The sequence below is a fragment of the Brucella sp. NBRC 12950 genome, assembly GCF_030268145.1.
Lineage (GTDB): Bacteria > Pseudomonadota > Alphaproteobacteria > Rhizobiales > Rhizobiaceae > Brucella.
On record NZ_BSQC01000019.1, the window covers coordinates 1 to 99,373 of the forward strand.

Consider the following 99,373-nt stretch of genomic DNA (forward strand, 5'->3'; position numbering starts at 1 on the left):
AGATGTCGGGCGAAGTGATCCTGATGACGCTGCTTGGCGGCATCGGTACACTGATCGGCCCTATCGTCGGCGCAGCCTTCGTAGTCGCTCTTCAGAACTATCTCGCAACCTCGGACTTCCCCGTGACGATCGTCACTGGTGTCATCTTCATGGCCTGCGTTCTGCTCTTCCGTAGAGGCATCGTAGGCGAGTTCTATGCATCGCGGCTTGGAAAGAAATTGTTCGGATAACCGGCACTCGCGGAGCCGCATGTTCATCAGATAGCGGCTCCACCTTTTTACTGGATATGAAATCATGACCGACACCTACGATTACATCGTGGTTGGCGCGGGCACGGCTGGCTGCGCCCTTGCGAACCGCCTTTCCGCAGATAAGAACCGTTCCGTGCTGCTGCTTGAAGCAGGCGGCAAAGACAATTACGCATGGATTCATATCCCGGTCGGCTATCTTTATTGCATCGGTAATCCGCGCACCGACTGGTGTTTCACCACCGAAGCGGAAGCAGGCCTGAATGGGCGCTCTCTGGGCTATCCACGCGGCAAAGTGCTTGGTGGCTGCTCCTCAATCAATGGCATGATCTATATGCGCGGACAGGCGCGCGATTATGATCTGTGGCGACAGGCCGGTTGCGACGGCTGGGGCTGGGACGACGTGTTGCCCTTCTTCAAAAAGTCAGAAGACAATTTCGCAGGCGCAGATGATCTGCATGGCGCAGGCGGCGAATGGCGCGTTGAAAATGCTCGCCTGCATTGGGATATTCTGGATGCTTTTCGTGATGCAGCAGTTGCTGCCGGAATTCCAGCAACCGACGATTTCAATCGCGGTGACAATGAAGGCGTGTCCTATTTCAAGGTCAACCAGAAGCGCGGAGTTCGCTGGAATACGGCCAAAGCCTTTCTGCGCCCGGCCCTTGATCGCCCCAACCTGCGCGTTGAAACCGGCGCCCATGTTCGCCGCATCGAGATCGAAGAACTGCGCGCAACCGGCGTCACTTTCGATCAGAATGGGACAACCCGAACCGTCAAAGCAAAACGCGAGATTATTCTGGCAGCAGGTGCCGTCGGCTCACCGCAGATATTGGAGCTTTCAGGCGTGGGACGTGGCGATGTGCTGCAACAGGCTGGCATTCCGGTAAAACTCGAACGCAGACAGTTGGGGGAAAACCTGCAGGATCATCTGCAACTGCGCTGCGCTTATAAAGTTACCGGCATTCCAACGCTCAATGAGAAAGCCAGCAAGCTCTTCGGCAAAGCCATGATCGGCCTTGAATATTTCCTGCGTCGTTCTGGTCCCATGTCGATGGCACCCAGCCAGCTCGGTGTTTTCACTCGCTCGGACCCATCCTATGAAACAGCGAATCTGCAATATCATGTGCAGCCACTGAGCCTTGAGAAATTCGGTGAAGCCGTCCACCCCTTCCCGGCCTTTACCGCATCCGTCTGTAATCTGCGCCCCGACAGCCGTGGTTCGATCCACATCAAGTCCCCCGATCACCGGACCCAACCGGCCATCCAGCCGAACTATCTTTCCGCAGAAAGCGACCGCCGTGTTGCAGCCGATTCCATCCGCCTCACCCGCCATATCGTGGCGCAGGCGCCTTTGCAGAAATATCGCCCGGAAGAATTCAAGCCCGGACCAAGCTATGAAACGCAGGGGCAGCTGGAAAAAGCAGCGGGCGATATCGGCACCACGATTTTCCATCCGGTCGGCACCTGCCGAATGGGTGTAGATGCTGAAGCGATTGTCGATCCGCGTCTGCGACTTAACGGCATTCAGGGACTGCGCGTGGCCGATGCCTCGGTCATGCCAGGAATCACCTCCGGCAACACAAACTCACCCACGTTGATGATTGCCGAGAAGGCCGCCCAGATGATTATTTCGGATAATTATTAGAACCAGATTCCGGTCAGCCCCGTGAGCGGAAATGGCAATCCGCTCACGGGGCTGCGAACGCAATTTCACAATCGCTGAATCTCGTGAAGCTGAAATAATTTTCCTTGTTTATTGCCGTGCAAACGGGAATTATCGGCATCAAGGTGGGCAGGGGGAGAAAGATCATCTAACATGATCACTTTCCGGGACCGGCTCTCCAAAAAACTTTAGACAAGGAAAATAAGAATGTCGTCAGTCCTTTCCCGCTATTCGCTGACCCGCCGCGCGGGTCTGAAAGCTGCCCTTTTCACCGCTGCAGCTCTCACAGTTGGTTTTGCGAGCGCGCCAAGCCACGCAGAAGACAAGACCATCAAGGTCGGCATCATGGGCGGCGAAGACGAAGACGTCTGGAAAGTCGTTGCCGAAGAAGGCAAGAAGCACGGCCTCAACATCGAGCGCGTGACCTTTAACGATTACAACCAGCCAAATGAAGCGCTGGAACGCAAGGAAATCGACGCGAACGCTTTCCAGCACAAGCCTTACCTTGACGAACAGATCAAGCAGCACGGCTACAAGATCAGCGTTGCAGGTTACACCGCTGTCTGGCCAATCGGCATCTATTCGCGCAAGATCAAGAGCCTTGATGAACTGAAAGAAGGCGCAGTTGTTGGCGTGCCGAACGACCCATCGAATGAAGGTCGTGCGCTGCGCGTTCTCGAAGCAAGCGGCCTCATCAAGCTGAAGCCGGAAGCAGGCATCCTCGCAACGCCAATCGATGTGATTGAAAATCCAAAGAAGATCGAAATCAAGGAACTCGACGCCGGTGTCGTCGGTCGCTCGATTGATGATCTTGATGTCGCAATCGTGAACAACGACTGGGCAGCTAAAGCTGGCCTGAAGAAGGAAGAAGCGATCGGTTGGGAATCCAAGGAAAACAACCCATACAACAACTTCATCGCGGTCCGCACCGAAGATGAAAATGCTGAATGGGTAAAGAATCTTGTTGCCTCCTTCCAGAACGACGCCGTCAAGGCCGAGCTGGACCGCGTTTACAAGGGCACAGGCATTCCGGCCTGGAACTAATTGCTATGAGTGACTGAAAGACCGCGCCGGAAAAAGCTTTTCCGGCGCGGCTTTTATTGACGTAAGCAAAAAAATTGCCCAAAAGCATCGGCGGTGAGCATTAGCTCCATGGCTTAGCCAGGCCTCATCTTTCCTTGAAGCCTTATCCGATTGCAGTTTGCCGCTGTTTTACAGCGGTGCATCTAACTATAGAAGAAACGACCGTGACCATTGAACAGCCACCTGCCGCATTAGCGCCCATCGTCGAAATGAAAGACGTGCGCCGAATGTTCGGCGAAACGGCTGCGATCAGCGGTGTCTCTCTTTCCGTCGCACGCGGCGAAATTCTCGGCATCATCGGTCGCAGCGGCGCGGGTAAATCCACGCTGATCCGTTGCGTCAATGGCCTTGAGAAGCCCGACAGCGGTTCAATCCTGATTGAAGGTCGTGAGATCACCGGCCTTGGTGAAGACGCGCTTCGCCCTGTGCGCCGCCGCATCGGCATGGTGTTTCAGCACTTCAATCTCATGTCGGCCAAAACCGTCGCACAGAACGTAGCTTTACCGCTCAAGATTGCGGGTATGCCAAAAGCTCAGCGCATCAAGCGCGTGGCAGAACTGCTGGATCTCGTCGGTCTCTCCGACAAGGCAAAGCAATATCCGGCACAGCTTTCCGGTGGCCAGAAGCAGCGCGTCGGCATTGCGCGCGCACTTGCTGCCGAACCCGCTGTTCTGCTTTCTGACGAAGCCACCTCGGCGCTCGATCCTGAGACAACCCAGTCGATTCTGGCGCTGCTCAAAGATATCAACACCAAGCTTGGCCTGACCATCCTGCTCATTACCCATGAGATGGACGTTATCCGCCGCATCGCCGACCGGGTGATCGTGCTGGATCACGGCGCAATCGCCGAAGAAGGTCCTGTCTGGAAAGTCTTCGCCAATCCGCAGTCGCCCATCACGCAAAGCATGTTGCAAGTGCTGGAGCCGGAACTGCCTGCCGTGTGGCGCGAGCGCCTCGACAAGACCGGCGATCTTGCCATTCTCAAGGTCAAGCTTTCAGGAACCGCCGCCAAGGGCGCATTCTTCAGCGAAGCAACACTTGCGACCGGCATTGCGCTTCAACTGATCCATGGCGGCATGGATACCATTCAGGGCGAGCCGGTTGGAACCATGTTCATTGGCCTGCCCACTCAGGACAAGGCAAAACTAGACGCCGCACTCGCCTATATCAACACCCATGCAGACGCCACGGAGGTTCTCGGCTATGTCTCAGGCAATGCTTGATCTTCTCTGGCGCTCCTTCTGGGAGACCATGATCATGACCGGCTTTTCGAGCCTGATTTCGCTCGTCGTCGGTCTGCCGCTGGCACTCATCATGATTCTGACCGAACGTGGTGGCCTTGCGCAAAATCTGACAATCAACGCCATTCTCGGTGCCATCATCAATGGCTTCCGTTCAGTGCCTTTCATCATTTTGCTTGTGGCACTCATCCCGGTAACGCGCTTTGTTGTCGGCACATCAATCGGCACATGGGCATCCATCGTGCCATTGTCGATTGCCGCGATTCCTTATTATGCACGTATCGCAGAAGTCTCGCTGCGCGAAGTGGATAACGGCCTCGTGGAAGCTGCCCGTTCGATGGGCGCAAACCGCTGGACGATCGTGCGTGAAGTGCTGGTGCCGGAAGCCCTTCCCGGCATTATTGCGGGCTTCACCGTGACCATCATCACACTCATTGGCGCGTCTGCAATGGCTGGTGCCATCGGTGCAGGCGGTCTTGGCGATCTGGCTATCCGCTATGGATATCAGCGCTTTGAAACGCAGATCATGATTGCTGTGGTGATTATTCTGATCATCATGGTGTGCGGAATTCAGCTCATCGGCGATTATCTCGTTAATCGTCTCGACAAGCGCAACCTGCGTTCACGCAGCTAAACTACAGACTGAGGGTGTTTATCGCACCCTCCGTCTGAAACCTGCTTCCAGCGTATTGCCATCTGGGTCGAAGACGAGAGCCGCATAATAGCCCATCTCTTCCGGCCCCTGATAGGCCGGTGAGCCGCTCTCCCTGCCGCCCCCCTGAACTGCTGCCCGGAAAAAAGCCTCCACATCCTCACGGCTGCTCGCATTGAACATCAGATGAAGATGGTTGCCCGGCTTGCCTTCAGGCACGCCTGCATCCGCTTTCTGCCCTTTGTGTATCCATAGAAAGGGTACAGGTGCCCTCTCGCCGCCACTCACAAAGAAACCGCTATCCGAATGAGGAATAACAGCGAGCCCAAGTTTAGGCATGCAGCTTTCATAGAAAGAAAGGCTGCGGCGAAGGTCTTTGCTTTGAAAGCCGATATGATCGAAGAGCGACATAGCAATGATTATATGTCGGCTTTTAATAAAGAAAAGCGGCGCCCCCTATTTTGGAGAGCGCCGCCGTAACTATTCTTGTAAAAGATGGATTAGTGTCTGTGGGGCTTTTTCGAATTTGACGTTTGAAACAGCATAAGGTTAGCCGGGATTCAAACGTCAAATCCTATCCACTAGCCGCGTGTGCGTGCCAGTCCGGCCTTGGCAGGCTGATAGTTTGCATCAAGCTGAATAGCGCGCGAATAAGAATTCGCAGCCTTGGCCTTGTCGCCGCGCTGTTCATATACCAGCGCCTGATTGGACCAGCTTTCAGCAACATTGCCATCAAGGGTGATCGCCGTGTTGAAATCGTCAAATGCGTTGTCGTAATCGCCCAGCGCCACATAAGAAATGCCGCGACCATTATAAGGTTCAGGCGCTGTTGAATTAAGCGAAATCGCTTTCGAGAAATCCTCAATCGCCTGCTTGTGCTGGCCCTTGGCCTGATAGATCAGACCACGGTTATGGTAGGCGCGGCCATCGGTCGTCTGCAACGAGATTGCCTGGTTAAAATCGCTAAGCGCCTGATCGAGACGTCCAGCCAGACGATAGACATTACCACGTCCGACATAAGCTGCATCATATTGCGGGTTGATCTGGATCGCGCGGCTGTAATCCTGTGCTGCCTTGCCGCTATCGCCCATATAACGATAAATCAGCGCGCGGTTTGCATAGGCCTGATAGAAATTCGGGTTGAGCGCAATTGCCTGATCGAAATCACGCAGCGCTTCCTTATAACGGCCGGCCTTGCCATAAGCCGATCCGCGCACGTTGTAAGCTTCGGGATCGCGCGGGTTGCTCTGAATAACGCTGGTAAGCGAGCTGATGTTTTCGCTCGAACCCTGTGCGCGATCAACCGTGCTCAATGCGCTATGTGTGCTAGAGCTTTGGCAACCAGCAACCGCAAGAGCCAGAACTGCTGTGACCGCCAATAGGCTGTTTCGTGCAAAATGAGAGCCTGTTGATTTTCCGGCCTTCTCAACAAAGTTCCCGGACGAATGCATCACCTTAAAGCGTGTTGGCAACGACAGCGTTCCTTTCTTCTTGATCGGAGCGAGGGATCTGAAACCCTGAACTTCCGTCAACTTTGTCCCCGGCTGATACAACAGCCACAATACTATATTTGCTTCTATAGCACAGCAAAAGGCCGCAGGAAAAACTGCGCCTTGAAATGCACCCGAAAAACGAAACCGGCTTTCGGATAAGATAGGCGTAAACTCAACTCTTGGAAGCCCGGATCTGATACTATCGGATCTTTGCTCCAGATGGATCAACGCCACAATAGAGGTCAGTATATGGCGGCCCGCTGACACTTCAAATCGGCATGTCTTATCTCGTGAAGCAAACCGAGATCATGCTCTGACCTTCAGACATGCAAAAACCGGCGCGAGCCATAAGCTGCACCGGTAAGCAAAAGGCGCCACAAAGGCGGCGCCAATCTCAGGTCACTTAGCGAGCTGCGGTACGACCGCCGCCGATAAGACCTTCACGCTGTGCGCGCTTACGAGCCAGCTTGCGAGCGCGACGAACGGCTTCTGCCTTTTCGCGGGCGCGCTTTTCAGATGGCTTTTCATAATGGCCACGCATCTTCATTTCGCGGAAGATACCTTCGCGCTGCATCTTTTTCTTCAGAGCGCGGAGAGCCTGATCAACATTGTTATCGCGGACGAGTACCTGCACGTGTAATCCCGTATCGGTTAGAATTTCGGTTGAGCCTGAGGCTTTAAGGGCGTCTCTTAACGATGTTCAGTCGACAGAGTCAACTGTCTAAACGCCGAAAGGCTCCCAAGCTTCGCAACATAAACGCTGCAAATTGGGGCTGGCATTACCAGATGGCCCGGCTTTTGTCCACCTCAAGATAAGACTTTGCCCAGCCCTGGGTACAAATAATGGCTTCACGTCGAATTATAATGACCAAATCAGCCTTTATAGGCTAGAGAGCACGCGCTTTTCGCACAATTCAGCCTCATTGCTCCGACATGAGCTACAGGCTGGTGAAATGTACCGCCCATCCCCATTCATTGATTCCTTCTGTCGAGATTTATGTCTTTCCACAAACGACTCGTTATTCAATTCACAGGCTATGAAGGCCTGCACCCGAAAGCCGTCCGCGTGCGTCATGCGCAAGCGTTGAAGGACTTCGACCGTTTGTGGCACGCAAAGACCAAATTGCCTCCGATGAAAGACGAGTCGGATGACTGCGGCAGTCTGACAGCGACGACCAATGGTAATGGCTGGCAAACAGAAACCGAATTCTGTCAGTTTGGCACCGCAGACATCTTTGACGACTACGCAGCCCGCTCTACACCCATGCGTATGCTGACGGGCTTCCGCGCCTTCATGAACATTTTCTTCACAGGCACCCTGCTCCGCTATCTGCTGACAAGCTGGCGCTTCGTGATGTTCTTCATGTGGCCCTTTCTGCTATCCATCGTCATTATCGCAATCGCGGCCATGATCGCTTCTGCGCCAATGCTTGCTGGTTTCCCATCCTGGAACCTTGTCTGGTCCCTGCCACTTGCCGCAGTTATCGCGACATTGCTCGTGCGCTGGCCGGGCGACCGATTCTTCATGTCCTATCTGCTCGATGACTGGTCGGCTGCCTATGATCGTATCTATAGCCGCAACGACAAGCTCAAAGCACGTCGTCGCGCCTTTGCGGAAGCACTCAAAAAGAAGATCGAGGAAAGCAACGCCGACGAAGTGATTATCGTCGCCCATAGCCTCGGCACGGTTCCAGCCGTGGAAGCGCTGGCAGATGTTCAGCGTGAGCGCCCCGACCTGCTCACAAAACAGCCTGTGTCTATGCTGGCCATTGGCTCATGCCTGCTGATGATCGCTCTTCACCCAAAGGCACGCGACTTGCGTAAAGACGTGCGCGTGGTGATGAATGAAAGCCCTGTGCTCTGGTCGGAGTTTCAGGTTCTCACCGACATCATCCACTTCTACGGCTCAGATCCGGCGAAGGCGCTGAAGATAAAAGCTGAGAACCCGCCGCTCATCCATCGTATCCGCTTCAAAAACGTACACAGTGAAAACCGCTATAAGCGTTCAAAGGGCAATTTCTTCCTGATGCACCTGCTTTATATGCGCGGCGCCGAGAAGAAGAACTTCTACGACTTTGGCATGTTTCTGCATGGCCCGTTCTTCTTCCGTGAGCTGATGACAACCCACAAAGACAAAGCCGCCCCACTTGATGAAGAGGGACGGCTTCAAAACTCATAAAGAGCAGCGCTTACGCCTCTGGTGGCTCCACCACGGCGATGGTAAGCCATGTCGCCGTGAGCGCTGGCTTGATGGTGTTCTCAACTTCCAGCGTCACTTCGTAATGATTGACCACCCGGCCCGATGGGCGAATATCGGCATCGGCAAGCTTGAAACGGGCGCGTACGCGTGCGCCTGTCTTGACCGGTGACATGAAGCGCACTTTATCGAAGCCGTAATTAATGCCCATGGTGGCACCCTGCAGCATCGGCAGCGCTTCAAAAGCCAGCGTTGAAAGCAGCGATAAAGTCAGAAACCCATGCGCAATCGTGCCGCCAAATGGCGTTTCCTTGGCTGCGCGCTCTGGATCAACATGAATGAACTGATGATCATCCGTTGCATCGGCAAACTGATTGATCATTTCCTGCGTGACTTCACGCCACTCGGAACATCCGATTTCCGTGCCGATCGCCTCGCGCAACTGGTCGAGCGTAATTGCGTCCTTCATTCCCTCAAACTTTCTGCTGAACTGATAACGCCTTCTTTAACCTATAAAAAAGGCCCGGCAAATCATAACCTCACGCGGCAACCAGTATTTCACGGGCGATATCATCCCAATGGCCGAAAACGTGGCTCGCACCCTTGGAAGACAAGCGTTCTGCATGACCTTCATAGGTATGACCACCACCCGTATAGCCAAAGGCCGTCATACCGGCTGCAATCGCGCCTTCAACGCCAAACGGCGAATCTTCGATCACCACGCAGCGCGCCGGATCAACGCCCATCTTGTCGGCTGCAAAAAGGAAAAGATCAGGTGCGGGCTTGCCGCGCTTGACCATGCTCGATGAATAGACCGCATCACCGAAGTAATGGTTGATACCCGTCTTCTCCAAGCTAAATGCAATGCGCTCCGGCTGCGAGGAGGATGCAACGCAACGCTTGTGCGGCAGGATTTTCAGAAAATCGGCAATGCCGACTGCTGGCTGCAAATGTTCGGCAAACAGAACCTTCGTTTCAGGCCAGAACTGGCTCAAAGCTTCTTCTGGGAGACGATGGCCCGTCAGTCCGGCAATCATTTCAAGAATATCTGCCTGCTTCATGCCGATGCCTTTGGCAACCGTACCCTCCGGCAGCATCATGCCGTGATTGGCATAAACCTGCTCAAACGCGCGGCAGGAAAGCGGCTCGCTATCGACGAGAACACCGTCGCAATCGAAGATAACGAGGTCGAAGGGGGATGCGTTGCTCATAAAGGCTCCGATGGAATGCATATGGGGAATGCGTATTTTGTCGCGCCGATTTGAGATGCGCGCTTTTCACTGTTGATATAGAGACTGTTCGTCCATTGCGCATCTATAACAATATAAGCGTGACAAAATTATCGCGAAATAGATGGTTAGAGCATAAGTCCTGTCGGCGTGAAACGAGGATCGATAAGATTATGCTTCAAATAAAAACGGTTAGAGCGCCAATCTGGTTTTTTCAGATCGAAACGCACTAAGTAATTTGCGGAGACTCTCATGACGACGAATGTGGCACTGGTTGGGCTGGCGCGAGACTTGCAATTGCGCGCTGAAACCGGAAAACCAATCCGCATCGGTCTTATCGGTGCTGGTGAAATGGGCACGGATATTGTCACACAGGTTGCCCGTATGCCCGGCATTGAAGTGAGCGCCCTTTCCGCCCGCCGTCTGCCGAACACCTTCAAGGCTGTCCGCACTGCCTATGGCGACGATGACAATGCGCGCGAAGCGAACAGCGAAAGCGCTATGACCAGCGCCATCGAAAGCGGAAAGATCGCAGTCACCGGCGATAATGATCTGATCCTCTCCAATCCGCTGATCGACGTCATCATCGATGCAACCGGCATTCCGGAAGTCGGTGCTGAAACCGGAATCAAGGCCATCGAGCATGGCAAGCATCTTGTAATGATGAATGTCGAAGCGGATGTCACCATCGGGCCTTACCTCAAGGCACAGGCCGACAAGCAAGGCGTCATTTATTCGCTGGGCGCAGGTGACGAACCTTCCTCCTGCATGGAGTTGATCGAATTCGTTTCAGCCCTTGGCTATGAAGTGGTCTCTGCAGGTAAGGGCAAGAACAACCCGCTCAATTTTGATGCCATCCCTGACGACTATCAGGAAGAAGCCGACCGCCGGAACATGAATGTCCGCCTGCTGGTCGAATTCATTGATGGCTCAAAAACCATGGTCGAGATGGCAGCCATTGCCAATGCAACTGGCCTTGTTCCTGATATTGCCGGGATGCATGGCCCTCGCGCCAGCATCGACCAGTTGAGCCAAACCCTTATCCCACAGGCGGATGGCGGCGTTCTCAGCAAAAGCGGCGTCGTCGACTATTCCATCGGCAAAGGCGTTTCGCCGGGCGTGTTCGTTGTGGCCAAGATGGACCACCCTCGCCTTAATGAGCGCCTTGAAGATCTGAAGATCGGCAAAGGCCCCTATTTCACCTTCCACCGCCCATACCACCTTACATCGCTGGAAGTACCGCTGACGGTTGCACGCGCCGTTCTGCATGGCAAATCCGATATGGTGCCGCTGCCAAAGCCGGTGGCGGAAGTCTGCGCGGTCGCAAAGAAAGACTTGCAGCCGGGCGATCATCTCGATGCCATCGGTCAATATTGCTATCGTTCATGGATCATGACGACACCGGAAGCACGCAGTGCCAAGGCCATTCCTTGCGGCCTGCTGCAAAACGGCACCGTCACTGCACCAATCAAGAAGGGTGAACTCATCACCTATGCCAACGCAGCACCACAGCCCGGCTCTAAGATCGCCGAGCTGCGCGCATTGCAGGACAAGATGATCTACGGCTGATCTAACTTATTCGGTTATAATAAAAGGGCGGCTCGAAGCCGCCCTTTTTTGTTTTAGTGATCCAAAGCCTTAACGATACTTTCAACCATTTTCTTCGCGTCAGCAAAGAGCATCATGGTGTTGTCGCGGAAGAACAGTTCGTTTTCCACGCCAGCATAGCCTGAGCCCATGCCGCGCTTGATGAAGAGCACTGTACCGGCCTTGTCCACATCGAGGATCGGCATACCGAAAATCGGCGATTGCGGGTCGGTCTTCGCTGCCGGATTGGTCACGTCATTCGCGCCAATCACGAAGGCAACATCAGCCGTCGCAAATTCCGAATTGATGTCTTCAAGTTCGAACACTTCATCATAAGGCACGTTTGCTTCGGCCAGCAGCACATTCATATGGCCAGGCATACGACCGGCAACAGGGTGGATTGCGTATTTTACTTCCACGCCTTCGGCCTTCAACTTGTCAGCCATTTCACGCAGCGCGTGCTGTGCCTGTGCCACCGCCATACCGTAACCCGGCACGATGATGACCTTGGATGCGTTCTTCATGATGAAGGCTGCATCGTCAGCCGAACCCTGCTTGACCGGACGCTGTTCGACTTCGCCGCTGCCCGCAGCTGCCACGTCACCGCCGAAGCCACCAAGAATAACCGAAATGAACGAGCGGTTCATGCCTTTACACATGATGTAGGACAGGATCGCACCGGATGAACCAACCAGCGCACCGGTAATAATCAGCGCCAGATTGCCGAGCGTGAAACCAATGCCTGCCGCAGCCCAGCCCGAATAGGAATTGAGCATGGAAACGACAACCGGCATATCTGCGCCGCCAATCGGAATGATGATCAGCACACCGAATACCAGCGCCAGAATGACGATCAGCCAGAACACGAAATGGCTTTCGGTATTGGTCAGAACGGCAATCAGAATCACGATTGCAGCAGCAAGGGCCGCATTGATGACATGACGCCCCGGCAGCATGATCGGCTTGCCCGACATACGGCCATCAAGCTTCAGGAACGCAATGATCGAACCGGTGAAGGTGATTGCACCAATCGCAACACCCAGCGACATTTCGATCAGCGCCTGACCGTGGATCTGACCCACTTCGCCAATGCCGAAGGAATGCGGTGAGTAAAGGGCTGCGGCGGCAACGAGAACGGCTGCAAGACCAATCAGCGAGTGGAAGGCTGCTACAAGCTGCGGCATGGCCGTCATCGCGATGCGGCGTGCAATCACTGCACCAATACCGCCACCAATGGCGATACCGAGAATAATTAGCACCAGACCGCCAAAGCTTGGACGTGCCAGCAACAGCGTGGTGACGATGGAGATACCCATACCGATCATACCATAGGTATTACCCTGACGGCTGGTGGTTGGGTGCGAAAGGCCGCGCAGTGCCAGAATGAACAGGACACCGGAGACCAGATAAAGGAAGGCTGCGAGATTAACGCTCATGATGGCTCAGCCCTCACTTTTCTTTTTTCTTGTACATGGCAAGCATACGCTGGGTAACCAGAAAGCCGCCAAAGATGTTTACGCTTGCAAGGATGAGCGCAATAAAGCCGAAGCCAGTTGCCCAGCCCGAAAGCGAAAGACCGACTGCAAGAAGTGCGCCGACCACGATCACCGATGAAATAGCGTTGGTAACAGCCATAAGCGGCGTATGCAGTGCAGGCGTCACCTGCCAGACGACGTAATAACCGACGAAAATCGACAGAACGAAAATCGCAAGGCGGAAGACAAACGGATCAACCACGCCACCGGATGCGGCATGAGCGGCAGCAGCTGCTGCATCACCTAAACCGCCTGCATTTTCCGCTGCCTGCCTGACGGCATCTGCCGCCTGATTGAGGCTCTCAAGTGCTTTTTCGAGTGCTGTATCGGACATTATGCCTCTCCTCCGTCAGCGGAAGTTTTTGCAGCTTTTGCCGGTGCTTTTCGGGTTTTTTTGGCTACGGGCTTTTCGGCCTCTGCCTTGACAGCAGGCGCTTTTGCCTTCGGTGCGGCTTTCGGCTTAGCGACCTTCTCAGCCACAACAGCTGGCGCTACTTCGACTTCAGCTTCTGCCTTGGCAAAAGCCGGATGCACGACTTTGCCCTCGTGGGTCAGAAGCGTTGCCTTTACCAGCTCTTCCTGTGGATCGAGCTTGAGAAGCTTTGCTTCCTTATCGACCAGCGTTTCGAGGAATGCGTAAAGATTGCGCGCGTAAAGCTGCGAGGCAGTCGCCGCAATCCGGCCCGGCACATTGAGATGCCCGACGATCTTCACGCCGTTCACATCTGCAACCTGACCGGCGACAGCACCTTCGACATTGCCGCCGCGCTCAACTGCGAGATCAACCAGCACAGAACCCGGACGCATGGCTGCGACCATTTCCTTTGAAACAAGACGCGGGGCCGCACGACCCGGAATAAGCGCCGTGGTAATAACAATATCCTGCTTGGCAATATGGTCGGCGACTAGTGCCGCCTGCTTCGCCTGATATTCCTTCGACATTTCCTTGGCATAACCGCCGGAGGTTTCCGCCGCCTTGAACTCCTCATCCTCGACAGCGATGAACTTCGCGCCAAGCGAGGCCACCTGCTCCTTTGCAGCCGGACGAACGTCGGTTGCAGTCACGACCGCACCCAGACGACGTGCGGTCGCAATCGCTTGAAGTCCGGCAACGCCGGCACCCATGACGAAGACGCGGGCTGCAGGCACCGTGCCAGCAGCCGTCATCATCATTGGCATAGCACGGTCATAGACGTCGGCTGCATCAATGACGGCCTGATAACCGGCGAGATTGGCCTGCGACGAGAGAACATCCATCACCTGGGCGCGCGTTATACGCGGCATGAATTCCATCGTGAAAGCGGAAATACCGGCCTTCGCAAGAGCTGCAACCGCTGCTTCCTGACCGTAGGGATCAAGCATCGCGAAAAGTGCTGCACCCGGTTTATACCCTTTGAGTTCCGCATCGTTCGGACGGCGCACTTTCAGGATAACATCTGCCGCTTTGGCGTCAGCCGTAGTGCCTATGCGCGCGCCAGCGCCTGAAAACTCGGTATCGATGATACGCGATTTTTCGCCTGCGCCTTTTTCCACCACGACATCAAAACCAAGCGCGATGAATTTCTTCACCGTCTCGGCAGATGCCGCAACGCGGGTCTCGTTGGGATCACTCTCTTTCGGAATGAATATAGTCTGGGCCAACTGGTTTCCCTTTCGTGGCTTAATCCGACCTCGCAGCCGGGCACAATCCGGGCTTCCGGGAAGAAGCCCCCTTAAAATGATGAAACAGACGACATGCATAAAGCCCCGGCAAGGTGCGAGCTGCACCCATACCAAGGCATTCGATCAAATCATGCGGATTATTGCTGGTTTAGATCCTTAGAGGAGGAACCAGGCAGCGGCGCAGATCAGAACAAACAGAACGGTCGCGGAGAAAAAACCACCCGCGAAAAAGCCGAACGCCATGGCAACCAGAAGGGCAACAACTGCCACTGTGCCCCATTTAAACACACCCATGAAACCAGCATAAGTTTTATCATGCTCTGGATAATCCATCGGCGCGCCGAGTTCAGCCGGAGCTGTAGTGTGATGTTCTGCCATTTTGTAGTTCCACCCATTCAGATATTTTGACTATTCTTAGTCAGACTATCTGTGATCTTTAACGCGCATGCAACCTCAACCGGACCTTGCCTCAGGCTTTGGTCCCCGGCTGTTTGTCGCAGCGCCCCTCCACTCAGTCTGTGACCGCATATGCGGCTACGGCAGCTAACTAACCAGAATTTTCAGAAATTTCTATACTAAAATATTTAGAGCAACTTTCAAAAAGATTTAAATTATCAAAAGTAAGGATCATGCGTATAAATCGCATAGACTCCACAAAAGATTTTATATGCCAAGGCCGGTATATTTCGCTGTTGGCAGGATCGTCAGCGGACCAACACCATTGCTCAGATTGCCAAACATCGCACGCCGCTCATGCGGCTGTGACTTGAAGAACGGGAAGCGGACAGCAACCGCGTCGCGAATATTGCGAATGGGTGCAGCGCCCAGTCCGACCTTGATGCCATAGCCCAGATGCTCACGCGCTTCGGCCATGACAGTGGTGCCGAAAATACGTTTGTAAAATGCCATATGCTCTGGCTTCACCGATGCAAGACATTGATCCGCTTCAAAAAATTCCGAAGCCATCGCAGCAATGCGCAAGGTGACATAGGGAATAGCAGGATATTCGCTCAGCAGATCCGGGTCCGCTGCAAAGCGTGTCGGGTCAACAAAAGCCATGCCGCTGTTGAGCAGAGGATCAAGAATATCGGGAAAGAGCGCATAACTCGTGCCACGACGATGGTCAGGCGTGATGTAATGAATACGCAATGTACTCACTAATTGCCCGTCAATATGAATGCCGAAGACAAACGCATGACTGTCACGATCAATGTCATCAACAATCGATGGCACTTCCGCTTCATGCATAACGTTCGCACTTCGGTAAGACCGGTAACGCAGGCGCCCAATCTCTTCGAGATCTTCCGCGTGTACGATGCGTCGATATTCCACCCGATCCAGAAACTGCAATAGCTGCCGCGCGAAATTGGATAGCGGTGGTTGCCCACCAGAGACAGCTTCATTCGTCATTCAAATAGCATCCGCACCCCGTCAAATCAGTGCGCAGAATAAGGTGCTTTATAAGCGTGTAAAGGTGTAACTTTGAGTTTTTGTCACTTGCCAGTGACAGAAACTCTCATTCACCCTGGATCGCCCGACACGCAGCCGCCAATGCACCTTAATGAGAATTGGAATGGCCGCTGAAACGGCCACTCCCTCTTTGTGCCGATCACTGAATAGAGTTAGCCAGAGACTGGAACATCTCGATTGTTTCAGCTTTCACCTGCTGACCATCAATATTGTAATTGGCGTAGGCCGATGTTTTGACGATTACCACGCGTTTGGCCGGATTGACGTAAATAAACTGGCCGTAAATACCGACAGCAGCGAAATCACCTTGGGGCTCAACCGGAATCCACCATTGATAACCATAGCCAAACGGTATCTTGCCTGACGCATCTTTGCGTCCGGGCATCAAATACGGCTCGTCTGGCGTTACAGAATCGTGAACCCATTGCGCCGGCACGAGCTGCTCGCCAAGATAGTTCCGGCCTTCATTCATATAGAGCAATCCAAAGCGGGCATAATCACGCAACACAGCATTAAGGCCACCCGCAGCGACAACTTCACCCTTCTGATCAGCAAGCCAATACGAATCAGCCTCTACGCCAAGTTTCGACCAGAGCTTGTCCTCAAAATAGTTTTGGATTGGCACACCAGTCGCACCTTCCAGCACCAAGGCGAGAACCTGCGTATCTGCTGAGACATAGCGATTGACTGTGCCTGGCTTGATTTCGTTCTTCAGATGCGCGGTGAAATCGATGACCGACCCTGTAACCATTTGCACAATGTAGCGCACGATATCCGAATTGAGATCGCCGTAATTTTCGTTGAAACCAATGCCCGACGACATCTGCAGAACGTTTTTAACAGTCACGCCCTTATAGCCACCCTCCGCGAGTACCGGCGCATAATGATCGACTGTCTCATCGAGTTTGATCTGACCATCACGCACCGCATTGCCGATCAGAAACGAAACGAACGATTTCGATACAGACATCGCGATGGACTGCGTTTTCTCGGTGTTACCGCGTGCATATTCTTCATGCACTATCTCACCATCCTTCAGAACAATGAAACCTGTTGTTTCCGTCCGTTTGAGAAAATCGGCAAGATTGTGTGTCTCGCCTTTATATGAATAGGTTTCAGGCAATGGCCGCTCGGCCTTCGGCAGCGGACTGACATCACCCGCGCGCGCAACCCGGATCGACGGATAGATTTTATAGAGGGTACGGAAATTTTCATCGATCACATCAGGCTTGAAAACCTGAGAATACTGATAAACCGCCCAATATTCGTGTAATTTCTTCCTAAAAATCGCAGCACTGACAGCCGCGATAATAATGATTAATATTATTAAATATAAGAAAAAACGGAAAAGCCGTTTCATTTCCCCTCCTTGTTATTTTACTTATAAAGTAACAACTGAATTACTTATGCCACTCAAAGACATGGCACTATCTTCACCTTTATTACAAGGAGGAAAATAGCTAAATTTTGCTATGATAAAATAGGGGAATTATCGGTACTGATATGGTTTCACAGAATTGAAACCGCCAGACTTATCCAAAACTCCATCAGTATGCCTCATGGAGTTTTGGATAAGCCCGAGTGGCGATTGAACTTTTTCAAGGCGTGGATAGCGTCAGCATCTTCGCGCCTTGGTATTACTGCGCAAATGTGCGTCCACCGTCGTGCGGCACGACAGCTTTGGCCGATGAAGTCCGGATTTCTGTTGCCGGAACAGGCTTACCCAACAGATAGCCCTGCACGAGGTCAGCGCCCGCCGCCACGCGAACTAACGCCAGCTGCTCTTCTGTCTCGACACCTTCAACAGTGACGGCAAGGCCTAACTCGTGCGACAGCTGGGTAACACCACGCAGCAGCATCAGAGAACGTCGGTCATTGGTGATATCCTGGACAAAGGAACGATCGACTTTGACCTTGGTCAGCGGCAAGCTGTTGAGATAGCTCAAGCTGGAATAGCCCGTACCAAAATCGTCCAGTGCAATGTTGATCCCGGCATTCTTCAGTCGCTGCAAGACCAACGAAGTCTGATTGCGATCAGCGATGATCGCACTTTCGGTCACTTCCACCTCAAGCTGCCTCGCCGGAAGGCCGGATTTCTGCAAGGCATTGGCGATATCGCGGGTAATATCGCTGTTTTTCAAATCAATCGCTGACAGATTGACCGAAACGCCAATCCGATCCCCCCATGTCATGCAATCGCGGCAGGCCTGCTCAAGCATGAAACGGGTGATTTGCGAGATAATGCCGATTTCTTCGGCCAGCGGGATAAATTCTGCTGGAGGAACATGCCCCAGTTCCGAATGTTCCCAACGCGCCAGCGCCTCATAGGCCACGATACGCAGCGACTGTGCGCTGACGATAGGCTGATAGACGACTTTGATTTCCTGATTTTCAATAGCCAGACGCAAGTCTGCCTTCAGCTTCTGGCGACCGCGATATTTGGTATCCATGGCGTTCACAAACAGCGCCCATTGTTTGCCTTCCTCGCTCTTGGCTTCATAGAGCGCCAGATCGGCATTCATGTGCATATTGCCGACATCGCATTTATCAATAGTCTCGGTCGCAACGCCCGCGCTGATCTCGATATGAACCTGATCGCCATTAAGATCGTAAACACCGCTTGCGACAGAGATAACGTGATCCATGATCGCCGCCACTTCTTCATCGCCATGAAGATTGAAGACGAAAACCACGAATTCATCGCCGCCAAAGCGCGATGCTACAAAGCGCTGCGGATCGAGCGAATTCAGCCTATCTGCAAAAAGCCGCAGAAACACGTCGCCCACATGATGGCCAAGCGTATCATTGACGTGCTTGAAGTGATTGATATCGATGACGATCAGTGCAGCAAGCGTATTTGGCTCCTGATGTATCCGGAGCGAGCGCACCATCGTTTCAAAGTAGTTACGGTTTGGCAGCCCGGTCAGACCATCAAAACGTGCCATATGCTGAATGCGCGCTTCTGATTCAACGCGTTGCGTGACGTCTTCAAACATCAAAACGACACCCGCATTGGATGTCTGATTACCGATACATTCGATATAGCGGTTATCTGCCAATTGCAGGATATCACGCGCTTTGCGGCCCGAGAGCAAATCCTGCATCCGTGTGCGGATGTTGTGCAGGTCATTATGCGGAAACAGGCCCTGTTTGGCACAATAGCGCAGCAAGACTTCCAGCCTGCGCCCACGCAGTTTGGTATGTTCAGCAATCTTGAGCAGCGATTTCGTCTTGTGATTGATGACCGCAATGCGCTGCTGGGCGTCGAACATCAACAGGCCTTGCGGCATGTTGTTGAGCGCGGCATCAAACCGGCTGGCAACAATAGACAGGCGGCGTTTACCCATAACGGCTGCGAAAAGAAATTCGCGAAGCCCGTTAGCCATCTGAATATTGGACAAGAAGTATGGGATCAGCAGGAGACCAATCACAACGTGAAAGGGAGTCCCCGCAAGGATAAGCCCCGCAAGCACCGGGATCAGAGTGCAGGCCGACATCAGAACCACGGCTTTTGCCGAGGCATAATTGCGACCAACGATCGATACGACCGAAGCCAGAAGGATGGTCAGGCTGGCCAACTCTGCAAAAGAGTCGCGCAGAACATAGCTTGAAAAGAAGCAGAGCATCCCAAGTGTTGCGCAAACCAGCGAAGCGCCAACGAGATAGCGTGCTTCCCACTTATCGAGATCCGCATGAGACAGGGTACCGAGCTTTGCCTCATCGAATTTATGCATGTCATAGAGGCGACCGAATGCGACAACCGTAAAAAAACCGGCAAATCCAAGAAAGCGCCAGTCTGCTGTTTTTACATAAATGACCACACACGCCACGACATGGGCGAGCAAACCAAACCATAATGTTGTGCGATTGCCATAAAGCGCACGCAAAAAAGAGAGCCGCACATCGGCAGGTATCTCAGGTTGAAGGCTACGCCACATCTCGTTGATTGTACCCCTTTCATAGGGGGTAATATGCCACTAATCACTTAAAAATACCTTTCGCAAAACTAAACCACAAGCTGTTATTGCAACTACCATAAGATGTAATCAGTTTATTATTAAGCAAACACCGAACAGCACAACCAGAAGTAAATAATGCAACCCTAAGATCTCAGATAGAGACATTTAATTTATTTATTGCTCACTGAAAAAGCGCGTCACACAGAGCAGTTTGCAGTTAAGAAAAGCCAGTAATTCCCCAAATTAGCGTCTGACAACTGCGCACAGCTCCATAAAAGCCGCCTTATCTAGTGAAAATCGCAGGATTTGCGCGTAAAACCGACGAAGTTGCGAAGTTGGACGAATAGAAACCAGAATAGTTGCAACTTGGCCTAGATGTGATGGCCACCGTCAATGGTAATCACCGATCCAGTCATGTAACGGCTTGCATCAGAAGCAAGCATTAGCACCACACCGTCCAGATCCTCCATTTCGCCAAGCCGTCGCATGGGGTTGCGACCTTTAAAATATCCGCCAGCAGGACCCGATAGCTGCCGTTCATTGATTCGCGTTGGAAACCACCCCGGCGCAATCGCATTGACGCGAATATCATGCGACGCCCATTCAAGTGCCAGCGCGCGGGTCATCTGCGTTACGCAGGCTTTGGACATCGCATAGGCAGCAGTCCCCTTCTGAGGACGCTCCGCAAGAATACTCGTTGTATTCACGATGGCACCGGCCTGCTTTCGGTCGATCATCCGTCGAGCCATTTCCTGTGCAGTGAAGAACGATCCGGCCACGTTCACATCGAAGATGTGCTCCAGCATATCCCGCGTCGTATCCAGCGCTCTCGCGACATGGGCGACACCTGCATTATTGAAAAGCACATTGATAGGGCCAAGACGCTGTTCCGCCTCATCGAACGCGGTCTTTACCTCGTCTGGGTTGGTGATATCCGCCATGATTTCCAGCACTTCACCACCAGAAGGGCAGAATTTCTCACCATCCCGACTGCGTGAAATTGAAACAACTTTTGCCCCATGGCGCGCAAGCACGCGCACCATGTGCAACCCCAACCCCGAAGAACCTCCGGTCACGGCAATCACCTTGCCTGCGACAGAGAAAACCTGTTCGTCAGCCATTCATCCCCCCGACTGCCAAATATCTTTCTATATCTAGTGCAACATCAATTTTATGTGAACCCGAAAACCCTCTAAAATCTCGCCAGATCAATAGAGTACACAGAAGCTGGCAATAGAGCATAATCCGACTGGACTGAAACGCGCTCTAAGGTGTGAAGCTGTGATCAGCTTCACGATTGCACGGCAAGACACAGCGCTTTACAAACGCTCCAACAACGCCCCTTCCGCTGGATCGAAATATTTCATGGCAAAAGTTTCTCGCCCTCTCATCGCCGTTCCCACAGACGTAAAGCCGTTTGAAAATTACGTCTGGCATTCTGTGCCCGAGCAATATCTAGCTGCAGCTATTGACGTTGCAGAAGTCACACCCCTGCTGGTTCCCAGCTTTGGCGCGAAGATGGATCTCGACAGCATTCTCGATAGCGTGGACGGCCTGCTGGTCACAGGATCAAAATCCAACGTCAATCCGGAGCTTTACGGCGTCGAACCGAGTGCGGCCTTTGAGCCTTACGACAACGCCCGAGATGCAACATCACTACCGCTCATCCGTGCAGCAATCGACAAGGGCGTCCCCGTGCTGGCTATTTGCCGCGGCATTCAGGAACTGAATGTGGCGCTGGGCGGTACGTTGGCCACCGAAATTCAGGAGCTGGAAGGTCGTATGGACCATCGCGCGCCGGAATCAGACAGCCAGGCCGAGCGCTTTGCCATTCAGCACCCGATCAAGATCGCGCCAAACTCCTGTCTTGCAGAGATACTGAAAACCGACGACGTGAAGGTCAATTCGGTCCATCGTCAGGCAATCGACAAGCTTGCACCGGTTCTGGCGGTTGAAGCCACAGCGGACGACGGCACGATTGAAGCCGTCTCGGTCAAGAATGCAAAGGGTTTTGTCGTCGGCGTTCAGTGGCACCCGGAATACTGGGTGCAATCCGATGCGCCTTCGCGCAAGATTTTTGAAGCCTTTGGCGAGGCAGTGCGCCAACACAAGGTGCAGCGCACAGCCTGAAATCGCAGCACATCGAGAAAAGCGTGAAACGATTTCCGCGATGTGCGGAAAAAGAATGTCGAGCGCCAGCCTCAGTAAGTGAGGCTCGCGCTTTTACCTTACTTTTTCTTGACGTGACTGGTTTCCGGCACCGGCGTAATCGCCTCGCCCTTGTCGAACCACGAGATCAGATTGTCGATCACAAGATTAGCCATATCGCGGCGGGTCTTTTCAGACGCCGAGCCGATATGCGGCAACAATACCGTATTCGGGGCATCAAGAAGCGTCTGCGGCACATTCGGCTCATTGGCAAACACATCAAGACCGGCAGCAGCAATCGTTCCGTCGGTCAGCGCCTGAGCAAGCGCATCTTCATCAACAACCGAACCACGGCCAATATTAATCAGCACACCTTCTGGTCCCAGCGCTTTCAGGACATCTGCATTGATGGCCTTTGCAGTTTCCGCACCGCCGGGGGCAACCAGAATGAGCGTATCCACCGCCTTCGCAAGCTCAAGCAGGCTCGGGTAATAAGTATAGCTCACATCATCTGCCTTACGGCGATTGTGATAGGACACAGGAAGGCCAAAAGCTTCGACACGATGCGCAATCGCCTTGCCAATGCGACCAAGGCCAAAAATACCGACAGAGCGGCCGCGCAGGGACAGTTTGGAAAGCGGATAGCGCCCTTCCTTTGGCCAGCGACCAGCGCGCAGAAACTCCTGCGATTTGGACAATTCGCGCACGGTATCAATCAGAAGGCCAAGCGCAGTATCTGCAACTTCTTCCGTCAGAACGTCCGGCGTATTGGTGACCATGACGTCATTGGCACCGGCATGTTTCGCATCAACAGCATCATAACCAACGCCAAAATTGCCGATAATTTCAAGATTAGGCAGCGCATCAATCAGCTTTGCATCGACCGTCGACATGCTGGCAAAGCCTTTGACATCACCAGCCCAGGCTGCCTCAACCAGCGCCGCATCACCTTTGGGAATCCGCTTGATATTGAACTCGCCTGAAAGCCGTTGCACGGCATAATCGTTGAAATTACCGAGCACCAGAATGGTCGCTTCACGTTGAGTCATGGCAGCTTCCTCATGTTCAAGCAGAATCATCGGGCCAGAGGACCTGGCCCGGCTAATAAGACAGATCAGGCCCATTTGGGCTTGGAAGTCGATTGCCGGATATGCAACTCCGGCTTAATCAGTTCCTGATCATGTGAAACTTCAATGCCATTCAGCTGGTCGAGCAGCGCGCGCGCCGCGCGGCGACCGACTTCGCGCTGGCCGTTCCACACAGTGGTCAGCGCCGGTGTCGCGATGGCCGCTTCTTCCAGATCGTCATATCCGGTGACGGAAATGTCTTCACCCGGAACAAGCCCTGCACGCGCAATACCGTTCATCAAACCGATAGCAGTCAGATCGTTCCAGCAAACGGCTGCGGTCGGCTTGTCTTTGAGCGCAAGAAACTGTGGCGCAACTTCAAAGCCGCCCTGCTTGGTACGCGGCCCTGAAATACGCCATTCCGGCTTCACTTCAAGTCCGGCCTTATGCATGGCCTGCAAATAGCCCTGATAACGGTCGCGGCCTGTCGAAGTCTGATCGGTACCACCGATCATGGCGATGCGGGTGTGCCCAAGCGAAATCAGATGATTTGTGGCAAGGCCGATACCATAGGCATCATCCCCCCGGAAAACCGGTGCATGAACACCTTCAACATCACGCGCGATCAGAACGACCGGCAGGCCGTTATCTTCCGCAAGCTGGATATCTTCCGGCGGCGTGCCGATAGCCGGCGACATGATGACTCCATCCGCGCCGAGCTGCAGCAACGTATCCATGAAGGTGCGCTGCTTTTCCAGCTGGTCATAATGGTTGGACAGAATGAAGGTCTGGCGCGAACGGTCCAGCTCCGTTTCAATCGACCGCAAAATTTCGGCGAAGAACGGGTTCATGATGTCATGTACGACAACACCCACGATCCCGGAACGGGACGTGCGCAGGCTGGCAGCGCGACGGTTATAGATGTAACCGATGGCGCGGGCATGTTCCTTGATCTTTTCGCGTGTCTGATCGGCGACAAGAGGACTGTCGCGCAATGCCAGCGAAACGGTGGCCGTCGAAACACCAAGCGCATCTGCGATGGTCGAAAGCTTGATTTTCTGAGCCAAGTCGCCTCCCCGAAAAGGTCATTGCCACAGTCGAAACAGGAAGGCGCCGGCAAGACAATAAAGAGGAGCGGCCATCCCATCTTGTAGATGGTTATGCCATTGCAATCATTGAATTGGAAGTTTTTTCAACGTTCCTTGATGGCCATCTACCTATTCAACATCGTCGTCATCAACAACTTCCTTGTCCAACTCGTCTGTCAGACGCGCCGCGCCACGCGCAGCAAGGTTGCTTTCCATGCGCCCCAGCATCTTCAGGAAGGTTTTACGCTCCTTCTTGTCGAGGCCTTTCAGCATATCTTTTTCGGTTTTCTTGATCGACTTTTCGATGATGCGGATCGCTTCGATGCCCTGCGGCGTGAGATAGACATGCGACTGGCGCTGATCTGTCTCAGATGCCCGTTTGACCACGAAGCCCTGGCTCTGCAGCCGAGTAATGGTCTTGGTGATTGTCGGTGGACGCACGCCGAGGCGCTGAGCCAGAACGCCCGGAGGCAACCCATCTTCAGCGGCAAGCTGCAGCATCACTGCATCCTGACCGGCATAAAGCCCAAGCTCCAGAAGACGCGTAGCCAGTACGGTTCGTGTAAGACGCGCTACCGACTGCATCCGGTAAAGCATCACTGCCTTGTTGTCCTTACTCATCGCCACCTCGCCCTTGGTCATCCGACTAATAAAGTTCAATCTACAGTAAAATATTGTCCGACTTATGAAGCTTCAAGAACAAGCAATGACTTAGGGTTAACTTTGTACCCAAAGCATGTTCTTAGGCACGAAAGAATGAATTTCGCGGCTAACATTGCATGAGTTTATGGGCGGCGAAACCCAAATGTCGGAATCAGACAACCGATTGCTGTTTTATTCGATCACCATTAGGTTCAAACTGTTCGTTTAAAAATATTCAGCACGGAGGAAAATATGAATAACCTGCGCGACCAGAACAGCGACATGATCGTCGTCCTGCCACTTGGCGCCCACGAGCAGCATGGTCCTCATCTGCCATTTGAAACAGATACGATTATCGCCGAAGGTATTGTCGCGCGCATCAATGACGCACTGCCTGCCGATCTCAACGTCAATTTCCTGCCTGCCCAGCCGGTTGGCTATTCCATCGAACATATGGACGTCGAAGGCACCCAAAGCCTCGCCTTCTCGGAAGCCGTCAATCAATGGATCGGCATGGGCGAGAACCTTCATGCAGGCGGCATTCGCAAGCTGGTCATGCTCAATGCCCATGGCGGCAACTCACCGCTGATGACCATCGTTGCAACCGAGCTTCGCACCCGCCTTGATATGCTGGCTGTGGCCACAAGCTGGACACGCTTCGGTATGCCGGAAGGGCTGATTACACCGGAAGACAAGTCGCTCGATATTCATGGCGGCTTTATCGAAACATCCGTGATGCTGGCGCTGCGCCCCGATCTCGTCGATATGACGAAGGCCGCAGACTTCTCGAATGCACAGTCCGACTTCGCAAAAAAATTCAAACATTTGCGCGCCTATGGCCCTCATGCCTTCGGCTGGAAGATGCAGGATCTGAATACGGAAGGTGTCGCAGGCAATGCTGCAGCTGCAACCGCCGAGGCAGGCGAAAAAATCCTCGCGCACGCTGTTGCAGGCTTTATTGAGCTGCTCCACGATGTGGATCAGTTTGATCTCGCTCGCTTTTCGCCCAAACAACTCGTGGTCTGATTCCGAGCACCTAAATAGTCATCTCGTGGATGCTTTGAATTTGACTTTTGAAACAACGCTCGTGCGCGCGCCATATATCAAACGTCACATTCAATCTGCGAGCGAAAACGTGATTGGCCGTAAGCGAGAACGTGATCGGGACAGATGTAATAATATAGCATTGCATATAGCATTCGCGGGCACCTTCCCTTATATGAAATACCCGATCTGAAGCCTCGGTCGCGTGGATTTGCGCGCGCACCAAAAGGCAGCAACTTCAAGAGGCATGAACAATGAGCCAGGCTGAAGCCCACACTGAGGACAAGTCAAACACAGATGCTGGCACAAACGCTGGCCGTATTCCCGTTACCGTTCTGACCGGATATCTGGGCTCGGGTAAAACGACGCTTCTCAACCGCATCCTTACCGAAAATCACGGCAAGCGTTATGCGGTCATCGTCAACGAATTCGGCGAGATCGGCATCGACAACGATCTGATCGTCGAGTCTGACGAAGAAATCTACGAAATGAACAATGGCTGCATCTGCTGCACCGTGCGCGGAGATTTGATTCGCGTGGTGGAAGGCCTGATGCGCCGTCCGGGCCGCTTCGACGCCATTATCGTTGAAACAACCGGTCTTGCTGATCCGGTTCCTGTCGCGCAGACCTTCTTCATGGATGACGATGTCCGCGCCAAGACCGGCCTTGATGCCGTTGTCGCTCTGGTTGACGCAAAGCACCTTCCGCTGCGCCTCAAGGACAGCCGCGAAGCAGAAGACCAGATTGCATTTGCCGATGTGGTTCTGATCAACAAAACCGATCTGGTGACACCGGAAGAACTGGCAGCGATTGAAGCAACAGTTCGCGCCATCAATCCACACGCCATTATTCACCGTACAGAACGCGCATCGATTCCGCTTGATCGCGTGCTTGATCGCGGTGCATTCGACCTGAAGCGTGCGCTCGAAAACGATCCGCATTTCCTCGATCATGACCATCCGGACCACGTTTGCGGCCCTGATTGCGATCACGATCATGGCCACGACCATCATCATCATGGGCACCACCATGATCATGAGCACACCTGCGGCCCAGACTGCAATCACGACCATGGGCATGACCATCACCACCATCATGATCACGATCATCATCATGCATCGCCGATCCATGATGTGACGGTGACTTCCGTGTCGCTGCGTGCGGGTGAAATCGATCCGGCTAAATTCTTCCCCTGGATTCAGAACATCACCCAGACACAGGGTCCAAACATTCTGCGTCTCAAGGGGATCATCGCGTTCAAAGACGATCCGGACCGCTACGTGGTTCAGGGCGTTCATATGATCATCGAAGGTGATCACCAGCGCGCATGGAAGCCTGAAGAAAAGCATGAAAGCCGTCTCGTCTTCATCGGACGTCAGCTCGATGCAGCTGAACTCAAAGCCGGTTTTGAAAACTGCCAATCCCAGTAAAATTGGCAAAGTAATCCTGCCAAAGTAAAATTGGACACTGATGCCTACAGTTGCCCCGCTCGACCTTGATGGTCATTGCCTCTACGCCCGTTTTATCAGCGGCGTTCCATTCTTTGCTCTCGCCGATGGTTCTATCCATCGGCTGGACAATGGCCACCAGACCAGCGCCGCTCATGACGGGCTTCTCAGCGCAACGCTGACCTTTGATGGAAAAGCGCTGGTAACGGGCGGTGAAGATGGCCGCGTTTGCCAGACTGCATCGGATGGTACAGTCACGGAACTCGCAAAAATACCGCGCAAGTGGATGACCGCGGTTGCAAGCGGCCCCAACGGAACGGTCGGCTTTGCCTCTGGCCGCTCGGCATGGGTCCGCACATCCAACGGCAAGGTGCAGGAATTTGCACAGGAACGCAGCGTCGAAGGCATTGCGTTTGCGCCAAAGGGCCAGCGTCTGGCAATCGCGCGCTATAATGGCGCAACATTGATCTGGACTGGCACGGAAGCAAAGCCTGTGGAGCTTGAATGGAAAGGCGCGCATATCGGTGCCACCTTCTCGCCAGATGGCCGCTTCCTGATTACATCCATGCAGGAAAATGCGCTGCATGGATGGCGCCTGGAAGACAGCAAGCACATGCGCATGACCGGCTATCCTGCCAAGGTCAAAGACTGGTCATGGAGCGTGAAAGCGAAGTGGCTTGCCACTTCAGGTGCACCAGCCGCTATTGTCTGGCCGTTTGCTGGCAAAGATGGCCCTATGGGTAAGGCACCGCTGGAGCTTGGTCTGCGCGGAGACAGCATGGTGACATCGGTTGCCTGCCACCCAATCGAAGACATCACCGCCATTGGCTATAATGACGGCATGATTCTTCTCGTGCGCTTCGAGGATCAGAAGGAAGTGCTGCTACGTCGTGGCGGCAAAGGCGCGATCACCAGCATGGGCTGGGATGGTCAGGGCACTCGTTTAGCCTTCGGATCTGAAACGGGCGACTGTGGCGTTATTGATATGACGAGCTAAGTAGTTAGGGCAGTAGGGCATTATGTTTCGCTAATTTGAAAACATACTGCCCTATTCACCTGCTGCCTTATTGCCTTACTTGGCTGCCTTACTTGGCCTTCATCGTAACCGTCGGACCACCATCCGGGCCAAGCGACGCAACCCACTGACTGATTGCGGAAGCGTCCTTTTCACCAAGCATATGATCAGCCTCGATCGTACGGGCATCGACCTTTGCACCGCCAGAGCGCAGCAGGGCTGAAAGAGCCGGTGCGAAAGGCGAATAAAGCTTGTCTTCCTGACCTGTAATCGTCAGCACGCGCGCCTTGCCCAGATTGGCAACCGGCACGTTGTCCAGAACAGGCATCGAGCGCATCAGCACCGCACGCTTCACCAGATCCGGATGCAACATCATCGTTGCAGCGAGCAGATTTGCGCCATTGGAATAGCCAACGAAGGTTGCATGTGGGAGATCGAGATCCTTCTCATCGGCAAGACGCGAGAGGAAGGTCACGAATGCATTGGCTTCAAGCTTCACGTCTTTCTGATCGAACTTGACCGGCGTGATGCGCTTGTACCAGCGCGTTCCGCCATCCTGCATGACGCGGCCACGAACACCAAGCAGCGTTGCACGCGGCCAGATCTTGGATGCCATCGGCACGAGGCTTGCTTCATTGCCGCCTGAACCATGCAACAGGACAATCAGTTCGTTGGAAGCGTTTTCAGGCTTATAGAAACGATAGATGAACTGCTTGCTGCGTGAAAAATTCTGTTCCGGCGTTGTCTCAGCATCCATTTTCTTTTCACGCATCGTTACGCCCTCTCCCAGCTTGGGAGCGACTGTTTCATCTTTCGTCGATGTAGCCATGCTGTTCAGGGCCATGCCCTGCGCCTTGCTCACAACCTTTATAGGCGTGGGCTGTCCTTCCGCCAGAGCGGAACCAGTCATTGCTGCAAACGCCATCATGATGGCGGCTGTAAACGTCTTCTTTACCATAAGCTCAACTTGCCACTGAGATGTTAATGAAGGTTTTAAAGCAGCTCCGCTCGGACCATCTTTTGTGTCCTCGCCGGCTCTGATTAGCATGTCCTTAACAACAGATATTTAGCGAGAATGTGACGAAAACACGGAAAATAACCGATTGTTACATTTGCGTGACACTTCACGAGGCCATCAACAACGCGTGAACCATAATCGAGTGGCAAAAAATTCATGTTTTTGACGCGTTTAGGGGGACAATGGGATATCATTACAAAAATTGTACGAGGGAACGGATTTTTGACATGAGCAGCTTCAAGCCAGGCCGTTTTTCGTCTGCCCGCCTTAATTCAAGCGACGTGACGCCGAAAAATCTTTATCTGCGTCGCCGCGAATTTCTGATCGGCGCGGGCGCACTGGCCGCGACCGGCATTGCATCAGCCGCATTTGCCGATCCGCTCACGGCCAAAGCCTCGGCCTATAAAGTCGATGAAAAGCTGACGACGAAAGAATCTGTCACGACCTATAACAACTTCTATGAGTTTGGCACGGACAAGAGCGACCCTTCTGCGAATTCCGGTGATTTCAAACCATTGCCATGGCGGCTGAAAGTCGACGGGTTGGTCAAGCAGCCCAAGGAATTCGACATTCAGGACCTGATGGCCAAGATGCCGCTTGAAGAACGCATCTACCGGATGCGCTGCGTTGAAGCCTGGTCAATGGTCATTCCATGGATCGGCTTTCCGCTGGCAAGCCTGCTGTCTCAGGTCGAACCGCTTGGATCGGCCAAATACATAGCCTTCACGGGCGTCGTGCGCCCTGAAGAAATGCCGGGTCAGAAAGGGCTGTTTCAGGTGCTCGACTGGCCTTATGTCGAGGGCTTGCGTCTGGACGAAGCCATGCATCCGCTGACCATCCTTTCCGTTGGCCTTTATGGTGAAACGCTTCCCAACGCCAATGGCGCGCCCGTCCGGCTCGTTGTGCCGTGGAAATATGGTTTCAAGGGCATCAAATCGATCACCAAAATCAGCTTCGTGGAAAAGCAGCCACCGACATCGTGGCAGCAGCAGGCCGCCAATGAATATGGCTTCTATGCCAATGTGAACCCGGACGTCGATCATCCCCGCTGGTCACAGGCAACCGAGCGGCGTATCGGAGAAGGCAGCTTCTTTGGCTCCAGCCGTCGCCCTACCCTGCCGTTCAATGGCTATGCCGAAGAAGTCGCATCGCTTTATGCAGGCATGGACCTGCGGGCAAATTACTGACATGGCCGTCGCAGCCACGATCCAAGCCAAAAAGCCCAACCGTCAGACCCGGTTCAAACCGGGCTGGTGGAAGGTATGGGCGCTTTATGCAGTCGGCTTCATTCCCGCCTTGTGGGCGTTTTATCTCGGCGCAACCGACCAGCTCGGCGCAGACCCTGTTAAAAGCTTTGAGCATATGCTCGGCCTCTGGGCACTGCGCCTTCTCATTCTGACCCTGCTGGTGACACCCATCCGAGACCTCACGGGCATCAGCCTGCTGCGCTATCGCCGCGCACTTGGCTTGCTCGCCTTCTATTATGTGCTGATGCATTTCGCGGTCTATATGGTGCTGGATCAGGCGCTCAATCTTTCTGCGGTGATAGCCGATATTGTCAAAAGACCGTTCATCACCATCGGGATGATCAGCCTCGCCCTTCTGGTGCCGCTCGCAATCACTTCGAACAACTGGTCAATCCGCAAGCTGGGGCGACGCTGGACCACGCTGCATAAGCTCGTCTATGTGGCCATTGCAGGTGGAGCGATCCACTTCCTGATGTCGGTCAAAAGCTGGCCAGCTGAACCCGTCATCTATGCGCTGATCGTAGCAGCGCTGCTGCTCTGGCGGGTAGTGCGTCCGCTCGTCAAAGGTCGCAGACAGATAAAACCCCAGCGGCAAGCTGCTGTAACGCTAAAGAAATAAGCTATAATATCCTTGTTTTTATAAAGTCTAATCTACGAGATAAAACGCCTTTCCGGCAGGATAGGCCATGACATTCCAATGCAAATCATGTCAGTATCGCCACAACTTCGGTAAATGAAGCGTCAGGCGAATACGGGATGTCCATGTCTTCTATCTTGAAATCAAAGCCCGTCCGTTTTCTCGGCAAATTCGTCTTCGTATTATTCGTAATCATCTTTGCAATCTGGTCCAGCTTTGCCATGTGGTTCCAGTTGCCTTTCGGCAATGCTGTGCGCGGCTCGATCATCGCCGTCTGGCTGGCAATCGCGCTGTGGGTCATCGCGGGCGAGCGAAACTTCTATTGCATGCGCAAGCGACTGTTCTTCTGCCTGCTGGCACTGTTGATGCTCGGTTGGTGGGCCACCATTCGCCCATCGCTCGACCGCATCTGGGCACCAGACGTCGCGCGAACCGTCACCGGCAAGATTGATGGCGATAATGTTACGCTTTTCAATGTTCGCGATTTCGACTGGCGAACACCAAATGATTTCACACCCAACTGGAAAGAAGCCACCTACGATCTGAGCAAGATAAACTCTGTCGATGTTTACCTCTCCTATTGGGCTGGCCCGGCCATTGCGCATACGCTGCTGTCGTTCGGGTTTGAAGACGGCAGACACGTCGTCTTTTCTGGCGAAATCCGCAGGGAGCATCACGAGGTCTTTTCATCCATAGGTGGATTTTTTCGCGAGTTTGAACTGGCGATGATCGCGGCGGAAGAAAGCGACATCATCTATCTGCGTACCAATGTGCGCAAAGAAAATGTCTTTCGCTATCGGGTGGACCTGCCCCCGGCAGGCGCAAGAGAGCTTTTCCTCTCTTATGTCGAGCTCGGCAATGAGCTGGCAGCCACACCCAAATTCTACAACACGCTGACTGCCAATTGTACGACGATCATTTTCACAATGGCGCGTGTGCTCGATCCGACATTCCCATTTGATTATCGGATCCTGCTTTCAGGCTATCTGCCGGGATATCTCTACGACCATGGCTGGCTCGAAAATAATGGGACTCTGGAGCAGATAGAGGAACGTGCATCCATCGACGCCAAGGCGCAGGCTGGCGGACGTGACGGCTATTCTGAACGCATACGCCAATAAAAGAAAACCCCGCTTGAGCGGGGTTTTCAATCAGCAACTGCAGTTAATTAGATTGCAGCGGTGATGATGATTTCGACCTTGTAGTCAGGCGTTGCAAGCGCTGCTTCACCGGTCGCGCGGGCAGGCGTGTTGGCCTTGTCGACCCAGCTGTCCCAGACTGCGTTCATTTCAGCGAAGTCCTTCATGTCTGCAAGCCAGATGATCGCCTGAAGGATCTTGGACTTGTCGGAACCAGCAGCTGCCAACAGACGATCGACTTCAGCCAGAACGGCCTTGGTCTGATCGGTCACGCTCGCGCCTGGCTCGCCAACCTGGCCGGCGAGATAAACTGTATTGCCGTGAACGACGGCCTGGCTCATGCGTGGTCCGACTTCGATACGACGGATGCTCATGGTGAACTCCTCTCATGACTACTGCGGAAACGGGCCCGCATTTAAAAATGTTGCGCATCCTTATTAAAGCCCCTGCCCGCTTTGGCAATGGCTGTTTGAAGCCTCATCCGGACAATTCAAATAAAAACGCACTCCAGGCCGCCCGCTATGCTACGACAGCGACAAGAGGAGAGAAACAATATGCCTGCAGAAACTGACGATGCAAAAACACCTTCGCAGCTGATCGATGGCAGGATCAGGGAACTTGCAGATTGGAGAGGCAAAACGCTTTCTCATGTCCGCGACATTATCCTGAAGGCCGACCCGGAGATTATCGAAGAATGGAAATGGCGCGGTGTGCCGGTGTGGTCCTGCTCGGGGATCATATGCACCGGCGAGACCTATAAGAGCGTTGTGAAACTCACTTTCGCTAAAGGTGCGTCGCTGGACGATCCTTCCAGCCTTTTCAATTCAAGCCTTGAAGGCAACGTGCGTCGCGCGATTGATGTCCGTGAAAACGAAGAAATAGATGCCAAAGCTCTGACGACGCTGATCCATGCTGCAATCGCGCTCAATAAGCTCAAACCACCGCGTCGCTGATCGTGTAGAATATTTGCGGGGCAATTGACTCCTGACGGCCCTTTCCCTATAAGCCGCAGCACGTTCGCCCATAGGGTTAATGGATGGCTTGTGCTATCCTGCTTTTTGGGAAAAGAACCAGCTCCTGTTCAATAGAGCATGATACCGAAAAGTGAAAACCGGTTTTCGGCAAAATCATACTCGATGAAAAGACAGAACCAAGAAGGGCCGCACACCGCGGTATTAAATAAATGAAGCGCACTTTCCAGCCATCCAATCTCGTCCGCAAGCGTCGTCACGGTTTCCGTGCACGCATGGCTACTGCCGGCGGTCGTAAGGTTCTCGCCGCTCGCCGCGCACGCGGCCGCAAGCGGCTTTCCGCTTAATCTTTCCCGCGCGACCAGCGCGGTGATTAAAGATATGAAAAAGCAGAAACAAATACTCCGCCTTCGCAAGAGAGCGGAGTTTTTGTCTGTTAGGAATGGTGAAAAACGGCGTGGTCCCCTATTTCTTCTTGAAGTCCGGAAACGGACGGATGAAGAATCCGAAGCTGCCAAAATCGGCGAAAAACCCCGCGCAGGCTTCACCGTCACCAAGAAAAACGGCAATGCGGTGGTTCGAAACCGCCTACGTCGCAGACTGAGAGAAGCGGTTCGTTGTCACGTAGGGAGTGACATGGCGCCTTCGACCGACTATGTGATCGTAGCGCGCGAGCAAGCACTCACTGCGCCCTTCTCGAAACTGACCGGGGAACTTTCCCGCCGCATCACGGCACCGGAGGGACGGCGGGACGAGAAGAAACGCCGAACGGAAAGACCGGAATCAGGACCCGTCAATGGAAAATAATCGTAATTTCTTCATCACCATTGCCCTGTCCATCCTCGTATTAACGCTGTGGCAAGTATTCTATCTGGGACCGAAAACGGAAGCCCAGCGGGAGCAGACACGCATTGAGGAGCAGCAGCGCCAGACCCAGCAGGCAGCCCAGGGCGGCTCGCAGGGTGATACTCCACAAATGTCCGGCACCGCCGGCGCAATTCCAGGCCACAGCGATGGCACAGCCGCAGGCGGCACGCTGACCCGTGAAGCCGCAGCCGCACAGTCGCAGCGCATCGATATCGACACAGCTTCGCTGCGTGGTTCGATCAATCTGACCGGCGCGCGCCTCGATGATCTCTATCTCAAGAAGTATCACGAGACTGTAGACGACAAGTCGCCTGAAATCGAACTGCTCGCACCATCGGCTCTCAAGCAGGGTTATTTCGTTGAACTCGGTTTCACCGGCAACGACGCAACCGGCGAAGTTCCTGGTCCAAACACTGTCTGGACCGTTGAAGGCAACAACAAGCTGACAGCATCGACGCCTGTTACTCTGACATTCACCAACGACAAGAACATCACATTCAAGCGCGTCATCTCGGTTGATGATGCCTACATGTTCGAAGTCGACGATACGGTCACCAACAACACCGGCGCACCGATCTCGCTTGCTTCTTATGGCCGCGTAACGCGTTTCAACCAGCCTGAACATGCAAGCGCTACCTATGTTCTCCATGAAGGCCTTATCGGTGTCATGGGTCAGGACGGCCTTCAGGAAATCAAGTATTCCAAGGTTGAAGACGACAAGGACATTTCGTTCAAGGACGTGACTGGCGGCTGGGTCGGCATCACCGACAAGTATTGGGCGGCAACGCTCGTACCGCCGCAGAACGAAAAGTTCACCGCACGTTTCTCGCACTTCACCAATGACCGTCCGCGCTACCAGTCGGATTTCCTCAGTGCGCCGATCACGGTTGCAGCTGGCGAAGCCAGCACCATCAAGAACCACGTTTTTGCTGGCGCCAAGGTTGTCTCGGACATCAAGAACTACGAAGAAAAGCTCGGCATCAAGCAGTTTGAACTGCTGATTGACTGGGGCTGGTTCTACTTCATCACCAAGCCGATGTTCTACCTCATCGACTGGATCTACAAGTTCTCCGGCAATTTCGGCATCGCCATTCTGGTTGTCACCGTTCTGCTGAAGGGCCTGTTCTTCCCGCTCGCCAACAAGTCGTACAAGTCGATGGCTCGTATGAAGCTGGTGCAGCCGAAGATGACGGAAATCCGCGAGAAATATGCGGATGACAAGATGAAGCAGCAGCAGGAAATGATGCAGCTCTACAAGCAGGAAAAAATCAATCCGCTTGCAGGTTGCTGGCCAGTGCTGGTCCAGATTCCGGTGTTCTTCGCACTCTATAAGGTTCTCTACGTCACCATTGAAATGCGCCATGCGCCGTTCTTTGGCTGGATTCAGGATCTTGCAGCACCCGATCCAACATCGATCTTCAACCTGTTCGGCCTTCTGCCATTTGCGGTTCCGGCGTTCCTGATGATCGGCGTCTGGCCAATCATCATGGGCATCACCATGTTCCTGCAGATGCGCATGAACCCAACGCCTCCAGATCCAACGCAGGCGATGATCTTCACCTGGATGCCGATCATCTTCACCTTCATGCTGGCATCGTTCCCAGCAGGCCTCGTGATCTATTGGGCATGGAACAACACGCTTTCGATTACCCAGCAGGGCATCATCATGAAGCGTCAGGGTGTTAAAATCGAACTTTTTGACAACCTGAAAGACCTCTTTAAGCGAAAGCCGAAAGAGGCCAAGAAGTAAAAAGACAAAAAGCCCCGCATCTGCGGGGCTTTTTTTGTGCTCGTTGATCCAGAGCGGTTGACAATGCGGCGCGTAACCGTGATGCGTGTCTTTTACGGAATATACGGATCAGGAAGACCACATTGAGCGATCAGGACAAAAAGCAGGCAGCCATCAATGCCGCTCAGGCAGCAGCAGATGCGACCCGTGCAGCCCATGCGGCTTTGGTCGAAGAAGGGCGCCTGCTCTTCAAGAAGTCGTGGACCTTCATCCGTGGCGTGCCTTCGATGAAGTTTCTGCCACTGGAAGGCCCGGTTGAAATTGCTTTTGCCGGACGTTCAAATGTCGGCAAATCTTCGCTCATCAATGCGCTTGTCGGCAAAAAGGGTCTTGCCCGTACTTCCAACACGCCGGGCCGAACGCAGGAACTCAACTATTTCGTTCCAGATGGCTATTCCGGCGAGAATGGCGACCTTCCGCCATTGGCACTCGTCGACATGCCGGGCTATGGCTTTGCAGAAGCACCCAAAGCCCATGTCGATGCATGGACACGTCTTGTTTTCGATTACCTGCGTGGACGCACAACGCTCAAGCGCGTCTATTTGTTGATCGACTCGCGCCATGGCATCAAGAAGAACGACGCCGAAGTGCTCGACCTGCTCGACAAGGCGGCGGTGTCCTATCAGATCGTGCTGACCAAAATCGACAAGATCAAGGCCGCTGGCATTCCACGTCTGATAGAAGAAACCCACGCGCTCACCAAGAAGCGTGCAGCCTGCTTCCCCGGCATCATCACGACCTCGTCGGAAAAAGGCCTCGGTCTTGATGAACTACGCGCTGCGATCGCGCTTGTTGCCAAGGAATAGGTAGTTCGTCGCGGAAAAGTGGAACCCGGTTTTCCGATCCCGACATGCGTAAACAACAAAATAGAGCGAGCGTGGCGTGTATGATTAAGCACGACACGCTCCAGGCAAAGACATCCGTTTAGCGCGGGCAGCTTGCCGACTGATTGTTTAGACCCTGCTCGAGCTGTTCAAACCGCGTGGTGGTTTTTGCTCCATCACGCGTTATACGCAGAACATACATGCTGTCGAAATCTTCCCGCGGCCACTTCGGCACGAGAGCCTTGTCACCACCGCTATCCTTGACGATGCTTCTGGCAAGCTTCACGATCTGCTTGTTTTCCCAACCGACCAGTACTGTCGCGTTGCGATATTCAGGCTGCGCGAGCGTCGCCTGCAGTTCCTCAATATCCTTGAAGCCAAAGCGCGTATCAACGGGCATTCCAAACGTGATAGCCGTCGGTTCGACCGTGGCAAGCGGGCGGTTATAGGAATAGATCGCGCCCTTGTCTTCTTTCAGCTGCGCCGGGTTGGGCGCAAAGATGAAATCCGGCTTTCCGAATTTTTGCTTGATTACGGCAGGCAGTTTCAGCGAGCGATTGAGGCCTTGGCAATTGAGCTGTCCAAGCCCCTGCTCCGGCTTTTCACCATGGCGTAACATGATGATCGTTTCGGTCGTCGCTGCCGCCTGCGAGGCGCTGATGCCCGCCAGAAAAATTAAAGCCGTCAAAAATGCGCGTCGCATGAATCTACTCCGTTCAAGAGCGGGCGTTATGCGCAACCTTCTAGCACTCTCCAAGGATTTTAATTAGGCGATCTTTGGCAACGCATTCAAATAATCGCGAACAAAATGCCTAAAACCGTTTTACAGAACAGTGCATATTGCTTAGAAAAGCCTGCCTCTCTTGCCCTGTCGCCAGCCATGGAGCCCGCGATGACGACTCTTGAAAATCCTGAAATGCAAGCGCAACTCCTTTCCGCAGCCCTGCCTTATATGCAGCGCTACGAAAACAAGAATGTCGTGGTGAAATATGGCGGTCACGCCATGGGAAACCCTGAACTGGGCAAGGCTTTTGCCCGCGACATCGCGCTTTTGAAGCAGTCAGGCATCAATCCGATTGTCGTTCATGGCGGTGGCCCACAGATTCAGGCGATGCTCTCGAAGCTCGGCATTGAATCGCGCTTTGAAGGTGGTCTTCGCGTCACCGATGAGAAAACGGTTGAAGTGGTGGAAATGGTTCTCGCCGGTTCCATCAACAAGGAAATCGTCGCCCTCATCAACGCCGAAGGCGAATGGGCCATCGGTCTTTGCGGCAAAGACGGTAACATGGTTTTCGCGCGCAAGGCGCACAAGACGGTTATTGATCCGGATTCCAACATCGAGAAAGTTCTTGATCTGGGCTTTGTTGGTGAACCAGCAGAAGTTGACCGCACGCTTCTCGATCTTCTGGCGCGTTCAGAAATGATCCCGGTTATTGCGCCGGTTGCACCCGGTCGCGATGGTCATACCTACAACATCAACGCAGACACCTTTGCAGGCGCTATCGCTGGCGCGCTGGCTGCAACGCGTCTTCTGTTCCTGACCGACGTTCCCGGCGTTCTCGACAAGGACAAGAAGCTCATCAAGGAGCTTTCGGTTGCCGATGCTCAGGCGCTGATCAAGGACGGCACGATCTCCGGCGGCATGATCCCTAAGGTCGAAACCTGCATCGATGCAATCCGTCGCGGCGTTGAAGGCGTTGTTATTCTCAACGGCAAAACACCGCATTCCGTACTGCTTGAGCTATTCACGGAGCATGGTGCAGGAACATTGATTGTACCGTAATTTAGTAGCCGCCTTCGGGCGGCTTTTTCTTGGCCCGCCTTCGTGACATAAAGACTTATGACCAATCAACCTGATGCTCCGGCCTTTGCCCACGTTACCGACTGGGTATTCGACCTCGACAATACGCTCTATCCGCACGCAGCCGATCTGTTTTCCCAGATCGATGTACGCATGACGAGTTATGTCGAGAACCTCCTGAAATTGCCGCGTGATGAAGCGCGCAAGATTCAGAAGCAGTTTTATCTGGAATATGGCACTACGCTGAAGGGCCTGATGGAGTGTCATGAAATCGATCCTGACGACTTTCTCAAGAAGGTCCACGACATCGACTATTCATGGCTGAAACCCGATCCCGCACTCGGGGCAGCCATTCGCGCCCTGCCCGGCCGCCGTTTCATTTTCACCAATGGTGATCGCGGCCATGCGGAACGTGCAGCACAGCAGCTCGGCATTCTTGATGATTTCGACGATATTTTCGACATCGTTGCAGCAGGCCTGACGCCCAAGCCAGAGCGTGTCACTTATGATCGTTTTCTCGGCGCATTCGGCGTTGACGCACAAAAGGCTGTCATGTTTGAAGATCTGGCGCGCAATCTCGTCGTGCCGAAGACATTGGGCATGAAAACCGTGCTGGTGGTTCCAAACAATTTCGAGCCAACATTCTCCGAAATATGGGAAAGCGACCCGGAATTCACCGATCAGGTCGATTATGTAACCGACAATCTGACCCAGTTTCTGGAAACCATAATTGCAGACCGATAGGCAGTTTACCGGCCTTGAAAAACGTATCGATAAGGCGGCTCATCGCCTTCTCGACAGCTTGCCAAGGCATCGCATCAGTGATGCGCTGATTGAGTTTCTGGTTTTTGGATTGAAGCAAGCATGGGCCTGCCTGTTTGGCGGCGCGATGCTGGGTCTCATCATCCTCACACGGTGGTTCTGGCCAGAAGATGGTGCAGGATTTATCACCCGCTACGATTTCCTGTTTCTCTCCGCTGTTGTGATCCAGCTTGGAATGCTTGTCTTCAAGCTGGAGGCTTGGGAAGAAGCCAAGGTCATCGTCATTTTCCATATTGTCGGAACGGCGATGGAAGTGTTCAAAACCCATGCCGGATCATGGATCTATCCGGAGGAAAACTTCTTCCGGATCGGTGGCGTGCCACTGTTTTCAGGCTTCATGTATGCGGCTGTCGGTTCCTATATGGCGCGTATCAACCGCATCTTCCATATCAGGCTCAACCACTATCCGCCGCTCTGGACGACTGTTGTGCTGGCAGCTGCGATCTATATCAATTTCTTCGCCCACCACTTCATCTGGGACATGCGCTGGGTGTTGTTTGCCGCAACCTTCGCACTCTACTGGCGCACGACCATGCATTATCGCGTGTTTCGCTTCCGGCATAAAATGCCGCTGCTGGTTGCGTTCCTGCTCACATCGCTATTCATCTGGATCGCCGAAAACATCGGAACCTGGTCGAAAGCCTGGCTCTATCCCAACCAGCGCAATGGCTGGGAGCTTGTTTCAATGAGCAAGCTCGGCTCATGGTATCTGCTGATGATTATTTCCGTTGTACTGGTGACACTCGTTCACCGCCCGCGCGAATATTCGGAAAAAGAAAACGCCCGGTCATAACAGACCGGGCGCTCTGGAATCTTTACAGCGGTTCCAGTTAAGAAAGAATCGTTGGAACCGCTGTAACTGTTTGTTTTTACGCATTATCCGACGCAAAACCGCTTCGCACTTTTGCTGGCAATGCTATAATCGAAGAGATCAAAGCTTGTAGAAGTTCTTGATCTCGTCCCAAGCTTCGTCAGCCGTTTCCACGAAGGTCAGCAGCTCAATATCGGCAGGCGAAATTGTGCCCTGTTCTGCGAGAAACTCGATGTTGATCGCCTTGGTCCAGAATTCCTTGCCGAACAGGATGAGCGGCATACGCTCCATACGGTCTGTCTGGATCAGCGTCATGGCTTCAAACAGCTCATCCATCGTGCCGAAGCCACCGGGGAATACGCAGACAGCCTTTGCGCGCATGAGAAAATGCATCTTGCGCAACGCAAAATAATGGAAGTTGAAGCAAAGTTCCGGCGTCACATAAGCGTTTGGTGCCTGCTCATGCGGCAACACGATATTAAGACCGATGGTCGGCGCACCAACATCGGCGGCACCGCGATTGCCTGCTTCCATCACGCCCGGACCTCCGCCAGTCACCACGATGAATTCGCGATAATAGGTGGTCGCTGAATATTCGGAGCAGATGCGGGCAAACTTGCGCGCTTCTTCATAATAGCGTGCATTGGCCTCAAGGTTCTTTTTCTGCACTTCGTTTTTCGCAGCCCAGGCTTCACCGCCCGGTTCCGGAATACGTGCGCCACCGAACATGACGACCGTGGACTTGATGCCGCGATCAGCAAGGATCAGTTCTGGTTTCAGAAGCTCAAGCTGAAGCCGCACGGGACGCATATCACGTCGCGTCATGAAGTCATCATCCATGAAGGCAAGACGATATGCGGGAGCTTCGGTCTGAGGTGTCTGAGGCACAGTGCGTGCCTGTTTAGCAGCGTCCTCAGAATTGGGGAAAGGCGTCCAGCCGGACTTCTCCATTGGGTTCATGCTTGCCTGCTCCTTCAATTACAATGCGTATTGATGCTTTAGCATCAATTTTGGCGCTAAATTCTTAATCTGTCTCAAATAGGGCCGCGCAATTCGCGTAACAACGCGATTGACCCATATGGTACCTTCGCTTAATCACTTCTGTGACAACTGCCGACCACAAAGACGGCAGCCGCTTATCCTGCCATTTTATGGAGACCGCCATATGACCAAGCCAGATTTCGCCTCCCTTGAAAAGGTCATCGAAAAGGCTTTTGACGAACGCGATGGCATCAACACGGCAACCCGCGGCGAAGTTCGCGATGCAGTTGAGCAGTCGCTTCTTATGCTCGATCGCGGTGAAGCGCGTGTGGCAGAAAAACAGGCGGACGGCAACTGGCAGGTCAATCAGTGGCTCAAGAAAGCGGTGCTGCTTTCTTTCCGTCTCAACCCGATGCAGATCATCAAAGGCGGTCCCGGCGAAGCCTCTTGGTGGGACAAGGTTCCTTCAAAGTTCGACGGCTGGACAGCCAATGAATTCGAAGCCGCTGGCATTCGTGCAGTGCCAAATTCAGTTGTTCGCTTTTCGGCTTACATCGCGCCAAACGCGATCCTGATGCCATCCTTCGTCAATCTCGGCGCTTATGTCGATGAAGGCACAATGGTCGATGCATGGGCAACGGTTGGTTCCTGCGCACAGATCGGTAAGAATGTGCATCTGTCGGGCGGCGTCGGCATCGGCGGCGTCCTGGAGCCAATGCAGGCTGGCCCGACCATCATCGAAGACAATTGCTTCATCGGTGCCCGTTCGGAAGTCGTTGAAGGTTGTATCGTTCGTGAGGGTGCCGTGCTCGGCATGGGCGTCTTCATCGGCAAATCGACCAAGATCGTTGACCGCGCAACTGGTGAAATCTTCTACGGCGAAGTACCGCCATATTCGGTTGTTGTTGCAGGCACCATGCCGGGCAAAAACGTTCCGGGCGAAAATTGGGGTCCAAGCCTCTATTGCGCCGTGATCGTCAAGCGCGTCGATGAAAAGACCCGCTCGAAGACTTCGATCAACGAGCTGCTGCGCGACTAATACCAAAACTCCATGAGTCATACTCATGGAGTTTTGGTTAAGCCCGAGTGGCGATTGAACTTTTTCAAGGCGTGATGCGTTAGCATCTTAGCGCCTTGGTATAATTTGCCAGCATAGAGCGGTTTCAGCGAATACCAAATCATTGAAACCGCTTCAGACTTTTCAGTATGCACTCGCATCAAACAAAAAGGCGAAGCCCGAGAGCTTCGCCTTTTTTAGTTTCACTGCCAGAATGATTAGTTCTGGTAGCTCGAAGGCGATGCATCGCCGAAGCGGTGTGCAGAACCGTCGCTATAGGTCTGGTTCTGGATCGAAGCAGGAGCGGTGTAATCAACGCCCTGTGTTGCAACTGGCGTACGATCGTTTGCATAAAGATCAGCTGGTTCACCAACATGTGGGTTTTCAGCGAAAGCAGCACCGGCGCTAAGGGCAACGGCTACGGCAGCAAGAGCAAACTTCTTCATTTTCATAATCCTTATATCACCCCATCGGATGGCAACTTGCCTTTCCCTTCGGGGACTCCGGGATGACATGAAGCCATCCTCCGGGGAGATTCGTTAAAATCGTTGAGTATGTAAATCCAGCAGCAAGAACCTTGGGAGGCCGCACTCACTGCCTTCATGTCTTGCTATTCCGATCTGCAATCAGACCGGGATAGCAAAGCTCACTATCGAACGCTTAGTTCGAGAAGCTGGAAGGCGATGCATCACCGAAACGGTTTGCAGAACCATCCATGTAGGTCGACTGGCCGATTGCAGCAGTCGCGGTGTGATCAACGCGCTGAGCAGCAACTGGAGTACGATCATTTGCATAAAGGTCGGCTGGTTCGCCTACGCGTGGGTTTTCAGCAAAAGCAGCACCGGCGCTAAGTGCGAGAGCAGCAGCAGCAAGAACAAACTTATTCATTTTCTATCTCCTTAGTCAGATGGGCGACGTTCTATGCGTCGTCCTCATGCATCTCAAATGGGTGACAGTGGGAGAAAGTTCCAGTCACGAAAATGTTTTCTTAATCACACATTCGTGCAGCCAATTTTTTCGAAATTGGATATAAAAACGAAAATTATTAATTAGAAACAGCACGTTAAATCATATATCAGCATTCACAGAACTGTTATATAGGTATTTTTGTTCATTTTCGTTGAACAGACTGTTTGCAATCACTGTATAATAATAGCGAACAATGAGGCCCATTGGCGACAGTTGTGTGGCTGATCGTTTCAACGTTGCCACGATTTGCAAACCGCAAAACAATCAAACGAAGCGCCCTCTTCCAACACAACAAGAGGCTCACAATAAAATAGGGCCGCGAGACGCGACCCTATTAAACTTTGTAATTGCCATGCCGATTTGGAGCTCAGTCAAAAACTGGCCACCGGCCCTAATTATTAGCAACAGCTACCGAACGTCCCGCAATCGAGACCCACTGGCCGGAATTGGCTGGCGATTGCATCTTGATATAACGGTAGGAGGTCTTCTCCACCGGCAGCACTTCCCCGCGCATATTGTCGAGAATGTAATCACCGTGATCCGTCCTTGCCGACAACACGATATGCGGCTCACTTCCCTGCACCATGGTAATGAGCAACTGCGATGGGCTGATGCCCCGCGCCATCAGCTTGGCGCGCTTCATCAATACATAATCTTCACAGTCACCCTTCCCATTGCGGGGAATGGTCCAATAATCGCGCTTGCCGTAATTGTCCTGATCGGACACGGGCTTGATCGCCGCATTAACCGATGCGTTCACGCTCTGCAGAAGCTTCATGCGATCCGGCGTTAGCTTCATCGGCGCCAAAGCACGATGAGCGCCGCAATCACGCGGATTACGTTTGCAATAATCAAGATGACCGTATGGAATACTGGTAATCCCGCCTGCTTCACTCCATTGAGCTGCCTTGGCCGGAACCAGCGTCGCCCCGGATAAAGCCATTATACCTGCTGCCGCAGAAATCAGTAGACGCATGACGGATTCCCATTATTAAAAATGTCCCTTGGAACAATTCCCCGGTGACCGGTCCGTTTTCCGGATCTCGCTATCAACCTTTTTTTAACTAACGATGACAAAGCCCCTCTGGTCAAGGAAATTTCATTCCCGAATTGCAACGATCTGAGAAAAGCTGCGATTTTTGCGCGTCCTCGAACTTGTTTATCTAAAGAGGCGATTGCTATTTCATCTGGGAGCTTCCCGATCTAATCTCAAGCCCATACGATTCTCAGAATGAAGCTTTGACATCATGAGCCTTCCTACCAATCCTGCCGATAACCTCGCCGCTCTCATCCGCTGTCCTTCCGTAACGCCCGCTGAAGGCGGCGCGCTTACGGCACTCGAAGCGATGCTTGAGCCAATGGGCTTTTCCGTTCAGCGCCCCGTCTTCACTGAAGAAGGCACGCCGGACATCGAAAACCTCTATGCGCGTAAATCCGGTAACGGTGCTCATCTGATGTTTGCCGGCCACACCGATGTCGTGCCTCCGGGCAATGAAAGCGACTGGAAACATCCGCCTTTCTCCGCCGCTATCGAAGACGGCATCATGTATGGCCGCGGCGCAGTCGATATGAAGGGTGGCATTGCCTGCTTTGTGGCTGCTGTCGCACGACATGTTGAAAAGCACGGTAGCCTCAAGGGCAGTGTCTCCTTCCTCATCACAGGCGATGAAGAAGGCCCGGCAATCAACGGCACAGAAAAGCTGCTGCAATGGGCCAAGGATCGTGGCGAAACATGGGATGCTTCGCTTGTCGGCGAGCCAACCAATCCGGACACGCTCGGCGACATGATCAAGATCGGGCGTCGTGGCTCAATCTCCGGCACGATCACAGTGCATGGCGTGCAGGGTCATGCTGCCTATCCGCATCTGGCAGAAAATCCGGTTCGCGGTGTAACCACGCTTATCGACGGCCTGCTTTATCCGGCTTTCGATGAAGGCACGGATGATTTTCAGGCCAGCAATATGGAAGTGACGACGGTTGATGTGGGCAACACAGCAACAAACGTGATTGCAAACAAGGCGACCGCTTCCTTCAACATCCGTTTCAACGATACTTGGACCGCAGACAGCCTGAAAGCTGAGATCGTCTCGCGTCTCGAAAAGGCTTCGCGCAACGACCGTCTGCGCCCGGGCCGTGGAACGCCAATCAAGTATGAACTGACATGGCGTGAACACCCGAGCCATGTCTTCCTGACCCGCGATGAGAAGCTGATCGGAACACTGACCTCTTCAGTGGAAGCTGTCACCGGCAAACGCCCTAAGCTTTCCACATCAGGCGGCACGTCGGACGCGCGCTTCATCAAGGATTATTGCCCGGTGGTGGAATTTGGCCTCGTCGGACAGACCATGCACATGGTCGATGAACGCGTGGCTCTTGCCGACCTCGAAGGACTGACACAGATTTACGAACGTTTCATCGCTGATTTCTTTGGGTAAAGGAATTACATGCCCAATCTGGATAATATTTTCAGATACTTCACGGGCGTCTGGAAGATGATGCTTGGCCGCAAAGACGGCCTTGCATATCTCGATATCTCCGCAGAAGATTTCTGGACATCATTCTATGCGATTGTCGTTGCTCTGCCGCCGCTTCTGGCGACCTGGGTTGCCTATTCGGCTGACCTCACGGCCGGACGCGAAGAAGCTGGCCTTCGCCTGGCAATCGTCATTCGTGCAGCAACCGTCGATATCGCAGCATGGGTGATACCGATTGTTATTGTCGGCCTGCTTGCCAAACGTATAGGCATTGCAAAGCGCTACGCTGCTTATGTGATTGCAACCAACTGGGGCAGCGCGCTTCTTGCATGGCTTTTCGCGCCAATCACGCTGCTGCAGCTGTTCTTTCCGGGGTTTCTTGATGTCGCGACGCTGCTTGCATTCGTGCTCTTCGGCATATCGATTATCCTGAGCTACCGGTTAACCTTTATTGTGTTGCAACGTCCACACGCCTATGTCGCACCGTTCTTTGCCTGCATGTTCTTCGGCTCACTGTTCATTACAGTGATCCTGCAACAACTCTTCGGCATCGGGATTGGTGCGGAGAGTTTTTAAAGCGCATCCCGAAAACTGTGAAACGGTTTTCGGACAAGATGCGCGCCTAAACAAAGAATGAGAGCGCCGATCTGATTCAATCAGATCGAAAGGCGCTCTAAAACGGAAACGGGTAATCAACGCCGATCAGATAGAGGCCATAGGGCGGCGCGACCTGACCGCAGGCTTTGCGGTCCCTGGCCTCAAGTGCTGACTGCAGATCATCAGCCGTCCAGCGGCCAACGCCAACTTCCATCAGGCTTCCTGCAAAGGAACGCACCTGATTATGCAGGAACGAACGCGCTGAAACGCGCATTTCGACATAGTCACCATTGCGCGTGATATCCAGCCGGTCGAGTGTCTTGACCGGACTTTTTGCCTGACATTGCGTTGCGCGAAATGTCGTGAAGTCATGCTCACCCAGAAGCCGCTTTGCAGCCTCATGCATCGCTTCGTGGTCAAGGCGCTTCTGCACCCACCACACGCGCTGATAATCGATTGCCAACGGCGAACGTCGATTGTGAATGCGATAAAGATAATGCCGGCCACGCGCCGAAAACCGCGCGTCAAAAGCATCCGTCGTCTTCTCGACATTGAGAATGCTGATGCGTTCATCCGCCATCACCAGATGCGCATTGAGCGCATCGCGCACTTTCGCAGCACCCCAATCTTTTGTCAGATCTACATGAATGACCTGCGCGCTCGCATGAACGCCTGCATCGGTGCGGCCTGCCGCACTCAACGTCAGATCTTCTCCGCAGAACTTCTTGAACGCCTGCTCAATCGCGTTCTGCACGGCATGCCCGTTTTCCTGCCGCTGCCAGCCGACATAGGGCGTGCCGTCATATTCGACCGTGATCTTGTAACGAGGCACCGCTCAGAGAACCTTCGTCACAGACGCTCCACGCAGAAACTCCTGCGCGGGCAAAGGCTTACCACCTGAACGTTGTAACGTTACGAGCCGCACAGCACCCTCTCCGCACGCAATCGTCAGGCGATCATCAAGTACGGTTCCCGGAGCGCCGCTTCCCTCGCCCAATGTGGAGCGCTGGAGTTTGACACGTTCAACGACACCGTTGATTTCCATCTCGCACCAGGCGCCCGGAAATGGTGAGATGCCACGGATCGTATTGTGAACGTCCTTCGCAGGCTTCGACCAGTCGATACGCGCTTCGGCCTTATCGATCTTGGCGGCATAGGTCACGCCTTCCTCTGGCTGCGACTGAAGTGTGAGACTTTCGCGCTCAAGCGCACCGAGCGCACGCACCATCAGGTCAGCACCGATAAGGCTTAAACGATCATGCAGCTCGCCTGCAGTCATGTCCGGCGTGATCGCAACTTTTTCGGCCATGGCGACAGGACCCGTATCAAGCCCCGCATCCATTTTCATGATCATCATGCCGGTTTCTGTATCGCCAGACATAATGGCCCGCTGAATGGGAGCAGCCCCGCGCCAGCGCGGAAGAAGCGACGCATGACCGTTATAGCAACCCAAACGCGGCGCATCGAGAATGGCCTGTGGCAGCAGCAGGCCATAGGCCACCACGATTGCCACATCCGCTTCGAGACTTGCAAAAACGTCCTGCTCTTCCGTGCCTTTCAGGCTTTTCGGCGTGAAAACCGGAATGCCGAATTCCTCGGCCTTTTCATGCACAGGCGACTTGGTCAGTTCCAGTCCGCGACGGCCAGCCGGACGCGGTGGCTGCGAATAAACCGCAACGACTTCATAACCCTGTCCGATGATGGCTGTGAGGATTGGCACGGAGAAATCCGGCGTCCCCATAAAGACAATCCGCATTACAACGCCCTGTTTGACGCACGCTGGCTGGCGAGCTTCTTGAACTTCTTGATGACCATATCGCGCTTGAGCTTGGAGATATGATCGATAAACAGCACACCATTGAGATGGTCTATTTCATGCTGCAGGCAGGTCGCCATCAGCCCATCGGCTTCCATCGATTTTTCCTTGCCGTCCGCATCGAAATAATTGACCTTGATGGTCGCAGGCCGCTCGACCTCGGCATAATAATCCGGGATCGAAAGACAGCCTTCTTCATAGACGCTGCGTTCGTCCGATGAGGCGACAATCTCCGGATTGATAAAGACATGCGGCGCTTTCGGCTCGTCTTCCTTGGCGAGATCAATCACCAGCATCCGCAGAGGCTCGCCCACCTGAATGGCGGCAAGGCCAATGCCCGGCGCGTCATACATGGTGTCGAACATGTCGCCGGCAAATTTGCGCAACTGATCGTCAAAGCGCTCGACAGGCTTGGAAAGCTGGCGCAGGACGGGATCGGGAAGGATGATGAGCGGTTTAATAGACATGCGCTTCACGTAATCGCTTGCGCGAGAATCGTCAATTGTAACTTGCAAAATGTTCTTGTTTTGATCTCATCAAGGCGACACGAATCAGTTAAGCTTGCGCAATGGAAAACCAGAATCTCTTGAACGAACCGCTTTTGCAGCTTGGTGCAACCTCCTTCACGCTGGGAGATATTCTCCTTGCGGGCATTGTCGTGCTGGTCCTGTGCCTCGCCATTTTCCTCATTGCGGCAGCGCGTTCTGCACGTCTTCGCGCGGTTGCGGAAGCACAGGCTGAAGACCGTGCGCGTGATGCGGAATATCGCATGGCGGAGATTCTCAAAGCACAATCCGAAATGCAGGGCCGGATGCAAACCATGGCCGAAGTGTTCGGTTCACGGCAGGCAGAGCTCAACCAGTCGATCCGTGAACGGCTCGACGGTATGACACATCGCATCGGCCAGACCATGACCGAGCAGACCCGTTCGACACATGAAAACCTCGCAAAACTGCAGGAGCGTCTTGCAGTCATCGACACAGCGCAGAACAATATCCAGTCGCTTGCCGGTCAGGTCGTGCAGTTGCAGGCGATCCTTGCCAACAAGCAGACGCGCGGTGCCTTTGGCCAGTCGCGCATGGAAGCGATCATTGCCGATGGCCTACCGCAGGGCGCTTACGAGTTTCAGGCGACACTATCCAACGGCACGCGCCCCGATTGCCTTGTAAAGATGCCAAACAACGCGCCTTCACTGGTCATCGACGCGAAGTTCCCGCTTGAAGCATGGAACTCCATGCGCGAAACGGAACAGCCGGAAGCGCGCAAGACAGCCGTTGCACAGTTCCGCCGCGATATGGAAGTGCATATCAAGGATGTTTCTGACAAATATCTGATTACTGGCGAAACACAGGATACGGCTTTCCTGTTCGTGCCATCGGAATCTATTTTTGCCGATATTCATGAGCATTTCGAGGCGCTGATCCAGCGCGCACACCGGGCGCGGATCGTTATTGTCTCGCCATCGCTCCTGATGCTGTCCATTCAGGTTATTCAGGCGATCCTCAAAGATGCTCGTATGCGCGAACAGGCGCATGTCATTCAGGGTGAAGTGATCCGTCTGATGGAAGATGTAGGCCGCCTTGATGAGCGTGTGCGCAAGCTGCAAACCCATTTTGTGCAGGCCAATAAGGATATTGACGACATTCTGGTGTCTTCCAATAAGGTCACCAAGCGCGGTGCGAAGATCGAAGCACTGGAATTTGGCCCGGCACCGGCTGAAGAGCCCCAGCGACCGACGCGACAGTCGGATAACGCTCCCACCCAAATGCGCCTGCGCGTGGTGGATGAGGATTAGAGCGCATCCGGAAAAGTGTGAAACATTTTTCGGATAAAGATGAGCGTTAAAGCGAAGATTTAGAGCGACGATCTGATCCACTCTGATCGAAACGCGCTTCAAATTCTACCAAACAAAGAAGCCCGCAACTTGCGGGCTTTGTCTTATTCAGGTTTCGACGTCGTGTCAGAGTGACCAAGATCGCGATCAGGCCAGACCAGATCACGCACGCGTTGCTTCAATACCTTGGCTTCTGGAAATCCGCCGTCACGCTTACGCTCCCAGATGAGTTCATCCTGACCGCCCGGCATAGACAGATGGATTTCAAACACACCACCTGTGCCGGGCCGCAATGCCACCTCGCCCAAGTCCTGCCCGAATGTCTGCAACAGCTCCTGCGCCAGCCATGCAGCCCGCAGCATCCAGTTACATTGCGTGCAGTAAGTGATGGAAATGCGAGGTAAAATATCCATCAAATTTGTCTCGGTTTCTGTCCAACAATAATATCAAAACAAAAAAGAGGTGCCCAAAGGCACCTCATTGTATTTTTAATCATCACCCATCTTGAGTGCCTGAATGAAGGCCTCTTGCGGGATTTCCACCTTGCCGAACTGGCGCATGCGCTTCTTGCCTTCCTTCTGCTTGTCCAGAAGTTTGCGCTTACGCGAAATATCGCCGCCGTAGCACTTGGCCGTCACGTCCTTGCGCAGCGCTGAAATGGTTTCGCGCGCCACGATACGGCCGCCAATGGCTGCCTGAATAGGAATCTTGAACATATGCTGCGGGATCAGCTCCTTGAGCTTTTCGCAAAGCACACGGCCACGCTTTTCAGCAGCAGAGCGGTGAACCAGCATCGAAAGCGCATCCACAGGTTCTTCGTTGACCAAGATCGACATCTTGACCAGATCGCCCTCACGGTAATCCGAGAGATTATAGTCGAACGAAGCATAACCCTTCGAGATCGACTTCAGACGATCGTAGAAATCGAAAACGACTTCGTTGAGCGGCAGATCATAGGTGATCATCGCACGCGGGCCAACATAGGTCAGATCGATCTGGAGGCCGCGGCGCTCCTGACAGAGCTTCATGATCGCGCCGAGATAATCATCCGGCGTCATGATGGTTGCGCGAATCCATGGCTCCTCGATTGCATCGATCTTCACAACATCCGGCATATCAGCCGGGTTGTGCAGCTCTTTCTGCGAGCCGTCCTGCATGTTCAGACGATAGACAACCGAAGGTGCCGTCGTGATGAGGTCGAGATCGAACTCACGCTCAAGACGTTCCTGAATGATTTCAAGATGCAGAAGCCCCAGGAACCCGCAGCGGAAGCCGAAACCGAGCGCTGCAGACGTTTCCATTTCAAACGAGAACGACGCATCGTTAAGACGCAGCTTGCCCATGGCAGCGCGCAAGTCTTCAAAGTCGGCAGCATCAACCGGGAACAGTCCGCAGAACACAACCGGCTGCGCTGGCTTAAAGCCCGTCAAAGCCGCTGCTGTCGGGCGGCGATCTTCGGTGATGGTATCACCGACGCGGGTATCAGCCACTTCCTTGATGGAAGCAGTGATGAAACCCAGTTCGCCCGGTCCGAGTTCATCCATCTGAACCATTTTCGGCGTAAATACGCCGGTCCGTTCTACCGGATATTTCGCACCCGTACCCATCATGCGGATGGTCTGGCCCTTTTTCAGCACACCGTCGATAACACGGACCAGAACAATAACGCCGAGATAGCTGTCATACCAGCTGTCGACCAGCATCGCCTTCAACGGCGCATTGCGGTCGCCCTCTCTCGGAGGAGGCAGCTGCTCGACGATAGCTTCGAGCACATCAGGAATGCCGAGGCCAGTCTTGGCCGAGATCATCACGGCGCGGCTTGCATCAATGCCGATCACTTCTTCGATCTGGCTCTGAACGCGCTCAGGCTCTGCTGCTGGAAGATCAACCTTGTTGAGCACAACAACAATGTCGTGATTGTTGTCGATGGCCTGATAGACATTGGCCAGCGTCTGCGCTTCAACACCCTGTGAGGCATCCACCACCAGAAGCGAACCTTCGCACGCAGCCAGCGAACGCGAGACTTCATAGGCGAAGTCGACGTGTCCGGGGGTGTCGATGAGGTTCAGCACATAGTCCTCGCCGTTCTTCGCCTTATAGTTAAGACGAACGGTCTGGGCCTTAATGGTGATGCCGCGCTCGCGCTCGATATCCATCGAGTCGAGGACCTGGTCCTTCATCTCACGCGTGTCCAGCCCGCCCGTCAATTGAATGAGGCGGTCGGCCAGCGTCGATTTGCCGTGGTCGATATGGGCGACGATCGAAAAATTTCGAATATGGTCAAGTGGTGTGCTCATGCGCGCGATTTACCAGTAAGCCGCGAAATCTCAAAGCGGTATTGCGTGTTTAATACGGGAAAAGCGGCCTTTGTCGCAGTCGTGACAACAAGTCCCCTTTGCGTTGTTGCCAAAAGGCGATAAATCACCGCCAGAAAACATGCCGCAATGATAAACTCGGGCATCATATCCGGCGTTATAATCAGGCTTTCATGCAGGAGTTCAGGATGAAGACCGAACCGAACGAAGTTCACAACAGACCAAAGCTGGTCACTGTTTTCGGCGGCTCCGGCTTTGTTGGGCGCGCGGTCGTAGCAAGCCTCACCAAGCGCGGCTATCGTGTACGCGTTGCCGTACGCAAGCCAGAGGTCGCTTATTACATGGCGCCGCTCGGCAATGTTGGCCAGATCCAGATGGTTCAGGCCAATGTCCGCCATCGCTGGTCAGTTGAACGCGCCATCATGGGCGCTGATCATGTCATCAATCTCGTCGGCATTCTTTCGGAAAGCGGCAAGCAGCGCTTCAACAGCGTTCAGGTGCTTGGCGCAAAGAACATTGCCGAAGCCACCAAGGCAGCTGGCCTCAAGCTGACGCATCTTTCGTCGCTTGCAGCAGACGCAAAATCTCCTTCGGATTATGCACGCACCAAGGCAGAAGGCGAAAACGCCGTTCTCTCCATTCTGCCAGATACGGTTATCCTGCGTCCGTCGATCATTTTCGGCCATGAAGATCGTTTCTTCAACCGCTTCGCCAACATGGCACGCTTTTCGCCGTTCCTGCCGGTTATCGGCGGTGGTGAAACCAAGCTGCAGCCGGTCTATGTCGGCGATGTCGCGGAAGCTGTTGCACGCGCAGTCGATGGCAAGCTTGAAGCCGGTAGCGTGTATGAACTGGGCGGCCCAGACGCACAGCCATTCAAGAACTGGATGAAAGACATGCTCGGCGTTATCGCCCGCAAGCGCGTCATCGTCTCGATGCCTTTCTGGATTGCCCGCATTCAGGCATCCGTTCTTGGCTTGCTGCCAAATCCGCTGCTCACCAATGATCAGGTGACGCTGCTGAAATTCGATAATGTCGTTTCGGAACAAGCCACCAAGGAAGGCCGCACACTTCAGGGCATGGGCATTACGCCAGAAGCCGTGGATGCAATCCTTCCAGCCTATCTCTGGCGCTACCGCGTTGCCGGTCAGTACACAAAGACCGGGTTTGCCTGAGACGAAAATCTAAATGAATAAAGGGGCCGAAAGGCCCCTTTTCTTTTGTCCGTTCTTTGCGGGTTTACCCCCAGATAAGCAATGCAGCCATTCCGAGTGCGCCGACGATCAAACGCCACCATGCAAACAGCTTGAAACCATGGCGCGAAACATAGTCGAGCAAATGGCGCACAACAAATACGCCTGAGATGAAAGCCATCACAAATCCGACTGCGATCAGCGCGCCATCATTCATCGACAGCATATTATGGCTCTTATAGAGATCATAAGTGAAAGCGCCGGCCATGGTTGGCATAGCGAGGAAGAACGAGAATTCAGCAGCCGAACGCTTGTCTGCTCCAAGCAGAAGCGCGCCAACAATCGTTGAGCCTGAGCGCGATACGCCGGGGATCATGGCAAGGCACTGGACAAAGCCAATCGCCAGACAGATCGGCAGCGGATAATCCATCACATCGCGATAACGCGGCTTGAGTTCCAGCTGGTCCACCCAGAGCAGAATGAAACCACCGATGATAAGCATGGCGCAAACCAACATCGGCGTTTCAAAAAGCACGCTCTTGATGAAGCCATGTGCCATTGCGCCGATGACAGCTGCAGGCAGAAATGCAACCAGAATACCCAGCACGAAGCGCCGTGTGCGGGCATCGCGCGGAAAGTCGGTCAGAATTTTGATCAGCTTCGCGGAATAAACCGTCAGAATTGCCAAAATCGCACCGAGCTGAATAAGCACCTCGAAGGTCTTGCCCGTCGATTCAAAGCCAAGAAAATGGCCAACCAGCAACAAATGGCCTGTGGAGGAAACGGGGATGAACTCCGTCAAACCTTCGATGAGACCAAGAAAAGCGGCTTCCAGAAGATTATAAATTTCCATGAAGTCAGTACCTTAGGGAGGTGAGCAGGATGAAAACGGTGCGTCTTGACGAGCTGTTAAGCATGAAAGTGCTACAATAAGCGCTTCCAGCGATTGCTTGTCTCCCGCAGGCATAGCCCTTATAGACTAAATATTCCGTTGAGGTGGCTCGAATCGCCTGACAGCAGAAATAACCTGCTGCCGGTGCAAACGCTAGCCGCAGTGCCTCACCGGGGATCAATTAAAGCTTGTCAGTCGAGAGTACCGCGTCGATTATGCTTACGCTTTTTCATCATCCTATGTCTTCAGGCTCGCGCTATGTGCGGCTTATTCTCGGCGAATATGATGTGGAAGCCGAACTGATCGAGGAACGACCATGGTCGCGCCGCAAGGAATTTCTGGCGTTGAACCCTGCTGCAACACTTCCTGTATTGTTGGCTGAACGCGATCTGCCGGTTGTTGGTGCAACCGTCATTGCAGAATATCTCGATGAAACGCGCGGCGCCTTAAAACGCAGTCGTCGTCTTTTGCCCGAAAGCCCGATGGAACGCGCAGAAGTGCGCCGTCTGGTCGACTGGTTTCTGCTCAAGCTCGAAAACGAAGTGACACGCCACATTGCACGCGAGCGGGTTTTCAAGCTTCAGATGGCCGATGAAATGGGCGGCAGCGCGCCGGATTCGACCGCCATCCGTGCAGCCCGCACCAATATTCGCCAGCACATGAAATATATCGACTGGCTGGCCGCTACCCGTGACTGGCTCGCAGGCAGTCATCCAAGCTATGCGGATATGGCGGCCGCAGCGTCCATTTCTGTGCTAGACTATCTCGGCGAAATTGAATGGGGCGAGACAAAAGCCGCGCGCGACTGGTATGCTCGCATGAAATCGCGCCCAGCCTTCCGCCCGCTGCTGGCTGATCGCGTGCGCGGACTGGCTCCAGTGGCTCATTATGGCGACCTCGACTTCTGATAATAGCCAAGCTTCGGACAAAGCTCTCAAGCTGAAACGCTTTCTGATCGAAGAAGCGAAAGCTGTCGGCTTTGATGCGGTCGCTTTCACAGGGCCGGACGCTATTCCGCAGGCACCTCAGCGCTTGCGGCAATATATTGCCGATGGCCACCACGCGGACATGGTCTGGATGGAAGAGACCGAAGAGCGCAGGGCCAACCCTAGCGTTCTCTGGCCGGAAGTGCGTTCGATCATGGTGCTTGCCATGAATTACGGTCCGGATAGCAACCCGCTCAGCATTCTTGAACATAAAGACCGGGCGGCAATCTCGGTCTATGCCCAGAACCGCGATTATCACGACATCATCAAGGGCAAGCTCAAGCACATCGCGAGCCGCTTTGCGGCACGCGCCGGACAGGACGTAAAAGTCTTCGTCGATACGGCACCTGTGATGGAGAAGCCGCTTGCGCAGGCCGCGGGCCTTGGCTGGCAGGGAAAACACACCAATCTGGTCAGTCGCGAACTCGGGTCGTGGCTGTTCTTAGGCTCGATCTTCACCACGGCTGAAATTCCGCCGGATGAACCGGATCGCGATCATTGCGGCTCCTGCCGCGCCTGTCTCGATGCCTGTCCGACAAAAGCTTTCCCCTCGCCTTACCGGATCGATGCGGGACGCTGCATTTCCTATCTCACCATCGAGAACAAGGGGCCGATTCCGCACGAGTTTCGCAAAGCCATGGGCAACCGCATCTATGGTTGCGACGATTGCCTTTCAGTTTGTCCGTGGAACAAGTTTGCGCAAGCGACCAGCGAGATGAAGCTGAAAGCACGCGATGATCTCAAGGCACCAAAGCTTGCAGATTTTCTTGCACTCGATGATCCAGCCTTCCGCACACTGTTTTCGGGTTCCCCCGTCAAACGCATCGGTCGCGACCGTTTTCTGCGCAATGTGTTAATCGCAACCGGCAATTCGGAAGACCAGACGCTGGTGCCGCAGGTGGAAAGCCTGCTTGAAGATCCGGCACCTGTTGTGCGTGGTGCTGCTGTCTGGGCTTTGAAACAGCTTGTAAGCACAGATCGTTTCAAAATTTCACAGAAACATCTGGCCTCACGCGAAGAGGATGCTACGGTGCGCGCAGAATGGAGCTTAGAGCACCAGTCTGATTAAGTCAGATTGGTGCATCTCAAGCTTTTGTTTAAACACGCATCTTTTCCGAAAACCGTTTCAAACTTTTCGGGATGCGCTCTGGAGGATAGCTAGAATGCGCATTTTTCTGTTTGGAGCCGGTTATTCTGCGAGAGCCTTTTCCCGCCTGATGACCGGAGAGGCAGAGCGCATCGATGGCACCACCCGCAACGAGCAGAATTTCCCCCTCCTCGAAAAATCCGGCATCGCACCGATCATCTTCGACGGCGAAACCGCCTCGCCTGATCTGATCGACCGCCTTGCAAAATCAACCCATGTCGTCATTTCGATTTCGCCGCGCGAAAGCGGCGATCCATCGCTTGCAATTGTTGAGGACGCTCTGCGCCGCCCCGGCAATACCATTCGCTGGATCGGCTATCTCTCGACGGTAGGTGTTTACGGAAATCATGACGGCAACTGGATTGATGAAACAGCACCTTTAGCCCCGACATCGCGCCGTTCGCTTGAACGTGTGGAAGCGGAAAGCGCATGGGAAGCACTAAGCAAACGCCATGGCACACCGGTAGCACTTCTGCGCCTGTCGGGCATCTATGGTCCGGGCCGCAATGCATTCGTCAATCTGGAACGCGGCACCGCGCGGCGCATCATCAAGGACGGTCAGGTCTTCAACCGCATCCATGTGGATGATATCGCCGGAAGCCTGCGTTTTCTGGCAGGTACCAATAGTGGTGGCGCCTTCAACATCACCGATAGCGAACCCGCCCCGCCACAGGATGTCGTCGCTTATGCCGCCGAGTTGATGGGCGTTGCCATCCCGCCGGAAATTCCATTTGAAGAGGCCGACCTCACGTCAATGGGACGCTCATTCTACGGCGAAAACAAACGCGTCTCCAACCAGCGCATCAAGGCTCTGGGCTATGATTTTATCTATCCTGATTACAAAGCAGCCTTTTCGGCCATGTGGAGGGATGATCAATGGCGCTAACACATGCCCCCAAAAGTAGATGTCAGCTTTGGGGTGAAGGCTGCGTAAAATGAGTAGTTGATTGCCGTTTTGGCGAACGCAAAGCATAATCCGGCCAATCGGCTCGAATGATTCGAGCAAAAGTTTTATGGAAAATTGCCCATGGCAAAGAGATCCAGCTCGAAATTCTGGTCGCGACTTGTTCTTGCAACCTGTCTTGCCACAATGATCGCACCAGACTTTGTCCCGCAGGCTTTGGCGCAGGATGCCCCTGCCAAGCAGGCATTCGGCAGCAAGAAACTTCCGGTTTTGGCGCAATCGCCGCAATCCATCGGCTTTTATGCCAAGGGCTGTCTTTCCGGTGGCGTTGCCCTCCCAATCGATGGCCCCAACTGGCAGGTCATGCGGCTTTCGCGCAATCGCAACTGGGGGCATCCGCGCACCATTGGGCTTCTGGAAAAACTATCCCGCGACGCCGCAAAAGACGGCTGGCCCGGCCTGCTGGTCGGCGACATTTCACAGCCACGCGGCGGTCCAATGCTGACAGGCCATGCTTCGCATCAGGTTGGACTTGATGCCGATATCTGGCTGACGCCGATGCCAAAGAAGCGCTTCACCGATGCAGAGCGTGAAAGCGTCTCGGCTGTATCCATGCTGAAGAAGGATTCGCTTTACGTCGATCCGCAGAAGTGGACCCCAGCGCGCACAGCACTCATCAAACACGCGGCCAGCTATCCGGAAGTTGAACGCATCTTCGTACATCCCGGCATCAAGAAGCAGCTTTGCGACACCGTAACCGGAGACCGCAGCTGGCTTGGCAAAGTGCGCCCATACTGGGGCCATTTCTATCATTTCCACGTCCGATTGCATTGCCAGCCGGGATCTCCCGATTGCAAACCGCAGCCAAAAGTGGCGGCGGGTGACGGTTGCGACAAGTCGCTGGCATGGTGGTTTACAGATGAACCGTGGAAGCCTGCAAAGCCGTCCAAGGAGCCGCCGAAAAAGCCAAAGCCGGTCATGGTGTCGGATTTGCCAAAGGCATGTGCCGCCGTGCTGAATGGCCCGTCGCCGGATTCGATCGCGGATGTTATCTATGGTGCCAATTAACGCATGTCGCAGAAAAGTGGGAACCGGTTTTCCGATAACGACGTGCGTGGAAATAAAGAGATAGAGCGGGCGCAATGGCTAATATAAAATGCGACACGCTCTAGCATCTGTCAGAAAACATGCTTTTCACGGACCTGTGGTGTCGCTATAGGTTTCAAACGATTTAGAACGCAAATGACAAGGTTATCAATCTCATGACGGAACGTCTGCGCATTGCCCTGATCGCTCATGATCTGAAGAAGGACGAGATGGTCGCCTTTGCGCGTACGCATGAGAAAGCCTTGTCTCTTTATGATATTGTCGCCACCGGTACCACTGGCGGTCTCATTCAGGAGGCTTGTCCTTCGCTGAATATCCATCGCGTCAAAAGCGGCCCGCTTGGCGGCGACCAGCAGATTGGCGCAATGATCGCGGAAGGCACGGTGCAGGCCTTGATTTTCTTCATCGATCCGCTCTCACCGCTCCCTCACGATGTCGATGTGAAGGCCCTCACCCGTCTCGGCAGCGTCTATGACATTCCGATGGCGCTGAACCCGGCAACAGCCGAAAAGCTGGTGCAAGTGCTGGACTAATAGAGCCACTCTGAACACGCCCGCAAACAATAAGAACAGTCGAAGCAGCAAGGCAGACCATGATTAACGCTGACCAGAGTTTCAAGTTTCCCGTCCTCGTCGGCGATATTGGTGGAACCAATGCGCGCTTTGCGCTTCTTGTTGATTCTCATGCAGAGCCTAAAGAGTTTCCGGTCGTCCAGACCGCCGATTATGCAACGATAGACGATGCAATCGAACAAACGGTGCTCAACCACACTTCCATTCGTCCCCGTTCTGCTATTCTGGCTGTTGCAGGCCCGGTCGATGGTGATGAGATTGATCTCACCAATTGCGATTGGGTTGCCCGCCCGAAACAGCTGATCGCCAATCTCGGATTTGAAGACGTAACCGTCCTCAATGATTTTGAAGCCCAGGCGCTCGCCGTTGTTTCAATCGAAAAAGAATATCTGCATCAGATTGGCGGAAGCGAAGAAGAAGTTGTTGCCACACGCGTCGTGCTCGGCCCTGGAACGGGCTTAGGCGTTGCTGGTCTTGTGCGCACCAGAACCGCATGGGTTCCCGTTCCCGGTGAAGGTGGTCATATCGACATCGGCCCACGCAGCGAGCGTGACTATCAGGTCTTCCCGCATATCGAAACCATCGAAGGCCGTGTAGCGGCCGAACAGATCCTCTGCGGACGCGGTCTGCGCAATCTTTATCTCGCAATCTGCGCGGCTGATAAGGTGGCACCCGTTCTAGACACGCCACCCGATATCACTGCAGCAGGTCTTGATGGCAGCAATCCTCAGGCTGTCGAGACGCTTGAACTCTTCGTGACCTATCTCGGCCGCATTGCAGGCGATTTGGCCCTCATCTTCAAGGCACATGGCGGCGTCTATCTTTCAGGCGGCATTCCCCAGCGCATCATGTCTGCGCTGCAAGCAGGGTCGTTCCGCGCAGCCTTTGAAGACAAGGCCCCGCATACGCATTTCATGCGCGATATTCCGGTACGCGTCGTCGTTCATCCGCTGGCAGCCCTCAGCGGTCTTTCAGCTTTCGCACGTACTCCGATGCGGTTTGAGGTTGCCACCGATGGCCGCCGCTGGCGCGTCAGCTAAGCGGCTTCGCTTTCTCAGGCATGGTCAAGCGACAAAGATAACGCTATAGAAGCGCTGCAATGAAAACACTCATTGCAGCCTTTTGTCGTTTCCAGTCCAAAAGGACGCGCGAAAATGCATGATCAACGACAGCCAGCGGCTGCTAGATAAAAAGCACTTTGCCCGTGAGCCTATTCAAAAAGAAAAAAAACAAGATCGACCCGAGCGAAGCCACCCGCGTCATTCGTCGTATGCTATCGGAAAACGGAAGCCAGTATAAGGCGAGCTATGCGATTGCCATCGCTGCTTCGCTGATCGTAGGCGTTTCCAATGGTGCGCTTGCTTATCTGATGAAGCCGATGATCGACAAGATTTTCTATGAACAGAAGATCGGTCTTATCTGGGTTATCTGCGGCGCCATCCTCGGAATTTTCGTGCTTCGCGGACTTTCAAGCTATGTTCAGGCGGTCGAGCTTGCCAAGATTGGCAACAATCTGGTCGCGCGCTATCAGAAGCGCATCTTCGATCACCTGCTCAAGCTCGGGCTGGATTTCTATAATGATACACGCTCCGGCCATCTGGCAGCGCAGATCAATCAGAATGTGAATGGCATCCGCGATCTTCTGAACATGACGATCACGTCGATCGCGCGCGATTTCGTCGCGCTGATCGGGCTGATCGGTATGATGTTCTATACCGATCCGTTTATGTCTACGGTTGTCTTCCTCGTAGGCCCGCCACTTGTGCTGGCGGTTGCCTATATTTCGCGCCGTATCCGGTCCGTCACGCGCGATCTGGTGCATCTCAATTCCCATCTTCTGGGCGCAATGCAGGAAACTGTGCAGGGCATTTCCATTGTGAAAGCCTTCACCATGGAAGATCAGCTGCGCGGCAAGATCAGCACGCTGATCGATCAGGCTGAAAACCGCAGCAACAAGATCGCGCGCGTTTCCGAACGCACGACACCTATTGCCGAAATTCTTGCGGGCTGTGCTATCGCAGGCGTTTTGGCCTATAGCGGCTATAATGCGATCCTCAACCAGCAGCCTCCCGGTGCGATGTTCGCCTTCATCACGGCTCTGCTTCTTGCCTATGATCCGGCACGGCGTCTGGCACGTCTGCAGGTCGGTCTTGAACGCGCTCTCGTTAATGCACGCATGATCTATGAAGTGCTGGATATTGAGCCTAACCAAGGTGACGCACCTGACGCCAAGCCGCTTACGGCTGGCCCCGGCGAGATCGATTTCAAAGACGTTCGCTTCTCTTACAGCGACATCGCGCCCGTTCTGCATGGCGTGAGCTTCACAGCCAAAGCGGGCGAAACCACAGCGATTGTCGGCGCTTCGGGTGCAGGCAAGTCCACACTGATCAATCTCGTGCAGCGATTCTACGATGTCACCGGTGGGCAGATTCTGTTCGACGGACAGGACATCGCCAAAGTGACAAAGGAATCGCTTCGTCACTCCGTGGCCTATGTTTCGCAACAGCCTTACCTGTTTGAAGGAACGATTGTCGACAACATCCGCTATGGACGTCCGGATGCAACGCAGGAAGAAATCATCAAGGCGGCAGAGCTTGCCAACGCGCATGAATTCATTCTCCAGCAACCACAGGGCTACGATACACCTGTCGGTGAAAACGGTGTGACTCTCTCAGGCGGTCAGCGGCAGCGCCTTTCGATTGCCCGTGCAATCGTGCGCAATGCTCCTGTATTGCTGCTCGATGAAGCAACATCCGCACTCGACAATGAGTCAGAAAAACGCGTGCAGCAGGCGCTTGATCACATCATGCAGGAGCGCACGACCATCGTCATTGCGCACCGCCTTTCCACCGTCGTCAATGCCGACCGCATCGTTGTCATGGAAGCAGGTCATGTGGTTGAAGAAGGTCGTCATAACGATCTCATCACGATACCGAATGGTGTCTATGCCCGCTTCTACCAGCTTCAGAGCGGCAAGGGCGACATACTGATCGGGAACACCGTTACTGAGGAAAAATCCAATGGCTGATAGTGCAGAAATCGGGCTCGTTGTTGTGGGCGCAAATGGCCGAATGGGACAGGCTCTCATCCGCGCCATCCACGCAATTGACGGAGCACGTCTCACTGGCGCCATTGCGCGTCCTGGCTCGCCCTTTCTGGGCAAAGATGCGGGCGAAGTGGCAGGCGTGGGCAATCTCGGTGTCGCGATTACCGACGATCCACTGCCAGTTTTTGCAAAGGCGCGAGGCGTGCTCGACTTCACCACGCCGGCGACAACGCTCAACTATGCAGGCCTCGCAGCACAGGCACGCATCGCGCATATTATTGGCACCACGGGCCTTTCGGTCGAAGACGAAGAAAAAATCCGCGCCGCAGCGCGCCATGCCACAATCGTCAAGTCCGGCAATATGAGCCTTGGCGTCAATTTGCTGTCCGGTCTCATTAAGAAAGCAGCGCAGGCGCTCGGCCCTGAAGATTTCGACATCGAAATCCTCGAAATGCACCACAAGCACAAGGTTGACGCGCCTTCCGGCACCGCCCTTCTGCTTGGTGAAGCAGCAGCGCAAGGTCGCGCTATCAATCTCGCAGAAAAGAGCGTGCGCGTGCGCGACGGTCACACCGGCCCGCGTGAGCAGGGCACAATCGGCTTTGCAACCCTGCGCGGCGGCTCGGTTATCGGTGACCATGAAGTGATTCTTGCAGGCGAAGGGGAACGCATCACCCTCGCCCATCATGCTCAGGACCGCACAATCTTTGCTCGAGGCGCAGTGAAAGCCGCTCTTTGGGCACATGGAAAGAAACCCGGCCTTTATTCCATGCTCGATGTTCTCGGACTTAACGACTAACTAACAATTATCCCAACGGAGTGCTGCGATGTCTCGTACCCTCGTCCTGGTCCGCCATGGCCAAAGCGAATGGAACCTCAAGAACCTGTTTACCGGCTGGCGCGATCCGGGCCTTACCGAACAGGGCCATGCCGAAGCCAAGGCTGCGGGTCAGCGTTTGAAGGCCGCTGGCCTCAAGTTCGACCTCGCATATACTTCGGGTCTGTCGCGCGCGCAGGTCACATGCCAGCACATTCTTGACGAGCTCGGCCAGTCCGACCTCGAAACGATCCGCGATCAGGCTTTGAACGAACGCGATTACGGTGATCTTTCCGGTCTTAACAAGGACGATGCACGCGAAAAGTGGGGCGAAGAGCAGGTTCACATCTGGCGCCGTTCTTACGACGTCCCTCCTCCGGGCGGCGAAAGCCTGAAGGATACCGGCGCACGCGTCTGGCCTTATTACCTGCACACCATCCAGCCGCATGTGCTGCGTGGCGAAACCATCCTGGTTGCAGCCCACGGCAATTCGCTGCGCGCACTTATCATGGCGCTCGATGGCCTGACACCCGAAGAGATTCTCAAGCAGGAACTCAATACCGGCGTGCCAATCATCTACAAGCTGAACGCCGATTCGACCGTCGCTTCCAAGGAAGTGCTTTCTGCATAATGATTTTTCGGGCGCGGGCGCAATGATGCACCGCGCCTGATCTCTGTTTTCATCTCGGTTCCCTGGCCTTTTTCAGCCTTCACGACAGGAATGTGAAAAAAAGCTGATTGAACTGCGAAATCGTGATTGACAGAGACAGGCCGACCCCTTAGATCGGTCCTCGTCGCCCAGATGGCGGAATTGGTAGACGCACCAGCTTCAGGTGCTGGCGCTCGCAAGGGCGTGGAGGTTCGAGTCCTCTTCTGGGCACCATTTCCAAGTCTTCAGACCACTACCAAGGTCCAGAAGCATACCAAAAAGCCCGCGCAAGGGCTTTTTTGTTATCATTTATCCTTCCATGTCCATGAGCGGCCAGTGGCATCCAAACAATTTGATGGCATTATTGATGGCATTTTGCTGGAATGCCATCAAATGGATATCGGGATGCCAACACAATGCCTTTGAACGACACACGCATAAGAGCCTTAAAGCCATCAGCTAAGCCCACAAAGCACGGCGACTCAGGCGGACTTTTACTTGTCGTAAATCCCACAGGAAGCAAGCTCTGGCGAATGGTCTATCGCTTTGAGGGAAAGCAAAAGCAGCTTTCATTCGGAACATGGCCAGACGTGTCCCTTGCTGAAGCTCGCGGAGCCCGCGATGCAGCGCGTAAAATCCTCGCATCCGGAATTGACCCCTCTTCTAAAAAGAAGGAGGAGAAAGTCGCTCGTGAAAGGCTGGTAACGGATAGCTTCACAGCATTGGCCGATGAACTGCTGGACAAAAACGCTCGCGAAGGCAAATCCGCAGCAACACTTGGAAAAAAGCGCTGGTTAGTCAGCCTCGCGATAAGCGACTTGGGCGACAAACAAATAACGGAAATATCTGCAACGGATATCCTCGCACCATTGCGGCGAGTCGAAGCACAAGGAAATTATGAAACCGCCAGACGTCTACGTGCGGTTATAAGTCAGGTCTTTCGCTATGCAATTGCCACGGCACGAGCCGAGAATGACCCAACCTTTGGTTTGAGGGGTGCGATTATTGCACCAAAAGTCACGCATCAGGCTGCCGTCACAGACTGGACCGTCTTTGCCAAATTGTTAAAATCGATCTGGGCTTACTCTGGAACATTGGAAACCTGTGCGGCTCTGAAGTTAATGGCTCTGCTTTATCCGCGCCCCGGCGAACTCCGCCAAGCGGAATGGAATGAATTCGACCTTGAAAATGCCGTTTGGATAATCCCAGCTGAACGCGCAAAAATGCGACGCCCACACAAAAAGCCATTACCGCCGTTGGCCATAAAGATCTTGCGGGCGCAACACAACCACACCGGCAATCTGCGCTTGGTATTTCCATCTAGTACATCAACTGAGCGTCCAATTAGCGAGAACACCATGAATCAAGCGCTCAGGCGGATGGGGTTTAGCAAGGACGACGCCACCTCGCACGGCTTTCGCGCCACCGCCTCAACACTTTTGAATGAGAGCAGCACTTGGAGTGCTGACGCCATCGAAGCCGAATTGGCTCACATAGGTGGCAATGCAGTGCGCCGAGCCTACCACCGAGCTTCCTATTGGGATGAGCGTGTTAAAATGACAGCCTGGTGGTCGGAACGAATTGCAGAAATCTTAGGTGATTTGAACGATGCGCATCCAGTTTAACGGGCGACTATGTTGGGCTGTGAGATAATATTTTAGCACATTGGCGTCCACCGACACGGATGTCGGTGGACTATAAACTTTATTTACAGCTCGACAAGGTTGCACCTAGGTGCCGCGCGTAATGACAACCATTTAGGTTGTTTCAATTTGCACCCGGAATTGGGCGTTCGTTGGCATAGATCCGAAGACAGCTTGAACCCTGTCAAACGCCGTTGCCAAATTATCGCACTTGGCTCTATAAATTCTATTTTTTTCAAAGCTTTGAGCCACGATCGTGGAAAGTTATTGTTGAACGCCAACAACCGCTTCGCTATCGTCAAATTCTGACATTCTGAAACTATCAGCTCCATAAAAGAGCGTTAATCAACGTATGCCGGGCTGCATATTCTGCTGAGACACGCGTGATAAGTCTCTGCACTGTAATGATTGAAAGCATGACGTAAATGGCAATTAAGAAGTCCGAACTATATTCTTCACTGTGGGCGAGCTGTGATGAGTTGCGTGGTGGCATGGATGCCTCCCAGTACAAGAACTACATCCTCACCCTGCTCTTCGTAAAATATGTTTCGGACAAATACGCCAAACAAAAATACGGCGCTATCGTTGTGCCTCCAGGAGGCTCTTTCGCCGATATGGTTGCCCTGAAAGGGCAAAAAGATATTGGCGACAAAATGAATACCATCATTGGCGAGTTTGCTCGGGCCAACGATATGGCTTGGCTATCCAACCCAGATAATGATTTCAACAACGAAGACCGGCTGGGCAAAGGCAAAGCCATGGTCGATACGTTGACCAAGCTCGTCGGCATCTTCGAGAACCTCGACTTTGGCAAGAACCGCGCCGATGGTGATGACCTGCTCGGTGATGCTTACGAATATCTGATGCGCCATTTCGCAACGGAATCGGGCAAGAGTAAAGGCCAGTTCTATACGCCTGCCGAAGTGTCTCGGATTCTGGCTAAAGTCATTGGTATCAACAAGGATACCAAGAGAGACGCAACGGTATACGATCCCACATGCGGTTCTGGCTCGCTGCTCCTAAAGGTCAATGATGAAGCGCCGAATGGCCTTTCTCTTTATGGGCAGGAAAAAGAACAAGCAACTGTCGCTCTTGCACGGATGAATATGGTCCTCCACGGGAGCGACTCTGATGAACTCTGGCAGGACGACACCCTGTCCGCGCCGCACTGGCGGGATAAAAACGGCAAGCTGCGCACCTTCGATTTTGCTGTCGCTAACCCGCCATTCTCGCTCAAGTCCTGGAGCAATGGCTTTACGCCGTCAGATGACGAGTTTGAACGCTTTGAGTACGGGCAGCCGCCCGAGAAAAATGGTGATTACGCCTTTTTGCTGCATATCATCAAATCTCTGAAAAGCACCGGTAAGGGCGCAGTGATTTTGCCACATGGTGTTTTGTTCCGTGGCAATGCAGAGGCGGATATACGTCGCAATCTCATTCGCCAGGGCTATATCAGGGGCATCATCGGATTGCCTGCCAACCTCTTTTACGGCACCGGTATCCCCGCTTGTATTATCGTGATCGATAAGAAGGCGGCAGGACGAGAGCGCCCGATCTTCATGATTGATGCCAGCAGGGGCTTCGTCAAAGACGGGAATAAGAACCGTCTTCGCGCGCAGGACATTCACAAGATCGTGGACGTCTTCAACCGTCAGCTCGTGGTGGATCGGTATTCGCGCCTCGTTCCCTATGACGAGATTGCCAAAAAGAACGACTTCAACCTAAATATCCCCCGCTACATCGATGCCAGTGAAACCGAGGACATCCATGATCTGGACGCGCATTTGAATGGCGGCATCCCGGACCGTGATATTGAAGCGCTGAAGGCGTATTGGGATGTCTTCCCATCACTACGCAAAACCCTGTTTGCCGATGGCGCACGCCCCGGTTATGCGAAGGCTTTGGTTGAATCACGCGCGATCAAGGCAACAATCCTTGGCCATGCTGAATTTGACGCTTTTAAGAATTCATCGCTGAAGCGCTTCCACAATTGGAAAGCGAAGCACCAGGATCAACTGGCCGGGATCAAGATCGGCGACAAACCCAAAGAGCTGATCTTCGACATTTCCGAAGACTTGCTGGCCCAGTTTGACGGCGCGCCGCTGCTCAGCAAATACGACATCTATCAAATCCTGATGACCTATTGGGATGAGGTCATGCAGGATGACGTGCACATGATCGTCCAGGATGACTGGAAAATCGCCAAGACTGTCCGCCTTCTGTTTCCGATCAAGGACAAAAACGGCAAGCCAAAATACACCGAAGAGCATGATTTCGAATTCGGCTCAGCCCAAACCAAGAAGCGCTATCGCAGCGACATCGTCCCGCCTGCGCTGATCATCGCGAAATTTTTCGCGGACAAGCAAGCGGCGCTAGATGCCCTTCAGGCCAAACACGATAGCGCGGTGCAGGAGTTGGAAAGCTTCATCGAGGAAAATACCGGCGAAGACGGCCTGATTGAGAACGCCAAGAATGAGAAAGGCGCAATCGGGCAGAAGGGCGTGAAAGACCGGATTAAGGAAACCAACGACGCCGACGAGCTGGCGGCGCTGAAGAAATGCCTTGCGCTTATCACCAGCGAGGATTCCGCGAAGAAGGCTGTCAAGGCGGCAAAGTTGAAACTGGACGAATTGGTCTTCAAAAAAATCCCGACCCTCTCAGAGGATGAGCTGAAAGCCATCGTCGTTCACGACAAATGGTTCGGAACCGTTGAAGCACGGATTGGCGAGGAGATCGAGCGGATGACGCAGCAATTGGCAGGCCGCGTCAAAACGCTGGAGGAGCGCTATGCCGAAACTCTGCCCGCGTTGAACAGAGACGTCCAGAAATACGCGAGCCTTGTTGAAGGCCACCTCAAGAAGATGGGGCTGGCATGGTAAAGGCTGGATATAAGCAGACCGAAGTCGGTGAAATCCCCGAAGATTGGGATATTTTAAGAGGAGAAGAAATAACAACAATCATAGCAAAAGGTGCCTCACCCAATTGGCAGGGATTCAGTTACACAAATAGCGGAATGTTGTTTGTTACCAGTGAGAACGTGCGAAATGGGTACTTAGATATTAAGAAACCAAAGTACCTTCCCCTTGAATTTCATGAAAAACTATCACGTTCAAAACTGAAAAACGGAGATATACTTATAAATTTGGTGGGCGCTTCTATAGGTAGGTCCTGCCAGATTAGACAGGAAATTGGAGAAGCAAATATTAATCAAGCGGTCGCCATTTTTCGTGTCGGAGAATTCTATGATGCTCGCTATATAGCTAGCTATCTGAATTCCCCTCAATGCATTGATCGAATATTAGGTATGCAGGTGGATGCGGCTAGACCGAACATTTCTTTAGGTGGTCTTCGAAACTTCACCATCCCATTTCCTTCCAGATCAGAGCAAAAGGCCATCGCCGCCGCCCTGTCGGATGTGGATACGCTGATCGACTCGCTGGAGAAGCTGATCGAGAAGAAGCGCGACATCAAGACCGCGACGATGCAGCAACTCCTCACCGGCAAAAAACGGCTGCCGGGTTTTGGCGAAGGCAAAGGCACGAAACAAAGCGAACTCGGTGAAATCCCGGAAGATTGGGACGTCCGAAAATATGGCGATACGTTTGCCTTTTTGTCGACGGCAAACAACTCTCGTGCAGACCTCAATGAAGATGGGGACGTAGAATACATCCATTACGGAGACATTCATACAAAGCTTCATTTCAATCTCGATTTGGAACGACAAACACTTCCAAAGATTGACCGCAACAAACTGCGAAATCCGGCCTTTATTGCTGACGGCGATGTCGTGATGGCTGATGCGTCAGAGGACTATGAAGGTATTGGTAAGAGTATTGAAATCTCAAACGTCGGCACTAGACGGGTCGTTTCCGGGCTCCACACGTTTCTGCTGAGAGATACGGAAAAGCGCTACGCGAATGGTTTTCGCGGCTATCTTCATTCAATTCCGGCTATCAAGCGTGCATTTGATACGCTTGCCACGGGCCTAAAGGTTTACGGTCTTTCTAAGAACAGCCTGAAAAGCGTGAGCATTCCGGTCCCGCCATTTGATGAACAAGTCGAGATCGTGAAAGTGATCTCATGCATGGACAAAGAGCTTCACCTTCTTGAGGAAAAACTCACCAAAACGAAAGCTATCAAGCAAGGCATGATGCAAGAATTACTGACGGGGAGGACGCGCTTGGTATGACGATCACCCGCAGCTATTACCGGATCATGCTGGGTCGCAAAAACGTCCACGCCAAGGAATGCCATGAGGGGCAGTTCATTGGCGGCGATTGGGGTATGGATTTTGACCTGAGCAGCACGCTGCCCGAGAACTGGCGCGACTTTAACAAGATGTACAATCCGGTCTTTCTGGAGCGCAATCCGGGCAAGAGCAAGGTGGCTGCCGGTCTGGCCTGCGGCATGCTCCACACGATCTGCAAGGGCATCAAGATCGGTGATTTCGTCCTCTGTCCGACCGGAACAGGAACCTACTGGGCAGGTGAGGTCGTTGGGGATTACACGTATGTACCGGGTGCGATTTTGCCCCATCGCCGTCAGGTGCGCTGGTATCCGAAGACCATCGACCGCAGCGAACTCAGCCAGGCCTTGGTAAATTCGGCGGGCTCAATTGGCACCGTCAGCAATATCTCCAAGCATGGGGCAGAAATTGAAAGCCTGCTTGCCGGGAATGCCCTGCCAACGCTGATTTCAACGGATGAGTTGGTTGAAGACCCGTCTGTGTTCGCGCTTGAAAAGCATCTCGAAGACTTCCTTGTACAAAACTGGGCCCAGACCGAGTTGGGCAAGCGCTTTGACCTCGTTGAGGACGAGGGTGAAGTCGTCGGCCAGCAATATCCGACGGATACAGGCAACATCGATATTCTGGCGCTCAGCAAGGACAAGACCGAATATCTGGTGGTCGAGCTGAAGAAGGGCCGCGCGAGCGATGCCGTGGTCGGCCAGATTCAACGCTATATGGGCTATGTTCTGGATGACATCGCAGAACCAAATCAAGGCGTGCGCGGGGCAATTATCGCCTTGGAAGATGATTTGCGTCTGCGCCGGGCGCTGCGCGTGACCAGCAATATTGAATTTTACCGTTATTCGGTGAGCTTTAAGTTATTTAAGAGTTAGGGGGAGCTATGAGCGATGTGGGGCAGATCGAGCGCGCGACGCAGAACAGAATTGTTAAACTGTTCCGCGAGCAACTGGGATATCGCTATCTTGGCAATTGGATAGATCGCCCCGACAATAGCAATGTCGAGAAAGACATTCTGGGCGATTGGCTGCGCGGTCGCGGCGTCAGTGATGTTCTGATCACCCGCGTATTTCGTGAGCTACAGAATGCAGCCGCCCTTGGTGATGGTCGCCACCTCTATGATGCCAACAAGGATGTCTACCGCCTTCTGCGCTACGGTGTGAAGGTCAAGGAAGGCGCCGGTGAGCAAAACCAGACGGTCTATTTAATCGACTGGGAAAATCCTGAAAACAACGATTTTGCCATCGCCGAAGAGGTATGTGTCAGCGGCGCGAACAAGAAGCGCCCAGACGTTGTTCTGTACGTAAACGGCATTGCCTTGGGGGTGATAGAACTGAAACGCTCCAGCGTTTCCGTGACCGAGGGTATTCGTCAGAACCTCGACAATCAGAAAAAGGCCTTCATCCGCAATTTCTTCACGACCATGCAGCTTACCATGGCCGGAAACGACACCGAGGGGCTCAGATACGGCACCGTCGGAACCACTGAAAAACACTATTACCAGTGGAAGGAAGACGGCGAAAACCCCTACGGCTACATGCTGGATTTCCATCTCAGCCGCATATGCGAGAAGCGACGTTTTCTGGAAATCATTCACGACTTCGTCGTGTTCGATACCGGCACCAAGAAGACCTGCCGTCACAACCAGTATTTTGGTGTGTCGGCAGCACATGATCATGTTCGGGATCGAAAGAGCGGTATTATCTGGCATACCCAAGGCTCAGGCAAAAGCTTGACCATGGTCTGGTTGGCCAAATGGATACGCGAGAACGTCAAGGATTCCCGCGTTCTTGTCATCACTGACAGAACGGAGCTGGATGAGCAGATCGAAGGCGTGTTCTCCGGCGTTGACGAGAAGATTTATCGCACAAAGAACGGCGAAGACCTCATTGCCACGTTGAACAACTCGACCGAATGGCTGGTCTGCTCTCTGATCCATAAGTTCGGTCGGCAGGGCGAAGAAGAGGAAACAAAGGCCACCGAAGACTTTATCAAGGAATTGAAGGCCAGCCTGCCAGCTGGTTTTACGGCGAAAGGCGAGATTTTCGTCTTTGTTGATGAATGCCACCGAACCCAATCCGGCAAGCTACACGATGCAATGCGGCTAATTCTGCCCGATGCAACATTTATCGGCTTCACAGGCACGCCACTCCTGAAAGTGGACAAGAAGAAGAGCATCGAGGTTTTCGGCACCTTCATACATACCTACAAATTTGACGAAGCCGTTGAGGATGGCGTGGTACTCGATCTTCGATATGAAGCTCGAGACATTGACCAATACGTTTCATCTCAGGAAAAGATCGACAAATGGTTTGAGGCGAAGACCAAAGGCCTTTCAGACATGGCCCGCGCTCAGCTCAAGCTGAAATGGGGCACATTGAAGAAGGTGCTATCCAGCCAGGATCGGCTGGAACAGATTGTCAACGACATTCTGATGGACATGGAAACTAAGCCGCGCTTGATGGATGGGCGCGGCAATGCCATGCTCGTTTGCAGCAGCATCTATCAGGCGTGCAAAGTCTACGATCTCTTTTCGAAAACCGATTTGGCCGGAAAATGCGCGATCATTACCAGCTATCAGCCGTCACCCGCTGATATCAAGGGGCAGGACAGTGGTGCAGGCCTCACCGAAAAACTCAATCAGTATGCAATCTATCGCCGGATGCTTGCCGAGTATTTCGAGAAGCCGGAAGACGAAGCCATGTACATGGCCGAGGAATTCGAGAAGCAGGTGAAAAGGAAGTTCATCAAAGAGCCGGGGCAAATGCGATTGCTCATCGTGGTGGACAAGCTACTCACCGGTTTTGATGCGCCATCGGCGACCTATCTCTATATCGACAAGGAAATGCGCGATCATGGGCTTTTTCAGGCGATTTGCCGCGTCAACCGGCTCGACGGAGAGGATAAAGAATACGGATATATCGTCGATTACAAAGACCTGTTCCACCGCCTAGAGGGTGCGATCAGTGATTACACCAGCGGTGCATTCGATGGATATGACGAAGCAGACGTCAAAGGCCTTCTTGGAGATCGCTTGGAAAAAGGCCACGACCGGCTGGAAGAGGCGAGAGAAACCGTTAAGGCGATCTGTGAGCCTGTCCTCGAGCCAAGAGGACAAAACGAATATCGCCATTATTTCTGCGGTGATCCGGCATCGCCTGGGCAGCTTCAAGATTTTGAGGCACGACGAATTGCCTTGTATAAAGCCGTAGCCAGCCTGCTCCGCGCCTATGCTAACCTTGCCAATGAACTTGAGGATGCAGGATACAATGCGGCGGAAGCCTCGCGAATTAAGCAGGAAGTCGAGCACTTCAGTAAGGTGCGGGAAGAAATCAAGCTGGCGAGTGGCGATTACATCGACATGAAGCTTTACGAGCCAGCGATGCGCCACCTGTTGGATACTTACATCAAGGCCGAAGATAGTAAGGTTATAGCCGATTTCGAAGAGTTGGGCCTGATCGAACTTATCGTGAAACGGGGCAATGCTTCCCTTCAAGATACGCCGCTCGCGATGATGAAAAGCGAGGAATCTATGGCGGAAACCATCGAGAATAACATGCGTAAGGTTATTATCGATGAAAAGGATGTGAACCCCAAATATTACGAAAAAATGTCAGAGCTTCTAGACGCTTTGATTGAAGAGCGGCGAAAGCAGGCTTTGGATTACAAAGAGTACCTGCTGCGTGTGAAAGAGTTATCGGTGCAGGTCCTCAACCCAGGAGGGATTGATCCGAAGACCTATCCAACATCAGTGGACACGTCTGCGAAAAAGGCGCTGTATGACAATTTTGTGGCCGACGAGCTATGGGTAACCAAGGTGGATACGGCAATCAGAACAGCCAAAAAAGCCGACTGGATTGGCAACCCTCAGAAGGAACGCGAACTCGCGGGCGCTATTTACAAAGCTATTGGCGACGATGAGCGTATCGAAAAAATTGTCGAGCTCGTAAAGAACCAATATGAGTACAGATAGCCGGTTCCTCGAAGTATCCGGGCTATCCGTTGAGATCGTTCGGAAGAAAATCAAAAACCTTCACCTGGCAGTCTATCCGCCGGACGGGATGGTGAGAGTTGCAGTTCCATTGCAAACCACCAATGAAAACGTGCGCCTAGCAGTCATTTCTCGGCTCGGCTGGATCAAGCGCAAACAAGCGGAGTTTGAGCGACAACCCCGGCAATCTGAACGGAAATTCGTTGCAGGCGAGAGCCATTACTTCCAGGGGCGACGTTATATATTAGAGGTGTCCGAACGGTCGGGAAAGCCCTCCGTGAAGCTGAAAAACAACTCAAAGATATTACTTTCCGTTCGACCCGGCACGCTCAAAGAAGCCCGAGCAAAGATCATGTCCGATTGGTATCGTGGGCACCTTAGGCAGCAGGTGTCTGCTCTTTTGGAGAAGTGGCAACCTGTGATCGGGAAGGAAGTGAACGGCTGGCGCATTCAAAAAATGAAAACGAAATGGGGTAGTTGCAGCATTTCAGAAAAGCGCATTTTGTTGAACCTGGAATTAGCCAAGAAATCCCCTGAATGCTTGGAATACATTCTCGTCCACGAGCTGGTGCATCTTCATGAACGCCATCACAACGAACATTTCCGGTCACTGATGGATCAATATATGCCCAAGTGGCGATCATGCCGGGATTTGCTGAATAATGAGCCACTGGCCTATGAGAACTGGGTGTATTAACAGCCCTTTCGGCTCAGACTTGACTTGCGTGGCTGGCGGCCGCTAGACCTTCTGTCTGCCTGTCGCCCTATATGGGTCGCCGCCGTTATCAGCCAAGTCTAGATGATAGCGCCGCGCATCCAGCAGTTCCATGAGCTTCGCCTCGTCCTGAACGCGGCACTGAAGCTTGCCGCTTTCAAGTTCCTTGAAAACGATCCCATGCTGCTGGGCGAGCGTTTCTATTTTCGCGCGCTGGAAATTCGCAATCAAAGGGTTTTGCGAGACTGAGGCTGCATACCGCGCGACCCTCGGATGCTTTTCGATATCCTCCTTGACCCGCGATAGATCGAGAAAGGTTATCGTATTCTCGATAGCCTGAATCTTGTCTTTGGCGGTAGCCGCAACGAGCGATGTAATGTTCGCAACTTGCTGCATCTGTCTGTCGTTCAAGATGTAGACGTTTGCATCCGTAATCAGCACATCGAACTCGTTGTCGAGCTTGAACACGGTATCTTCGATGATCGACAGCGTGTCATCTGTCATGCGGACCAATCGGTTCTTCGCTTTCACCGTTCCTTTGAACTGTGTCGCCTTTCTCACGCCAACCATTCTGCGATTCTGATTGTCGGTGATTTCGGCGAAGTAATATTCGATATCATTCACGTGGTCCGGTAGGTTCGCCAGATCATCGAGCGCGCCTGCATCAAATAGCGTTGAGAAGACGGCCATGTATTCGTTGTCACGATTGCAGTAGACGCGCCGCCGCTGCCCATAATCTTCGGAGATGTCATAGGCCTGCCAATCGCTTGGCACAGCGTTGAGCGCAGCGACGGTGCTCGCGATCATTTCTTTTAAGGCGCCTTTCAATCCCGCGTCTGTCGGCACGAAATAAAGATTTCCATTGCTGCGCAGTGCAATGCCGAAGTTAACGGAATCAATGTTTCCGATATCAATATCGTTCTCAATCATTTGCGGCCTTATCGAATAGTACACGTCCACCGAGGCGGTAGCCGGTGAGAGCATCGTCGTTGGGAATAAAATGCCTGCGCGAGATGACCGCATACGTGACGAAGCGGTTGCGTTTGCGGTCCTTCTCCGTAGTACCGATTTTCGCCTCTACGGTGAATATCCGGTACCCCCATATCGCGAACAACAGGTTCATGTAATGAAGTCGCATGTGCCAGAAGAGGAATATGACAAAAATGAACGCCAGGGAAACTGCGGTCAGATCGCGGATGCCATCTGTGTTTGCATCAAACAGCGGAATCAGCATTGCAAACAAATACGTAAGCAGATGTTCCCGTTGATCTTTTGCCGATGCGATATGAATTGTCTTTGTGTTTTCAGTCTTGCGAGCTTGTCTCAATAACCACCATAAGATCGCTGTCGGGAGCATAAACAGTGCCACACAGATCGGGATCCAATATTTGTCTTGGATCGCATCGACGCCGCGAATGGCCCACAGTACAAATACCGGGCTAAGACTCGACCAGACTAGAATGAATCGTGTTAGCTCAAGGCCTTCATCAGCATTTTTATTACTCATCTCTAGAGAATAGTAATTATGAGTGGTGATGACTAGGTATTCTAACGTCTAACCCTATCAAAAAAACCGTCAGTGCGCTAGCCATCCACCTTAACAACGAGACCGCCAATTTCTCAACCGCCGATATCAAATATTAAAGTGCGTGCTTCCAATCCAGAAAATGAATAATTCATTTTAAATGGCTGTTTGTAGCTAGCTGGATCGATCAGTGCGGCTTTCAATTCTTCGACATCCCTAGCGCCGGTTACTCGGATGATATACTGCGTAAACAGCGCATCAGGTCGCAAGGTGAAACACCAGTGAAGTACCAGAAATCGATGTACGTCATCATCGTCGTAGTCAAGTTCTAGGTTGGCAAAGCGATAGACAGGCTCGCCCAGCTCTTGTTCCAGTGCTTGTGCCACTGGTCGTATTGCCGTTCGCCAAAGCAAAAACGGTTCATACACTGTGTTTTTGCCAGCGCTATCGTATTCGTTATCCCATGAAGGCCCTGGAACAAATTCTATCATGGCTTTGGCCGGTGGAAGATCGGGCAAGGTTTCGAGAGACCAAGGGTTACCTATGTTGTCAGGGCCTGTAAACATTGGCGTTTTGATCGCGCCGGCGTTGGCCTGTTCAAAAAGATCCGTAATCTTGCTGCTAACAATCGACTTATTTCTGAGCCATGCCAGAAAATCAGGCACGGGTATTGCTTCTTGCATATCCGGCTCGAGATGATGGTAGAATCGAGCCCATTTGTTCGACGTGATCTCCAGCTTCAGTTCACGCTCAAACAATTGTGCCTTTTCAAGCCATTCGTCGTGAGTTTCTTCCTGGCTGCCTAGTAGCTTTTCCAATGCATCAAGCGGATGAATATAAGGAAGTCTTTGCCCGGCGGGTGGTTCAAGGAAATCAATGTTCCGATCCCAAGGCGATTTTTTAAGCGGATTACCGACGCCACGAATTGAAGCCACATGGTAGGGCTCAAGCGATGAAATAGGCAGTGCGCGCATTAAAGCGTCAATATCAACCATCTTGCCAGCTCAATCAGATAATTAAGAACAGAAGCCTGATTGAGAACACACACTGGCGAAGAGTTCCACCGAAAAAGGCCATGCCAGCACTTCTGAGCAGATACGCTGCCGGCGAACCCTACGGATTAATCATCTGCGTTAACTAGTGTGCCTGCGTTACGATTATAAATTTCTTTTGCTCGTCGAAAATCAGGATCTGATTCCGCAATTTCTTTCCGCTCGAAGGCAAGATAGAGGTCAAGTTCGGAGCGATTTGTCAGAGCTCGACGACAAAGATCATCAAGAACTTCTTCCCGTTCGCTGTCCTGCATTGACGAATAGTGTTTCCGTATAATTTCCTGCGGCGTATGGCCAAGGTTGAGTTGCAGTGCGACCTCATCTTTGATCGTCATGTTGCCACGCTTGGTTAAAAATGGGTGCAGTACCTTTCGAAAGTCATGTGATGAGATGTTACCGCTCAAGACTTCGGCTGACTGAGCGGCTTCTTTGAGAATCCGCTGAACAGAATCTTCCGATCTCCAGCACTGCGCCGGTTCGGTTTGATTGCCTCGATAGCCAAAGCCAAGGGCGTTCGGTTGAATATAGCGGTCCGGAAGAAAGAAAGGGGCATCATGATCGAAGCCATTCGATCCACGCCAATCTGCCCATGCGTCTAGAGCTTCAAGAAGTCCCGAGCCAAGATCGAGGCAATAGGTTCTTATGTGCTTTCCGAGCTTCGTGTCCACCTCTCGTGGATCCTGATTGATCCACCGGGTACGAATGTTTACGTGTTTACCACGCAGCGTGACCAGCGCCGCAATACGTATTCCCGTTACGATAAACATCGCGACAATTGCACGATTGCGCAGTTCGACCGGATTCGCGCTGGTCATGGCTGTAAAAATGCAAAGAGCATGGTCGAAAGTTAGACTGGTCCCCTTTACGGCGCTTGCTTCGACGGCACGCTCTCTCCGAGAAAGACTGAAATAGCCCGCGAGATCTGGATGGATTTCGACATCAGGTTGCCGTTGCAGCCAATCAAAGAATGCACGGCACCGGTCCAGCGTATGCGAAACGGTTGAGCTGCTTAGCGCGCCTCTCCCCATAAGAAGACGACGACCGCGTAGCTCTTCCTTGAACTTGCGACAATCGTCAATTGCTATCTTGCCAAAAGGCTTATGATTGAGAAATGCGCTCAGTCTGGCGAGAGAACGCAGATGTTCATCTACCGTTCGCAGATCTAAATTCTGGTAGCTCTCAAGATAGACCGTATAATGGTAAAGCCAGCGCAAATTGAAACTGTTAGTTTCCGGTGGGACTGGCGAGCCGCTTCTCCCAATATTTCCGGGAACCCCATCATACAATACGTCGGACGAGTCCTTAGGGGTATTGGTAGATGCCGCGTAAATCTCAGGCAGAACGCTGGATCGAATGCTTGCTTGTAGCATGTTGTGGCAATCAGAGCAATTTCCTGTCACCTCGTAGCATGTTATTCCCTTCGGAAGAGCATTTATTGATGCATGCACCAGTGCCATAAACTTGTTGCAAAATGAGCAGAATACCCGACCATCTTCGGGCGAGCGCCCAAATGGCCAGCGCGTAATCGTAACAAAACGACGAAGTTCAAATCCAGCAAAAAGCTGGGGGCGTTTTTCGTCAATTGGCGTTAATCCACGCTTGATCCAATTCGTGATCGTGCTTTCACCAACATCGAAGCTCTGACAAACCTGTTCACGGGTATACACCCAATGACGACGTGCTTTGGTCGGATCGTGGCGCCGCGACATGCTTATTTACCTGAATGCGCAGTATTGTGGAGACGATCCAGGTAGTTATCAATTGCGTGTCGGTCCCACCGTGTTGATCCCGAGATGTGAACCGGCTTCGGAAAATCTATATCATATTTACCTAAGCGCCAGACTTTAGAAATACTTACGCTCAGATAGGTCGCCACCTCTTTGACCGTCATAAGACGTGCGCATTTGCCGTTGACCTGGCGTTCAAACGGGTTCTTATCACTGTATGATTTTTGTTTACGCGGTTTGACCGCTGAAATGTTCGATAAATCGTGCTCAACTGCCAAAGATAATTCTTGTTTAGTATCTGTATCGGAAGCGCCAATTGCTGCAATCTCGGCGGCTGTAACGAAGCCAGTCGCATCAGCTGGTTTCAGAGCTTTGCATGGTACTCGCGCTTGGCTTGCTTCAGCATAAGCATTGTGAAACTGTTCAATATTTTTGCCGTCAGTCTTACCGAACATACGCTCGGCAATCACTTTTGGACTGACAGCATCGTTACGTTGTTTGATTTTCCGCATGCAGGTTTCCGCTAAACAGTTGAAGCCCTAGTTTGCTGGGCTTCATTATTCGCTACCACGGGCGATAAGTGCCGCCCCTGAAAAGACGGCCTAATCGCGCGGGCCCTTGACCGGCAGCGATGCAACGAACTGGTCGAGGTCGTCACGGAGAATAAGGGTGCGCTTACCAAGTTTGCGTACTGGAAGACGGCCTTCCTTGATCAGATTGTAGAGTGTGGAGCGGCCAATCCCAAGAAAGCGAGCGGTCTGCGCGATAGAAAGCGTTGAAAAGTCCTGCATTACATTAGCTCCATTTAATCCCAGATAATTCCGGGGGAATGCGTGGAGCCTGCCGTAGACTTGAGTGGAATCCTAATTGTGCAATTGTGCGGCGATGAATTCTTCGCTCAATTCATTGATCATATTTTGGCGATCTGGCTTGCGCGGACCGCGTGGACCTGGCTTTTGATTGGGCACAAATTCTTGATAAATTCGGCGAATACTGTCCCGGGGGGCACCTGGAATACAGCGCTTAACAAGCTCAATTATCTCCCTCTGTGTGAGCGGAGCCAATTCAATTGGAGTTTCGTGCAAAATCTTCTCGATAAGGCGTCGAAGTTGCGCCTGCGACACAACGCGTCCAGCCGACGGGGCTGTGGTTTTTTCCCCATCTTCCGGCCAGTTGTCCTTTATGAAGTCAGATCTAACTTGAATTTTACGATAGCCGCTCAACTGGATGCTCAGAATAGCGGCATCCCATTCGTCGTGATCATCGGTCCCGATCAAACGGTAAAGCTGTCCACTGTCATTCGAATCTGAAGTTGCCGTTTGCGGCCAGATCCCGCTAGGTATTGGGATCAATGGCCCTGGCTTGCTTTCATCCATACCTCTGACATTCGCTTCTGCTTGTTCTGGAGGCATATCCGCCAAAGTTGTTACAAGCGACAGGGCGGCTTCATCTTCCCGTTTGTAATATTGCTCCAATGCCATTGGCTTGCCACGCATGGCAATCCATTCGATTGCAGCGCCAACGCCAATCCAAAATTTATCGAGATTGACCAGCGTGATTAATGGCTGCACAATTTCACGGGCAGGTGTGTGTTGTTTTTTATAATTTCGATCCATTAGAATCGTCCTCTCCATGGCCCGTGGGAGCCAGATCATTCTGGACTACGGGGGAAAGTCATGATCACGGAGAGACAGTTGATAATTGTCTTTTCCACAGTTAAAAATCAGTGTGACGCGCCCACATTATTCCATCCGCTCAACTTGATGGCATTATTGATGGCATCAGAGAAAATACTCGAAATATTATTGTTAAATTTCATACAGTTAGAATCATAATTAAAGTCCTCTTCTGGCACCATTTCCAAGTCTTCAGACCACTACCAAGGTCCAGAAGCACCCCAAAAAGCCCGCGCAATCGGGCTTTTTTGTTGCCTGTGTTTGACCATTGAGCCAAGCACCAAACGGTTCGGCAAAGACCGAAATCACATCTCATTGCGCAAACACATAAGCGTGATCTGAGCTACTCCAAACCAGAATGAAACTGAAAATCAACGGTTTCAAAATAGACCACGCATCGGGTGGGTTTGGATGAAATCATGGCCGTATATGGCACATGAATGGAAGCGATTTGTTCTTCGATAGAGCATTTCGAAACAGCAGTCTTTTCACCCAACTGACGAGCTTTCCGGCATCCTTCCCAACGGGTGGGTTTCCCGAACGCTTGAGTTCGAAAACCATAGGAAATGAAGATATGAAGAAGCAGACACTCTCCCTCATCGCTGTAATGCTTATTGCTGTGGCAGCAGCGGGATGTCAGTCGACGGACAACAAGACACGCGACTGGGGCAACAACAGGTCGGACGCACCTAGCCGCTCGGCAACTTCACAGTCCATGTAAGGAATTGGGGCTACGCCGCGCGCGTGGCTACAGTCGTAAAATGAAAAATGCCCGGCCTTTTTTACGCTGTCATCAGTGCTGGTACATCCGCAGTCACGACAACAGCTATAACGCCATAGTGAGCGTGATTGGTTAATAAATGGTTAACGAACAATGGCTTCGTAATCTCGCAAAGCTTTGGGCCTTGCCACATGCGAGAACTCCGCGCATCCTTCATTCAAGAATTGCGATTTGAAGGACAAATCAGATGGAGCAACCTGCCTATGACCTTGAGTTTGGGGAGATGATCCGCTGGCTCCGCGAGCATGGGCTTATTCTGCAGTCCGATCTTGAAGGCAATGCCGAACTCTCTACGCGCGCAGAACGGTTGGGTCGCAAACGTCGGCGTGAGGCAGAACAGACAAAACAATAGTCGGATTTACAGGCTCAAAAACAATAATCATATCAGCCTGGGACGAAGCAAAAGGGGAGAAGAATGCGCCATAAGGGCTTGCTGGATTTTGGTAGAAACGGCCTGTTTTATCGGTTGTTTCTAGTGAGCGCGATCTGCGCAATCCTGAGCAGCGTATTGAGCCAGAATGGGGAGATTCCGTTCTGGCGCTGGGTTCATTATCTAACCAAACCAACCGCGACACTGCTTCTGCTTTTCGCAATTCTGAACGCCCCTCGTCTCAACTCCAAAACATACGGATTTGCAATCGCGCTTGGGCTTGCATTTGCAGCCGCTGGCGACTTTTTCCTGATGCTTCCCGGTGAATATTTTCTCACTGGTCTGATTTGCTTTCTCATAACTCATTGCATTTACATCTATGCACTGTGCCGAAAGACGCGCTTTGCAGAAAGCAAACTCGCCTTCCTGATCTTTGCAGTGCTCGCAATTTCGATCATTGTGGGTCTGTGGGGCAAATTGCCGTCAGCCATGAAAATCCCCGTTGCCATTTATGCGTCAGCAATTGGCATCATGGCGGCTCAGGCCTTTAGCCGTGCGCTTTCGACAAGCCCCGACACCGCGGTACGCTATGCCGCATGGCTTGCCGCTGCGGGCGGCATTTTCTTCATGGTGAGTGATACGCTGCTCGCATTCAATCGTTTTCACACGCCTATTCCGCTCGCGGGCCTCTGGGTTCTCACCACCTATTATGTGGCGCAGTTCCTTTTCGCGCGCTCAACAGAGAGTTTTGCCTATGAGCGCTGATCAGCCTGCTTCGCCACAATACCAATTGCAGGCGACATTAAAGCGTTTGCGACAAAGCTGGCTGGATGATCGACCAGCCTATGAGCAACGCATAGATGACCTGCGTAATCTGCGTAGAACTCTCCATGAGCGTCTTGAGGAGATGGCACAAGCCATCAATGCCGACTTTGGCAATCGCTCGACCCATGAAACCTTGTTGGGCGAAGCCAGCGTTGTTTTCGCCGAAATCGATCATGCGCTGCATCACCTGAAACGCAGGATGAAGCCACAACGCCGAACCGCAGGCTGGAAACTGTGGCCCGCAAAGGCCGAGCTTCGTTTTGTACCTCTTGGCGTGGTTGGTATTATTTCGCCGTGGAATTACCCGGTCAATCTTGCACTGGCGCCGCTGGTGGCAGCGGTCGCCGCTGGCAACCATGTTTTTCTGAAACCGTCCGAGCATACGCCACACACATCAGAATTTCTGCGCAAACTGATCGCCGACGTCTTTCCTGATGATCGGGCAACGGTGGTACTTGGCGATGCGCATCTTTCCACTGAATTTTCATCGCTGCCTTTCGACCACCTGTTCTTCACCGGCTCGACCGCCGTTGGTCGCAAAATCATGAAAGCGGCAGCCGAAAACCTCACACCCGTAACTCTGGAACTGGGTGGCAAATCGCCTGCCATTATCGGTGAAGGAGCCAGTCTCAAACGCGCCGCAAGCTCCATTGCTACAGGCAAATATTTCAACGCGGGTCAAACCTGCATCGCGCCTGACTATGTGCTGATCCACCAAAGCAAACGCGATGCCTTCGTAACCTTGCTGCGCGAAGAAACTCGCAAGCGATATGGCGAGGGATCAGCGCAAAGCGACCGCACGACGATCATCAATGATGCACAATATGCGCGCCTGTCCTCGTTGTTGCACGATGCAGAGGATAACAGCGAAGCAATCGTTCCGCTGATAGATGCGCCGACTTCACAAAGCCACCCACGGCTGATGACGCCCGCAGCAATTCTGGAGCCCGGTCCGACCAGCGCAATCATGCGCGAAGAGATTTTCGGCCCCCTGCTTCCGATTATAAGCTATCGCTCAATTGATGAGGCAATCGCTTATGTTCTCAATCATGAGCGGCCGCTGGCGCTTTATTGCTTCAACGACAACACAGCTGAAATCGAGACCGTGCTTTCTCAGGTCGTTGCAGGCGGCGTGTGCATCAATGACACGCTCTATCATTTTGCATGCGGAAATCTGCCGTTTGGTGGCGTTGGCCATAGCGGCATGGGGCATTACCACGGCAAAGATGGCTTCCTGACCTTCTCGAAAGCCATGCCAGTCCTGACCAAATATACGCCTGCAGCAACGGACCTGATCAAGCCACCCTATACTGGACTTGTTGACCGGGTAATCCGTTTCATCACGCGATGAGCTGAACTGAAAACAATCTTGTCAGCAATCTGTGATCCAACACTACTGTTCAAACCGCAAAATGACCTATTTAAAAGGATATCCAAAACGGCACGAGGTAGCGGCGGGTGAAGAAAAAGAAAACACCAGGTCGAATTTCTACAAAAATATTGACGGCTATCCGTAATCGGCCCGGCTTCCGACCGCTGCATACCAATGTTGCAGACGGCGACATCGTGATCGCCTCCTACAATGTCCATAAATGCATTGGTGTGGACAAGATCTTCGATCCCCAGCGCACAGCCGACGTTATCAGCGAAATCGATGCCGATGTGATCGCTCTGCAGGAAGCAGACAAGCGTTTCGGCGAGCGATCCGGCCTGCTGGACTTAGGGCTGCTTGAGCGCCGCCACGGCCTTGTTCCCGTACCGATCACATCGACAATGCCCAAAGGCCATGGCTGGCACGGCAATGTTCTGCTGTTTCGCGAAGGTGTTGTGCGCAATGTGCGCCAGCTTGCTTTGCCAGGGGTAGAGCCGCGCGGCGCACTGGTCGCCGACCTGCAATTCGCATCCGGCCCTCTGCGCGTGATCGCAGCACATCTGGGGCTTTTGAAGCGCTCTCGCGAACAGCAAGCGGAAAGTATTCTTTCCGCATTGCAGGAAGCCGACAGCCTGCCAACGCTGCTGATCGGCGACCTCAATGAATGGCGTATTGGTAAACGATCCTCACTGGCATCGCTCATGCCGGTGTTCAACCATGTATCAACTGCAGTGCCCAGCTTTCCATCCCGCTTTCCAGTATTTGCGCTGGATCGCGTTCTTGGAACGCCGCATAATCTGGTAACGGCTGTAGAGGTTCACAACACACCGCTGGCGCGTATGGCTTCTGACCATCTTCCGATCAAGGCGCATCTTGATCTTAAAACCGCAGCGCAGGTCCTCGAAGAGTTCAATCCTTCGCTACTCACCAGCAACTCAAGTTCAGGCAGCTAAGAAGCCTTAAAGATAAGGCGATCCGAGCCAGATGATACGGTCGATCAAGCGTTCGTAGAACGGGCGGTTTTTGAGACGCGTCAGGTTCACTTCCCGGCTGCTGTCGATCACCTTGCCGATACGTTCTTCGACTTTCAGCGCAATCTCGCGATCCAGAATTTCGAGATCGACCTCAAAATTTAACCGCAGCGAACGGGCGTCAAGATTGGATGAGCCGACATAGGACCACGCACCGTCAATCGTCATCAGCTTGGAGTGATTGAACGCGCCCCCTGCCCGCCAGATACGACAGCCACCTTTCAGCAACTGATCGAATTGCGCGCGCATGGCGCGATCCACCAGCTTGAGATTATTGACCCCCGGAACCACCACATCAACCGACACACCACGCCGGGCAGCAGTGACCAGCGCACTGATAAGTTCGCGGTCTGGCAGGAGATAAGGCGACATGATCAGGATGTGCTCCTGCGCAATCGAGAAGGCGCCCATCATCATGCGATGATTGGTTTCAATGTTCTTATCTGGCCCCGAGCCGACCACGCGGATGAGCTTGCCGGTTCCCGGCGGATCTTTGGGTGCTGCAATGCTCCAGGCGCCACCGGTCAGCAATTCGCCTGTCGCAAAACGCCAGTCTTCCGATGCGACATGGAAGAGATCGGCAATCGCCGGACCTTCGACGCGGAAATGCGTGTCAAATGCAACCGCATCGCCAGCGATAGCTTTTACAAAGCCTGCACGAATATTCATGCCGCCGGTAAAGGCCAGCTTGCCATCGACGATCAGGATTTTACGGTGGGTGCGCAGGTTTGCATAAGGCAGACGCAGACCCATAATGATATTGCCGTTGAACACATCAACAGCCACACCATTTTCCTTCAGCAGATTAACGATGCTGGGAATGGAATAGCGCGCGCCGACAGCATCCACCAATACACGAACCTCGACACCACGCTTGACGGCATCACCCAGCGCATCGGCAAATTGCTGGCCGATTGCATCACGGTCAAAAATATAGGTTTCAAGCATGATGCTGCGTTCAGCTTTGCCAATAGCATCCAGCATTGCTGCATAGGCTTCATCACCGGTTTCCAGCATTTCTATGCTGTTGCCGCTGGTAAAATCATAAAGGCTGACAGTGTCGCCAAGAATTTTCATCGCTCCGAACTGACGTCCGAAGGCCGCGCGCACGAGATCATTGGTCGTGTCGAAATGCGATAAATGATAGAGCGCAATATTGCCCATATTATCGCGCTGATGCCCGAGGGTGCTACGCCGGATACGGTTCACACCTGCCAGTGCATAGACAACCGCACCGACGATTGGCGAAAGCACAATCACGCCAACCCAGCCGAGCGCGGTCCGCACCTCATCCTTGGTCATTGTCGCGTGGATAGCTGCAATCGCTCCCAGAACGATCGACAGAACAGCCAGGATATGCGGCCAATAGTGCGAAACCAGATCAAACATCAAACTGACTTTAAGCCAAAAAAAGTTTTTACTGCAAAGACATACCGTGTTCTGGCTCTTACACCAACAGGAGATTTTTGGGCGAGTTCAAGCCTCGGATCCATCTCTGGCCAAATCTTCAGTTTGGCTTATATTGCTGATCGGGAATGAAAATTGAGGGACATCTTATGGCAACAGCACAGAATGACTTTAATCGTCCTACCCTTCCAACCGAGGTCTCATCAAAATGGGGCTGGTTCGTCGCTCTCGGCGTCGCGCTGCTGATCCTCGGCGGTATTGCTTTCGGCAATCTGGTTCTCGCGACAGTCGTCTCCGTCTACTATGTCGGCATCATGATGCTGGTCGCAGGGATCATCGAAATCATTCATGCCTTCGGCGTGAAGACCTGGGGCAGCTTCTTCTTCTGGCTGCTGAGTGGTTTGCTCTATGCAGCCGCAGGCATTGTCGCCTTCGTCAATCCAATTCTCGCCGCCGGGGTGCTGACCTTCCTGCTTGCAGCCGCTCTTCTGGGCTCCGGCTTCTTCCGTATCTGGATGGGCTTCAAGTCAAAGCCGGCAGCAGGCTGGGGCTGGATTGTTGCAGCGGGCGTTATCACCGCTCTCGCAGGTCTCGTCATTGCAATGCAGTGGCCGGTCAACAGCCTGTTCATTCTGGGCCTGTTTTTGGCAATCGATCTGATCTTCCAGGGTTGGTCGTTCATTGCATTCGGCCTCGGCATCAAGCGCTAGAATCCAAAACGGCAAATTTGCGAAGCGGCGTGCCTCACGCCGCTTTTTCATTTCAAACACCGGGCTTGTTGAGATTTTGGCCAATGACTGCTAGATGCAGCGCAACATCTTCGCAGCGCGCGTTTCGCGCAGCCATCACTTCGCCATTACGAGTTTCTTCATGCCCGCTGATCATCCTGTTTCAAAGCGCCGTACCTTCGCGATCATCGCGCACCCGGATGCTGGTAAAACCACGCTGACCGAAAAGCTTCTGCTGTTCGGTGGCGCCATCCAGCTTGCCGGCGAAGTGAAGGCCAAGAAGGATCGCATCCAGACCCGCTCGGACTGGATGAACATCGAACGCGACCGCGGTATCTCGGTAGTCACTTCCGTGATGACCTTTGAGTATAAGGACTGCATCTTCAACCTGCTCGATACACCGGGCCACGAAGACTTCGCAGACGATACTTATCGCACGCTGACCGCTGTGGATTCTGCCGTCATGGTCATCGACGCCGCAAAAGGTATCGAGCCACGGACGCTGAAGCTATTTGAAGTCTGCCGTATGCGCGATATTCCAATCGTGACCTTCGTCAACAAGATGGACCGTGAAGCACGCGATCCACTCGAAATTCTTGATGAGATCGAAGAAAAGCTGGCGCTTGATACAGCACCGATCACCTGGCCTATCGGTTCGGGCAAAAGCTTTGCCGGCACTTATGATCTGCACAGCAACACTGTGCGCCAGAAGGATGCCGAAGAGCAGCCCACCAAGGTCAGCGGACCGGAAGAAGCAGCGAAGCTTCTGCCTGAAAACGAACGTGAAGCATGGATTGAAAGCGTCGAACTTGCGCGCGGCGTCTGCCGCCCGTTTGACCTCGCATCCTTCCGCGAAGGCCATATGACACCGGTTTATTTCGGTTCAGCACTGAAAAATTACGGTGTGCGCGATCTGATTGAAGCCTTCTGCGACTTCGGCCCAAGCCCACGCGACCAGCAGGCAGATAGCCGCATGGTTGGTGCGACCGAAGACAAAATGACCGGCTTCGTGTTCAAGATTCAGGCCAATATGGACCCGAACCACCGCGACCGTATTGCCTTCCTGCGCGTCTGCTCCGGCAAGCTTTCACGTGGCATGAAGGCCAAGCTGGTGCGTACCGGCAAGCCGATGAGCCTGTCTGCGCCACAGTTCTTCTTTGCACGCTCCCGCCAGATCGCAGACGAAGCATTCGCGGGCGATGTGGTTGGCATCCCGAACCATGGCACATTGCGCATCGGTGACACGCTGACCGAGGGTGAAGACATCCTGTTCCGTGGCGTGCCGAACTTCGCGCCGGAAATTCTGCGCCGCGTCCGCCTTGATGATGCGATGAAGGCGAAGAAGCTGCGTGAAGCGCTTCAGCAGATGGCAGAAGAAGGCGTTGTACAGCTCTTCGTGCCAGATGATGGTTCACCGGCAATTGTCGGGGTGGTTGGTGCGCTGCAGATCGACGTTCTGACCGAACGTCTTAAGATCGAATATTCTCTGCCTGTCGGCTTTGAAATGTCGCGCTTCTCTATTTGCCGCTGGATCACAGCGGATGAACCGGCGGAACTCGACCGCTTCATCGCCTCGCATCGCGCTGATATCGCACACGATCTTGACAATGATCCGGTATTTCTCGCGCAGAATGGCTTCTCGCTCAACTACGAAGCCGAGCGTTGGAAGGCGATCCGCTTTGCCACGATCAAGGACTATCAGGTCCGCGACAAGGCCTGATATCACGGAGAAACAATGAACGACCCTGTTCTGGCTGCTCTCGACCTGCCCGATGCACTTGCGCATTCTCTGGCAGGCTATCGCAGTCAGCAGGATGGCATTGGCCGATCCACGGCCAATGTTCTTCTTCTCGAGCACCCGAAAAAAGCCCCGCTCGTTTTAAAGATTGAGCCCGCAAGCCCTGTCGGCGAGCTTGCCGATGAAGCGGCCCGGTTGACCTGGCTCAGTCAGCAAAACATAGCCTGCCCTGCTATCATGAGCTTTGTTCAGGAGCCTGATCAAAGCTATCTGCTCATGACACGGCTGGAAGGCCACGACCTCGCATCTGCTGCAGATCGTCTTGCACCCCAGCGCATCATCGAAATTCTCGCAGCAGCGCTGAAATCATTGCATGATATTCATCCCGCATCATGCCCGTTTGATCATCGGGTCGATATTCGCATTGAAGACGCCCGCAAACGTGTTTTGGCAGGTGCGGTCGATGAAGATGATTTCGATGACGAACGTGCAGGACAAACGGCTGAAGATCTGTTCGCAAAACTCTGCAGCCTTAAACCGGCAAGCGAAGATGTCGTCATCACCCACGGCGATGCTTGCCTACCCAATTTCATGGCCGCTAATGGCAATTTCACGGGCTTCATCGACTGTGGAAGACTGGGTCTTGCCGACCGTCATCAGGACTTGGCGCTGGCTTGCTGGAGTGTTGAATATAATCTCGGCAAAGAATGGGTAATGCCATTCCTCACTCTCTATAACGGGCCTGTAATAGACGAAAAGAAGATCGCTTTTTATCGCCTCTTGGATGAATTCTTTTAGAGCGCATCCCGAAAACCGTTTCACACTTTTCGGGATGCGCTCTAAAACATTCTCCGCAAATGGCTGAGCTTGTCAGGATTGCGGATGAGATAGACCCCCCGGATCAATCCGTCTTCGATCTCCACCGCAGCCACTTGCGGTAGGCCATCCGCCTCAAGGCTCATATGACCGGGTAAGCCATCAAACAGCGCAAAATGATTGATGGCAGGCACAAGCCCATCGGTCTTACGCGCAATACCGTCATAAAAGCGCATGATCTTTTCACGCCCATATATCGGGTTGAGCGCTGCATTGCGGATACCGCCACCGTCGGAATACATCACAGCATCTTCAGCCAGCAGACCTTTCAGCGCCGTCATGTCACCACTGCGGGACGCCTGAAAGAAAGCCTCGGCAATCGTGCGTCCACGATCCTCGGGCATGGAAAACCGCGACTTCTCCTGTCGAACATGGCTGCGTGCGCGGCTCGCCAGCTGACGACAGGCCACAGCATCGCGATCAAGCACACGCCCGACCTCCTCAAAGCCCATATCGAACACGTCATGCAAAAGAAATGCCGCCCGCTCCAGCGGCGACAGTCGGTCGAGAGCCAGCATCAATGTCAATGTGATATCGTCGCTGCGGTCTTCTTCATCCTCGACAAGTGGCTCAGGCAGCCATGTTCCGGGATAGGTTTCGCGTCGTACGCGTGCAGATTTCAGATGATCGAGCGCAAGACGGCTGACCACACGCGTAAGCCAGCCCTGCGGCTCACGGATGGTTGCACGATCCGCAGCGCTCCAGCGCAGCCATGCATCCTGCACAATGTCTTCGGCTTCGGCATGGGTGCCAACCATACGATAGGCAATGCGGATGAGCCGAGGCCGCAAGGTCTCGAACACACCCGCATCATTGATATTTGGCTCAAGCGGCAGCTGCATCGGCTTTGACCGGATGAACGAGACGCAGGCCCACTGCAATGCGGTTCCATGCATTGATGGTGGTAATCAGCATGGTCAGATTGACGATCTCTTCGTCTGAGAAATGCGCTTTCAAAGCATCAAAATCCTTATCCGGTGCGCCCGTCTGTGCCAACAGGGTCAGCGCCTCGGTCCAGCCAAGTGCCGCGCGCTCCCGCGCAGTATAAAGCGGTGATTCACGCCATGCAGCAACCAGATAGAGACGCTCTTCGGTCTCGCCAGCCTTCCGCGCATCAGCCGTATGCATATAGATGCAATAGGCACAGCCATTGATCTGCGAAGCGCGGATTTTCACCAGCTCATAAAGACTATATTCAAGTCCGGATGCCGCAACGCGCTTTTCCAGCTCCACCATTGCCTGCATGATCTGCGGGGCGAAAGTGTAAGGGGCAAGTCTTAGTTCCATGATCTCTTCTCCTTGATGATGACCCGTATTGGTCGCTCACCATCAAGACGAGATAGCTGCATCGGAATGTGACATGCCCCGCATAAAAAAATCAGCTTTTTATTTCGAGAAGTGCGGCCGCAATTTTTTCTGCAAGCTTTTCAGCAACTTGCTCCTTGCTCATTTCCGGCCATTCTTCGATGCCTGCGCGGCTCAAAACACGCACACGGTTGCGATCGCCGCCCATCACATCGCCAGACACATCATTGGCAACGATCCAGTCGGCACCTTTCTTGTCGAGCTTGCGGCTGGCATTGGCGAGCACGTCCTGCGTTTCCGCAGCAAAGCCCACCACCAGCCCGGGACGCTTCTCACTATGACCGACACCGGCCAGAATATCCGGGTTCTCAACCATGCTGAGCGTTGGTGCGCCCTCGCCCGGCTGTTTCTTGATCTTCTGATCGGCTGCATTAGCTGTCCGCCAGTCGGCAACGGCTGCAACCATCACAGCCGCATCAGCGGGAAGATGGCTTTCAACCGCCGCCTGCATTTCCCGCGCAGTTTCAACATGGGTGACGTTGACGCCCTGCGGATCAGCGATCGTGACAGGACCGGAGACCAGATGCACAGTGGCGCCCAGATGTGCCAAGGCCGCAGCGATGGCATGGCCCTGCTTGCCCGAGGAACGGTTGGCAATATAGCGCACCGGATCAATCGGCTCATGTGTCGGGCCAGATGTCATGACGATCACTTTGCCTGCAAGCGGCCTCGCCTGTGGCGCAAGCAGGTTTTCAATTGCCGCGACAATTGTCAGCGGTTCGCTCATCCGACCTGTGCCAGCCTCTCCACTTTCCGCCATCTCGCCCTTTTCAGGCCCAATGAAATGCACGCCATCCTTTTCCAATGTCAGTCGGTTGCGCCGGGTCGCGGCATTGTCCCACATGGCAGGGTTCATGGCAGGTGCAATCAGCAACGGAACCTTGCGGGCGAGAAGCACAGCACTGGCCAGATCATCGGTAATGCCAGTGGCCATCTTGGCCATAAGCCCGGCCGTTGCAGGTGCCACAACGATCAGATCGGCATCGCGCGCAAGGCGAATATGGCCGACATCCTGTTCGTCCTCGCGGGAAAAAAGATCTGTAAACACATGATCGGCGGACACAGTGCCGATGGTCAGCGGCGTCACAAACTGCTGCGCTCCGGCAGTCAGGACGGTGCGAACACGCGCGCCGCGTTCTTTCAAACGCCGAATGAGGTCCGGTGTTTTGTAAGCTGCAATCCCGCCGCTGATGATGAGAAGAATACGCTTATCGCGCAATGAACCGGCAATCGGCGACAAAGCAGCGGCTACCGGCTTCGTCTCTTCAAAACCGCCAAGCAGAAGCCTTGCTTCTTCCTCCATGGAGCGCCCGTTTTGAGCGGCTCTCACGCGAAGCCGCTCTTTTGCGGCGTCATCAAGATTGCGGATTGTAATACTGGCCATTTGATTGCACCGGTCTAATACTGATGCAATCAATGAAATCACTATTTTGTTGAATAATCAACAAACAGATGAATTATGGTGAAGCTAAAGCTCCATATAGAGCTTAATCGCTATCGCAGCCAATGAAATTGCAATCACTATCTGTGCTATGCGCCCCCAGCGCGAATGCCGCGCCTCGGCCCGACCAATGGCTTCTGCAGTCGCATCGTCAAAGCGCATACCGTTTGCGGCCATCTCGTCAAGCGCCACGGAAGCACGATCCATTCTTGCCACCAGCTCAGGCGTCTTGCGGGTGAAATGGAGCAGCGCATAGGCGCTGTCCTTGGCATCCAGCAACATGCCCTGCGGTCCGAGATTCTTGCGAATCCATGCACCCACAACCGGCTCGGCAGCTTTCCACATGTTGAAATGCGGATCGAGCGTGCGCGAAACACCTTCCACCACCACCATCGTCTTCTGAAGCATCAGAAGCTCAGGCCGTGTTTCCATGTCGAACAGCTCAGTCACTTCAAACAGAAGCGTGAGCAGCTTTGCCATTGAAATGGTTTCGGCTGGCTGTCCGTGGATAGGCTCACCAATGGCGCGGATTGCCTGCGCAAAACTCGCCACATCGTGCTTGTGCGGAACATAACCGGCTTCAAAATGCACTTCTGCTACGCGCAGATAATCGCGTGTGATGAAGCCATAAAGAATTTCTGCGAGAAAGCGCCGCTGATCCTTGTTGAGCCGTCCGGTAATGCCGAAATCAACGGCGACAATAGTGCCTTTGGGATCGACGAAGAGATTACCCGGATGCATGTCGGCATGGAAAAAACCGTCGCGCAGCGTATGACGCAGGAAAGACTGGATCAGCGTTTCAGCAAGCTTCTTGAGGTCGAAGCCTGCTGCATTCAACGCCCCGATATCCGACATCTTGATGCCGTCGATCCATTCGAGCGTCAGGACATCGCGGCCCGTCCGCTCCCAGTCAACATCGGGAACGCGGAAACCTTCATCATCCTTGATGTTCTCGGCAATCTCGGAAAGTGCCGCCGCTTCAAGCCGCAGATCCATTTCGATGCGCGTTGTCTGCTGAAGCGTTTCAACCATCTCAACAGGCCGCAAGCGGCGCGTGAAAGGCACATGCCGCTCCTGCATACGGGCGACCATGAAAAAGCTTTCAAGATCGCGCGCAAAACGCTGGCGGACACCCGGACGGATAACCTTGACGGCAACCTTGTGCGGCGCGCCATCTTTCATCACATAGGCAGGATGGACCTGCGCCATAGATGCAGCCGCAATCGGTGCATCAAAACTCACATAAAGATCATCAATCTTGCGACCGAGAGAATTCTCGACTGCCGAAACGGCTTCCGCCTGCGGGAAGAAGTCGAGCCGGTCCTGCAACAGCTCCAGATCAGCGGCAACATCCTTGCCGACAATATCCGGACGCGTGGCAAGAAACTGGCCGAGCTTCACATAGGAAGGGCCAAGCTTGTTCATCGCACGCGAAATACGTTCTGAGCGAGGCGCATCTTTCGCCCGCTTGCGCGCTAGCACTTTGGCAAACTTGTGCCCCAGCGCAGGCAGGCCTGCAGCATCATCAACAGGCAGTGAACTCAACACGCCTTCGCGCGCCATGATCCAGCCAGCACGCATCAACCGTATGGCAGCAGAAATATTGCTCATATCAGACTCAGAGCTTCCAGCCTGAATGAAGCGCTGCAATTCCACCCGTGAAATTGCGATAGCTCACACGCTCAAAACCCGCTTCGCGGATCATGCGCGCAAAGTCTTCCTGCTTTGGAAACTTGCGGATCGATTCAACCAGATAGCTGTAAGAATCAGCATCACCCGTGATCATCTTGCCAATCTGGGGAATGGCGTTGAAAGACCACTGGTCATAAATCTTATCAAGCAGCGGCAGTTCAACTTCCGAGAACTCAAGGCACATGAAACGACCGCCCGGCTTCAACACGCGATAGGCTTCAGACAGCGCCTTGTCGATATGCGGGACGTTACGGATGCCGAATGAAATCGTGTAGGCATCGAAGCTTGCATCTTCAAACGGCAGCTCTTCCGCACTGGCTTCAACAAATTCGAGGTTTTCAGCAAGACCCTTCTTGATCGCGCGCTCGCGACCGACACCGAGCATCGAGCCGTTGATATCGAGAATGGTTACGTGTGCCTGACGCCCGGACGCTTCAACAATGCGGAATGCGATATCGCCCGTACCGCCTGCAACATCGAGCGAAGTCCAGCCCGGACGCTTGGATGGAGCCAGCCAGCTGATCATCGCATCTTTCCAGACGCGGTGCATACCAGCCGACATGAGATCGTTCATCACATCGTAACGCTTGGCAACCTTGTGGAAAACGTCATTGACCAGCCCCTGCTTTTCGCTTTCGTCCACTGCCTTGAAGCCGAACGAATGCTCCATGCCACCATGTGCGCCCACGCGGTCTGCATTGCCTGTCTGCTGGCCCATAACTCACCTGCCGGTTCATGTGCGAAACGAAGCCGATCTCCGTTTTCCGTTTGCCTGATGCATATAAAGCTTGTGCCGGACGATACAAGCACAGACCGCAGGCCGATACCCCTTTTGTGATCTGGTGATTAATTTCCGGCAGTTAGCGCGCATAAGCTGGTGGTCAGCCAAGATTCACACGGCAAATTCAAACCACCAGACTTGCGCAAGTGCTGAAAATGGTCAAAGACAGATAAAACTGTGCGTGTGCGCCTGCCACGCGTTTTCTCCGGCATCATTCGCCGTTAAAGTGAAAAACGATAACAAGAAAAGTGGAAAAATCATGGGCGTTAATGTCGTCAGCCATCCGCTTGTCCAGCACAAGCTCACCATCATGCGCAAGCGCGAAACTTCAACCGCCAGCTTCCGGCGTTTGCTGAAAGAGATTTCGCTGCTGCTTTGCTATGAAGTGACCCGCGATCTCGAACTGACCACCATGCAGATCGAAACACCGATGATGCCAATGGAAGCACCAACGCTTGAAGGCAAGAAGCTGGTCTTCGCCTCCATCCTGCGCGCCGGTAACGGCCTGCTGGAAGGTATGCTGGATCTGGTTCCGGCCGCTCGCGTGGCGCATATAGGTCTTTATCGCGATCACGATACGCTGCAGCCAATCGAATATTACTTCAAAGCTCCGGAAGATATCGTCAACCGCCTCATCATCGTGGTCGATCCAATGCTTGCAACCGGCCACTCCGCCATTGCAGCCATCGACAAGCTGAAGGAACGCGGCGCAACCAACATCAAGTTCCTCTGCCTGCTGGCAGCACCGGAAGGCATTGAACGCTTCACTGCGGCTCACCCTGATGTTGACGTCTTCACCGCCTCTATCGATGATAGCCTTGATGAAAAGGGCTATATCATCCCTGGCCTCGGCGATGCCGGTGACCGCATGTATGGTACGAAGTAAGTTTCAAACCATACGATAAGAGACAGATTGATCCGCGTTCTGACCGCTCGATAATTGTTATTGAGCCGTCAGCGCGGATTTTTTATCATCTGATGATCAGCAAAAACGGAACAGCTTTATGTCCACGGATAACCGCCTGACAGAACTCGAAATTCGGGTCGCTGAACAGGAAAAGACCATTGAAGAGCTATCATCTGTCTTGGCCGAACAATGGAAAACCGTTGATCAACTGAACAAGAAACTGACAGCTCTCACCGATCGTTTTCTTATGCTGGAAGAACAGACGGCGCCTGACGTGCCCGTCACCAAACCTCCACACTGGTAATATCATGATTGAAATCATCAAACTGGACGACCGCAACGATCTCGCCGCCACCTGCGCCAAATGGAACCACAAAGAGTGGGGTTATCTTTCGGGCGCAACTGAAGACCAGATCATTGACGGAATGCACGAACTTGTCCATGCAACCGATGGTCAGGCCGTTCGTGCAGCCTTGTGGAATGGCGAACTCGCGGGTTTTGTCCTGTTGATCCATAACGATCTCGACAGCCACCCTCACCTCAAGCCGTGGGTTGCAAGCCTGCTTGTTGCACCAGAATTCCGCGGGCGGGGTGTTGCGAAGGCACTCATGGCTTCAATTGAAGCGGCAGCCCAGGAGCTCGGCTATAGTGAAGCCTATCTCTATACCGACAAGCCTGACCTTTATCGTAAAATCGCCTGGAATGATTTTGAAGAGCTGACCGGTGACGATGAAGGTATGTTGATCCTGAATAAGAAAATCGCGCGGAGTTAACCGCGCGATTTTTTTGCTTTTATGATGCTGCTGGTATCGGGCAACTAACGCCCGTTCCGCGCAAGCCGCAATAGCCATTCGGGTTCTTGGCCAGATACTGCTGATGATAATCCTCCGCATAATAGAATGTCGGAGCATCAGCGATTTCCGTTGTAATCGGGCCGAGACCACGCCCAGACAGTGCTGACTGATATGCATCCCGGCTCTTCTCAACCGCTTCGCGATCCGCCTCGTCAAAGGTGTAGATCACCGAGCGATAAGTCGTGCCAATATCATTGCCCTGTCGCATACCCTGCGTCGGATCATGCTCTTCCCAGAACAGCGTCAGCAGTTCATCAAGGCTCACAACCTTTGGATCGTAAACCACAAGAACCACCTCGGCATGGCCTGTGAGACCCGTGCAGGTTTCTTCATAGGTTGGATTGGGCGTGATACCACCCGCATAGCCAACGGCTGTCACATAGATACCCGGCACCTGCCAGAAAAGCCGCTCCGCACCCCAGAAACAACCCATGCCGAGCATGACTTGTTTCAGACCTTCCGGCCATGGCCCCTTCAGCGAATGCCCTGAAACAAAATGCGCTTGAGCAGTCGGAATTGGTGCTGCCCTGCCCGGCAAGGCATCCGATTGGGAAGGCATTTCAATTTTCTTGCGATAGCTGTCCAGAAAACCCATCTAATACCTCCTTATGCATGTCATGAAAGGCGGGAACCCTCACACAACACGAACAAACAAATTCATAGAACGTAGAAGCCGAAGCTAAACCGTTTACCGCGCGGTGAATTGTAAAAAACGTTTCTCGCGGCGATGGCCAGCGACGTAGAACAGTAGAGCCAACACACCGAACAAGACCCAGCCCGGCTGTTCGAGAACAGGAACGAAGATCCCGTTCCACACTCCTGACGATATGTAGTGCGTCACATAAGCTTCTGCATCCCCCAGGCTTTCAGGTGCTGCTCTCGCCCATATATCCAAAAGCGGCTTGGTGACAAAAGCTGAGGCGCCAACCGAGCGCGCTCCGTCCAGAATCGCAAATATGACGCCAAGCGCCAAAGAAATGACCGCGAAACCACGCAAAACAAAACGGATCACGATTCTTGTCCTGTTTCTTCAGATGCAGCGCCGTGGAAATCTGCCCGGCACCTTATCCTGACTATATCTTTGCAGCACCTTAATTATAGCATGGCACCGGGTTAAGCCCAAAGTGCAGAAATTGCCCACCAATCACGCAAAAATTATCCATTTAATAACAACGAGTTACAAGGATTATAAAAAGCTTCTCACAGGCTGGAAGATTTTAATGCCGAAAAGCCAAATAAGAGTTGAACATCAGCCCATTCTGGCTATATTGCGCGCCGCAGGGGCTTTTTTGGTAGTCAACCAATACCTGATTTGAAAGCCCTTCCTTGCTTGCGTTAGTTCTGTTCATCAGACGATATCACAATAGCAATAGACGGAGAGGTGGCCGAGTGGTTGAAGGCGCACGCCTGGAAAGTGTGTATACGGGGAACCGTATCGCGGGTTCGAATCCCGCTCTCTCCGCCAGAAATATCTTCAACTCGATATTCAAACGTTCTTATTTCAGGCATAACGACCTTATTAATGTTCGTATTCCCCCCTCATACTCAGTCCATATTTTCTAGCGAGTTCTGACCGCAACATAGCTTCCAGCCGTTACTATCGATCTCGGGTATCAACGTTGAAGACCTACATATCCGATAGCCCCAATCTCGCCTGGGAATTTCCCTTTTCCGCAGAGCTATTTGAATTTGGCTAATCACCAATGAATGGTGTGATCTTTCTCCATGAAGCTCATCACGAGCAATACCGCGCCATCTCTGTCTTGCTATTGATCCATGTTGCAGAAATTTCCGGGTCAACATCTCGTGCCATTTGCCCAAATCAATGATCTCTCGGGCTTTTATAATAACGGCGATACGATGCTTATCTGCTTTGATGCTGATAGCGATGCCGCCGCACCGACCGTTCGCATCTATGATTACGTTACGCCGAAAATCTCATCATAGCAGACCTCTCATACGAAGGTATCCAAGCATGGGCCTCGTCAACTCTAAAGGCATCATTCGATGCATAAGGCGGTGCTTGCCCAACCGGAAAACTAAACGAACGAAGGGCTAGTTCCCTTCATGACCAGCAGTCCGCATGCTCTCCGATCTTAAACTGCGTAGATCACTTCCGCTTCTTCTTCGTCTGCAAATGGCAGACTTTCACGCGCTCGCCATTCTTGCCTTTTCGCCAGACACAACCTTCGTTGCGGGGCTTACCTTCGTAGAGATAAATCTTGCCCCGCCGTTTGCTGTTAAAGGTCTGATTGGAGAAATCGTGACCACCGACGCGCACATTCTTGCCAAAGCGTACTTCGGCATATGCTGGAAACCCAAGCGAGACAGCGAGCATAACGGCTAAACCAATAGACAGTAGTTTCATCGGCTACTTTCCTGTTACGAGCTTATTACTTGGCTTAGTATAGAGTTTCATAGCCACTTTTTCAAAAGCGCCGCGTTGTTTTTTAGGATAGCTGGGCTTGCATTGTTCTGTGAGGCTAGCCGGCGTCAGCATGTAAGCAGCATGGCTTATGTTGGCCAGCCCTTTAGCCTTCTTCATCATCTATCAGGAACGTCAAAAGCCCGGCTTCTTATGCACCGGGCTTTTTGATTTTATTGATGTTTTTTGGGCTTTGGTTTCGTGTGATGCTTTTTCCCGTTCGGCGGGTAATCGATACTCAATCGATTACTTATTCTCCTCACCCTTCAGGTTATGGTCCACAGGACGACGAGCAACGATCGCCAGCGAAGATGAAGTCTTCGTGCCAGCGATAAGATTTGGTTTATTTTTTGGGGATATTGGTTGCGGGGGCAGGATTTGAACCTGCGGCCTTCAGGTTATGAGCCTGACGAGCTACCGGGCTGCTCCACCCCGCGCCAGGGTGTTTATTA

General features: G+C 53.2%; 98 protein-coding genes, 3 tRNA genes and 1 pseudogene. 56 read left to right on the plus strand and 46 right to left on the minus strand.

Annotation, left to right across the window (positions count from 1 at the left end):
* The 5 genes and pseudogenes from QSJ70_RS24130 to QSJ70_RS24150 form a co-directional block, all read left to right on the plus strand.
* Window positions 1–230, plus strand: a pseudogene (locus tag QSJ70_RS24130) (branched-chain amino acid ABC transporter permease); the annotation flags it as partial.
* A 64-nt stretch (window positions 231–294) separates the two neighbouring features.
* A complete protein-coding gene (locus QSJ70_RS24135) occupies window positions 295–1,893 on the plus strand; it encodes a GMC family oxidoreductase (protein ID WP_285540340.1) in 1,599 nt (532 codons plus the stop codon).
* Between the two features lie 225 nt (window positions 1,894–2,118).
* Complete coding sequence (locus QSJ70_RS24140) at window positions 2,119–2,955, plus strand: MetQ/NlpA family ABC transporter substrate-binding protein (RefSeq protein ID WP_007876306.1); 837 nt, start codon at window positions 2,119–2,121, stop codon at window positions 2,953–2,955.
* A 203-nt stretch (window positions 2,956–3,158) separates the two neighbouring features.
* Window positions 3,159–4,217, plus strand: a complete 1,059-nt coding sequence (locus QSJ70_RS24145) for a methionine ABC transporter ATP-binding protein (RefSeq protein WP_285540350.1) — start codon at window positions 3,159–3,161, stop codon at window positions 4,215–4,217.
* Window positions 4,198–4,869, plus strand: coding sequence for a methionine ABC transporter permease (locus QSJ70_RS24150; protein WP_007876310.1), 672 nt, complete (start codon window positions 4,198–4,200; stop codon window positions 4,867–4,869). The genes QSJ70_RS24145 and QSJ70_RS24150 overlap by 20 nt, the downstream gene beginning before the upstream one ends.
* 18 nt (window positions 4,870–4,887) lie before the next feature.
* Here the strand turns inward: QSJ70_RS24150 and QSJ70_RS24155 are convergent, their stop codons facing one another.
* From QSJ70_RS24155 to rpsU, 3 genes are all read right to left on the minus strand, one after another.
* A complete protein-coding gene (locus QSJ70_RS24155) occupies window positions 4,888–5,298 on the minus strand; it encodes a VOC family protein (protein ID WP_007876312.1) in 411 nt (136 codons plus the stop codon).
* Window positions 5,299–5,468: 170 nt separating this feature from the next.
* On the minus strand, window positions 5,469–6,338 hold the full coding sequence (locus QSJ70_RS24160) for a tetratricopeptide repeat protein (RefSeq protein ID WP_502871721.1): 870 nt from the start codon (window positions 6,336–6,338) through the stop codon (window positions 5,469–5,471).
* A 445-nt stretch (window positions 6,339–6,783) separates the two neighbouring features.
* Window positions 6,784–7,014, minus strand: coding sequence for a 30S ribosomal protein S21 (gene rpsU, locus QSJ70_RS24165; RefSeq protein ID WP_007876315.1), 231 nt, complete (start codon window positions 7,012–7,014; stop codon window positions 6,784–6,786).
* Between the two features lie 363 nt (window positions 7,015–7,377).
* Between rpsU and QSJ70_RS24170 the strand changes: the two genes are divergently transcribed.
* Window positions 7,378–8,559, plus strand: coding sequence for an alpha/beta hydrolase (locus QSJ70_RS24170; protein WP_285540357.1), 1,182 nt, complete (start codon window positions 7,378–7,380; stop codon window positions 8,557–8,559).
* 10 nt (window positions 8,560–8,569) lie between these two features.
* On the opposite strand, the gene QSJ70_RS24175 is transcribed toward QSJ70_RS24170, so the two are convergent.
* Both QSJ70_RS24175 and QSJ70_RS24180 read right to left on the minus strand, forming a co-directional pair.
* Window positions 8,570–9,046, minus strand: a complete 477-nt coding sequence (locus QSJ70_RS24175; RefSeq protein ID WP_007876322.1) for a MaoC family dehydratase — start codon at window positions 9,044–9,046, stop codon at window positions 8,570–8,572.
* Between the two features lie 70 nt (window positions 9,047–9,116).
* Window positions 9,117–9,788, minus strand: coding sequence for an HAD family hydrolase (locus tag QSJ70_RS24180; RefSeq protein ID WP_007876324.1), 672 nt, complete (start codon window positions 9,786–9,788; stop codon window positions 9,117–9,119).
* Window positions 9,789–10,058: 270 nt separating this feature from the next.
* Between QSJ70_RS24180 and QSJ70_RS24185 the strand changes: the two genes are divergently transcribed.
* Complete coding sequence (locus QSJ70_RS24185; protein ID WP_285540361.1) at window positions 10,059–11,375, plus strand: 1-deoxy-D-ribulose 5-phosphate reductoisomerase; 1,317 nt, start codon at window positions 10,059–10,061, stop codon at window positions 11,373–11,375.
* Between the two features lie 53 nt (window positions 11,376–11,428).
* On the opposite strand, the gene QSJ70_RS24190 is transcribed toward QSJ70_RS24185, so the two are convergent.
* From QSJ70_RS24190 to QSJ70_RS24225, 8 genes are all read right to left on the minus strand, one after another.
* The gene (locus QSJ70_RS24190; protein WP_064320963.1) at window positions 11,429–12,829 is read right to left on the minus strand and encodes an NAD(P)(+) transhydrogenase (Re/Si-specific) subunit beta; all 1,401 of its coding nucleotides are present in this window, start codon (window positions 12,827–12,829) and stop codon (window positions 11,429–11,431) included.
* 13 nt (window positions 12,830–12,842) lie between these two features.
* Window positions 12,843–13,262, minus strand: a complete 420-nt coding sequence (locus QSJ70_RS24195; protein WP_007876330.1) for an NAD(P) transhydrogenase subunit alpha part 2 — start codon at window positions 13,260–13,262, stop codon at window positions 12,843–12,845.
* Complete coding sequence (locus tag QSJ70_RS24200; protein WP_285540364.1) at window positions 13,262–14,569, minus strand: Re/Si-specific NAD(P)(+) transhydrogenase subunit alpha; 1,308 nt, start codon at window positions 14,567–14,569, stop codon at window positions 13,262–13,264. The genes QSJ70_RS24195 and QSJ70_RS24200 overlap by 1 nt, the downstream gene beginning before the upstream one ends.
* A gap of 177 nt (window positions 14,570–14,746) precedes the next feature.
* Window positions 14,747–14,968, minus strand: a complete 222-nt coding sequence (locus tag QSJ70_RS24205) for an aa3-type cytochrome c oxidase subunit IV (RefSeq protein WP_007876334.1) — start codon at window positions 14,966–14,968, stop codon at window positions 14,747–14,749.
* 285 nt (window positions 14,969–15,253) lie between these two features.
* Entirely contained in the window at window positions 15,254–16,000 is a 747-nt protein-coding gene (locus tag QSJ70_RS24210; protein WP_007876336.1) for an N-acyl amino acid synthase FeeM domain-containing protein, read from the minus strand.
* A gap of 199 nt (window positions 16,001–16,199) precedes the next feature.
* Window positions 16,200–17,420: a serine hydrolase domain-containing protein gene (locus tag QSJ70_RS24215; protein ID WP_064320966.1), complete on the minus strand. Its 1,221-nt coding sequence runs from the start codon at window positions 17,418–17,420 to the stop codon at window positions 16,200–16,202.
* Window positions 17,421–17,697: 277 nt separating this feature from the next.
* Entirely contained in the window at window positions 17,698–19,998 is a 2,301-nt protein-coding gene (locus tag QSJ70_RS24220; RefSeq protein WP_105518851.1) for a putative bifunctional diguanylate cyclase/phosphodiesterase, read from the minus strand.
* A gap of 392 nt (window positions 19,999–20,390) precedes the next feature.
* Entirely contained in the window at window positions 20,391–21,140 is a 750-nt protein-coding gene (locus tag QSJ70_RS24225) for an SDR family NAD(P)-dependent oxidoreductase (RefSeq protein WP_007876343.1), read from the minus strand.
* Window positions 21,141–21,384: 244 nt separating this feature from the next.
* On the opposite strand from QSJ70_RS24225, the gene QSJ70_RS24230 reads away from it, so the two are divergent.
* Entirely contained in the window at window positions 21,385–22,149 is a 765-nt protein-coding gene (locus QSJ70_RS24230; protein WP_285540467.1) for a gamma-glutamyl-gamma-aminobutyrate hydrolase family protein, read from the plus strand.
* A gap of 98 nt (window positions 22,150–22,247) precedes the next feature.
* Here QSJ70_RS24230 and QSJ70_RS24235 read toward each other — a convergent pair whose 3' ends face one another.
* The 3 genes from QSJ70_RS24235 to QSJ70_RS24245 form a co-directional block, all read right to left on the minus strand.
* Entirely contained in the window at window positions 22,248–23,216 is a 969-nt protein-coding gene (locus tag QSJ70_RS24235; RefSeq protein WP_285540369.1) for a 2-hydroxyacid dehydrogenase, read from the minus strand.
* Window positions 23,217–23,281: 65 nt separating this feature from the next.
* On the minus strand, window positions 23,282–24,301 hold the full coding sequence (locus tag QSJ70_RS24240) for a LacI family DNA-binding transcriptional regulator (RefSeq protein WP_285540371.1): 1,020 nt from the start codon (window positions 24,299–24,301) through the stop codon (window positions 23,282–23,284).
* A 150-nt stretch (window positions 24,302–24,451) separates the two neighbouring features.
* Window positions 24,452–24,943, minus strand: coding sequence for a MarR family winged helix-turn-helix transcriptional regulator (locus QSJ70_RS24245; RefSeq protein ID WP_079212606.1), 492 nt, complete (start codon window positions 24,941–24,943; stop codon window positions 24,452–24,454).
* A gap of 273 nt (window positions 24,944–25,216) precedes the next feature.
* Between QSJ70_RS24245 and QSJ70_RS24250 the strand changes: the two genes are divergently transcribed.
* The 3 genes from QSJ70_RS24250 (at window position 25,217) to QSJ70_RS24260 (ending at window position 28,453) form a co-directional block, all read left to right on the plus strand.
* A complete protein-coding gene (locus tag QSJ70_RS24250; RefSeq protein ID WP_105518853.1) occupies window positions 25,217–25,990 on the plus strand; it encodes a creatininase family protein in 774 nt (257 codons plus the stop codon).
* A gap of 272 nt (window positions 25,991–26,262) precedes the next feature.
* Window positions 26,263–27,438 (plus strand): CobW family GTP-binding protein, encoded by a 1,176-nt coding sequence (locus tag QSJ70_RS24255; RefSeq protein ID WP_064320970.1) that lies wholly within the window; start codon window positions 26,263–26,265, stop codon window positions 27,436–27,438.
* Between the two features lie 40 nt (window positions 27,439–27,478).
* Complete coding sequence (locus QSJ70_RS24260) at window positions 27,479–28,453, plus strand: WD40 repeat domain-containing protein (protein ID WP_112812716.1); 975 nt, start codon at window positions 27,479–27,481, stop codon at window positions 28,451–28,453.
* A gap of 88 nt (window positions 28,454–28,541) precedes the next feature.
* Here the strand turns inward: QSJ70_RS24260 and QSJ70_RS24265 are convergent, their stop codons facing one another.
* Window positions 28,542–29,429 (minus strand): alpha/beta hydrolase, encoded by an 888-nt coding sequence (locus QSJ70_RS24265; RefSeq protein WP_007876366.1) that lies wholly within the window; start codon window positions 29,427–29,429, stop codon window positions 28,542–28,544.
* Window positions 29,430–29,716: 287 nt separating this feature from the next.
* Here QSJ70_RS24265 and msrP point away from each other — a divergent pair, with 287 nt between their 5' ends.
* From msrP to QSJ70_RS24280, 3 genes are all read left to right on the plus strand, one after another.
* A complete protein-coding gene (gene msrP, locus QSJ70_RS24270; RefSeq protein WP_285540377.1) occupies window positions 29,717–30,676 on the plus strand; it encodes a protein-methionine-sulfoxide reductase catalytic subunit MsrP in 960 nt (319 codons plus the stop codon).
* Between the two features lies 1 nt (window position 30,677).
* A complete protein-coding gene (msrQ, locus tag QSJ70_RS24275; RefSeq protein WP_285540379.1) occupies window positions 30,678–31,355 on the plus strand; it encodes a protein-methionine-sulfoxide reductase heme-binding subunit MsrQ in 678 nt (225 codons plus the stop codon).
* Window positions 31,356–31,498: 143 nt separating this feature from the next.
* The gene (locus QSJ70_RS24280; protein WP_171380204.1) at window positions 31,499–32,494 is read left to right on the plus strand and encodes an Lnb N-terminal periplasmic domain-containing protein; all 996 of its coding nucleotides are present in this window, start codon (window positions 31,499–31,501) and stop codon (window positions 32,492–32,494) included.
* A gap of 47 nt (window positions 32,495–32,541) precedes the next feature.
* Here the strand turns inward: QSJ70_RS24280 and QSJ70_RS24285 are convergent, their stop codons facing one another.
* Window positions 32,542–32,886: a RidA family protein gene (locus QSJ70_RS24285; protein ID WP_007876378.1), complete on the minus strand. Its 345-nt coding sequence runs from the start codon at window positions 32,884–32,886 to the stop codon at window positions 32,542–32,544.
* Between the two features lie 180 nt (window positions 32,887–33,066).
* Here QSJ70_RS24285 and QSJ70_RS24290 point away from each other — a divergent pair, with 180 nt between their 5' ends.
* The 5 genes from QSJ70_RS24290 (at window position 33,067) to yihA (ending at window position 36,945) form a co-directional block, all read left to right on the plus strand.
* A complete protein-coding gene (locus QSJ70_RS24290) occupies window positions 33,067–33,465 on the plus strand; it encodes a DUF1801 domain-containing protein (RefSeq protein ID WP_215775651.1) in 399 nt (132 codons plus the stop codon).
* A 230-nt stretch (window positions 33,466–33,695) separates the two neighbouring features.
* A complete protein-coding gene (gene rpmH / locus QSJ70_RS24295) occupies window positions 33,696–33,830 on the plus strand; it encodes a 50S ribosomal protein L34 (RefSeq protein ID WP_007876380.1) in 135 nt (44 codons plus the stop codon).
* A gap of 34 nt (window positions 33,831–33,864) precedes the next feature.
* Entirely contained in the window at window positions 33,865–34,290 is a 426-nt protein-coding gene (gene rnpA / locus QSJ70_RS24300) for a ribonuclease P protein component (RefSeq protein ID WP_285540383.1), read from the plus strand.
* Window positions 34,280–36,100 (plus strand): membrane protein insertase YidC, encoded by a 1,821-nt coding sequence (gene yidC, locus QSJ70_RS24305; RefSeq protein ID WP_064320977.1) that lies wholly within the window; start codon window positions 34,280–34,282, stop codon window positions 36,098–36,100. The genes rnpA and yidC overlap by 11 nt, the downstream gene beginning before the upstream one ends.
* Window positions 36,101–36,201: 101 nt before the next feature.
* Window positions 36,202–36,945 (plus strand): ribosome biogenesis GTP-binding protein YihA/YsxC, encoded by a 744-nt coding sequence (gene yihA / locus QSJ70_RS24310; protein WP_285540469.1) that lies wholly within the window; start codon window positions 36,202–36,204, stop codon window positions 36,943–36,945.
* A gap of 118 nt (window positions 36,946–37,063) precedes the next feature.
* Here the strand turns inward: yihA and QSJ70_RS24315 are convergent, their stop codons facing one another.
* A complete protein-coding gene (locus QSJ70_RS24315; protein ID WP_285540387.1) occupies window positions 37,064–37,666 on the minus strand; it encodes a hypothetical protein in 603 nt (200 codons plus the stop codon).
* Between the two features lie 189 nt (window positions 37,667–37,855).
* Here QSJ70_RS24315 and argB point away from each other — a divergent pair, with 189 nt between their 5' ends.
* Genes argB through QSJ70_RS24330 form a run of 3 tightly spaced genes read left to right on the plus strand, consistent with a single transcriptional unit; the run spans window position 37,856 to window position 40,379 of the window.
* Window positions 37,856–38,746, plus strand: a complete 891-nt coding sequence (gene argB / locus QSJ70_RS24320; protein WP_007876393.1) for an acetylglutamate kinase — start codon at window positions 37,856–37,858, stop codon at window positions 38,744–38,746.
* A 57-nt stretch (window positions 38,747–38,803) separates the two neighbouring features.
* Window positions 38,804–39,508: a pyrimidine 5'-nucleotidase gene (locus QSJ70_RS24325; protein WP_007876395.1), complete on the plus strand. Its 705-nt coding sequence runs from the start codon at window positions 38,804–38,806 to the stop codon at window positions 39,506–39,508.
* Complete coding sequence (locus QSJ70_RS24330; protein ID WP_285540390.1) at window positions 39,495–40,379, plus strand: DUF817 domain-containing protein; 885 nt, start codon at window positions 39,495–39,497, stop codon at window positions 40,377–40,379. The genes QSJ70_RS24325 and QSJ70_RS24330 overlap by 14 nt, the downstream gene beginning before the upstream one ends.
* 138 nt (window positions 40,380–40,517) lie before the next feature.
* Here the strand turns inward: QSJ70_RS24330 and QSJ70_RS24335 are convergent, their stop codons facing one another.
* Entirely contained in the window at window positions 40,518–41,357 is an 840-nt protein-coding gene (locus QSJ70_RS24335) for an LOG family protein (RefSeq protein WP_064320980.1), read from the minus strand.
* A gap of 205 nt (window positions 41,358–41,562) precedes the next feature.
* On the opposite strand from QSJ70_RS24335, the gene dapD reads away from it, so the two are divergent.
* The gene (dapD, locus tag QSJ70_RS24340; protein WP_112805484.1) at window positions 41,563–42,417 is read left to right on the plus strand and encodes a 2,3,4,5-tetrahydropyridine-2,6-dicarboxylate N-succinyltransferase; all 855 of its coding nucleotides are present in this window, start codon (window positions 41,563–41,565) and stop codon (window positions 42,415–42,417) included.
* Between the two features lie 236 nt (window positions 42,418–42,653).
* Here the strand turns inward: dapD and QSJ70_RS24345 are convergent, their stop codons facing one another.
* The 3 genes from QSJ70_RS24345 to QSJ70_RS24355 form a co-directional block, all read right to left on the minus strand.
* Window positions 42,654–42,881 carry a hypothetical protein gene (locus QSJ70_RS24345; protein ID WP_007876402.1) on the minus strand — a complete coding sequence of 76 codons (228 nt, stop codon included), beginning with the start codon at window positions 42,879–42,881 and terminating at the stop codon, window positions 42,654–42,656.
* Window positions 42,882–43,095: 214 nt separating this feature from the next.
* A complete protein-coding gene (locus tag QSJ70_RS24350) occupies window positions 43,096–43,323 on the minus strand; it encodes a hypothetical protein (protein ID WP_007876403.1) in 228 nt (75 codons plus the stop codon).
* A gap of 472 nt (window positions 43,324–43,795) precedes the next feature.
* Window positions 43,796–44,347, minus strand: coding sequence for a transglutaminase-like cysteine peptidase (locus QSJ70_RS24355; protein WP_079212607.1), 552 nt, complete (start codon window positions 44,345–44,347; stop codon window positions 43,796–43,798).
* Window positions 44,348–44,651: 304 nt separating this feature from the next.
* On the opposite strand from QSJ70_RS24355, the gene dapE reads away from it, so the two are divergent.
* Window positions 44,652–45,839: a succinyl-diaminopimelate desuccinylase gene (gene dapE, locus QSJ70_RS24360; protein ID WP_285540395.1), complete on the plus strand. Its 1,188-nt coding sequence runs from the start codon at window positions 44,652–44,654 to the stop codon at window positions 45,837–45,839.
* 9 nt (window positions 45,840–45,848) lie between these two features.
* Entirely contained in the window at window positions 45,849–46,454 is a 606-nt protein-coding gene (locus tag QSJ70_RS24365; RefSeq protein ID WP_285540397.1) for a hypothetical protein, read from the plus strand.
* A gap of 97 nt (window positions 46,455–46,551) precedes the next feature.
* On the opposite strand, the gene truA is transcribed toward QSJ70_RS24365, so the two are convergent.
* Genes truA through def form a run of 3 tightly spaced genes read right to left on the minus strand, consistent with a single transcriptional unit; the run spans window position 46,552 to window position 48,758 of the window.
* Complete coding sequence (truA, locus tag QSJ70_RS24370; protein WP_064320985.1) at window positions 46,552–47,307, minus strand: tRNA pseudouridine(38-40) synthase TruA; 756 nt, start codon at window positions 47,305–47,307, stop codon at window positions 46,552–46,554.
* Window positions 47,308–47,310: 3 nt separating this feature from the next.
* A complete protein-coding gene (gene fmt / locus QSJ70_RS24375) occupies window positions 47,311–48,231 on the minus strand; it encodes a methionyl-tRNA formyltransferase (RefSeq protein ID WP_079212222.1) in 921 nt (306 codons plus the stop codon).
* Window positions 48,231–48,758 (minus strand): peptide deformylase, encoded by a 528-nt coding sequence (gene def, locus QSJ70_RS24380; protein WP_064322451.1) that lies wholly within the window; start codon window positions 48,756–48,758, stop codon window positions 48,231–48,233. The genes fmt and def overlap by 1 nt, the downstream gene beginning before the upstream one ends.
* Window positions 48,759–48,859: 101 nt before the next feature.
* On the opposite strand from def, the gene QSJ70_RS24385 reads away from it, so the two are divergent.
* Window positions 48,860–50,086, plus strand: coding sequence for a DNA recombination protein RmuC (locus QSJ70_RS24385; protein WP_105518864.1), 1,227 nt, complete (start codon window positions 48,860–48,862; stop codon window positions 50,084–50,086).
* A gap of 143 nt (window positions 50,087–50,229) precedes the next feature.
* On the opposite strand, the gene QSJ70_RS24390 is transcribed toward QSJ70_RS24385, so the two are convergent.
* Both QSJ70_RS24390 and lepA read right to left on the minus strand, forming a co-directional pair.
* Complete coding sequence (locus QSJ70_RS24390; protein ID WP_194781132.1) at window positions 50,230–50,538, minus strand: Rdx family protein; 309 nt, start codon at window positions 50,536–50,538, stop codon at window positions 50,230–50,232.
* A 75-nt stretch (window positions 50,539–50,613) separates the two neighbouring features.
* The gene (lepA, locus tag QSJ70_RS24395; protein WP_112805468.1) at window positions 50,614–52,422 is read right to left on the minus strand and encodes a translation elongation factor 4; all 1,809 of its coding nucleotides are present in this window, start codon (window positions 52,420–52,422) and stop codon (window positions 50,614–50,616) included.
* A 206-nt stretch (window positions 52,423–52,628) separates the two neighbouring features.
* Here lepA and QSJ70_RS24400 point away from each other — a divergent pair, with 206 nt between their 5' ends.
* Window positions 52,629–53,615, plus strand: a complete 987-nt coding sequence (locus QSJ70_RS24400; protein WP_285540408.1) for a complex I NDUFA9 subunit family protein — start codon at window positions 52,629–52,631, stop codon at window positions 53,613–53,615.
* Between the two features lie 64 nt (window positions 53,616–53,679).
* Here the strand turns inward: QSJ70_RS24400 and QSJ70_RS24405 are convergent, their stop codons facing one another.
* On the minus strand, window positions 53,680–54,486 hold the full coding sequence (locus tag QSJ70_RS24405) for an undecaprenyl-diphosphate phosphatase (protein ID WP_007876428.1): 807 nt from the start codon (window positions 54,484–54,486) through the stop codon (window positions 53,680–53,682).
* A 254-nt stretch (window positions 54,487–54,740) separates the two neighbouring features.
* Between QSJ70_RS24405 and QSJ70_RS24410 the strand changes: the two genes are divergently transcribed.
* The 16 genes from QSJ70_RS24410 to QSJ70_RS24485 all read left to right on the plus strand — a co-directional run bounded on the left by QSJ70_RS24410 (window position 54,741) and on the right by QSJ70_RS24485 (window position 74,330).
* Window positions 54,741–55,433 carry a glutathione S-transferase family protein gene (locus QSJ70_RS24410; protein ID WP_007876431.1) on the plus strand — a complete coding sequence of 231 codons (693 nt, stop codon included), beginning with the start codon at window positions 54,741–54,743 and terminating at the stop codon, window positions 55,431–55,433.
* Window positions 55,414–56,580, plus strand: a complete 1,167-nt coding sequence (gene queG / locus QSJ70_RS24415; protein WP_285540410.1) for a tRNA epoxyqueuosine(34) reductase QueG — start codon at window positions 55,414–55,416, stop codon at window positions 56,578–56,580. Before QSJ70_RS24410 ends, queG begins: the two co-directional genes overlap by 20 nt.
* A 94-nt stretch (window positions 56,581–56,674) precedes the next feature.
* Window positions 56,675–57,544: an SDR family oxidoreductase gene (locus QSJ70_RS24420; RefSeq protein WP_285540413.1), complete on the plus strand. Its 870-nt coding sequence runs from the start codon at window positions 56,675–56,677 to the stop codon at window positions 57,542–57,544.
* A gap of 141 nt (window positions 57,545–57,685) precedes the next feature.
* Window positions 57,686–58,630 carry a penicillin-insensitive murein endopeptidase gene (mepA, locus tag QSJ70_RS24425; protein WP_007876437.1) on the plus strand — a complete coding sequence of 315 codons (945 nt, stop codon included), beginning with the start codon at window positions 57,686–57,688 and terminating at the stop codon, window positions 58,628–58,630.
* Between the two features lie 194 nt (window positions 58,631–58,824).
* The gene (locus QSJ70_RS24430; protein WP_007876439.1) at window positions 58,825–59,202 is read left to right on the plus strand and encodes a methylglyoxal synthase; all 378 of its coding nucleotides are present in this window, start codon (window positions 58,825–58,827) and stop codon (window positions 59,200–59,202) included.
* A gap of 59 nt (window positions 59,203–59,261) precedes the next feature.
* Window positions 59,262–60,281, plus strand: coding sequence for a glucokinase (locus QSJ70_RS24435; protein ID WP_285540417.1), 1,020 nt, complete (start codon window positions 59,262–59,264; stop codon window positions 60,279–60,281).
* A 164-nt stretch (window positions 60,282–60,445) separates the two neighbouring features.
* Complete coding sequence (locus QSJ70_RS24440; RefSeq protein WP_285540419.1) at window positions 60,446–62,269, plus strand: ABC transporter ATP-binding protein; 1,824 nt, start codon at window positions 60,446–60,448, stop codon at window positions 62,267–62,269.
* Window positions 62,262–63,086, plus strand: a complete 825-nt coding sequence (gene dapB / locus QSJ70_RS24445; protein ID WP_285540421.1) for a 4-hydroxy-tetrahydrodipicolinate reductase — start codon at window positions 62,262–62,264, stop codon at window positions 63,084–63,086. The genes QSJ70_RS24440 and dapB overlap by 8 nt, the downstream gene beginning before the upstream one ends.
* A gap of 28 nt (window positions 63,087–63,114) precedes the next feature.
* Window positions 63,115–63,735, plus strand: a complete 621-nt coding sequence (locus tag QSJ70_RS24450) for a 2,3-bisphosphoglycerate-dependent phosphoglycerate mutase (RefSeq protein ID WP_064321000.1) — start codon at window positions 63,115–63,117, stop codon at window positions 63,733–63,735.
* A gap of 165 nt (window positions 63,736–63,900) precedes the next feature.
* A tRNA-Leu gene (locus tag QSJ70_RS24455) sits at window positions 63,901–63,987 on the plus strand.
* A gap of 182 nt (window positions 63,988–64,169) precedes the next feature.
* Window positions 64,170–65,378 (plus strand): tyrosine-type recombinase/integrase, encoded by a 1,209-nt coding sequence (locus QSJ70_RS24460; RefSeq protein WP_285540423.1) that lies wholly within the window; start codon window positions 64,170–64,172, stop codon window positions 65,376–65,378.
* 443 nt (window positions 65,379–65,821) lie between these two features.
* Window positions 65,822–68,275 carry a type I restriction-modification system subunit M gene (locus tag QSJ70_RS24465; protein ID WP_285540425.1) on the plus strand — a complete coding sequence of 818 codons (2,454 nt, stop codon included), beginning with the start codon at window positions 65,822–65,824 and terminating at the stop codon, window positions 68,273–68,275.
* The gene (locus QSJ70_RS24470; protein WP_285540426.1) at window positions 68,269–69,585 is read left to right on the plus strand and encodes a restriction endonuclease subunit S; all 1,317 of its coding nucleotides are present in this window, start codon (window positions 68,269–68,271) and stop codon (window positions 69,583–69,585) included. Before QSJ70_RS24465 ends, QSJ70_RS24470 begins: the two co-directional genes overlap by 7 nt.
* On the plus strand, window positions 69,582–70,517 hold the full coding sequence (locus QSJ70_RS24475) for an endonuclease NucS domain-containing protein (RefSeq protein WP_285540427.1): 936 nt from the start codon (window positions 69,582–69,584) through the stop codon (window positions 70,515–70,517). Before QSJ70_RS24470 ends, QSJ70_RS24475 begins: the two co-directional genes overlap by 4 nt.
* Window positions 70,518–70,525: 8 nt before the next feature.
* Window positions 70,526–73,615, plus strand: coding sequence for a type I restriction endonuclease subunit R (locus QSJ70_RS24480; protein WP_285540428.1), 3,090 nt, complete (start codon window positions 70,526–70,528; stop codon window positions 73,613–73,615).
* Window positions 73,602–74,330, plus strand: coding sequence for a M48 family metallopeptidase (locus tag QSJ70_RS24485; protein WP_285540429.1), 729 nt, complete (start codon window positions 73,602–73,604; stop codon window positions 74,328–74,330). The genes QSJ70_RS24480 and QSJ70_RS24485 overlap by 14 nt, the downstream gene beginning before the upstream one ends.
* A 42-nt stretch (window positions 74,331–74,372) precedes the next feature.
* Here the strand turns inward: QSJ70_RS24485 and QSJ70_RS24490 are convergent, their stop codons facing one another.
* The 7 genes from QSJ70_RS24490 to QSJ70_RS24520 form a co-directional block, all read right to left on the minus strand.
* A complete protein-coding gene (locus tag QSJ70_RS24490) occupies window positions 74,373–75,278 on the minus strand; it encodes a Kiwa anti-phage protein KwaB-like domain-containing protein (RefSeq protein ID WP_285540431.1) in 906 nt (301 codons plus the stop codon).
* Window positions 75,271–75,855, minus strand: a complete 585-nt coding sequence (locus QSJ70_RS24495; RefSeq protein ID WP_285540433.1) for a KwaA family protein — start codon at window positions 75,853–75,855, stop codon at window positions 75,271–75,273. Before QSJ70_RS24495 ends, QSJ70_RS24490 begins: the two co-directional genes overlap by 8 nt.
* Before the next feature lie 113 nt (window positions 75,856–75,968).
* Window positions 75,969–76,868 (minus strand): hypothetical protein, encoded by a 900-nt coding sequence (locus tag QSJ70_RS24500; protein WP_285540435.1) that lies wholly within the window; start codon window positions 76,866–76,868, stop codon window positions 75,969–75,971.
* 125 nt (window positions 76,869–76,993) lie between these two features.
* Window positions 76,994–78,634 (minus strand): tyrosine-type recombinase/integrase, encoded by a 1,641-nt coding sequence (locus tag QSJ70_RS24505; protein WP_285540437.1) that lies wholly within the window; start codon window positions 78,632–78,634, stop codon window positions 76,994–76,996.
* A gap of 2 nt (window positions 78,635–78,636) precedes the next feature.
* Window positions 78,637–79,164: a helix-turn-helix transcriptional regulator gene (locus tag QSJ70_RS24510; protein ID WP_285540439.1), complete on the minus strand. Its 528-nt coding sequence runs from the start codon at window positions 79,162–79,164 to the stop codon at window positions 78,637–78,639.
* 90 nt (window positions 79,165–79,254) lie between these two features.
* Entirely contained in the window at window positions 79,255–79,443 is a 189-nt protein-coding gene (locus tag QSJ70_RS24515) for a helix-turn-helix domain-containing protein (protein ID WP_111786123.1), read from the minus strand.
* Window positions 79,444–79,515: 72 nt separating this feature from the next.
* Entirely contained in the window at window positions 79,516–80,268 is a 753-nt protein-coding gene (locus QSJ70_RS24520) for a hypothetical protein (protein WP_285540444.1), read from the minus strand.
* 634 nt (window positions 80,269–80,902) lie between these two features.
* Between QSJ70_RS24520 and QSJ70_RS24525 the strand changes: the two genes are divergently transcribed.
* The 5 genes from QSJ70_RS24525 to QSJ70_RS24545 all read left to right on the plus strand — a co-directional run bounded on the left by QSJ70_RS24525 (window position 80,903) and on the right by QSJ70_RS24545 (window position 84,629).
* Window positions 80,903–81,049 carry a hypothetical protein gene (locus tag QSJ70_RS24525; protein WP_153222981.1) on the plus strand — a complete coding sequence of 49 codons (147 nt, stop codon included), beginning with the start codon at window positions 80,903–80,905 and terminating at the stop codon, window positions 81,047–81,049.
* 247 nt (window positions 81,050–81,296) lie between these two features.
* The gene (locus QSJ70_RS24530; protein ID WP_153222983.1) at window positions 81,297–81,461 is read left to right on the plus strand and encodes a hypothetical protein; all 165 of its coding nucleotides are present in this window, start codon (window positions 81,297–81,299) and stop codon (window positions 81,459–81,461) included.
* A gap of 63 nt (window positions 81,462–81,524) precedes the next feature.
* Complete coding sequence (locus QSJ70_RS24535) at window positions 81,525–82,244, plus strand: lysoplasmalogenase (RefSeq protein ID WP_007876454.1); 720 nt, start codon at window positions 81,525–81,527, stop codon at window positions 82,242–82,244.
* On the plus strand, window positions 82,234–83,655 hold the full coding sequence (locus QSJ70_RS24540) for a coniferyl aldehyde dehydrogenase (protein ID WP_285540448.1): 1,422 nt from the start codon (window positions 82,234–82,236) through the stop codon (window positions 83,653–83,655). The genes QSJ70_RS24535 and QSJ70_RS24540 overlap by 11 nt, the downstream gene beginning before the upstream one ends.
* A gap of 107 nt (window positions 83,656–83,762) precedes the next feature.
* Complete coding sequence (locus QSJ70_RS24545; protein WP_113160183.1) at window positions 83,763–84,629, plus strand: endonuclease/exonuclease/phosphatase family protein; 867 nt, start codon at window positions 83,763–83,765, stop codon at window positions 84,627–84,629.
* A 6-nt stretch (window positions 84,630–84,635) separates the two neighbouring features.
* Here the strand turns inward: QSJ70_RS24545 and cls are convergent, their stop codons facing one another.
* Window positions 84,636–86,096, minus strand: coding sequence for a cardiolipin synthase (cls, locus tag QSJ70_RS24550; protein ID WP_285540450.1), 1,461 nt, complete (start codon window positions 86,094–86,096; stop codon window positions 84,636–84,638).
* A 167-nt stretch (window positions 86,097–86,263) separates the two neighbouring features.
* On the opposite strand from cls, the gene QSJ70_RS24555 reads away from it, so the two are divergent.
* The 3 genes from QSJ70_RS24555 (at window position 86,264) to QSJ70_RS24565 (ending at window position 89,378) form a co-directional block, all read left to right on the plus strand.
* Entirely contained in the window at window positions 86,264–86,824 is a 561-nt protein-coding gene (locus QSJ70_RS24555) for an HdeD family acid-resistance protein (protein WP_064322452.1), read from the plus strand.
* Window positions 86,825–86,984: 160 nt separating this feature from the next.
* Complete coding sequence (locus QSJ70_RS24560) at window positions 86,985–88,562, plus strand: peptide chain release factor 3 (protein WP_007876460.1); 1,578 nt, start codon at window positions 86,985–86,987, stop codon at window positions 88,560–88,562.
* Between the two features lie 15 nt (window positions 88,563–88,577).
* Window positions 88,578–89,378 carry an APH(3')-II family aminoglycoside O-phosphotransferase gene (locus tag QSJ70_RS24565; RefSeq protein ID WP_285540452.1) on the plus strand — a complete coding sequence of 267 codons (801 nt, stop codon included), beginning with the start codon at window positions 88,578–88,580 and terminating at the stop codon, window positions 89,376–89,378.
* Window positions 89,379–89,419: 41 nt separating this feature from the next.
* Here QSJ70_RS24565 and QSJ70_RS24570 read toward each other — a convergent pair whose 3' ends face one another.
* From QSJ70_RS24570 to ubiE, 5 genes are all read right to left on the minus strand, one after another.
* The gene (locus QSJ70_RS24570) at window positions 89,420–90,298 is read right to left on the minus strand and encodes a sigma-70 family RNA polymerase sigma factor (RefSeq protein WP_105518873.1); all 879 of its coding nucleotides are present in this window, start codon (window positions 90,296–90,298) and stop codon (window positions 89,420–89,422) included.
* Window positions 90,282–90,743 carry a carboxymuconolactone decarboxylase family protein gene (locus tag QSJ70_RS24575; protein ID WP_079212236.1) on the minus strand — a complete coding sequence of 154 codons (462 nt, stop codon included), beginning with the start codon at window positions 90,741–90,743 and terminating at the stop codon, window positions 90,282–90,284. Before QSJ70_RS24575 ends, QSJ70_RS24570 begins: the two co-directional genes overlap by 17 nt.
* Window positions 90,744–90,834: 91 nt before the next feature.
* Window positions 90,835–92,205, minus strand: a complete 1,371-nt coding sequence (gene coaBC / locus QSJ70_RS24580) for a bifunctional phosphopantothenoylcysteine decarboxylase/phosphopantothenate--cysteine ligase CoaBC (protein WP_285540455.1) — start codon at window positions 92,203–92,205, stop codon at window positions 90,835–90,837.
* Window positions 92,206–92,289: 84 nt separating this feature from the next.
* The gene (gene ubiB, locus QSJ70_RS24585; RefSeq protein ID WP_285540457.1) at window positions 92,290–93,873 is read right to left on the minus strand and encodes a 2-polyprenylphenol 6-hydroxylase; all 1,584 of its coding nucleotides are present in this window, start codon (window positions 93,871–93,873) and stop codon (window positions 92,290–92,292) included.
* A 7-nt stretch (window positions 93,874–93,880) separates the two neighbouring features.
* Window positions 93,881–94,672 (minus strand): bifunctional demethylmenaquinone methyltransferase/2-methoxy-6-polyprenyl-1,4-benzoquinol methylase UbiE, encoded by a 792-nt coding sequence (ubiE, locus tag QSJ70_RS24590; protein ID WP_007876472.1) that lies wholly within the window; start codon window positions 94,670–94,672, stop codon window positions 93,881–93,883.
* Between the two features lie 322 nt (window positions 94,673–94,994).
* Here ubiE and upp point away from each other — a divergent pair, with 322 nt between their 5' ends.
* The 3 genes from upp (at window position 94,995) to QSJ70_RS24605 (ending at window position 96,415) form a co-directional block, all read left to right on the plus strand.
* Window positions 94,995–95,621: a uracil phosphoribosyltransferase gene (gene upp, locus QSJ70_RS24595; protein WP_007876474.1), complete on the plus strand. Its 627-nt coding sequence runs from the start codon at window positions 94,995–94,997 to the stop codon at window positions 95,619–95,621.
* A gap of 118 nt (window positions 95,622–95,739) precedes the next feature.
* Entirely contained in the window at window positions 95,740–95,946 is a 207-nt protein-coding gene (locus QSJ70_RS24600; RefSeq protein WP_064321008.1) for a SlyX family protein, read from the plus strand.
* 4 nt (window positions 95,947–95,950) lie between these two features.
* Complete coding sequence (locus tag QSJ70_RS24605) at window positions 95,951–96,415, plus strand: GNAT family N-acetyltransferase (protein WP_285540461.1); 465 nt, start codon at window positions 95,951–95,953, stop codon at window positions 96,413–96,415.
* A gap of 19 nt (window positions 96,416–96,434) precedes the next feature.
* Here QSJ70_RS24605 and msrA read toward each other — a convergent pair whose 3' ends face one another.
* Window positions 96,435–97,091, minus strand: coding sequence for a peptide-methionine (S)-S-oxide reductase MsrA (msrA, locus tag QSJ70_RS24610; protein WP_285540463.1), 657 nt, complete (start codon window positions 97,089–97,091; stop codon window positions 96,435–96,437).
* Between the two features lie 93 nt (window positions 97,092–97,184).
* Window positions 97,185–97,508 (minus strand): hypothetical protein, encoded by a 324-nt coding sequence (locus QSJ70_RS24615; protein WP_079212239.1) that lies wholly within the window; start codon window positions 97,506–97,508, stop codon window positions 97,185–97,187.
* 363 nt (window positions 97,509–97,871) lie between these two features.
* On the opposite strand from QSJ70_RS24615, the gene QSJ70_RS24620 reads away from it, so the two are divergent.
* Together QSJ70_RS24620 and QSJ70_RS24625 are read left to right on the plus strand one after the other, a co-directional pair.
* A tRNA-Ser gene (locus tag QSJ70_RS24620) sits at window positions 97,872–97,961 on the plus strand.
* 311 nt (window positions 97,962–98,272) lie between these two features.
* Window positions 98,273–98,443, plus strand: coding sequence for a hypothetical protein (locus tag QSJ70_RS24625; RefSeq protein WP_285540465.1), 171 nt, complete (start codon window positions 98,273–98,275; stop codon window positions 98,441–98,443).
* Window positions 98,444–98,606: 163 nt separating this feature from the next.
* On the opposite strand, the gene QSJ70_RS24630 is transcribed toward QSJ70_RS24625, so the two are convergent.
* Complete coding sequence (locus tag QSJ70_RS24630) at window positions 98,607–98,864, minus strand: hypothetical protein (RefSeq protein ID WP_064321013.1); 258 nt, start codon at window positions 98,862–98,864, stop codon at window positions 98,607–98,609.
* Window positions 98,865–99,281: 417 nt separating this feature from the next.
* Window positions 99,282–99,358 (minus strand) — tRNA-Met (locus QSJ70_RS24635).
* Between the last annotated feature and the right edge of the window lie 15 nt (window positions 99,359–99,373).

Excerpts from the sequence above, each read along its gene's own strand:
- QSJ70_RS24135 (WP_285540340.1), top strand. The coding sequence starts at position 295 with ATGACCGACACCTACGATTACATCGTGGTTGGCGCGGGCACGGCTGGC.
- QSJ70_RS24140 (WP_007876306.1), top strand. The coding sequence starts at position 2,119 with ATGTCGTCAGTCCTTTCCCGCTATTCGCTGACCCGCCGCGCGGGTCTG.
- QSJ70_RS24150 (WP_007876310.1), top strand. The coding sequence starts at position 4,198 with ATGTCTCAGGCAATGCTTGATCTTCTCTGGCGCTCCTTCTGGGAGACC.
- QSJ70_RS24155 (WP_007876312.1), bottom strand. The coding sequence starts at position 5,298 with ATGTCGCTCTTCGATCATATCGGCTTTCAAAGCAAAGACCTTCGCCGC.
- QSJ70_RS24160 (WP_502871721.1), bottom strand. The coding sequence starts at position 6,338 with ATGCATTCGTCCGGGAACTTTGTTGAGAAGGCCGGAAAATCAACAGGC.
- QSJ70_RS24170 (WP_285540357.1), top strand. The coding sequence starts at position 7,378 with ATGTCTTTCCACAAACGACTCGTTATTCAATTCACAGGCTATGAAGGC.
- QSJ70_RS24175 (WP_007876322.1), bottom strand. The coding sequence starts at position 9,046 with ATGAAGGACGCAATTACGCTCGACCAGTTGCGCGAGGCGATCGGCACG.
- QSJ70_RS24180 (WP_007876324.1), bottom strand. The coding sequence starts at position 9,788 with ATGAGCAACGCATCCCCCTTCGACCTCGTTATCTTCGATTGCGACGGT.
- QSJ70_RS24185 (WP_285540361.1), top strand. The coding sequence starts at position 10,059 with ATGACGACGAATGTGGCACTGGTTGGGCTGGCGCGAGACTTGCAATTG.
- QSJ70_RS24190 (WP_064320963.1), bottom strand. The coding sequence starts at position 12,829 with ATGAGCGTTAATCTCGCAGCCTTCCTTTATCTGGTCTCCGGTGTCCTG.
- QSJ70_RS24195 (WP_007876330.1), bottom strand. The coding sequence starts at position 13,262 with ATGTCCGATACAGCACTCGAAAAAGCACTTGAGAGCCTCAATCAGGCG.
- QSJ70_RS24205 (WP_007876334.1), bottom strand. The coding sequence starts at position 14,968 with ATGGCAGAACATCACACTACAGCTCCGGCTGAACTCGGCGCGCCGATG.
- QSJ70_RS24210 (WP_007876336.1), bottom strand. The coding sequence starts at position 16,000 with ATGACGAATGAAGCTGTCTCTGGTGGGCAACCACCGCTATCCAATTTC.
- QSJ70_RS24215 (WP_064320966.1), bottom strand. The coding sequence starts at position 17,420 with ATGAAACGGCTTTTCCGTTTTTTCTTATATTTAATAATATTAATCATT.
- QSJ70_RS24220 (WP_105518851.1), bottom strand. The coding sequence starts at position 19,998 with ATGTGGCGTAGCCTTCAACCTGAGATACCTGCCGATGTGCGGCTCTCT.
- QSJ70_RS24225 (WP_007876343.1), bottom strand. The coding sequence starts at position 21,140 with ATGGCTGACGAACAGGTTTTCTCTGTCGCAGGCAAGGTGATTGCCGTG.
- QSJ70_RS24230 (WP_285540467.1), top strand. The coding sequence starts at position 21,385 with ATGGCAAAAGTTTCTCGCCCTCTCATCGCCGTTCCCACAGACGTAAAG.
- QSJ70_RS24235 (WP_285540369.1), bottom strand. The coding sequence starts at position 23,216 with ATGACTCAACGTGAAGCGACCATTCTGGTGCTCGGTAATTTCAACGAT.
- QSJ70_RS24245 (WP_079212606.1), bottom strand. The coding sequence starts at position 24,943 with ATGAGTAAGGACAACAAGGCAGTGATGCTTTACCGGATGCAGTCGGTA.
- QSJ70_RS24250 (WP_105518853.1), top strand. The coding sequence starts at position 25,217 with ATGAATAACCTGCGCGACCAGAACAGCGACATGATCGTCGTCCTGCCA.
- QSJ70_RS24255 (WP_064320970.1), top strand. The coding sequence starts at position 26,263 with ATGAGCCAGGCTGAAGCCCACACTGAGGACAAGTCAAACACAGATGCT.
- QSJ70_RS24260 (WP_112812716.1), top strand. The coding sequence starts at position 27,479 with ATGCCTACAGTTGCCCCGCTCGACCTTGATGGTCATTGCCTCTACGCC.
- QSJ70_RS24265 (WP_007876366.1), bottom strand. The coding sequence starts at position 29,429 with ATGGTAAAGAAGACGTTTACAGCCGCCATCATGATGGCGTTTGCAGCA.
- msrP (WP_285540377.1), top strand. The coding sequence starts at position 29,717 with ATGAGCAGCTTCAAGCCAGGCCGTTTTTCGTCTGCCCGCCTTAATTCA.
- msrQ (WP_285540379.1), top strand. The coding sequence starts at position 30,678 with ATGGCCGTCGCAGCCACGATCCAAGCCAAAAAGCCCAACCGTCAGACC.
- QSJ70_RS24280 (WP_171380204.1), top strand. The coding sequence starts at position 31,499 with ATGTCTTCTATCTTGAAATCAAAGCCCGTCCGTTTTCTCGGCAAATTC.
- QSJ70_RS24285 (WP_007876378.1), bottom strand. The coding sequence starts at position 32,886 with ATGAGCATCCGTCGTATCGAAGTCGGACCACGCATGAGCCAGGCCGTC.
- QSJ70_RS24290 (WP_215775651.1), top strand. The coding sequence starts at position 33,067 with ATGCCTGCAGAAACTGACGATGCAAAAACACCTTCGCAGCTGATCGAT.
- rpmH (WP_007876380.1), top strand. The coding sequence starts at position 33,696 with ATGAAGCGCACTTTCCAGCCATCCAATCTCGTCCGCAAGCGTCGTCAC.
- rnpA (WP_285540383.1), top strand. The coding sequence starts at position 33,865 with ATGAAAAAGCAGAAACAAATACTCCGCCTTCGCAAGAGAGCGGAGTTT.
- yidC (WP_064320977.1), top strand. The coding sequence starts at position 34,280 with ATGGAAAATAATCGTAATTTCTTCATCACCATTGCCCTGTCCATCCTC.
- QSJ70_RS24315 (WP_285540387.1), bottom strand. The coding sequence starts at position 37,666 with ATGCGACGCGCATTTTTGACGGCTTTAATTTTTCTGGCGGGCATCAGC.
- argB (WP_007876393.1), top strand. The coding sequence starts at position 37,856 with ATGACGACTCTTGAAAATCCTGAAATGCAAGCGCAACTCCTTTCCGCA.
- QSJ70_RS24325 (WP_007876395.1), top strand. The coding sequence starts at position 38,804 with ATGACCAATCAACCTGATGCTCCGGCCTTTGCCCACGTTACCGACTGG.
- QSJ70_RS24335 (WP_064320980.1), bottom strand. The coding sequence starts at position 41,357 with ATGAACCCAATGGAGAAGTCCGGCTGGACGCCTTTCCCCAATTCTGAG.
- dapD (WP_112805484.1), top strand. The coding sequence starts at position 41,563 with ATGACCAAGCCAGATTTCGCCTCCCTTGAAAAGGTCATCGAAAAGGCT.
- QSJ70_RS24345 (WP_007876402.1), bottom strand. The coding sequence starts at position 42,881 with ATGAAGAAGTTTGCTCTTGCTGCCGTAGCCGTTGCCCTTAGCGCCGGT.
- QSJ70_RS24350 (WP_007876403.1), bottom strand. The coding sequence starts at position 43,323 with ATGAATAAGTTTGTTCTTGCTGCTGCTGCTCTCGCACTTAGCGCCGGT.
- QSJ70_RS24355 (WP_079212607.1), bottom strand. The coding sequence starts at position 44,347 with ATGGCTTTATCCGGGGCGACGCTGGTTCCGGCCAAGGCAGCTCAATGG.
- dapE (WP_285540395.1), top strand. The coding sequence starts at position 44,652 with ATGAGCCTTCCTACCAATCCTGCCGATAACCTCGCCGCTCTCATCCGC.
- QSJ70_RS24365 (WP_285540397.1), top strand. The coding sequence starts at position 45,849 with ATGCCCAATCTGGATAATATTTTCAGATACTTCACGGGCGTCTGGAAG.
- fmt (WP_079212222.1), bottom strand. The coding sequence starts at position 48,231 with ATGCGGATTGTCTTTATGGGGACGCCGGATTTCTCCGTGCCAATCCTC.
- def (WP_064322451.1), bottom strand. The coding sequence starts at position 48,758 with ATGTCTATTAAACCGCTCATCATCCTTCCCGATCCCGTCCTGCGCCAG.
- QSJ70_RS24385 (WP_105518864.1), top strand. The coding sequence starts at position 48,860 with ATGGAAAACCAGAATCTCTTGAACGAACCGCTTTTGCAGCTTGGTGCA.
- QSJ70_RS24390 (WP_194781132.1), bottom strand. The coding sequence starts at position 50,538 with ATGGATATTTTACCTCGCATTTCCATCACTTACTGCACGCAATGTAAC.
- lepA (WP_112805468.1), bottom strand. The coding sequence starts at position 52,422 with ATGAGCACACCACTTGACCATATTCGAAATTTTTCGATCGTCGCCCAT.
- QSJ70_RS24400 (WP_285540408.1), top strand. The coding sequence starts at position 52,629 with ATGAAGACCGAACCGAACGAAGTTCACAACAGACCAAAGCTGGTCACT.
- QSJ70_RS24405 (WP_007876428.1), bottom strand. The coding sequence starts at position 54,486 with ATGGAAATTTATAATCTTCTGGAAGCCGCTTTTCTTGGTCTCATCGAA.
- QSJ70_RS24410 (WP_007876431.1), top strand. The coding sequence starts at position 54,741 with ATGCTTACGCTTTTTCATCATCCTATGTCTTCAGGCTCGCGCTATGTG.
- queG (WP_285540410.1), top strand. The coding sequence starts at position 55,414 with ATGGCGACCTCGACTTCTGATAATAGCCAAGCTTCGGACAAAGCTCTC.
- QSJ70_RS24420 (WP_285540413.1), top strand. The coding sequence starts at position 56,675 with ATGCGCATTTTTCTGTTTGGAGCCGGTTATTCTGCGAGAGCCTTTTCC.
- mepA (WP_007876437.1), top strand. The coding sequence starts at position 57,686 with ATGGCAAAGAGATCCAGCTCGAAATTCTGGTCGCGACTTGTTCTTGCA.
- QSJ70_RS24430 (WP_007876439.1), top strand. The coding sequence starts at position 58,825 with ATGACGGAACGTCTGCGCATTGCCCTGATCGCTCATGATCTGAAGAAG.
- QSJ70_RS24435 (WP_285540417.1), top strand. The coding sequence starts at position 59,262 with ATGATTAACGCTGACCAGAGTTTCAAGTTTCCCGTCCTCGTCGGCGAT.
- dapB (WP_285540421.1), top strand. The coding sequence starts at position 62,262 with ATGGCTGATAGTGCAGAAATCGGGCTCGTTGTTGTGGGCGCAAATGGC.
- QSJ70_RS24450 (WP_064321000.1), top strand. The coding sequence starts at position 63,115 with ATGTCTCGTACCCTCGTCCTGGTCCGCCATGGCCAAAGCGAATGGAAC.
- QSJ70_RS24460 (WP_285540423.1), top strand. The coding sequence starts at position 64,170 with ATGCCTTTGAACGACACACGCATAAGAGCCTTAAAGCCATCAGCTAAG.
- QSJ70_RS24465 (WP_285540425.1), top strand. The coding sequence starts at position 65,822 with ATGGCAATTAAGAAGTCCGAACTATATTCTTCACTGTGGGCGAGCTGT.
- QSJ70_RS24470 (WP_285540426.1), top strand. The coding sequence starts at position 68,269 with ATGGTAAAGGCTGGATATAAGCAGACCGAAGTCGGTGAAATCCCCGAA.
- QSJ70_RS24475 (WP_285540427.1), top strand. The coding sequence starts at position 69,582 with ATGACGATCACCCGCAGCTATTACCGGATCATGCTGGGTCGCAAAAAC.
- QSJ70_RS24480 (WP_285540428.1), top strand. The coding sequence starts at position 70,526 with ATGAGCGATGTGGGGCAGATCGAGCGCGCGACGCAGAACAGAATTGTT.
- QSJ70_RS24485 (WP_285540429.1), top strand. The coding sequence starts at position 73,602 with ATGAGTACAGATAGCCGGTTCCTCGAAGTATCCGGGCTATCCGTTGAG.
- QSJ70_RS24490 (WP_285540431.1), bottom strand. The coding sequence starts at position 75,278 with ATGATTGAGAACGATATTGATATCGGAAACATTGATTCCGTTAACTTC.
- QSJ70_RS24495 (WP_285540433.1), bottom strand. The coding sequence starts at position 75,855 with ATGAGTAATAAAAATGCTGATGAAGGCCTTGAGCTAACACGATTCATT.
- QSJ70_RS24500 (WP_285540435.1), bottom strand. The coding sequence starts at position 76,868 with ATGGTTGATATTGACGCTTTAATGCGCGCACTGCCTATTTCATCGCTT.
- QSJ70_RS24505 (WP_285540437.1), bottom strand. The coding sequence starts at position 78,634 with ATGTCGCGGCGCCACGATCCGACCAAAGCACGTCGTCATTGGGTGTAT.
- QSJ70_RS24510 (WP_285540439.1), bottom strand. The coding sequence starts at position 79,164 with ATGCGGAAAATCAAACAACGTAACGATGCTGTCAGTCCAAAAGTGATT.
- QSJ70_RS24515 (WP_111786123.1), bottom strand. The coding sequence starts at position 79,443 with ATGCAGGACTTTTCAACGCTTTCTATCGCGCAGACCGCTCGCTTTCTT.
- QSJ70_RS24520 (WP_285540444.1), bottom strand. The coding sequence starts at position 80,268 with ATGGATCGAAATTATAAAAAACAACACACACCTGCCCGTGAAATTGTG.
- QSJ70_RS24525 (WP_153222981.1), top strand. The coding sequence starts at position 80,903 with ATGAAGAAGCAGACACTCTCCCTCATCGCTGTAATGCTTATTGCTGTG.
- QSJ70_RS24530 (WP_153222983.1), top strand. The coding sequence starts at position 81,297 with ATGGAGCAACCTGCCTATGACCTTGAGTTTGGGGAGATGATCCGCTGG.
- QSJ70_RS24535 (WP_007876454.1), top strand. The coding sequence starts at position 81,525 with ATGCGCCATAAGGGCTTGCTGGATTTTGGTAGAAACGGCCTGTTTTAT.
- QSJ70_RS24540 (WP_285540448.1), top strand. The coding sequence starts at position 82,234 with ATGAGCGCTGATCAGCCTGCTTCGCCACAATACCAATTGCAGGCGACA.
- cls (WP_285540450.1), bottom strand. The coding sequence starts at position 86,096 with ATGTTTGATCTGGTTTCGCACTATTGGCCGCATATCCTGGCTGTTCTG.
- QSJ70_RS24555 (WP_064322452.1), top strand. The coding sequence starts at position 86,264 with ATGGCAACAGCACAGAATGACTTTAATCGTCCTACCCTTCCAACCGAG.
- QSJ70_RS24560 (WP_007876460.1), top strand. The coding sequence starts at position 86,985 with ATGCCCGCTGATCATCCTGTTTCAAAGCGCCGTACCTTCGCGATCATC.
- QSJ70_RS24565 (WP_285540452.1), top strand. The coding sequence starts at position 88,578 with ATGAACGACCCTGTTCTGGCTGCTCTCGACCTGCCCGATGCACTTGCG.
- QSJ70_RS24570 (WP_105518873.1), bottom strand. The coding sequence starts at position 90,298 with ATGCAGCTGCCGCTTGAGCCAAATATCAATGATGCGGGTGTGTTCGAG.
- QSJ70_RS24575 (WP_079212236.1), bottom strand. The coding sequence starts at position 90,743 with ATGGAACTAAGACTTGCCCCTTACACTTTCGCCCCGCAGATCATGCAG.
- coaBC (WP_285540455.1), bottom strand. The coding sequence starts at position 92,205 with ATGGCCAGTATTACAATCCGCAATCTTGATGACGCCGCAAAAGAGCGG.
- ubiB (WP_285540457.1), bottom strand. The coding sequence starts at position 93,873 with ATGAGCAATATTTCTGCTGCCATACGGTTGATGCGTGCTGGCTGGATC.
- ubiE (WP_007876472.1), bottom strand. The coding sequence starts at position 94,672 with ATGGGCCAGCAGACAGGCAATGCAGACCGCGTGGGCGCACATGGTGGC.
- upp (WP_007876474.1), top strand. The coding sequence starts at position 94,995 with ATGGGCGTTAATGTCGTCAGCCATCCGCTTGTCCAGCACAAGCTCACC.
- QSJ70_RS24600 (WP_064321008.1), top strand. The coding sequence starts at position 95,740 with ATGTCCACGGATAACCGCCTGACAGAACTCGAAATTCGGGTCGCTGAA.
- QSJ70_RS24605 (WP_285540461.1), top strand. The coding sequence starts at position 95,951 with ATGATTGAAATCATCAAACTGGACGACCGCAACGATCTCGCCGCCACC.
- msrA (WP_285540463.1), bottom strand. The coding sequence starts at position 97,091 with ATGGGTTTTCTGGACAGCTATCGCAAGAAAATTGAAATGCCTTCCCAA.
- QSJ70_RS24625 (WP_285540465.1), top strand. The coding sequence starts at position 98,273 with ATGTTGCAGAAATTTCCGGGTCAACATCTCGTGCCATTTGCCCAAATC.
- QSJ70_RS24630 (WP_064321013.1), bottom strand. The coding sequence starts at position 98,864 with ATGAAACTACTGTCTATTGGTTTAGCCGTTATGCTCGCTGTCTCGCTT.